General features: G+C 59.7%; 105 protein-coding genes, 1 other RNA gene, 3 pseudogenes and 1 riboswitch (2 of these 110 cut by a window edge). Of the genes and pseudogenes, 60 read left to right on the plus strand and 49 right to left on the minus strand.

The features are described 5' to 3' along the window. The 9 genes from B0D71_RS19370 to B0D71_RS19410 all read right to left on the minus strand — a co-directional run. Positions 1–173, minus strand: partial view of a DUF1365 domain-containing protein gene (locus B0D71_RS19370; protein WP_103396194.1) — the beginning only. It extends 643 nt beyond the left edge of the window; 173 of the gene's 816 nt are visible here — the first part of the coding sequence; it begins with the start codon at positions 171–173; the stop codon falls past the left edge of the window. Beyond that, positions 170–1,417 (minus strand): NAD(P)/FAD-dependent oxidoreductase, encoded by a 1,248-nt coding sequence (locus B0D71_RS19375; RefSeq protein ID WP_103396195.1) that lies wholly within the window; start codon positions 1,415–1,417, stop codon positions 170–172. Before B0D71_RS19375 ends, B0D71_RS19370 begins: the two co-directional genes overlap by 4 nt. Further along, positions 1,414–2,196, minus strand: a complete 783-nt coding sequence (locus B0D71_RS19380) for an SDR family NAD(P)-dependent oxidoreductase (protein ID WP_103396196.1) — start codon at positions 2,194–2,196, stop codon at positions 1,414–1,416. Before B0D71_RS19380 ends, B0D71_RS19375 begins: the two co-directional genes overlap by 4 nt. After that, on the minus strand, positions 2,193–2,615 hold the full coding sequence (locus tag B0D71_RS19385) for a nuclear transport factor 2 family protein (RefSeq protein WP_103396197.1): 423 nt from the start codon (positions 2,613–2,615) through the stop codon (positions 2,193–2,195). Before B0D71_RS19385 ends, B0D71_RS19380 begins: the two co-directional genes overlap by 4 nt. After that, entirely contained in the window at positions 2,608–4,056 is a 1,449-nt protein-coding gene (gene phrB, locus B0D71_RS19390) for a deoxyribodipyrimidine photo-lyase (protein WP_103396394.1), read from the minus strand. Before phrB ends, B0D71_RS19385 begins: the two co-directional genes overlap by 8 nt. Positions 4,057–4,077: 21 nt before the next feature. After that, positions 4,078–5,019 (minus strand): MerR family transcriptional regulator, encoded by a 942-nt coding sequence (locus B0D71_RS19395; protein ID WP_103396198.1) that lies wholly within the window; start codon positions 5,017–5,019, stop codon positions 4,078–4,080. Continuing rightward, on the minus strand, positions 5,019–5,978 hold the full coding sequence (locus tag B0D71_RS19400; protein WP_103396199.1) for a YbgA family protein: 960 nt from the start codon (positions 5,976–5,978) through the stop codon (positions 5,019–5,021). The genes B0D71_RS19395 and B0D71_RS19400 overlap by 1 nt, the downstream gene beginning before the upstream one ends. Before the next feature lie 131 nt (positions 5,979–6,109). Continuing rightward, the gene (locus B0D71_RS19405; RefSeq protein WP_103396200.1) at positions 6,110–6,325 is read right to left on the minus strand and encodes a TIGR02450 family Trp-rich protein; all 216 of its coding nucleotides are present in this window, start codon (positions 6,323–6,325) and stop codon (positions 6,110–6,112) included. Then, the gene (locus B0D71_RS19410; protein WP_103396201.1) at positions 6,322–7,308 is read right to left on the minus strand and encodes an NAD(P)/FAD-dependent oxidoreductase; all 987 of its coding nucleotides are present in this window, start codon (positions 7,306–7,308) and stop codon (positions 6,322–6,324) included. Before B0D71_RS19410 ends, B0D71_RS19405 begins: the two co-directional genes overlap by 4 nt. Positions 7,309–7,505: 197 nt before the next feature. On the opposite strand from B0D71_RS19410, the gene B0D71_RS19415 reads away from it, so the two are divergent. Further along, entirely contained in the window at positions 7,506–8,408 is a 903-nt protein-coding gene (locus B0D71_RS19415; RefSeq protein WP_103396202.1) for a TIGR01777 family oxidoreductase, read from the plus strand. 13 nt (positions 8,409–8,421) lie between these two features. Continuing rightward, positions 8,422–9,447 carry a ferrochelatase gene (hemH, locus tag B0D71_RS19420; RefSeq protein ID WP_103396203.1) on the plus strand — a complete coding sequence of 342 codons (1,026 nt, stop codon included), beginning with the start codon at positions 8,422–8,424 and terminating at the stop codon, positions 9,445–9,447. Positions 9,448–9,526: 79 nt separating this feature from the next. Here the strand turns inward: hemH and B0D71_RS19425 are convergent, their stop codons facing one another. Together B0D71_RS19425 and upp are read right to left on the minus strand one after the other, a co-directional pair. Beyond that, positions 9,527–10,801, minus strand: coding sequence for a uracil-xanthine permease family protein (locus tag B0D71_RS19425; protein ID WP_046041878.1), 1,275 nt, complete (start codon positions 10,799–10,801; stop codon positions 9,527–9,529). Positions 10,802–10,803: 2 nt separating this feature from the next. After that, positions 10,804–11,442, minus strand: coding sequence for a uracil phosphoribosyltransferase (upp, locus tag B0D71_RS19430; protein ID WP_008060213.1), 639 nt, complete (start codon positions 11,440–11,442; stop codon positions 10,804–10,806). A gap of 165 nt (positions 11,443–11,607) precedes the next feature. Here upp and B0D71_RS19435 point away from each other — a divergent pair, with 165 nt between their 5' ends. The 4 genes from B0D71_RS19435 (at position 11,608) to B0D71_RS19455 (ending at position 13,620) form a co-directional block, all read left to right on the plus strand. After that, positions 11,608–12,165 carry a hypoxanthine-guanine phosphoribosyltransferase gene (locus B0D71_RS19435; protein WP_008016649.1) on the plus strand — a complete coding sequence of 186 codons (558 nt, stop codon included), beginning with the start codon at positions 11,608–11,610 and terminating at the stop codon, positions 12,163–12,165. 3 nt (positions 12,166–12,168) lie between these two features. Continuing rightward, complete coding sequence (locus tag B0D71_RS19440; protein WP_103396204.1) at positions 12,169–12,642, plus strand: WbuC family cupin fold metalloprotein; 474 nt, start codon at positions 12,169–12,171, stop codon at positions 12,640–12,642. Positions 12,643–12,783: 141 nt separating this feature from the next. Then, positions 12,784–13,269, plus strand: a complete 486-nt coding sequence (locus B0D71_RS19450) for a hypothetical protein (protein ID WP_103396206.1) — start codon at positions 12,784–12,786, stop codon at positions 13,267–13,269. Positions 13,270–13,332: 63 nt separating this feature from the next. Then, positions 13,333–13,620, plus strand: coding sequence for a PA4642 family protein (locus B0D71_RS19455; RefSeq protein ID WP_103396207.1), 288 nt, complete (start codon positions 13,333–13,335; stop codon positions 13,618–13,620). 163 nt (positions 13,621–13,783) lie between these two features. Here the strand turns inward: B0D71_RS19455 and mqo are convergent, their stop codons facing one another. Then, positions 13,784–15,292 carry a malate dehydrogenase (quinone) gene (mqo, locus tag B0D71_RS19460; protein ID WP_103396208.1) on the minus strand — a complete coding sequence of 503 codons (1,509 nt, stop codon included), beginning with the start codon at positions 15,290–15,292 and terminating at the stop codon, positions 13,784–13,786. A 738-nt stretch (positions 15,293–16,030) separates the two neighbouring features. Continuing rightward, positions 16,031–16,270, minus strand: a complete 240-nt coding sequence (locus B0D71_RS19465; RefSeq protein ID WP_103396209.1) for a hypothetical protein — start codon at positions 16,268–16,270, stop codon at positions 16,031–16,033. Positions 16,271–16,474: 204 nt separating this feature from the next. Here B0D71_RS19465 and B0D71_RS19470 point away from each other — a divergent pair, with 204 nt between their 5' ends. Beyond that, entirely contained in the window at positions 16,475–17,059 is a 585-nt protein-coding gene (locus B0D71_RS19470; RefSeq protein ID WP_007973847.1) for a YajG family lipoprotein, read from the plus strand. A 117-nt stretch (positions 17,060–17,176) separates the two neighbouring features. On the opposite strand, the gene B0D71_RS19475 is transcribed toward B0D71_RS19470, so the two are convergent. Further along, entirely contained in the window at positions 17,177–17,383 is a 207-nt protein-coding gene (locus tag B0D71_RS19475; protein WP_085724026.1) for a hypothetical protein, read from the minus strand. 189 nt (positions 17,384–17,572) lie between these two features. Here B0D71_RS19475 and B0D71_RS19480 point away from each other — a divergent pair, with 189 nt between their 5' ends. Then, entirely contained in the window at positions 17,573–17,851 is a 279-nt protein-coding gene (locus B0D71_RS19480) for a hypothetical protein (RefSeq protein WP_103396210.1), read from the plus strand. Between the two features lie 201 nt (positions 17,852–18,052). Here B0D71_RS19480 and B0D71_RS19485 read toward each other — a convergent pair whose 3' ends face one another. Then, positions 18,053–19,219, minus strand: coding sequence for a 1-acyl-sn-glycerol-3-phosphate acyltransferase (locus B0D71_RS19485; RefSeq protein ID WP_103396211.1), 1,167 nt, complete (start codon positions 19,217–19,219; stop codon positions 18,053–18,055). A gap of 139 nt (positions 19,220–19,358) precedes the next feature. Between B0D71_RS19485 and B0D71_RS19490 the strand changes: the two genes are divergently transcribed. From B0D71_RS19490 to B0D71_RS19500, 3 genes are read left to right on the plus strand one after another with little or no spacing between them, the layout of a single operon-like run. Next, positions 19,359–19,541 carry a CPXCG motif-containing cysteine-rich protein gene (locus B0D71_RS19490; RefSeq protein ID WP_103396212.1) on the plus strand — a complete coding sequence of 61 codons (183 nt, stop codon included), beginning with the start codon at positions 19,359–19,361 and terminating at the stop codon, positions 19,539–19,541. A gap of 9 nt (positions 19,542–19,550) precedes the next feature. Beyond that, on the plus strand, positions 19,551–19,811 hold the full coding sequence (locus tag B0D71_RS19495; protein WP_056726251.1) for a putative signal transducing protein: 261 nt from the start codon (positions 19,551–19,553) through the stop codon (positions 19,809–19,811). 35 nt (positions 19,812–19,846) lie between these two features. Continuing rightward, positions 19,847–20,470, plus strand: a complete 624-nt coding sequence (locus B0D71_RS19500) for an SOS response-associated peptidase (RefSeq protein WP_007981312.1) — start codon at positions 19,847–19,849, stop codon at positions 20,468–20,470. Positions 20,471–20,582: 112 nt separating this feature from the next. On the opposite strand, the gene B0D71_RS32420 is transcribed toward B0D71_RS19500, so the two are convergent. Together B0D71_RS32420 and B0D71_RS32425 are read right to left on the minus strand one after the other, a co-directional pair. Then, positions 20,583–21,425 (minus strand): methyl-accepting chemotaxis protein, encoded by an 843-nt coding sequence (locus B0D71_RS32420; RefSeq protein ID WP_420825143.1) that lies wholly within the window; start codon positions 21,423–21,425, stop codon positions 20,583–20,585. 15 nt (positions 21,426–21,440) lie between these two features. Next, a pseudogene (locus B0D71_RS32425) lies at positions 21,441–22,724 on the minus strand (methyl-accepting chemotaxis protein); the annotation flags it as partial. A gap of 272 nt (positions 22,725–22,996) precedes the next feature. Here B0D71_RS32425 and B0D71_RS19510 point away from each other — a divergent pair. Next, complete coding sequence (locus B0D71_RS19510; protein WP_103396214.1) at positions 22,997–23,815, plus strand: M48 family metallopeptidase; 819 nt, start codon at positions 22,997–22,999, stop codon at positions 23,813–23,815. Positions 23,816–23,882: 67 nt separating this feature from the next. Here the strand turns inward: B0D71_RS19510 and B0D71_RS19515 are convergent, their stop codons facing one another. The 3 genes from B0D71_RS19515 to B0D71_RS19525 form a co-directional block, all read right to left on the minus strand. Next, the gene (locus tag B0D71_RS19515; protein ID WP_008016665.1) at positions 23,883–24,467 is read right to left on the minus strand and encodes a TMEM165/GDT1 family protein; all 585 of its coding nucleotides are present in this window, start codon (positions 24,465–24,467) and stop codon (positions 23,883–23,885) included. An 89-nt stretch (positions 24,468–24,556) separates the two neighbouring features. Continuing rightward, a riboswitch (yybP-ykoY riboswitch) is annotated at positions 24,557–24,681 on the minus strand. A 50-nt stretch (positions 24,682–24,731) separates the two neighbouring features. Next, entirely contained in the window at positions 24,732–25,730 is a 999-nt protein-coding gene (locus tag B0D71_RS19520; RefSeq protein ID WP_103396215.1) for a class I SAM-dependent methyltransferase, read from the minus strand. Between the two features lie 33 nt (positions 25,731–25,763). Further along, positions 25,764–26,729 carry a 2-hydroxyacid dehydrogenase gene (locus B0D71_RS19525; protein WP_103396216.1) on the minus strand — a complete coding sequence of 322 codons (966 nt, stop codon included), beginning with the start codon at positions 26,727–26,729 and terminating at the stop codon, positions 25,764–25,766. Positions 26,730–26,821: 92 nt separating this feature from the next. Between B0D71_RS19525 and B0D71_RS19530 the strand changes: the two genes are divergently transcribed. From B0D71_RS19530 to B0D71_RS19560, 7 genes are all read left to right on the plus strand, one after another. Further along, positions 26,822–27,451, plus strand: a complete 630-nt coding sequence (locus tag B0D71_RS19530) for a LysE family translocator (RefSeq protein ID WP_103396217.1) — start codon at positions 26,822–26,824, stop codon at positions 27,449–27,451. Between the two features lie 160 nt (positions 27,452–27,611). Continuing rightward, positions 27,612–29,294, plus strand: coding sequence for a fatty acid--CoA ligase (locus B0D71_RS19535; RefSeq protein WP_103396218.1), 1,683 nt, complete (start codon positions 27,612–27,614; stop codon positions 29,292–29,294). Between the two features lie 338 nt (positions 29,295–29,632). Beyond that, positions 29,633–31,537 carry a DUF1302 domain-containing protein gene (locus tag B0D71_RS19540; protein ID WP_103396219.1) on the plus strand — a complete coding sequence of 635 codons (1,905 nt, stop codon included), beginning with the start codon at positions 29,633–29,635 and terminating at the stop codon, positions 31,535–31,537. A gap of 28 nt (positions 31,538–31,565) precedes the next feature. Next, a complete protein-coding gene (locus B0D71_RS19545) occupies positions 31,566–32,930 on the plus strand; it encodes a DUF1329 domain-containing protein (RefSeq protein ID WP_103396220.1) in 1,365 nt (454 codons plus the stop codon). A gap of 174 nt (positions 32,931–33,104) precedes the next feature. Beyond that, on the plus strand, positions 33,105–35,843 hold the full coding sequence (locus tag B0D71_RS19550) for a winged helix-turn-helix domain-containing protein (RefSeq protein ID WP_103396221.1): 2,739 nt from the start codon (positions 33,105–33,107) through the stop codon (positions 35,841–35,843). An 87-nt stretch (positions 35,844–35,930) separates the two neighbouring features. Then, positions 35,931–36,572, plus strand: a complete 642-nt coding sequence (locus B0D71_RS19555; protein ID WP_103396222.1) for an MBL fold metallo-hydrolase — start codon at positions 35,931–35,933, stop codon at positions 36,570–36,572. A gap of 103 nt (positions 36,573–36,675) precedes the next feature. Then, positions 36,676–37,416: a YiaD family glycine zipper/OmpA-like lipoprotein gene (locus B0D71_RS19560; RefSeq protein ID WP_103396223.1), complete on the plus strand. Its 741-nt coding sequence runs from the start codon at positions 36,676–36,678 to the stop codon at positions 37,414–37,416. Positions 37,417–37,649: 233 nt separating this feature from the next. Here the strand turns inward: B0D71_RS19560 and B0D71_RS19565 are convergent, their stop codons facing one another. Then, positions 37,650–38,084: a Z-ring associated ZapG family protein gene (locus B0D71_RS19565; protein ID WP_103396224.1), complete on the minus strand. Its 435-nt coding sequence runs from the start codon at positions 38,082–38,084 to the stop codon at positions 37,650–37,652. A 144-nt stretch (positions 38,085–38,228) separates the two neighbouring features. Between B0D71_RS19565 and B0D71_RS19570 the strand changes: the two genes are divergently transcribed. The 3 genes from B0D71_RS19570 (at position 38,229) to zapE (ending at position 41,423) form a co-directional block, all read left to right on the plus strand. Next, positions 38,229–38,858 (plus strand): alpha/beta hydrolase, encoded by a 630-nt coding sequence (locus tag B0D71_RS19570; RefSeq protein WP_103396225.1) that lies wholly within the window; start codon positions 38,229–38,231, stop codon positions 38,856–38,858. Between the two features lie 24 nt (positions 38,859–38,882). After that, a complete protein-coding gene (locus B0D71_RS19575) occupies positions 38,883–40,238 on the plus strand; it encodes a tryptophan--tRNA ligase (RefSeq protein WP_103396226.1) in 1,356 nt (451 codons plus the stop codon). Positions 40,239–40,328: 90 nt separating this feature from the next. Beyond that, positions 40,329–41,423, plus strand: coding sequence for a cell division protein ZapE (zapE, locus tag B0D71_RS19580; protein ID WP_103396227.1), 1,095 nt, complete (start codon positions 40,329–40,331; stop codon positions 41,421–41,423). 90 nt (positions 41,424–41,513) lie between these two features. Here the strand turns inward: zapE and B0D71_RS19585 are convergent, their stop codons facing one another. The 5 genes and pseudogenes from B0D71_RS19585 to B0D71_RS19605 all read right to left on the minus strand — a co-directional run bounded on the left by B0D71_RS19585 (position 41,514) and on the right by B0D71_RS19605 (position 47,815). Further along, complete coding sequence (locus B0D71_RS19585; RefSeq protein WP_103396228.1) at positions 41,514–42,497, minus strand: asparaginase; 984 nt, start codon at positions 42,495–42,497, stop codon at positions 41,514–41,516. Positions 42,498–42,574: 77 nt separating this feature from the next. Further along, positions 42,575–43,768: a hypothetical protein gene (locus B0D71_RS19590; RefSeq protein WP_103396229.1), complete on the minus strand. Its 1,194-nt coding sequence runs from the start codon at positions 43,766–43,768 to the stop codon at positions 42,575–42,577. 16 nt (positions 43,769–43,784) lie between these two features. Continuing rightward, a complete protein-coding gene (locus tag B0D71_RS19595; protein ID WP_103396230.1) occupies positions 43,785–44,672 on the minus strand; it encodes a nitrilase family protein in 888 nt (295 codons plus the stop codon). Between the two features lie 206 nt (positions 44,673–44,878). Next, positions 44,879–46,694: pseudogene (locus tag B0D71_RS19600) on the minus strand (FAD-dependent oxidoreductase). Between the two features lie 200 nt (positions 46,695–46,894). Then, on the minus strand, positions 46,895–47,815 hold the full coding sequence (locus tag B0D71_RS19605; protein WP_181432017.1) for a GlxA family transcriptional regulator: 921 nt from the start codon (positions 47,813–47,815) through the stop codon (positions 46,895–46,897). 221 nt (positions 47,816–48,036) lie between these two features. On the opposite strand from B0D71_RS19605, the gene B0D71_RS19610 reads away from it, so the two are divergent. Further along, positions 48,037–49,173 carry an acyl-CoA dehydrogenase family protein gene (locus B0D71_RS19610; protein ID WP_103396233.1) on the plus strand — a complete coding sequence of 379 codons (1,137 nt, stop codon included), beginning with the start codon at positions 48,037–48,039 and terminating at the stop codon, positions 49,171–49,173. A 103-nt stretch (positions 49,174–49,276) separates the two neighbouring features. Here the strand turns inward: B0D71_RS19610 and B0D71_RS19615 are convergent, their stop codons facing one another. After that, positions 49,277–50,317, minus strand: a complete 1,041-nt coding sequence (locus B0D71_RS19615) for an NADP(H)-dependent aldo-keto reductase (protein ID WP_103396234.1) — start codon at positions 50,315–50,317, stop codon at positions 49,277–49,279. Between the two features lie 245 nt (positions 50,318–50,562). Here B0D71_RS19615 and rplM point away from each other — a divergent pair, with 245 nt between their 5' ends. From rplM to B0D71_RS19650, 7 genes are all read left to right on the plus strand, one after another. Further along, a complete protein-coding gene (rplM, locus tag B0D71_RS19620; RefSeq protein ID WP_007917032.1) occupies positions 50,563–50,991 on the plus strand; it encodes a 50S ribosomal protein L13 in 429 nt (142 codons plus the stop codon). Positions 50,992–51,005: 14 nt separating this feature from the next. Then, the gene (rpsI, locus tag B0D71_RS19625) at positions 51,006–51,398 is read left to right on the plus strand and encodes a 30S ribosomal protein S9 (RefSeq protein ID WP_003228056.1); all 393 of its coding nucleotides are present in this window, start codon (positions 51,006–51,008) and stop codon (positions 51,396–51,398) included. A 268-nt stretch (positions 51,399–51,666) separates the two neighbouring features. Next, a complete protein-coding gene (gene petA, locus B0D71_RS19630; protein ID WP_103396235.1) occupies positions 51,667–52,260 on the plus strand; it encodes a ubiquinol-cytochrome c reductase iron-sulfur subunit in 594 nt (197 codons plus the stop codon). Next, positions 52,260–53,471 (plus strand): cytochrome b, encoded by a 1,212-nt coding sequence (locus B0D71_RS19635; RefSeq protein ID WP_103396236.1) that lies wholly within the window; start codon positions 52,260–52,262, stop codon positions 53,469–53,471. The genes petA and B0D71_RS19635 overlap by 1 nt, the downstream gene beginning before the upstream one ends. Further along, positions 53,471–54,253 (plus strand): cytochrome c1, encoded by a 783-nt coding sequence (locus tag B0D71_RS19640; protein ID WP_103396237.1) that lies wholly within the window; start codon positions 53,471–53,473, stop codon positions 54,251–54,253. The genes B0D71_RS19635 and B0D71_RS19640 overlap by 1 nt, the downstream gene beginning before the upstream one ends. A 150-nt stretch (positions 54,254–54,403) precedes the next feature. Beyond that, on the plus strand, positions 54,404–55,021 hold the full coding sequence (locus B0D71_RS19645) for a glutathione S-transferase N-terminal domain-containing protein (protein WP_007989864.1): 618 nt from the start codon (positions 54,404–54,406) through the stop codon (positions 55,019–55,021). Positions 55,022–55,037: 16 nt separating this feature from the next. After that, entirely contained in the window at positions 55,038–55,451 is a 414-nt protein-coding gene (locus B0D71_RS19650; RefSeq protein ID WP_007972582.1) for a ClpXP protease specificity-enhancing factor, read from the plus strand. Positions 55,452–55,564: 113 nt separating this feature from the next. Here B0D71_RS19650 and B0D71_RS19655 read toward each other — a convergent pair whose 3' ends face one another. The 4 genes from B0D71_RS19655 to B0D71_RS19670 all read right to left on the minus strand — a co-directional run bounded on the left by B0D71_RS19655 (position 55,565) and on the right by B0D71_RS19670 (position 59,011). Next, entirely contained in the window at positions 55,565–56,143 is a 579-nt protein-coding gene (locus B0D71_RS19655) for a BON domain-containing protein (protein WP_103396238.1), read from the minus strand. Next, a complete protein-coding gene (locus B0D71_RS19660) occupies positions 56,140–56,733 on the minus strand; it encodes a phosphoheptose isomerase (RefSeq protein WP_007972584.1) in 594 nt (197 codons plus the stop codon). The genes B0D71_RS19655 and B0D71_RS19660 overlap by 4 nt, the downstream gene beginning before the upstream one ends. A gap of 104 nt (positions 56,734–56,837) precedes the next feature. Further along, positions 56,838–57,200 carry a YraN family protein gene (locus B0D71_RS19665; protein WP_103396239.1) on the minus strand — a complete coding sequence of 121 codons (363 nt, stop codon included), beginning with the start codon at positions 57,198–57,200 and terminating at the stop codon, positions 56,838–56,840. Then, a complete protein-coding gene (locus B0D71_RS19670) occupies positions 57,200–59,011 on the minus strand; it encodes a penicillin-binding protein activator (RefSeq protein WP_103396240.1) in 1,812 nt (603 codons plus the stop codon). Before B0D71_RS19670 ends, B0D71_RS19665 begins: the two co-directional genes overlap by 1 nt. Positions 59,012–59,188: 177 nt before the next feature. Here B0D71_RS19670 and rsmI point away from each other — a divergent pair, with 177 nt between their 5' ends. From rsmI to lpxC, 18 genes are all read left to right on the plus strand, one after another. Beyond that, entirely contained in the window at positions 59,189–60,094 is a 906-nt protein-coding gene (gene rsmI / locus B0D71_RS19675) for a 16S rRNA (cytidine(1402)-2'-O)-methyltransferase (protein ID WP_165798739.1), read from the plus strand. A gap of 75 nt (positions 60,095–60,169) precedes the next feature. Beyond that, positions 60,170–60,523, plus strand: an RNA gene (gene rnpB, locus B0D71_RS19680) — RNase P RNA component class A. A gap of 446 nt (positions 60,524–60,969) precedes the next feature. Further along, the gene (gene mraZ / locus B0D71_RS19685) at positions 60,970–61,425 is read left to right on the plus strand and encodes a division/cell wall cluster transcriptional repressor MraZ (RefSeq protein WP_103396242.1); all 456 of its coding nucleotides are present in this window, start codon (positions 60,970–60,972) and stop codon (positions 61,423–61,425) included. Further along, the gene (rsmH, locus tag B0D71_RS19690) at positions 61,422–62,369 is read left to right on the plus strand and encodes a 16S rRNA (cytosine(1402)-N(4))-methyltransferase RsmH (RefSeq protein WP_103396243.1); all 948 of its coding nucleotides are present in this window, start codon (positions 61,422–61,424) and stop codon (positions 62,367–62,369) included. The genes mraZ and rsmH overlap by 4 nt, the downstream gene beginning before the upstream one ends. After that, positions 62,366–62,659, plus strand: a complete 294-nt coding sequence (ftsL, locus tag B0D71_RS19695) for a cell division protein FtsL (RefSeq protein ID WP_085724063.1) — start codon at positions 62,366–62,368, stop codon at positions 62,657–62,659. Before rsmH ends, ftsL begins: the two co-directional genes overlap by 4 nt. Further along, a complete protein-coding gene (locus tag B0D71_RS19700) occupies positions 62,659–64,398 on the plus strand; it encodes a peptidoglycan D,D-transpeptidase FtsI family protein (RefSeq protein ID WP_205886012.1) in 1,740 nt (579 codons plus the stop codon). The genes ftsL and B0D71_RS19700 overlap by 1 nt, the downstream gene beginning before the upstream one ends. Further along, complete coding sequence (locus B0D71_RS19705) at positions 64,398–65,861, plus strand: UDP-N-acetylmuramoyl-L-alanyl-D-glutamate--2,6-diaminopimelate ligase (RefSeq protein WP_103396245.1); 1,464 nt, start codon at positions 64,398–64,400, stop codon at positions 65,859–65,861. The genes B0D71_RS19700 and B0D71_RS19705 overlap by 1 nt, the downstream gene beginning before the upstream one ends. After that, positions 65,854–67,221: a UDP-N-acetylmuramoyl-tripeptide--D-alanyl-D-alanine ligase gene (locus B0D71_RS19710; protein WP_103396246.1), complete on the plus strand. Its 1,368-nt coding sequence runs from the start codon at positions 65,854–65,856 to the stop codon at positions 67,219–67,221. The genes B0D71_RS19705 and B0D71_RS19710 overlap by 8 nt, the downstream gene beginning before the upstream one ends. After that, the gene (gene mraY / locus B0D71_RS19715) at positions 67,221–68,303 is read left to right on the plus strand and encodes a phospho-N-acetylmuramoyl-pentapeptide-transferase (protein WP_103396247.1); all 1,083 of its coding nucleotides are present in this window, start codon (positions 67,221–67,223) and stop codon (positions 68,301–68,303) included. Before B0D71_RS19710 ends, mraY begins: the two co-directional genes overlap by 1 nt. Before the next feature lie 6 nt (positions 68,304–68,309). Continuing rightward, on the plus strand, positions 68,310–69,656 hold the full coding sequence (gene murD / locus B0D71_RS19720) for a UDP-N-acetylmuramoyl-L-alanine--D-glutamate ligase (RefSeq protein WP_103396248.1): 1,347 nt from the start codon (positions 68,310–68,312) through the stop codon (positions 69,654–69,656). Beyond that, positions 69,653–70,870 carry a putative lipid II flippase FtsW gene (gene ftsW, locus B0D71_RS19725; protein WP_103396249.1) on the plus strand — a complete coding sequence of 406 codons (1,218 nt, stop codon included), beginning with the start codon at positions 69,653–69,655 and terminating at the stop codon, positions 70,868–70,870. Before murD ends, ftsW begins: the two co-directional genes overlap by 4 nt. Next, complete coding sequence (gene murG, locus B0D71_RS19730) at positions 70,860–71,930, plus strand: undecaprenyldiphospho-muramoylpentapeptide beta-N-acetylglucosaminyltransferase (RefSeq protein ID WP_046041926.1); 1,071 nt, start codon at positions 70,860–70,862, stop codon at positions 71,928–71,930. Before ftsW ends, murG begins: the two co-directional genes overlap by 11 nt. Beyond that, the gene (murC, locus tag B0D71_RS19735) at positions 71,923–73,383 is read left to right on the plus strand and encodes a UDP-N-acetylmuramate--L-alanine ligase (RefSeq protein ID WP_007989894.1); all 1,461 of its coding nucleotides are present in this window, start codon (positions 71,923–71,925) and stop codon (positions 73,381–73,383) included. The genes murG and murC overlap by 8 nt, the downstream gene beginning before the upstream one ends. After that, positions 73,380–74,348, plus strand: coding sequence for a D-alanine--D-alanine ligase (locus B0D71_RS19740; RefSeq protein ID WP_103396250.1), 969 nt, complete (start codon positions 73,380–73,382; stop codon positions 74,346–74,348). Before murC ends, B0D71_RS19740 begins: the two co-directional genes overlap by 4 nt. A 4-nt stretch (positions 74,349–74,352) precedes the next feature. Beyond that, positions 74,353–75,222, plus strand: a complete 870-nt coding sequence (locus B0D71_RS19745; RefSeq protein WP_103396251.1) for a cell division protein FtsQ/DivIB — start codon at positions 74,353–74,355, stop codon at positions 75,220–75,222. A 15-nt stretch (positions 75,223–75,237) separates the two neighbouring features. After that, positions 75,238–76,497: a cell division protein FtsA gene (ftsA, locus tag B0D71_RS19750; RefSeq protein ID WP_007972611.1), complete on the plus strand. Its 1,260-nt coding sequence runs from the start codon at positions 75,238–75,240 to the stop codon at positions 76,495–76,497. A 73-nt stretch (positions 76,498–76,570) separates the two neighbouring features. Next, positions 76,571–77,764: a cell division protein FtsZ gene (gene ftsZ, locus B0D71_RS19755; protein WP_103396252.1), complete on the plus strand. Its 1,194-nt coding sequence runs from the start codon at positions 76,571–76,573 to the stop codon at positions 77,762–77,764. A 112-nt stretch (positions 77,765–77,876) separates the two neighbouring features. Beyond that, on the plus strand, positions 77,877–78,788 hold the full coding sequence (gene lpxC / locus B0D71_RS19760) for a UDP-3-O-acyl-N-acetylglucosamine deacetylase (RefSeq protein WP_007916984.1): 912 nt from the start codon (positions 77,877–77,879) through the stop codon (positions 78,786–78,788). Between the two features lie 95 nt (positions 78,789–78,883). Here the strand turns inward: lpxC and B0D71_RS19765 are convergent, their stop codons facing one another. The 7 genes and pseudogenes from B0D71_RS19765 to B0D71_RS19805 all read right to left on the minus strand — a co-directional run. After that, positions 78,884–80,386, minus strand: a complete 1,503-nt coding sequence (locus B0D71_RS19765; RefSeq protein WP_103396253.1) for a sensor domain-containing diguanylate cyclase — start codon at positions 80,384–80,386, stop codon at positions 78,884–78,886. Between the two features lie 394 nt (positions 80,387–80,780). Continuing rightward, a complete protein-coding gene (locus B0D71_RS19770) occupies positions 80,781–81,005 on the minus strand; it encodes a hypothetical protein (protein ID WP_103396254.1) in 225 nt (74 codons plus the stop codon). A 279-nt stretch (positions 81,006–81,284) separates the two neighbouring features. After that, positions 81,285–82,649, minus strand: a complete 1,365-nt coding sequence (locus B0D71_RS19775) for a heavy metal sensor histidine kinase (protein WP_103396255.1) — start codon at positions 82,647–82,649, stop codon at positions 81,285–81,287. After that, positions 82,639–83,316 carry a heavy metal response regulator transcription factor gene (locus B0D71_RS19780; RefSeq protein ID WP_102698516.1) on the minus strand — a complete coding sequence of 226 codons (678 nt, stop codon included), beginning with the start codon at positions 83,314–83,316 and terminating at the stop codon, positions 82,639–82,641. Before B0D71_RS19780 ends, B0D71_RS19775 begins: the two co-directional genes overlap by 11 nt. 9 nt (positions 83,317–83,325) lie before the next feature. Further along, positions 83,326–86,439 (minus strand): multidrug efflux RND transporter permease subunit, encoded by a 3,114-nt coding sequence (locus B0D71_RS19785; RefSeq protein ID WP_103396256.1) that lies wholly within the window; start codon positions 86,437–86,439, stop codon positions 83,326–83,328. Next, a complete protein-coding gene (locus B0D71_RS19790; protein WP_103396257.1) occupies positions 86,436–87,596 on the minus strand; it encodes an efflux RND transporter periplasmic adaptor subunit in 1,161 nt (386 codons plus the stop codon). Before B0D71_RS19790 ends, B0D71_RS19785 begins: the two co-directional genes overlap by 4 nt. An 865-nt stretch (positions 87,597–88,461) precedes the next feature. Continuing rightward, positions 88,462–88,605: pseudogene (locus B0D71_RS19805) on the minus strand (LysR family transcriptional regulator); the annotation flags it as partial. A 396-nt stretch (positions 88,606–89,001) separates the two neighbouring features. Here B0D71_RS19805 and B0D71_RS19810 point away from each other — a divergent pair. The 7 genes from B0D71_RS19810 to B0D71_RS32115 all read left to right on the plus strand — a co-directional run bounded on the left by B0D71_RS19810 (position 89,002) and on the right by B0D71_RS32115 (position 94,037). Continuing rightward, the gene (locus B0D71_RS19810) at positions 89,002–91,044 is read left to right on the plus strand and encodes a lipase family protein (RefSeq protein ID WP_103396259.1); all 2,043 of its coding nucleotides are present in this window, start codon (positions 89,002–89,004) and stop codon (positions 91,042–91,044) included. A gap of 29 nt (positions 91,045–91,073) precedes the next feature. Further along, positions 91,074–91,847: a hypothetical protein gene (locus B0D71_RS19815; protein ID WP_103396395.1), complete on the plus strand. Its 774-nt coding sequence runs from the start codon at positions 91,074–91,076 to the stop codon at positions 91,845–91,847. After that, positions 91,844–92,032: a hypothetical protein gene (locus B0D71_RS19820; RefSeq protein ID WP_103396260.1), complete on the plus strand. Its 189-nt coding sequence runs from the start codon at positions 91,844–91,846 to the stop codon at positions 92,030–92,032. The genes B0D71_RS19815 and B0D71_RS19820 overlap by 4 nt, the downstream gene beginning before the upstream one ends. Before the next feature lie 29 nt (positions 92,033–92,061). Next, positions 92,062–92,838 carry a hypothetical protein gene (locus tag B0D71_RS19825; protein WP_103396396.1) on the plus strand — a complete coding sequence of 259 codons (777 nt, stop codon included), beginning with the start codon at positions 92,062–92,064 and terminating at the stop codon, positions 92,836–92,838. Further along, on the plus strand, positions 92,835–93,023 hold the full coding sequence (locus tag B0D71_RS19830) for a hypothetical protein (protein WP_103396261.1): 189 nt from the start codon (positions 92,835–92,837) through the stop codon (positions 93,021–93,023). The genes B0D71_RS19825 and B0D71_RS19830 overlap by 4 nt, the downstream gene beginning before the upstream one ends. Before the next feature lie 29 nt (positions 93,024–93,052). Continuing rightward, on the plus strand, positions 93,053–93,853 hold the full coding sequence (locus tag B0D71_RS19835) for a hypothetical protein (protein WP_103396262.1): 801 nt from the start codon (positions 93,053–93,055) through the stop codon (positions 93,851–93,853). Between the two features lie 61 nt (positions 93,854–93,914). Continuing rightward, the gene (locus B0D71_RS32115) at positions 93,915–94,037 is read left to right on the plus strand and encodes a hypothetical protein (protein WP_276310359.1); all 123 of its coding nucleotides are present in this window, start codon (positions 93,915–93,917) and stop codon (positions 94,035–94,037) included. A gap of 281 nt (positions 94,038–94,318) precedes the next feature. Here the strand turns inward: B0D71_RS32115 and B0D71_RS19840 are convergent, their stop codons facing one another. Further along, the gene (locus B0D71_RS19840; protein ID WP_007972623.1) at positions 94,319–95,287 is read right to left on the minus strand and encodes a LysR family transcriptional regulator; all 969 of its coding nucleotides are present in this window, start codon (positions 95,285–95,287) and stop codon (positions 94,319–94,321) included. A gap of 274 nt (positions 95,288–95,561) precedes the next feature. On the opposite strand from B0D71_RS19840, the gene B0D71_RS19845 reads away from it, so the two are divergent. The 4 genes from B0D71_RS19845 (at position 95,562) to B0D71_RS19860 (ending at position 100,482) form a co-directional block, all read left to right on the plus strand. Beyond that, positions 95,562–97,061, plus strand: coding sequence for an efflux transporter outer membrane subunit (locus B0D71_RS19845; protein WP_103396263.1), 1,500 nt, complete (start codon positions 95,562–95,564; stop codon positions 97,059–97,061). Between the two features lie 138 nt (positions 97,062–97,199). Beyond that, on the plus strand, positions 97,200–99,404 hold the full coding sequence (locus B0D71_RS19850; protein WP_103396264.1) for an FUSC family protein: 2,205 nt from the start codon (positions 97,200–97,202) through the stop codon (positions 99,402–99,404). Further along, a complete protein-coding gene (locus B0D71_RS19855) occupies positions 99,394–99,594 on the plus strand; it encodes a DUF1656 domain-containing protein (protein WP_007896379.1) in 201 nt (66 codons plus the stop codon). The genes B0D71_RS19850 and B0D71_RS19855 overlap by 11 nt, the downstream gene beginning before the upstream one ends. A gap of 24 nt (positions 99,595–99,618) precedes the next feature. Further along, positions 99,619–100,482: an efflux RND transporter periplasmic adaptor subunit gene (locus B0D71_RS19860; protein WP_103396265.1), complete on the plus strand. Its 864-nt coding sequence runs from the start codon at positions 99,619–99,621 to the stop codon at positions 100,480–100,482. A gap of 148 nt (positions 100,483–100,630) precedes the next feature. Here the strand turns inward: B0D71_RS19860 and B0D71_RS19865 are convergent, their stop codons facing one another. From B0D71_RS19865 to B0D71_RS19875, 3 genes are all read right to left on the minus strand, one after another. Then, entirely contained in the window at positions 100,631–101,029 is a 399-nt protein-coding gene (locus tag B0D71_RS19865) for a DUF4440 domain-containing protein (RefSeq protein WP_103396266.1), read from the minus strand. A gap of 144 nt (positions 101,030–101,173) precedes the next feature. Further along, the gene (locus B0D71_RS19870) at positions 101,174–101,998 is read right to left on the minus strand and encodes an SDR family oxidoreductase (RefSeq protein WP_103396267.1); all 825 of its coding nucleotides are present in this window, start codon (positions 101,996–101,998) and stop codon (positions 101,174–101,176) included. A 34-nt stretch (positions 101,999–102,032) separates the two neighbouring features. Further along, entirely contained in the window at positions 102,033–102,497 is a 465-nt protein-coding gene (locus B0D71_RS19875) for a multidrug transporter (protein ID WP_103396268.1), read from the minus strand. A gap of 173 nt (positions 102,498–102,670) precedes the next feature. Between B0D71_RS19875 and B0D71_RS19880 the strand changes: the two genes are divergently transcribed. After that, the gene (locus B0D71_RS19880) at positions 102,671–105,403 is read left to right on the plus strand and encodes an RHS repeat domain-containing protein (protein WP_240635719.1); all 2,733 of its coding nucleotides are present in this window, start codon (positions 102,671–102,673) and stop codon (positions 105,401–105,403) included. A gap of 89 nt (positions 105,404–105,492) precedes the next feature. Here the strand turns inward: B0D71_RS19880 and B0D71_RS19885 are convergent, their stop codons facing one another. From B0D71_RS19885 to algG, 7 genes are all read right to left on the minus strand, one after another. After that, positions 105,493–106,944 carry a mannose-1-phosphate guanylyltransferase/mannose-6-phosphate isomerase gene (locus tag B0D71_RS19885; protein WP_103396269.1) on the minus strand — a complete coding sequence of 484 codons (1,452 nt, stop codon included), beginning with the start codon at positions 106,942–106,944 and terminating at the stop codon, positions 105,493–105,495. 225 nt (positions 106,945–107,169) lie between these two features. Continuing rightward, a complete protein-coding gene (locus tag B0D71_RS19890; RefSeq protein ID WP_103396270.1) occupies positions 107,170–107,826 on the minus strand; it encodes an alginate O-acetyltransferase AlgF in 657 nt (218 codons plus the stop codon). Positions 107,827–107,841: 15 nt separating this feature from the next. Continuing rightward, on the minus strand, positions 107,842–109,017 hold the full coding sequence (locus B0D71_RS19895) for an alginate O-acetyltransferase (protein ID WP_103396271.1): 1,176 nt from the start codon (positions 109,015–109,017) through the stop codon (positions 107,842–107,844). An 11-nt stretch (positions 109,018–109,028) separates the two neighbouring features. Next, the gene (locus tag B0D71_RS19900; protein ID WP_103396272.1) at positions 109,029–110,594 is read right to left on the minus strand and encodes an MBOAT family O-acyltransferase; all 1,566 of its coding nucleotides are present in this window, start codon (positions 110,592–110,594) and stop codon (positions 109,029–109,031) included. Between the two features lie 215 nt (positions 110,595–110,809). Next, positions 110,810–111,931, minus strand: a complete 1,122-nt coding sequence (locus tag B0D71_RS19905) for a mannuronate-specific alginate lyase (RefSeq protein WP_103396273.1) — start codon at positions 111,929–111,931, stop codon at positions 110,810–110,812. An 8-nt stretch (positions 111,932–111,939) separates the two neighbouring features. Then, positions 111,940–113,388 carry an alginate O-acetyltransferase gene (locus tag B0D71_RS19910; RefSeq protein WP_103396274.1) on the minus strand — a complete coding sequence of 483 codons (1,449 nt, stop codon included), beginning with the start codon at positions 113,386–113,388 and terminating at the stop codon, positions 111,940–111,942. A gap of 10 nt (positions 113,389–113,398) precedes the next feature. After that, positions 113,399–113,945: the 3' end of a mannuronan 5-epimerase AlgG gene (gene algG / locus B0D71_RS19915; protein WP_103396275.1), read on the minus strand. The gene runs 1,028 nt beyond the window's last position; the window shows 547 of its 1,575 coding nt (coding positions 1,029–1,575); its start codon lies off the right edge, out of view; its stop codon occupies positions 113,399–113,401.

Consider the following 113,945-nt stretch of genomic DNA (forward strand, 5'->3'; position numbering starts at 1 on the left):
TCACGAAACGAAAAGGGCGAGAAGCGTTTTCTGCCTGACAAGGGTGACAACGCCAGCACGGCGTCTTGCTCGTCGAGGTCGATGTACAGCAAGCCGATCCGATATCGGAATTCGTGGTTTTTCGGCGAGAACCGTCGATGAGCGATCCAGCCACTGTAAAGGGCGCTGTTCATAACGTTTCACCGAACGAACGGGCGACGCGCAGTGCGCTGACCACGCCATCTTCATGGAATCCGTTTGCCCAGTAGGCGCCGCAATAAAAGGTGTGTTGCGCGCCGTTCAATTCTTCCCAGCGTTCCTGGGCCGCCACGGCGGTCAGGTTGTATTGCGGATGCGCATAGGTGAACCGGCCGAGTACCCGGGATGGCTCGATGGCGGCGCTCTGGTTCAGGCTCACGCAAAAGGTGGTGGCGCTCTCAATGCCTTGCAGGATATTCATGTCATAGGTCACCGCGGCGTGCGTGTGACCGGCGCCGCCGAGGCGATAATTCCAGCTGGCCCAGGCCAGTTTTTTCGAGGGCAGCAGGCGGGTGTCGGTATGCAGTACCACTTCGTTGTCGGCATAAGGCAGGGCGCCGAGAATCGACTGTTCGGCGGCGCTGGGTTTGGCCAGCAAGGTCAGGGCCTGATTGCTGTGGCAGGCGAATACGACCTTGTCGAAGCGTTCGCTGCCCACGGCGCTGTGGATAAGTACGCCGTCTTCATTGCGTTCGACCCGCGTCACGGGGCAGTTGAGTCGGATTTTCTCTTTGAAGCCAGCCGTCAATGGCCCGATATAGGCACTTGATCCGCCCTCGATCACGCACCATTGCGGACGATGATTCACCGACAGCAAACCGTGATTCTTGAAAAACCGGATAAAGCCTCGTAGCGGAAAATTCAGCATGTCGGCCATGGACATCGACCAGATCGCCGCCCCCATGGGCACGATGTAATGCAGGATGAACCGTTCGCCATAACCTCCGGCCTTGAGGTATTGATCCAGCGTGATGTCGTCGCTGATCCGACCTTCGGCCAGGTCAGCCTGAGCTTGTCTATTGAAGCGCAGGATATCGCGCAACATGCCCCAGAACCCCGGCGACAGCAGATTTCGCCGTTGGGCAAAGAGGCTGTTGAGATTGTTGCCGTTGTACTCCAGACCGCTGTCCGGGTCGGTGACCGAGAAGCTCATTTGCGTCGGTTTGAAACCCACGCCAACCTGGTTCAGCAAGCGGATGAAATGGGGGTACGTCCAGTCATTGAAAACGATGAAACCGGTGTCCACGGCATGACGCTGGCCATCGGAGGCCACCTGCACGGTATGGGTATGACCACCGACCCGATCGCCGGCCTCGAACAGGGTGATCTCATGGTTGCGGTTGAGCAGGTAGGCGCTGGTCAGTCCCGAGATACCGCTGCCGATGATGGCGATATTCACGGTGAATCCTTAATGGGCGGATTGCTGCGCACCATTCGCTTGCCGACAGCGAGCTTTACCCGGTTGGGCATTTTCGACAACGGCCACAGGGCCGCCATGAACAGGGCCGGGAAGGCTATCTCCAGCGGACGATGTTGCAGTTTGGCGAAGATATACCGCGCGGCTTTGCCCACCGGCCAACTGAGGGGCATCGGGAAGTCATTTTTCGCGGTCAGCGGTGTGTCGACAAAGCCAGGGCTGACCACGGTCACCTCGATGCCTTCCGGAGCCAGGTCAATGCGCAACGATTCGAACAGGTAGCGCAGCCCGGCTTTCGACGCGCCGTAGGCTTCTGCCCTGGGCAATGGCAGGTAGGTCACCGAACTCGCGACGCCCACCAGATGCGGCGCCAGCCCGACCCTTAACAAGGGCAGGGCCGCTTCGATGCAGTAACTGCTGGCCAGCAGATTGGTGCGTACGACGTGCTCTATGATCGATGAGTCAAACTGCTGGACGTCGACATATTCACAGGTGCCGGCGTTGAGAATCACGGTATCGAGCGAACCCCAGACATCAGCGATGTGCTCACCGATTTCGCGTACGGTCTGGCTGTTGGTCAGGTCGCCGGGGACAATCAGTACTTGCCCGGGATAACGCTGCGACAACACTTTCAGTGGCGCCACCGTACGTGAGCTGACCGCCAGGTGGGCACCGGTCTTCAGTATTTCTTCGGCCAGCCCCGCGCCAATGCCGCTGCTGGCACCGGTCAGCCAATATCGACGCGGAGATGTAAGTCTCATCCCATTCTCCTTTTCAGCCAAGCGATCGCCCTGCCCAATACGGGCAAGTGTTCGTAAAGCAGTGCCCCGGCGTCGAAGTAGTCACGGTGGCGATAAACCTTGTTGCGCCAATGCAGGTGTGAGCAGCCGTCGACCCGTATCAACCGCCCGCCGGCCAGGCGTGGATGTCGGTAGCTCATGACCCAGCGCAGGTAACCTTCGCCTTCAGCCACCTGGTCGTAGCCGTGAAAGGCGAAATGCAGTTCGCTGACGTTGGCGTAGAGCTCGCCGAAGTAACTACGCAAATGCTCGATACCTTGCACGTCATGCAACGGATCAGTGAAACGCACATCCGTGGTGTACAGCTCATCCAGGCGCTGGAGATTGTCTTTGTCCAGGCCGGCGAATTGGTGGGCAAAGCGGCGAAGAAAATCACTCATGGCCACCTCCGGCATCCTGTTGTCGCGATGGCAGGTTTTTGAACGCCGCCAGCGCCCGTGTGCGGGAGGTACTGAGATTGACGATCGGTGACGGGTAATCCGCCACCCCGAACAAGCCGCCCAGGTTCGCCGGGTTGTGCACGTCCTTTTTGTTCAGTCCCACCAATTCCGGCAGCCAGTGCTTGATGAAAATACCGTCGGGATCGAATTTTTCCGACTGGCTCAGCGGGTTGAAAATCCGGAAATACGGCGCCGAGTCAGTGCCCGTGGACGAACTCCACTGCCAGCCGCCGTTGTTCGCGGCCAGGTCGCCATCGATCAGGTGCTGCATGAAAAAGCGTTCGCCTTCGCGCCAGTCGATCAACAGATTCTTGGTCAGGAACATCGCCACGACCATGCGCAGTCGGTTGTGCATCCAGCCGGTTTCCAGCAGTTGGCGCATGGCAGCGTCGATGATGGGCAGCCCCGTGCGCGCTTCTTTCCAGGCCGCCAGTTCTTCGGGGGCATTGCGCCAGGCCAGGGCTTCAGTCTCCGGGCGAAAGGCGCGGTGACGCGAGACGCGCGGATAGCCCACCAGAATGTGTTTGTAGAATTCGCGCCACAGCAACTCGTTGATCCAGGTGACCGCGCCGACCTTGCCACTTTCGAACTCTCCCTGATTGCTTTGCAGGGCCGCATGCAGGCACTGGCGGGGAGAGATGACGCCGGCCGCGAGGTAGGGCGAGAGCTGGCTGGTACCGGGTTTGGCCGGGTAGTCCCGTTCGCTTTTGTAGTAGTCGATCTGGGCGTCGGCAAAGCTGTCGAGGCGATGTCGGGCTTGAGCTTCACCGGCAGGCCAGAGGGCGCGCAGGGCCTCGGTTGGTGTTGTGAAGCCTTTGACGCTGGAGGGGATTTCATCGCTGTCGATGCCCAGCGGCGATTGAACCATGGGCATGTTGACCCGATTCGGCAGTGAGCGGTGCAGGCGCTCGTAACATACCTTGCGGAACTGACTGAAGACCTGAAAGTAGGTGCCGGATTGGGTCAGTATGGTTCCAGGGGCGAACAGCAACTGGTCGAGATAAGCGTGGAATTCCGTGCCGTGGGCCTTCAGGCGTTCGCTGACCGCCGCGTCACGCCGGCTCTCGTGAATGCCATATTCTTCGTTGACGTGCACGGCCTCGATCTTCAGTTTCTGGCAAAGATCGAGCAAGACCTTCGGTGCGTCATCCCAGCGAGGGGCGTGGCGGATCAGCAGCGGAATGTTCAGTTCGCTCAACGCGTGACTCAATAGCATGAGGTTGCGCAGCCAGAAATCCACTTTGCACGGTGCGTCGTCATGCGCCTGCCATTGCTCCGGGCTCAGCAGGTACACCGCCACAACGGGTCCTCTGGCTGCGGCAGCCGAAAGGGCGGTGTTGTCGTTTAGGCGCAAGTCGCTGCGCAGCCAGATCAATTGCATGGGGAGGTCCGCACGATTCATTTAGATAAGTCCGCGTTGAACCAGGCTCTGGTAGGCCGATAACGGGTCCGCGGCCAGGAACAGATCAGCAGTCTCGGAAGTTCTTGCGGACAACTCGGCGTGGTGGATGCACACCGTAGGTCCGACGATCATTTTTGGGCAGCCGACGCCATTTAAAAGTTTCGTCAGCAGGGAGAGGTTCATGGCTTTGCTGGAATACAGCAGTACGCCTCGGGGTTGCAGATGATCGACCGCCAGCGCCAGCTCTCCGGTGGGCAGCGGCCAGTCGAACACTTCCACCGGACAATCGGCGCTGCTGAGCAACCACGCGGTGAGCCATAGGTGAGGTTCCAGTGGCAGGTCGGAATGGTTGATCAACAACAACGGTGAAGTATGTAACTGACGGTTGTTATGGTAGATGCGCGCGCCGAACTTGCTGCGTAACCAGGAATAAAAGAATACGCGCTCCATCTGTGCGCCAAACTGGCCCTGCCAACGTTGTTCCAGCTCCGCCAGCAAAGGCATCAGCAGCTGTTCGCACAAGGTCCGCGGCGGGTACAGCGCCATCATCTGATTAATGGTGTCGTCCAGGCTGCGCTCGGCCAGTGTCGTAACCGCTTGCAGCAATGTCTGACGCAGACGCTGCCAATCGTTTTCGACAGCCTCGTCGCTGGCCTGCGGGGTGTCGAGCAGGTGCTTGACCTGGCTGACGGCGACGCCACGGTTGAGCCAGGTGAGAATTGTCATGATGCGTTGCACATGTTCGGCGGAGAACAACCGGTGCCCCTTGGGCGTGCGCTGCGGCTCGATCAAACCATAACGCCGCTCCCAGGCGCGCAAGGTGATGGCGTTGACACCGGTCTGCCGCGCCACTTCGCGAATCGGCAGCCAGCCCTCGTCGAGGGCTTTCTTGAAGTCCGTGGCAAAGTCTTCGCTGGCACTGCTGTCGAGTTTGGCTTTCATTAAATGGCGTTTCGCAGGCTGAGACTTTCCGGATGCGGCTGCAGGTAAACCTGCTGTGCGATGTAAGGGTCCGGGTGCTGGCGGAGGTGGTGCTTGAGCAGGGTCAGTGGTACCACCAGCGGCACGATGCCGTGACGATACTGGCCAATGACGTGCTGCACTTCCTGCTTGTCATCGGCACTGATCGCCTGTTTGAGATAACCACTGATGTGCTGCAAGACATTGGTATGAGTGCGGCGTGTGGCACATTTTTTCAAAGCCGCCATCAATTCACTGAAATAGCGCAGGCCGAGTTCTTGCGGATCGGTGCGGCCCATATTGCCCAGCAGGTTGCCCAGGGTTTTGTATTGCACCGGGTTGTGGGCCATCAGCAAGTATTTGTAGCGCGCATGAAAATCCGTGAGGCCGCGACGGCTCAGGCCTTCTTGCAGCAGTTGCTGCCAGGCGTGGTAGGCGAATACTCGGGTGAGGAAATTTTCCCGTAGCACCGGGTCGTGGAGTCGGCCATCTTCTTCCACCGGCAAGTTCGGATGCAATTCGCAGAACGCCCGGGCGTAAATGCCCTGGCCACCGCCTTCCTGCGGTGCGCCGTTGGCGTGGTAGACCTTGACCCGCTCCAGTCCACAGGACGGAGATTTCTGCATGAAGATGTAGCCGCAGATATCGCCCAGTTGCGCAGCCATTTGCCGGCCATATTCAGCCAGTGGCTGAGTGACATTGAGCTGGCGATTGATGGTGCCGACCGCTTCGGGCCGATCCGTATCGCCGACCAGCCGGATCGGTTCGCGAGGAATGCCCAGGCCGATGGCGACCTCCGGGCAAACCTGCACGAAATCGAAATAGTCGGTCAGGACGCGGTTGCACAACGGCGATGCTTTATGCCCGCCGTTGAAGCGCACCTCGGCACCCATCAGGCAGGCGCTGATGGCGATTTTCGGTTTGGTGACGGGCAGTGGCATCTGAGCACCTCGGAATCAAAACCTATACAGAAAATAAATTCTGTACAACTTAGGCTCATCATAGATTCAAAGGTGTGCAAGTCAAATTTTTTGTATAAGTTTTTGCGAGGCCGGCTTGTGCAAAAAGAGGTTTACAGCCAGCCCAACCGCCAAGCGCTGCTGTCCTGCAAGGTTTGCCACGCGAAGCGCTCACTGCGTCGGGTCAACACCGCTTGCAACTCGATTTCCCGAACCGTTCCTTCCTCGTCGCGAAACAGTTCGCTCACCAGAAAGTGTTTTTCACGGTTCTGCGGGTGGGCTGCTGTCCATTTCGACAGCAGCAATTTGCTCGGGTTGATGCGGTTCACTGCAGGTGCTCATGCAGGCGGCGGGCTGCTTCCTGGCCGCTGAGCCATGCACCCTCTACACGCCCCGACAGGCACCAGTCGCCACAGGCATACAAGCCCAGGTCGGCATCGGCCAGGGTGCCCCATTCATGGCTGCTGTTGGGACGAGCGTAAAGCCAGCGGTGGGCGAGGCTGAAGGTAGGAGCGGGCATAGCGCTGTTCAGCAGTTCAGCGAACGCACCGTGCAATTGCTCGATCACCGCTTCCTTTGGCAAGTCGATGTGCTGGCGGCTCCACGCGCTGGTGGCGTGCAGCACCCAAGTATCGAGGGTGTTGTCGCGGCCCGGTTTGCTGCGATTGCGTGCGAGCCAGTCCAGTGGGCTGTCTTGTACGAAGCAGCCTTCCATGGGGGTATCCAGCGGGGTTTCGAACGCCAGAGCAACCGCCCAGGTAGGGTCCATTTTCACCCCGGCTGCGGCACCGGCGAGCTTCGGCGCGGAGGCCAGTAACGCGGTTGCCTGAGGCGCCGGAGTAGCGATCACCACATGGCTGAATGGCCCATGGGTAAAGCCTTCGGCGTCTTGCAGGTGCCAGTGTTCTTCACCGCGATAGACCTCGGTGATGCGGCAAGCAAAATGCACTTCCAGATCGCCAAGTAAGGCGCGGGTGATAGCGCTCATACGCGGCGTACCGACCCAACGGGTCTGTTCGTCCGGCGACAGGTTGAGCAGGCCACCATGGAAGGTGTACAGCTGCGGGGTCCATTCGGCGACCCAGCCGTTGGCTTGCCAGCGCTGGACTTCCGTGACGAAGCGGCGATCGCGTGCGGTGAAATATTGCGCACCCATGTCCAGGGCACCCGCATCGCTGCGTTTGCTCGACATGCGTCCGCCACTGCCACGGCTTTTATCGAAAAGTTGAACGACATGCCCTGCATCTGTCAGGGCCTGCGCGGCTGATAACCCGGCAATGCCGGTGCCGATGATTGCAATAGGTACAGTCATAAGGGCCTCGTTTACCTTTCTGTACAGACTACGCCGGGGTTTAAACCTGTACAATATTGTTTTTTGGTATAACTTTTAGCGTTCTCGTTCTGGCAGCTTGGCCTATTGTTAAACACAGAGCCTGCCCGATATCAAAGATCCCTTGCTTATAAAAATAGACTAGTGATCAGGGTAGAACGCCACGCGAGGAAGAAGTCATGCACATATTGCTGACCGGCGGTACTGGTTTGATAGGACGTCAGCTCTGCCGACACTGGTTGAGTCAGGGACATCGCCTGACGGTATGGAGCCGGACACCTGGAAAAGTCGCGAAAGTCTGTGGCGCCCAAGTCCGGGCAATTGCTCGGCTTGAAGACGTGGGGCAAGAGTCGGTAGATGCAATCGTCAACCTTGCCGGTGCGCCGATTGCCGACCGCCCCTGGTCTTCCAAGCGCAAGGCATTGCTGTGGAGCAGCCGGATCACCTTGACCGAAAACCTCCTGGCCTGGCTCGAAAGCCGCGAGCAACGACCTCAGGTGCTGATTTCAGGTTCGGCGGTTGGCTGGTACGGCGACGGTGGCGAACGGGAATTAACGGAGAAATCGCCCCCTGTCATCGATGATTTTGCCAGCCAGTTGTGCATCGCCTGGGAAGAAACCGCGCAGCGTGCCGAGGCCTTGGGTATCCGCGTCATTCTCATCCGCACCGGCTTGGTGTTGTCCGCCGAGGGTGGCTTTTTGTCGCGGTTGTTATTGCCGTTCAAATGGGGGCTGGGCGGGCCGATTGGCAACGGTCGGCAGTGGATGCCGTGGATCCATATCAACGATCAAATCGCCCTGATTGATTTTCTTCTGCATCGCAATGACGCCAGCGGTCCATATAATGCGTGCGCACCGAAGCCGGTACGCAATCTCGAGTTTGCCAAAACCCTGGGCAGCGTGCTGCACCGCCCGGCGTTTATGCCGATGCCTGCCCTGGCCTTGAAAGTGGGGCTGGGTGAGTTGTCACTGTTGTTGCTGGGGGGGCAAAAGGCCGTTCCGGCACGACTGCTGGAAGCGGGATTCACTTTCCAGTTCACTGATTTGCGCGCGGCTCTGGACGAACTGTCCAGCCGCCTCTGAAATAGGACGTTGCATGACCGATCACGCGTTGCTTCTGGTCAACCTGGGCTCACCAGCCTCCACCTCGGTGGCGGATGTACGCAGCTACCTCAATCAGTTTTTGATGGATCCGTATGTGATCGACCTGCCATGGCCGGTTCGGCGCTTGCTGGTGTCGCTGATCCTGATCAAGCGCCCTGAGCAGTCGGCCCATGCCTATGCCTCGATCTGGTGGGAGGAGGGCTCGCCCCTGGTGGTGCTCAGTCGACGCCTGCAACAGGCCATGACTACCCACTGGAAGCATGGGCCTGTGGAGTTGGCGATGCGGTACGGCGAGCCGTCCATTGAAACGTCGCTGCTGCGTCTGGTAGCCGCGGGAAACAAGCGAATCACGTTGGCGCCGCTTTATCCACAGTTTGCCGATAGCACCACCACCACGGTGATCGAAGAAGCGAAGCGGGTGATACGCGACAAAAAACTCGACGTGCAACTGTCGGTGCTCCAACCGTTCTACGATCAGCCGGAATACCTCGATGCCCTGGTGGCCAGCGCCAGGCCTTATCTGCAACAGGATTACGATCACTTGTTGTTGAGCTTTCATGGGTTGCCTGAGCGGCACCTGACCAAACTCGATCCGACCGGCCAGCATTGCTTCAAGAATCAAGATTGCTGCAAGAATGCTTCACCGGCCTCACTGGCGACCTGTTACCGCGCCCAATGCCTGCGTAGCGCGGCTGAATTTGCCAAGCGCATGGGCTTGCCGGATGACAAGTGGTCGGTGTCGTTTCAGTCGCGTCTGGGCCGGGCGAAATGGATCGAACCCTACACCGAGGCGCGCCTCGATGAGTTGGCCAAAAGCGGCGTGAAAAAGATTCTGGTGATGTGCCCGGCGTTCGTTGCCGATTGCATCGAGACCCTGGAAGAGATTGGTGATCGCGGCAAGGAGCAGTTCCGCGAAGCGGGAGGCGAGGAGTTGGTGCTGGTGCCGTGCCTCAACGATGACCCGCATTGGGCGCGGGCGTTGGCGACTTTGTGTGGAAGGGCGCCGTTGGCGCTTTAAAAGCATCGCCGGCAAGCCGGCTCCTACGATTCGATCACATTTGTAGGAGCCGGCTTTAACCGCGATCAACATACGTCAATCAGATCAGCGGCTCATCGGCCTTCTTGTGCTTCCAGCTGTCATTGCCCGGCAGGATCAGGTTCAAGCCAATCGCCACCACCGCGCACAGCGCGATGCCTTTGAGGCCGAAATCGTCCGGCCCAGTGCCGGTGCCGATCAGCACGCCGCCGATCCCGAACACCAGGGTCACCGACACAATCACCAGATTGCGCGCCTCGCCCAGATCGATCTTGTGGCGGATCAGCGTGTTCATCCCCACCGCCGCAATCGAACCGAACAACAGGCACAGAATCCCGCCCATCACCGGCACCGGAATGCTTTGCAGCAGCGCGCCGAACTTGCCGATGAACGCCAGGCTGATGGCGAAGATCGCCGCCCAGGTCATGATTTTCGGGTTGTAGTTCTTGGTCAGCATGACCGCGCCGGTCACTTCGGCGTAGGTGGTGTTGGGCGGGCCGCCGAACAGACCGGCCGCCGTGGTGGCAATGCCGTCGCCGAGCAGGGTGCGGTGCAGGCCAGGCTTCTTCAGGTAATCCCGGCCGGTCACGCTACCCACGGCAATCACGCCGCCAATGTGTTCGATGGCCGGGGCCAGGGCCACCGGAACGATGAACAGAATCGCCTGCCAATTGAATTCCGGCGCAGTGAAGTGCGGGATGGCGAACCATGGTGCTGCCGCAATCTTCGCGGTATCGACCACGCCGAAATAGAACGCCATGCCGAAACCCACCAGCACGCCGGAGATGATCGGCACCAGGCGGAAGATGCCCTTGCCGAAAACCGCGACGATCAGCGTGGTCAGCAGTGCGGGCATCGAGATCATCATCGCCGTCTGGTAATGAATCAGCTCGCTGCCGTCACCGGCTTTGCCCATGGCCATGTTGGCGGCAATCGGCGCCATGGCCAGGCCAATCGAAATGATCACCGGCCCGATCACCACCGGCGGTAGCAGGCGGTCGATGAAACCGGTGCCTTTGATCTTCACCGCGAGGCCGAGGAAGGTGTAGACGAAACCTGCCGCCATCACACCGCCCATGGTCGCGGCCAGGCCGAACTGGCCCTTGGCGAGAATGATCGGGGTGATGAAGGCGAAGCTCGATGCCAGGAACACTGGCACCTGACGCCCGGTGACGATCTGGAACAGGATCGTCCCCAGGCCGGCGGTGAACAGCGCCACGTTCGGGTCGAGGCCAGTGATCAGCGGCATCAACACCAGGGCACCGAAGGCCACGAACAGCATCTGTGCACCCGACAGCACCGTGCGCCAGAGCGGATCGTTGAACTCTTGCTGCATGGTCACGCGTCCTTCTGCTTGGTGCCGAAGATCTTGTCACCGGCATCGCCCAGTCCCGGGATGATGTAGCCGTGTTCGTTGAGTTTTTGATCAATGGACGCGGTGTAGATGATCACGTCCGGGTGAGCTTTCTCGACCACTGCGATGCCTTCTGGCGCGGCGACCAGCACCATGGCGCGGATGTCCTTGCAGCCGGCTTTTTTCAGCAGGTCGATGGTGGCAACCATCGAGCCCCCGGTGGCGAGCATCGGGTCGATGATCATCGCCAGGCGTTCGTCGATCTCCGGCACCAGTTTCTCAAGGTAGGTGTGGGCCTCGAGGGTTTCCTCGTTGCGGGCCACGCCCACGGCGCTGACCTTGGCGCCCGGGATCAGGCTGAGCACGCCTTCGAGCATGCCGATGCCGGCGCGCAGGATCGGCACCACGGTAATCTTCTTGCCGGCGATTTTCTCCACCGACACGGTGCCGCACCAGCCTTCGATATCGTAGGTTTCCAGCGGCAGGTCTTTGGTGGCTTCATAGGTCAGCAGGGCACCGACTTCCTGAGCAAGCTCACGGAAATTCTTCGTGCTGATGTCGGCGCGGCGCATCAGGCCAAGTTTATGACGGATCAGCGGATGGCGGATCTCGAGGATGGGCATGGGAAAGGCTCCGGCGGCGGGCAAAAAAACCGGCCTAGATTAATCTATCCGAGGGTGTTGTCCTATAGACATACAGTACGTTAGTCCACAAACGCTTGATCTGGCCTCGTTGGGTGCGTACCTTTGCCCGCTTTTCCTGAATCCGTCATCCCCTTGGAGAGCGCCATGTCCGCTGATCTCGAGCATATCCGTCAAATCATGCGAGAGGCTGACTGCCTGTACACCGAAGCTGAAGTCGAGGCGGCCATCGCCCGCGTCGGTGCACAAATCAACGAACAAATGGCCGACAGCAACCCGGTGGTGTTCTGCGTGATGAACGGTGGGCTGATTTTCTCCGGCAAGCTGCTGACCTATCTGCAGTTCCCGCTGGAAGCGTCCTACCTGCACGCCACCCGCTATCGCAACGAAACCAGTGGCGGCGACCTGTTCTGGAAAGCCAAGCCGGAAGTGTCTTTCATCGACCGTGATGTGTTGATCATCGACGACATCCTCGACGAAGGCCACACCCTGGGCGCGATCATCGACTTCTGCAAACACGCTGGCGCACGTAAAGTGCACACCGCCGTGCTGATCGACAAAGACCACGACCGCAAGGCCCGTCCGGACCTTAAGGCCGATTTCGTCGGTCTGCCGTGCGTCGACCGCTACATCTTTGGTTACGGCATGGATTACAAAGGCTACTGGCGTAACGCCAACGGGATTTTCGCCGTTAAAGGAATGTAAGAGATGGATACGCCTCGCTTTCTGGATCAGACCTTGTTCGCCGAACTGGCCGGGAAAGCCGCGGCCAATCCTCGTGGGCGCCAGCATCACAACTTCCATCAGATGGAAGACGCCTGCCATCGCATGGCGGTGGGGCTGCAGCCGTCCACGTATATCCCGCCTCACCGGCACCTGGGCGACAACAAGGCCGAAACCCTGTTGGTCCTCAAGGGGCGGCTGGGCGTGTTGATCTTTGATGAGACCGGTACGGTGCTGAGCAAGACCGTGCTTGAGGCTGGCGGCGACTGTGTTGGCGTGGACCTGCCAACCGGTGTGTTCCACGGTTTGGTGGTGCTGGAAGCCGACAGCCTGATGTTCGAATGCAAGGCCGGCCCTTACCGTCCGGTCGGTGAGGGTGAGTTGGCGCATTGGGCGCCGCGCGAAGGCGAGCCCGGTGTTGCGGAGTACCAGGCCTGGATGCACGCGCAGTTCGATTGATTGATTTTGCACCCTGTAGGAGCGAGCAGGCTCGCGATGGACGCAGGAACGCCGCGGGGTATCAGGCTCCCAGCGTTATCGTTGACGTCCATCGCGAGCAGGCTCGCTCCTACAGGGACGCGTTCACCCTTGGAGCCAGCCATGAGTCTTTTGATCCGCAGTTGCGCCGCCCTGTTGCTGACCCTCAGCCTGCCTCTGGCCGCAGCCCCGGCGCCCATGCACAGTCAATTCCTGCCGCCGGACGATCTCACTCTGCGCGATGCCGCTCCCGAACAGCAGCAACTGATGCAGGTCACCGATTATTCGGTGGTGGTCGGCGCTCAGCGCCAATCCAATCAACAGCCGATACCGGTCACTTCGCCTTTGATGATTCGCCTCAAGGGCAAGTCTCTGAACAAGGGCGCTTCCATTACCCAGGTGTTGGTCAACTTCGATGGCGAGAGCAAGAGCCTGAAGAAGCCGGTCTACGACGAGCAGAGCAAGACCCTGACCCTCTATTACCCGCTGGCGCAATACCGGGTAGTGATCGACTTGTTGCGCAACGACACGGTGTATTGCCAGTTCCTCAGCTACGCCAATGGGCATGTCTGGGCTGATCTGCACACCGGTAGCACGCGTGCGCGTTGAGCCTTGAGCCCGCGCGGGGGTAAACTGCCCGCCCCGTGAAATGTCTGCGAGCTGGAGCCGGCAATGCGTAAAGATAAAAAACAAGTGATTGGTGACGAGATCGGCGATGAGCAGATCAAGTTGTTCCTCGATTTCGAACCGGTCGACGCGACGTCTCCGTCTCTGCACAAGCTGGTCAAGGCCTACCGTGGCCTGCGCATCGACGATTTCGAACGTTTCCTGACGTTCTTCGTCGAGGCGGGTTACGACGTGAATGGCAAGGATGAGCATGGCAATGACTTCGTTGCCCTGATCAAGGATCAGCGCAATGCGCCGGATTACATCGAGCTGATCGAAAAAATTCGCGCTTAAGACCTTTCAAGGGTCAAACAAACGCCCCCGAACCGTAGGAGCCGGCTTGCCGGCGATGGCGTCCTCGAAATCATCATCGCCGGCAAGCCGGGCTCCTACAGGACAGGCAAAAAAACGCCCCGTTCTCGAAGAGAGAGCGGGGCGTTTTTTTCATGAGGCCAAATCAAGCGTAGCTTTCGGTCTCGCTGCTGGCTTCAACCAGTTCCAGGGCAACGTTGTTCTGCGTGTTGATCTTGCGATACAGCGCAGCGTCGGTTTCCAGAACCTTTTCCCGGGCCGGGAAGATCTCTGCCAGTTTGGCAGCCCATTCGCCCTTGGCCTTGGTCGGGAAGCATTTTTCGATCAGCTCGAGCATGATCGAAACGGTCACCGAGGCACCTGGCGAAGCGCCGAGCAGTGCCGCCAGGGAACCGTCCTTGGCCGCGACCAATTCGGTACCAAATTGCAGGATGCCGCCTTTTTTCGGGTCTTTCTTGATGATCTGCACCCGTTGGCCGGCCACCTCCAGGCGCCAGTCTTCGGCTTTCGCCTCAGGGTAGAAGCGACGCAGGGACTCCAGGCGCTGCTCCATCGACTGCATCACTTCGCTGACCAGGTATTTGGTCAGGTCCATGTTGTTTTTCGCCACGGCTAGCATCGGGCCGATGTTGCCGGCGCGAACCGACATCGGCAGGTCCATGAAGGAGCCGTGCTTGAGGAACTTGGTGGTGAAACCGGCATAAGGTCCGAACAGCAGGGACTTCTTGCCTTCGACCACACGGGTGTCCAGGTGCGGCACGGACATTGGCGGCGAACCTACGGCCGCTTGGCTGTACACCTTGGCCTGGTGGTGCTTGACCACTTCCGGGTTGTCGCAACGCAGCCACTGGCCGCTGATCGGGAAGCCGCCGAAGCCTTTGCTTTCTTCGATGCCTGAAGCTTGCAGCAACGGCAGTGCCGCGCCGCCAGCGCCGAGGAAGACGAACTTGGCGTCGACTTCACGGGTGTTGCCGCTGTTGACGTCCTTGATGCTGACAGTCCAGCCGCCATTGCTGCGCTTGAGGCCGGTCACGCGCTTGCAGTATTTGACCTGGGCATCGGGTGCGCTGGTCAGGTGCTTGAGCAACTGGTTGGTCAGGGCGCCAAAGTTGACGTCGGTGCCATTGATCACGCGGGTGGCGGCGAGGGTTTCGCCAGCGTCGCGGCCAGGCATCATCAATGGCATCCACTCTGCCATCTTTGCCTTGTCTTCGGTGTATTCCATGTCGTCGAAGGCGTGGTGCTTGCTCAGCACCTTGAAGCGTTCCTTGAGGAAGGACACGCCGCTTTCGCCCTGCACGAAGCTCAGGTGTGGCACCGGGCTGATAAACGATTTGCACGAGCCAAACGTGCCTTTTTTGGTCAGGTACGACCAGAACTGCTTCGACACCTCGAACTGGGTGTTGATGTGCACGGCTTTCTTGATGTCGACGGCGCCATCGGCGGCCTGCGGCGTGTAGTTGAGCTCACACAGCCCGGCGTGACCGGTACCGGCGTTGTTCCACGGGTTGGAACTCTCCGCGGCACCGGAATCCATCAGCTCGACGACTTCCAGCTTGATCGCGGGGTCGAGCTCTTTGAGCAGTACCGCCAGGGTGGCACTCATGATGCCGGCCCCAACCAGTACTACGTCGACTGCTTCGTTATGCGCCATTTAACGCGTCTCCAAAATCTGCAGCACCAAATTGTCGGCATGGCTGCCAGGCGTTCCGGGGCGTGTCAGTGTGGCCCCAGGGTATTCATGGCAGTATCGCCATGTCCGAATCTTCGCAATTTATCGCAACTTCGACGGACGCTACCTGCCGGGCCTATGAGCCATATGAACTCATTTCAGCGCGCGGGAGGCAATTCGACTTATGGTCGATACATCCGTTTGTGCAACCAAATCCGTAGCGGACAGGCTTCAGGCTCCGGTGTTCGAGGAATACTCGGTCCTGTGTCGTTGGGCTGTTGTAGACGCTAATGGTGCATGTTCAGACGCAAAACTATTCATTTGCTCGCCACACTCTTGTGAAGTTGTGAAAACCCGTTTTTTTCACGCTCTTTTGAAGACGTGAACCTCAAAAAGGGCTGTCCCAGCCTGGCACCGTGCCCGAGTGGATTGCCGCCATGGGATGCAGGACGGGCAAAACGGGCAAACAGCTCAGTGACCGAGCGTAATGACAGCTCTGCAGATTCGCGAAAAGTGGAGGTTTTGCTCAACAAAACAGCAAGCGCGCCAGCTTCACTCGATCTGTGTGGGCGGCTCTCTGTGGGCGGTGCGGGGTGTCAATACAAGCGCATTGACGATGCTGCGAGGCCCGATCAGGAGACGTCCTTATAATCGGGGGGAGATTGTATCTAAGAAACGCAGGGAAATGGTCGTGTTTAATGACTTTTATTAGGTGTTTGGTCAGGTTGTCAGCAGTTGCTGTGCACGCGAGCGTGGCTGCTGCTGTTGCGAAACGACGCGGGCGCCGGCCGGCAGCGGCTGGTTCAGCCAGTTCAGGCGGATCTCTTCGACCTCAACCCAGCCCTCGCCCATGGGCTGGAGGCTGCACTGTTTGAAGGCCTGGCAGTGGCCGTTGCGGTCGAGCAGGGCGAAGCAGCGATGCAGTGGGCGTGGCGCGAACAGAGAGATCAGATGGCGCATGGCGAAGTACCGTGTGGGTGACTGCTGAGAAGATTGCCTTCAGGCCGTTACGTGCAAGTGTATGAGTGGTGACATCTGTGTGACAGGAACCGCATTGCCGAGGGGGTGTCAGAGAATTCATCAAACACTGTGAGGTGCTGGTTCCGCGCAGTGGCGCACCGCTATACTGCTGGCCTGTTTGTGCCTGATTCTGGAGAGAAGAGCATGTTGCAACGCCTGTTGTTCGGTTTGATCACTGTGACCAGTTTGACCCTGGTTGGCTGCGCCCACAGCCCGCAACAACTGAGCCCGGAACCCAAGCTGACCGCCCAGTTGGCCCCGGTCGGCCATGGTCAGCCTGTCGTGGTACGTGTAGTGGACGGTCGTCCGTCGCCGACGCTGGGCACCCGTGGTGGCCTGTACCCGGAGACCAGCGCGATTACCGTGCAGGGCGCGCAGATTCTGCCGAAGCTGCAGGCCCAGGCTGAAGCCGCCGTACGTCTGTTGGGCTTTACCCCGACGAACAATGCGATGAATGCACCGCAGCTGACCGTGACCCTGGCAGAGTTGAAGTACCAGTCGCCCAAGGAAGGCATGTACGTGACTGAAGCCACCATCGGCGCGACGTTCCGCTCCGATGTACAGAACGCCAATCGTCGCTATAGCGGTCGTTATGGTTCGTCCCTGGACCAGCGCTTCGGTATGGCGCCGAATCAGGAAACCAACACCAAGCTGGTCAGCGATGTGCTGAGCGACGCGTTGACCCGCCTGTTCAAGGACCCGACCGTGGGTCAGATTCTCGGCGAGTAATGCGAGCCCCTGTAGGAGCGAGCCTGCTCGCGATGGTCGTTAACGATGACGCGGGAAATCTGATTCCCCGCGGCGCCCTCAAGTCCATCGCGAGCAAGCTCGCTCCTACGATCGGTATCAGGCGGCTTGCGAGTAAAAATCCAGCACGCTCACACCGGTCAGCAAATCCGTTTCTGGCAAGTCCGCATGTTGATGCCCACCCAGTGCGCAATACACCAGCCAATGGCGGTCCTGAACGTTGAAGGCGAGGCTGCCGACGAGGGCCTGTTGCTCTTCGCTGGGGGTGATGAGGTAAAGACGATCCTGATTTTCGGCGTGGAGCATGACGTAGTCCGTGTCGGTTTCGAGGCGCGCATGGTCGCCGATTCAGATGACGAAGCCGTGACGCAGGACAGCCATTGCTCAATTGCTTTGTTATTTGTCGGAAACAGAGGGCAGGTGCACAGGCTTTCGGTAGAATCCGCGCCGCGGTCGCCGGTCGGCACCTGCTACCTGTTTTACTTGAGGTTTGTGATGTCGCTGCATTTGATGACGCTGTTTACCGCCCATCCCGCCAAATTGATCAATCTGCTGGCCTTGCTATTTGCCTTCCCGGGCGGCTGGTTGCTGCACGCAACCCGACGTCGTGAAATGCGCGCGATGGCCAGTTTGCAGGCGCAGCGCCAGAGTCGCCCCAATGTAGAGCCCACGCTGGATTGGGCGACCTTGCGCATGAACCGTTTTTTCTACATTTTCGGCTTTGCCTGCATGGGCTTGGCGCTGCTGGTGTCGTGGGTCAGCACGCAAGTCTGAAGTCCTGACGCAGCACCTGTGGCGAGGGAGCTTGCTCCCGCTCGACTGCGCAGCAGTCGTAAGGCCGATAGCCAAGCTGCATCAGGCGTTGGGGCCGCTTCGCAGCCCAGCGGGAGCAAGCTCCCTCGCCACAGGTTATGTGGTGAACAGATACAAAAGCGGCGCCTCTAGGGCGCCGTTTTCACATTTGGCGGAAACCGCTTACAGCGGCAAGCCGGCCTTCACCCGGTACTGATTGCGCACCGGCGTCGCATATTGCAGCACCAGGAATGGACGATGCTCTTCAGGGCAGGCGTCCAGGCGGCGTTGCCATTCTTCCTGGGCCTTGGCCAGTTCCTCGGCCGGGAACACTTGCGCGGCTTTCGGTACCTGCAGTTGCGGATCAGCGTCTTTCCACTGCGCGTAAGCCAGGTAGTGCACCGGAAACAAGCGGTATCCGCTGAGGATCTGCTTGTCCATTTCGATCGCCAATTGCTTGGTGTCTTCGAACAGTTCGGTGATCGGCGCGGCAAAGTTCACATGCACCCGGCCCTTGTAGCCGGTGATGCCCTTGGCGATGCTCACGTCATCCTCGCCTGGCGCCTTGGTGTAGCTGCCGGTAGTGGCGCGGATGTAAAGCTCGCGGGCCTTGGCCTGGTCGCACGGGTCGTACTCGTAGCTGATCGAAACCGGGGTCAGGTTCAGCGACTGAATGACCTCGCCGAACGGCTCGTCCTTGCGGCTCATGTGGAACATCTTGAGGATCGCCGATTCGGTACGGTCGTCACCGTCCTTGGCGCGGCCCTCGGCCTGGGCGATCCAGATCGAGGCGCAATCGTTGCGGATCGAATGGTTGATGTACGCCGACAACAGTTGGTAAGCCGCCATTTTCTCCCGGCGACCGCTGATCGAGCGGTGCACGATGAAGCTCTTGTTCAGGCGCATCAGGTCGCTGACGAAAGGCTTTTGCAGCAAGTTGTCGCCAATGGCGATGCGCGGGGTCGGCAGGCCGGCGTGATACACGGCGTAGTTGACGAAGGCCGGGTCCATCACGATATCGCGGTGGTTGGCGATGAACAGGTAGGCACTGCCGGACTTGAATTGCTCCACCCCGGTATACGTGACGCCGTCGGTGGCGCGCTCAATGGTGTGGTCGACGTAAACCTCGACTTTGTCCTGTAACGTGGCCACGGAAGTAATGCCGGCAAACTCACGGCGCAGCCGATGGGCTATAAGAGGTTTGAGTGCCCAGCCTAAAGCGCCGGCGAAACGCGGGAAGCGGAAGTGGGTGAGGATATCTAGAAACGCCTTGTCGCCGAGCAGTCGTGCCAGCACTGCCGGGACTTCACTGTCGTCGTAAGGTCGGATGGCATCGAATTCGCCCATCATGCTCTCTTGTTAGAAACGGCTAGGGTAAGTAAAGGTTCTGATCGAAAACCGGCGGGGCACGGTCTGAAAAAGTAGCCAGACAAAAATAGCCCTGCAAATAGACCGGCGATTATACGCACAAGTCACCTGGGAGACCGCGATGCTGGAAAACGCGCTGTATGAATGTCCGTATTGTGGTGAGGAAGTCGAGACGATGCTGGATTTGTCCGGTGGCGATCAGACCTATATCGAGGACTGTCAGGTGTGCTGCCGGCCGATAACCTTCGTGTTGCAGGTTCACGAACAGGAATGGCATCTCGAAGTGTTCAGTGAAAACGAATGAGGAGCGTGTATGCAGCGCATCTACGATCCGGAGAACCTGATGGAAGGCGAGTTGCTGCAAGGCATGCTCGCCAGCGAGGGCATTGAGGCGCATCTGATGGGCCGTGATTTGCTCGGCGGTTCCGGGGAGTTGCCGATCTATGGCCTGCTTGGGCTGTCGGTCGAGAACGACCAGGCCGAATACGCCCGTGAGCTGATCACCGCGTACAATGCAGCGCTGCCGCTGTCCGGCGATGAACCGGACAGCTTTCCCGGCACGCTGGTCTGTTAGGCTGGCGTTCGTTTGATCAAGAGTCGTGTTGCCCCATGTGTGGACGTTATGCCCTGTTTCGCTGGAACCCCGCCTTTGCGGCGCTGCCCGGTTTTCCCGCCGATCAGCAGGCGCAGTGGAACATTTCCCCCAACGATTCGGTGTTGATGCTGCGGGCCGGACCTGACGGCCAGCGCACGCTGGCCCGTGCCCGCTGGGGTCTGACGCCGCCCTGGCTGACCGACCTGTCCCGTACTCCGGCCCACGCCCGTGCCGAAACCGTTGCCGAACAACCGATGTTCCGTGAAGCCCTGCGCTTGCGCCGCTGCCTGTTGCCGGCCAATGGTTTCTACGAATGGCGCGGCACGACGCGCAAGCGCCCGTACTGGCTGACACCGGGGGAGGGCTCGTCATTGTTCTTTGCGGCGATCTGGGAAGCGTATCCGGTGCAGGAGCAGGTGTGGCTGAGTACCGCCGTGATTACCCAACCGGCGGCGAGCCAGCGGCGCCCATTGATTCTTGATGAGGCGGGGCAGGCGGCGTGGCTGGATCCCGAGACGCCGTTGCATGCATTACAAGCCTTGCTGGCCAGCGAGCCTGCCGCATTGCGCGAACGGGTGCTGGCCAACATGGTGAATGATCCGAAGCTTAACGGGCCGGAGTGTTTGACGCCGGGTTGAGTTCTTTGGTGGCTGAACCGGCCTCATCGCAGGCAAGCCAGCTCCTGCAAGGGATCTGCGGTGTTCACAAATCCCCTGTAGGCGCTGGCTTGCCTGCGATGAGGTCCTTGAATCAAACCCTGAACTGATTGATCAACCGCCGCTGCTGCTCGGCCAGTTTGGTCAAGTCCGCACTCGCCGCGCTCGACTCATCCGCGCCGCCGGCCACTTCGTTGGCTACCTGCCCGATGTTGATCACGTTGCGGTTGATGTCATCGGCCACCGCACTTTGCTCCTCGGCCGCGCTGGCAATCTGGGTGTTCATGTCGTTGATCACCGACACCGCCTGAGTGATGGTTTCCAGCGCTTCGGCGGCCTTGGACGCGTGCAGTACGCTTTCGTCCGTGCGGTTCTGGCTGTCTTCCATGACTCGCACCACATCCCGGGTGCCCTGCTGCAGTTGCTGGATCATGATCTGGATTTCTTCGGTCGCCTTTTGCGTCTTCTGCGCCAGGTTGCGCACCTCGTCGGCCACTACGGCAAAACCCCGCCCCTGTTCACCGGCGCGGGCAGCTTCGATGGCTGCGTTCAGGGCCAGCAGGTTGGTCTGCTCGGCGATCCCGCGAATGGCGGTGAGGATGGCGTTGATGTTTTCGCTGTCCTTGGCCAGGGTTTGCACCACGCCGACGGCCCGGCCGATCTCCACGGCGAGGGCGCCAATCGAGTTCGAGGTGTCGCGCACGATCTGCATGCCCTGGCTGGCGGCCTGATCGGCATGGCTGGCGGCTTGTGCGGCCTGGGTCGCATTGCGCGCCACGTCCTGGGCGGTGGCGGTCATTTCCTGCACGGCGGTGGCCACCTGATCGATCTCGGCCATCTGCTTGTGCACACCGGTGTTGGTGCGGATGGCGATGTCGGCGGTGTGTTCCGAGGAATCGCTGACGCTCTGCACCGACGTCACCACCTGGGTGATCATCACCTGCAACTTGGCCAGGAAAGTGTTGAAGCCTTTGGCAATTGAACCCAGTTCATCGGCGCGGTCGCTGGTCAGGCGCCGTGTCAGGTCACCTTCGCCCTGGGCGATATCGTCGAGCATGGCGACCATTTGTTTAAGTGGGCGAGCGATGCCGTGACCCACCAGCCAGATCACCAGCAAACCGATACCGGCAATCACGAGGCCGACCATCGCCATGCCGAAGGTGTCGGATTTGCGTTGTGCGTCCAGGTCGGCCTGGAGTTTTTGCAGGTCGGCCATGACCGCGTTCAGCGGCAATTGCAGCATCAGGGTCCAGCGGGCGTCGGTCTGGCCGATGCCGAACGGCAGGTACAGCTCGATCCGGCCCTGGGCCTTGTCGACGGTGTAGGTGACTTCGCCGCGTTTGAGATTGGCCATGTTGGCAATCTGCTTGCTGTCGAGGATGTCGCTGACTTTCTCGCCGAATTTGCTCGGATCCTTGGTGTAGGCAACGATCCGGCCATTGCCGCCGATCAGGGCCATTTCACCGGCACCGCTGTAGAGTTTCTGGTTGGCGCCCAGGAGCATTTCCTGGATGAAGTTCACCGACAGGTCGGCGCCGACGATGCCCTGGAAGGCGCCGTTGAGCATGATCGGCTCAATAAAGGAGGCGAGCATGACGATCTTGTCGCCGACCTTGTAAGGCGCCGGATCGATCACGCAGGATTTCTTGGTTTCTTTCGAGCACAGGTAGTACTCGCTGGCGCGCACGCCAGTGGACAGGGTTTTCTGGTCGTCGACGTCCACCAGTTTGTCCAGGCCCAGGGTGCCGTCATCGTTGCGGAACCACCACGGCAGGAAACGCCCGTTGGCGGCGTCGATGCCGACCACTTGAGTACCGACATAGGCCGCATCGTTGTGATCCAGTGCGCCCTTTTCCCAACCGATGTAGGTGCCGAGGATTTTCGGGTTCTTGACCACGTTTTCCTTGATCAGGCCGATCAGTTGCTCGCGGCTGAGGCTCAGCGCAGGCTGGCCGTCGGCGCCCGGTGTGCCGATCAGGGCGTTGACCCGCACCAGCCCGCCGGCAATCAGCAGCGGTGCTTCGAGTTCACGCTGGATCTGGCTGACCTGGGTTTGCGCCAGGGACGTCAGGCGTTGTTCGATGACTTGCTCGAATTGGGCCTGGGTCCGCTCCTGGACCATGTCTTGCGTCCGGGCGCCGGAAAACAGTGCGTACACCACCAGCGCTGCCACGACACTAAGGACAATGGCGCCGGCAAGGGCCGCCACGGAAAACTGGATCGACTTGAACTTCATGGGGGCTCCGCGCGGGAAAGGACGTTTGCCCAGGTGTATCGGCAGGGGGGCGGGCGGGCATGAGCGCGGGCGGTTGAATTGACCGTTTTTGCATGCCAGATGTCGTAATTGAATCAATGCGCGGCGTGATGGGTTGTGGGTTGTCGTCGTATGTGAATTTTTTTCTACGGCGATGAGAGCTTTGTCCGAATTGCGCGTCTTACGTCCATTGTATCTGGCGTCGATACATTTCCACGCCTAGGATACGCGGCATGTTTTCAGGGAGTTTTTCGATGAACAAGATTTTGGTTGTCAGTGCACTGAGCTCGGCGCTGCTGCTCACCGGTTGCCAGTCGGTCAATACCACCAGTGGCGGTGCCGTAGGCGTTGAGCGCAAGCAGTACATGTTCAGCATGTTGTCCTCGCAAGAGGTCGATCAGATGTACGCCCAGTCCTATCAGAAGACAGTGGGCGAGGCATCCAGCAAAGGCGTGCTGGACAAGACCAGCAATGATGCCAAGCGGGTTCAGGTGATTGCCGACCGGCTGATTGCCCAGGCGCCGAAGTTTCGTCCGGACGCGGCCCAGTGGAAGTGGGAAGTCAACCTGATCAAGAGCGATGAACTCAACGCCAACTGCGGCCCTGGTGGCAAGATCATCTTTTACACCGGGTTGATCGACAAACTGCAACTGACCGACGATGAAGTCGCCGCGATCATGGGGCATGAAATCGCCCATGCCCTGCGCGAGCACGGTCGTGAAGCGATGTCGAAGGCTTATGGCATCGAAATGGCCAAGCAGGGCGCCGGCGCCTTGTTGGGATTGGGGCAGGACAGCCTGGCCCTGGCCGATACCGTGGCCAACTATGGCATGACCTTGCCCAACAGCCGCGCCAATGAAAACGAGGCGGACCTGATTGGCCTGGAGCTGGCCGCCCGCGCCGGTTACAACCCGAATGCCGCGATCACCCTGTGGAACAAGATGAGCAAGGTCTCGGAAGGTGCGCCGCCGGAGTTCATGAGCACTCACCCAGCGTCGTCGAGCCGTATTGCGGCGTTGCAGGCGGCGATTCCGAAGGTCATGCCGCTTTACGAGCAGGCCAAGAAGTCTTGACTGTCAGGCGCTGAAAATGTGGCGAGGGGGCAAGCCCCCTCGCCACAGATTGATTTCAGTACCCGGGTCAAACCCACCCGCTGCTCTGCATCGCCTTGTACACCGCGACAATCGCCAGGATGAAGAACGCCGACGCTGCCAGTCGACGGATCAGGGTCAATGGCAATTTGTCTGCGGCAAAGTTACCGGCCAATACCACGGGCACGTTGGCAATCAGCATGCCGAGGGTGGTGCCGATGATCACCAGCCACAACTCTGGATATTGCGCAGCCAGCATCACGGTCGCGATCTGCGTCTTGTCACCGATTTCCGCCAGGAAGAACGCGATCAGCGTGGTCAGGAACGGCCCGAACTTGCGGGCGGTACTGGCTTCGTCGTCATCCATCTTGTCCGGCACCAGGGTCCACAGGGCGGTCGCGGCGAAGCTCGCGGCGAGTATCCAGTGCAGCATCGTATCCGAGAAGAAACTCCCGACCCAGGCGCCTACCGCACCGGCGGCCGCGTGGTTGGCCAAGGTCGCTGCGACGATACCGGCGATGATCGGCCAGGGCTTGCGGAAGCGGGCAGCAAGAATGAGTGCGAGCAGCTGCGTCTTGTCGCCGATTTCGGCCAAGGCAACGATTGCGGTGGGGACGAGTAGTGAATCCAGCATCAGGGGTTTTCCTAAGGGGCGGGTCGACACGGCTATGACACGTACAGCCTTCCCGCCCCGGGTAAGGTGTTCGTGTCATAGGTCTTGTCAAACCCTGCGATCCATCTGATGTGGATGCTTGGGTCGCATGCGCCATGGTCTTTTGACCAAGTATGTTGACGCATGCCGGACGAGCGTGGCGCTCGTGGGAGACTACTCCCCTAGGACGGAGCGGATTCTGCCTAGGCAAAATTCATTCGGCAAGCCTTCTTTTTCAAAAAAGGTTCAACCGCGTTTGGCCCGGTAGATTCTGAAACCCTGTCCTTCGGCCTTGATCGCACACACGCCAAGATGCTCTTCGATCAGCGGTTGATACTTCAGGAAGCTATTCGCTACCAAGCGAAGTTCACCGCCGTTTTTCAGGTGTTTGGCCGCTTTTCGCAGCAAGTTCTCCGTTGCGAAATAGTCGGTGTGCACGCCGACATGGAACGGCGGATTGCTCAGGATCGCACTCAAGCCCATCGGCGCAGCATCGATTCCGTCACCGGTAATGACCTCGGCTTCCAGACCATTGGCAGCCAGGGTCAGGCGACTACTGGCGGCGGCAAAGGCGTCCACATCCAGCAACGTGACCTGGTTGTGCGGGTAACGACGTTTCACCGCCGCGCCCAGAACTCCGGCGCCGCAACCGAAGTCGAGCAAGTGACCGCCGGGCAGTTTGTCCAGATGCTCCAGCAGCAGCGCGCTGCCGCGATCCAGGCGACCATGGCTGAACACCCCCGGCAGGCTGATGACCTTCAACGGCCCTTCGGCCAATGGCAGTTCGTAGGTCTGCGCCAGGCTTTCCAGCGGTTTGGCTTCAGGCGCGTTGGCCACGGTGACCAGCCAGAGCTGGCAGTGTCGCGCGCTGTCGAGTTTGCGTGGCTTGCCGAACGGGTTGAGTTGTTTGGCGGCACCTTCGATGCCGCTTTTTTTCTCGCCGACCAGGTACAGCTCGCGGCCGGCCAGCCGCGAGGCGAGGGCGTTGAGGATGTAGTCGGTCAGGTCCTTGGCCTTGGGCAGAAACACCACGGCGGCTTCGAAACCACGTTCAGGCGCGTTTACACCAAAATGGCTGCGCCCGGCGAAGCGGGCGTCCAGCGCGGCTTGATCGCCGGCGTGCCAGCTCCAGCCATGAGCTTCGGGCAGGCGGCCCAGCAAGTCGTCGGCGGGCAAACCGGCCAGCAACACTGAACCCTGGAATAACTCGGCCTGACGAAGCAGTACTTCACTGCGCGGATCCATAACTGCTCCCGTGAAAAAAAGTGCCGCAGTTTATCAACTGACGACCCGCAGCGCCTTACCGCTGAAGTACCCCAGTGCGTTTTCGCCCACTTGGCCAACGATTCGCTGGCGCGCTTCGCGGCTGCCCCAGGCGTTGTGCGGGGTGACGATCAGGCGCGGGATGTCGTGGGCCAGTAGCGGATTGCCGTTGACGGGAGGCTCGACGCTCAGCACGTCAGTGGCTGCGCCGCCCAGATGCCCGTTGCGCAAGGCGTCGGCCAAGGCCTGTTCGTCGATCAAGCCACCGCGTGCAGTGTTGACCACGAACGCGCCGGGCTTCATCGCGGCCAGTTCACGGGCGCCGATGAAGTGGCGGGTGTGTTCGTTGAGCGGGCAGTGCAGGGTCAGGGCGTCGATTTGCGGCAGCAGTTCATCCAGTGGCAAGCGATCCGGCCGCGCGGGGCGCCCTGGAATCTGCCCCAGCAGCACGCGCATACCGAAGGCTTCAGCCAGGCGGGCGACTGCGCCACCCAGTTCCCCGTGACCCAGCAGGCCAAGGGTTTTGCCTTCGAGTTCGACAATCGGGTAGTCCAGCAGGCAGAACTGTTTGGCCTGCTGCCATTGGCCTGCGTCGACGGCTTTCTGATAGTCGGCCAGGCGCGTGGCCAGGTTGAGCAGCAGCATGATCGTGTGCTGCGCCACCGACGGTGTGCCGTAGCCTTGGCAGTTGCACACGGTGATCCCGTTGGCGCGGGCAGCGGCGAGGTCGACGTTGTTGGTGCCGGTGGCGGTGATCAGGATCAGCTTGAGCTCAGGGCTGGCAGCCATGGCGGCGGCATCGATCAGGATCTTGTTGCTGATGGCGACGGTGGCGCCCTTGAGGTGTTCGATGACTTGATCGGGCAAGGTCTGGGCGAACAGTTGCAATTCGCTGAAACAGCTGCGCAGCGGGTTGAGGTCAAGGTCGCCGAGGTCCAGGGACGGGTGGTCGAGGAAAACGGCGCGGCGAGTATTCGTCATCAACTGTACCTTTTGTGCATTGAACTGAAGGCGTAATCTGCCGAGCCTACCAGATGAAATAAATAGTTACGCTTGGCCTAAAGGAGCCCCACATGTACTGGACAGAGTTCTTGACCGTTGCCTTGATTCACTTGCTGGCCGTGGCCAGCCCCGGCCCGGACTTTGCCGTGGTGGTGCGTGAAAGTGTTACCCACGGTCGCCGCGCGGGCACCTGGACCGCATTGGGTGTGGGTACGGCGATTTTCCTCCACGTGGGTTATTCGCTGTTGGGTATCGGCCTGATCGTGTCCCAGTCGATCGTTCTGTTCAATGCCTTGAAGTGGGCCGCCGCCGCTTACCTGCTGTACATCGGTTACAAGGCACTGCGCGCGCAACCGGCCAAGCCTGTGGCGGACGATCTGCACAAGGAAGCTGGCGAGCGCACGGCCCGTGGTGCCTTTACTTCGGGTTTCGTCACCAACGGTCTCAACCCGAAAGCCACATTGTTCTTCCTCTCGCTGTTCACCGTGGTGATCAATCCGCACACGCCGCTGGCCGTGCAGGCCGGTTACGGGGTTTACCTGGCAGTCGCAACAGCCGCCTGGTTCTGCCTGGTGGCGATGTTGTTCAGCCAGCAGCGCGTACGCGCCGGTTTCGCGCGCATGGGGCACTGGTTCGACCGGACCATGGGGGCGGTGCTGATTGCGATTGGCGTGAAGCTCGCCTTTACCGAGATGCATTGATTCCGTAGGCGCAACAGACAGCGAGTTTCTGCAAATGCTGGCGCAAAGCCAGTATTTGTGGGGCTCTGCAAATCATTCCTTTGGCTGATTTGGCTGACGATCAAGGGCACTACAGTGCGTACTTTCAGTCACGTCCGTGCAGTCAGAAAAAGGGATTCTTATGTTGCAGACTCGCGTTATCCCCCCGGCCGAAGGCGCTTACCAGTACCCGCTGCTGATCAAGCGGCTGCTGATGTCCGGTGCCCGTTATGAAAAAACCCGCGAGATCATCTACCGCGACAAGTTGCGCTACAGCTACCCGACCCTGATCGAACGGGTGGCCCGTCTGGCCAACGTGCTGACAGCGGCCGGGGTCAAACCCGGGGATGCCGTGGGGGTGATGGACTGGGACAGCCATCGCTACCTGGAATGCATGTTCGCCATCCCGATGATCGGCGCGGTGATCCATACCATCAACGTGCGCCTGTCGCCGGAACAGATCCTCTACACCATGAATCACGCCGAGGACCGCTTTGTGCTGGTCAACAGCGAGTTCGTCGGCCTCTACAAGGCCATCGAGGGGCAACTGACCACGGTCGACAAAACCCTGCTGCTGACTGACCTGCCGGAAAAAACCGCGGACCTGCCGAACCTTGTCGGCGAATACGAACAACTGCTGGCCGCGGCGAGCCCGCAGTACGACTTCCAGGATTTCGACGAAAACTCGGTCGCGACCACGTTCTATACCACCGGCACTACCGGCAATCCCAAGGGCGTGTACTTCACCCATCGGCAGTTGGTGCTGCACACCATGGGCGTGTCGACCATCATGGGCGCGATCGATAGCGTGCGCCTGCTGGGCACCAACGACGTGTACATGCCGATCACCCCGATGTTCCACGTACACGCATGGGGTTTGCCGTATGTGGCGACCATGCTTGGGCTCAAGCAGGTGTACCCCGGCCGCTATGACCCGGAGTACCTGGTGGAGTTGTGGCACAAGGAGAAGGTCACGTTCTCCCATTGCGTGCCGACCATTTTGCAGATGGTCCTCAATGCCAAGGCCGCGCAGAACGTTGACTTCGGCGGCTGGAAAATCGTCATCGGCGGCAGCGCCCTGAACCGTACGTTGTACGAGGCGGCCAAGGCCAAGGGCATCCAGTTGACCGCCGCCTACGGCATGTCGGAAACCGGGCCGCTGGTGTCGTGCGCGCACTTGAACGATGAGTTGATGGCCGGCACCGAAGACGAACGCACCACCTACCGTATCAAGGCCGGCGTGCCTGGGCCTCTGGTGGAGGCGGCGATCGTCGACACCGAGGGCAACTTCCTGCCCGCTGACGGCGAGACTCAGGGTGAGCTGGTACTGCGTGCACCCTGGCTGACCGAAGGATATTTCAACGAACCGCAGAAAGGGGCCGAACTCTGGGCCGGTGGCTGGCTGCACACCGGCGACGTCGCGACCCTGGACAGCATGGGTGTGATCGACATTCGTGACCGCATCAAGGACGTGATCAAGACCGGTGGCGAGTGGGTCTCTTCACTGGACCTGGAAGACCTGATCAGCCGCCATGTGGCGGTACGTGAAGTAGCAGTGGTGGGGATCCCCGATCCGCAGTGGGGCGAGCGGCCGTTTGCCCTGCTGGTAGTTCGTGAAGGTCACGCAATCGGGGCCCGGGAACTCAAGGAACACCTCAAGCCGTTTGTGGAGTTGGGGCACTTGAGCAAGTGGGCGATTCCAAGCCAGATCGCCCTTGTTACTGAAATTCCCAAGACCAGTGTCGGCAAACTCGACAAGAAGCGCATTCGTGTCGACATCAGCGAATGGCAGGCCACCAACAGTACCTTCCTTTCGACGCTTTAAGCGCCTCCCGGCGTGCCCAAAAGGGCACGCCAGCCCCACCAAGCAAGCGCTTGGCTTGTCAAATCGAAATTTTCAGCCATCCTTGCCGTGCCGACGGGCGTCGGACTGGCGAAAGGACTGTTCCAGAGTGGCTGGCAGCTGCAAATCACACTTTAGAGGGATCAAGCGCTACTACCTGCTGGCTATAGTCCGCTCAAGGATTTTTAAGAACGGGGCAACCGCACAAACCGGGGCGATGCAACTTTGGAGTGACTTTGGGATGCCATGGCTCCCGGTTATCCACAGCGTTTTTAGAAGTGCTCATGCCATAAAAATAAAATGCACATGGAGTAGCGTCGATGACATCAGTAAACCAGTTCTGGCGCCGGGCGAAACTGCCCCTGGCTGTCAGTCTTGCCTCTACGCTCGCCGGGCCAGCATTCGGCGTCAGTTTCAACGTCGGTGAAATCGAAGGTCAGTTCGACTCATCCCTGTCGGTTGGTGCCAGTTGGTCTACCGAAAGTGCCAACAAGAACCTCATCGGTGTCAACAACGGCGGCAAGGGCCTGTCCCAGACTTCTGATGACGGTCACCTGAACTTCAAGAGCGGGGAAACCTTCTCGAAGATCTTCAAGGGTATCCATGACCTTGAACTGAAGTACGGCGATACCGGCGTTTTCGTCCGAGGCAAATACTGGTACGACTTTGAACTGAAGGACGAAAGCCGTCCGTTCAAGGACATCAGCGACGAGGGCCGCAAGGAAGGCGCCAAGTCCGCCGGCGGCCAGATCCTCGACGCCTTCGTTTACCACAACTACTCCATTGCCGATCAACCAGGCTCCGTGCGTCTGGGCAAGCAGGTCGTGAGCTGGGGTGAAAGTACCTTCATCGGTGGTGGCATCAACTCGATCAACCCGATCGACGTGTCCGCATTCCGTCGTCCGGGTGCCGAGATCAAGGAAGGCCTGATCCCGGTCAACATGTTCTATGTGTCCCAGAGCTTGACCGAAAACCTCTCGGCCGAAGCGTTCTATCAAATTGAATGGGACCAGACCGTCGTCGATAACTGCGGCACGTTCTTCTCCCAGCCGGACATCGTTGCCGACGGCTGCAACGACAACCTGCGCGTGCTGGCCAAGCGCTCGCAGATTCCGGCCATTGCCTTGGGGCCTTTGGCCGCCAACGGCGTTGACGTCAACAATGAGGGCGTTTTGGTGCGTCGTGGCCCTGATCGCGATGCCCGTGACGGCGGACAGTGGGGCGCGTCCTTCAAGTACATGTTCGATCCGCTGGACACCGAGTTCGGCGCCTACTTCATGAACTACCACAGCCGTGCGCCGATCTTCAGCGCCACCGGCGCGCCGCAGTCGGTCTACAACACTGCAGCATCACTCCAGGGGACCCCGTTTGCCGCGCTGGCGCCATTGCTGGTGGCGGGTAATTCGCAGTACTTCATCGAATACCCGGAAGACATCCGCCTCTACGGTCTGAGCTTCTCCACCACCCTGCCTACCGGTACGGCGTGGAGCGGTGAGATCAGCTACCGGCCGAACGCTCCGGTGCAGCTCAACTCCACCGACATCCTGTTCTCCGGTGTCCGTCCTATAGGCAACAACAACCCGAACAACCCGTTGACCAATGCATCGCTGCTGACCGGCGTGCCGGGTCAAGACCTGCATGGGTATCGTCGCAAGGAAGTCACCCAGTTCCAGACCACCCTGACGCACTTCTTTGACCAGGTCATGGGCGCCAGTCGTCTGACCCTGGTGGGTGAAGTGGGCGTGACCCACGTTGGCGGCCTGGAAAGCACTTCCGACGTTCGTTATGGCCGCGATCCGGTCTACGGCCCGGGTGAGTTGCCAGCCTCTGGCGCGCTCGATACCTGCGTGGCGCTCAACACCAGCACCATCAACGGTGCCGGCCCGGGTACGCCGACCAACAACCGCAGCCGCAACTGCACCGACGAAGGCTTTACCACCGCAACTTCGTGGGGCTACCGCGGTCGCGCCATCTGGGAATACAACGACGTGTTTGCTGGTGTGAACCTCAAGCCGAACGTTGCCTGGTCCCATGACGTGAGCGGTTACTCCCCTGGCCCTGGCGGCAACTTCGAGGAAGGCCGCAAGGCGGTCAGCCTGGGTGTCGATGCCGAGTACCAGAACACCTACACCGCGAGCCTGGCCTACACCAACTTCTTCGACGGCAAGTACACCACTGTGGATGACCGCGACTTCGTTGCGCTCAGCCTCGGCGTGAACTTCTAAGCACAGTATTTTCAGGACGAACACACATATGAAAATAACAAAGAGTCTGTTCCACGCCGGTGTTCTGGGGCTTTCGCTGCTGGCGACCAGCGTCATCGCGGCAGTTCCCCAGGCCGAGGCCGACAAGCTGGGCAAGAGCCTGACCCCGATGGGCGCCGAAATGGCGGGTAACGCCGACGGTTCGATCCCGGCCTGGAAGCCGATGGCGAAGAACGCCGGTACGGTCGACAGCAAAGGTTTCCTGTCCAACCCGTTCGCCAGCGAAAAACCGCTGTTCACCATCACGGCGCAGAACGTCGACCAGTACAAGGACAAGCTCGCCCCGGGCCAGTACGCGATGTTCAAGCGCTACCCGGAAACCTTCAAGATGCCGGTCTATCCGTCCCATCGCGGTGCTACCGTACCGGATGACGTATTCGCCGCCATCAAGCGTAACGCCACCAACACGAACCTGGTGTCCGGCGGCAACGGTCTGGAAAACTTCGAAACCGCCGTGCCGTTTCCGATTCCGAAAAGCGGCGTGGAAGTCATCTGGAACCACATCACCCGCTATCGCGGGGGTAGCGTGACCCGCCTGGTGACCCAGGCCACGCCACAGCCGAACGGCTCGTTCAGCCTGGTGTACTTCCAGGACCAGTTCGTGTTCCGCGACAAGATGAAGGACTACGACCCGAAAAACCCGGGCAACATCCTGTTCTACTTCAAGCAGAAAGTGACCGCTCCGGCTCGTCTGGCCGGTGGTGTACTGCTGGTTCACGAAACCCTCGACCAGGTCAAGGAACCGCGCTCGGCGTGGGTCTACAACGCCGGTCAGCGTCGTGTGCGTCGTGCGCCACAAGTGTCCTATGACGGCCCGGGTACTGCAGCCGACGGCCTGCGTACTTCCGACAACCTGGACATGTTCAACGGTGCGCCGGATCGTTACGACTGGAAGCTGGAAGGCAAGAAAGAGATGTACATCGCCTCCGATGCCTACAAACTCGACGATCCGAAGCTCAAGTACACCGACATCATCAAGGCCGGCCACATCAACCAGGATCTGGCGCGTTACGAGCTGCGCCGGGTGTGGCATGTAGTTGCCACCTTGAAGGAAGGTCAGCGCCACATCTACGCCAAGCGTGACTTCTACATCGACGAAGATACCTGGCAAGCAGCGGTCATCGACCATTACGACGGTCGTGGCCAACTGTGGCGTGTAGGTGAGGCACATGCCGAGAACTACTACGACAAACAAGTACCGTGGTATGCCCTTGAAGCCCTGTACGACCTGCAGTCGGGTCGCTACCTGGCGCTGGGCATGAAAAACGAAGAGAAGTCGGCGTATGACTTCGGCTTCACTGCCACCACCAGCGACTTCACCCCTGCCGCCTTGCGTCAGGATGGTGTTCGCTAAGGTGAGCTGAGTAGAGACTGCACCCTCTGAAAACGCCCCGACTGGTTCGGGGCGTTTTTTTTGCTTGTAGACTTTTTGTAGCCATTTGTAGCAATTACCTTCATTCCCTATCCGTTTACGGCTAGTCTGCGGACATCTGCACGCCGCCACCCGCAATTCAAACAAGAGCCGGCTATGACTGATCTGTCTACACCCTCAGGTTCTGCACACGTTGCTGTCGCGACACTCGACGGGCGCTTCTTCCGCCCGCCGTTGCCCGACGGCCATGTGCTGCGTCCACGTTTGTGCGAGCGCCTGAGTGCCGGGCTCGCAGGCAGGTTATTGCTGGTCAGCGCACCTGCAGGGTTCGGCAAGAGTTCGCTGGCGGTGGAGTTTTGTCAGGGCTTGCCGGCACACTGGCAAAGTCTCTGGCTGGGGTTGAGCCCACGCGACAGTGACCCGGGACGTTTTCTCGAGCGCCTGCTCGAAGGCCTTCAGGATTATTTCCCGCACTTGGGCAGGCAGTCCCTCGGGCTGTTGAAAATGCGCCAGCGCCATCAGCCATTCGCGTTCGAAGAATGGCTGGACGGCCTGCTCGACGAGTTGGCCGTGCACCTGTCCACAGCCGCACCATTGCTGCTGGTGCTGGATGATTACCATTTGGCCCAAGGGCCGGTGTTGGACCGCTGCCTGCAGTTTTTCCTCAATCATCTTCCCGATGGTTTGCTGGTGATGGTCACCAGTCGCCAACGTCCCGACTGGCATCTGGCGCGGTTGCGGCTGTCGCGGCAACTGCTTGAGTTGCATGAACAGGATCTGCGCCTGACCCACGATGAGGCCTTGAGCCTGCTCGACCGGCACAGCAGTTCCTTGCGCGGTGAGGCGCTGGAAAACCTGATCCAGCGCAGCGAAGGTTGGGTCGCGGGGTTACGCTTCTGGCTGCTGGCGGCCTCGGAGGCGGGCACCGATGGCGCGCTGCCGCAATCGTTGCACGGCGGGGAAGGGCTGATCCGCGATTACCTGCTCGAAGAAGTCATCGATTGCCTGCCCGCCGAAGTCCAGTCGTTCCTCTATGACACGGCGCCCCAGGAGCGTTTTTGCAGCGAACTGTGCGATGCCGTTCGCGACGCCCATGACAGCGCAGAGATCTTGCGCTTCCTGCTCGCCCACCAAGTGTTCCTGGTGCCGCTGGACGAACATGGTCACTGGTATCGTTACCACCACCTGTTTTCCGATCTGTTGCGCACGCGTCCGACTTCCCAGTCGATGGTACCGGCCGCGAGCCTGCACCTTCGTGCCTGCCGCTGGTTCAATGCCCAGGGACTGCTCGATGAAGCCGTGGAGCAGGCCCTGCGTGCCGGTCACCTGGACGTCGCGGCAAACCTGGTGCAGAACCTCTCCGAGGAGCAACTGCTGGCCGAGCAGAATGTCGGCATGTTGCTGCGCTGGAAAATGGACTTGCCTGACAGTTTGCTGATCAGTACGCCGCGCTTGATCGTTCTCTATAGCTGGGCACTGGGGATGGCTTGCCAACTGGATGCCGCCGAGGAGCTGGCCAGTCATCTGAGCCGCTTCCTGCCGGCTCCGTCGGCCACCGCGCAGAAGTCCATGCTCGCTCAATGGCTGGCTTTGAGCGGCATCATCGCCCGTGGGCGCGGTAACCGCGAACAGACGCTGCGGTACTGCCGCGAAGCGTTGGAAAGTCTTCCGTCCAAGCGTTACGGCCAGCGCTTGATGTGCCTCTCGACCCTGTCCAACCTGGCTATCGCCGACGGTGATTTGTGGCGGGCTCGGGGGCTGAACCGCGAATCGCTGGAGCTGGCGCAACGGGTCGGCAACCCGTTGTTCGAAGCACTGGCTCATTACGACCGCGCCCGGGTGCTGCAAGCGCGCGGGGAAATCTGTCGGGCGCTGGAGGAGGTCCGTCAGGGCCTGCAACGCCTGCAGAGCCTGTCTGCGCAGCGGCTATATGCAGTTCGCGCCCGGTTAACCTTGTACGAGGGTTTTTTGCTGGCCCTGCGCATGCAACCGCAATTGGCGCGGGTGCGATTGCAGGCCGGGTTGAGCGAGGCGCGCGCCTGTCGTGACATCAGCGTGCTGATCGGCCACTGCGTGATTGCCAGGCTGGAGGGCAGCAGTGGCGAGTTCGCCAAGGCTTTTGCCGAACTGGCCGAAGCCGAACGGCTGATGCACATCTGGGATGTGCCGCCGATCTACTACCTGGCCATGATCACCCTGGTCAAATGTGAGCTCTGGCTGGCCCAAGGGCGCACCGACCTGGCCGAAGCCTGGCTGGCGCGTCTGGGGCAGACCTACAACGGCGAGAACGGGGCGGCACCGCCGGAGTTCCATCCGCAATTGCCGCTGCATATCGAATTGCAACAAGCCTTGCTCGACGTCATCCAGGGCCAACCGATGGTGGCCGAAGGGCGTTTGAATGCGTTGCTTGAGCATGGTCAGCAAAGCGGTCGACAGATGCTCAGTGCCATGGCGTTGACCCAAAAAGTGACGTTGTTGCTGGGCAGTGGGCGGGAACCGGAAGCCCGCAAGGCACTGGCTCAGGCACTGGACGCCGCCAGCGGAGGGGTGCTGCAACCCTTTGAGGGCTTGCTGGCCGAGCACCCAGACTGGCTGCGTGGACAGCTTCAGCTCTATACGCCAACCCCTGTGTCCCTGAGCCTCAGTGAAAAACTGCCGGCATTGGCTGCCCGGCCCGGCCCGGAGTCTTGCGCGGCCGCGGAGCAGCTCAGCGCGCGGGAACTGGCGGTCCTGCGTTTGATCGCGCAAGGCTGCTCGAACCAGGAAATCAGCGAACAGCTGTTTATCTCCCTGCACACAGTCAAGACCCACGCCAGCCATATCAACAGCAAGCTCGGGGTCGAGCGGCGTACGCAGGCGGTGGCGCGGGCCAAGGAGCTGGGGGTCCTGGGTTAAGGAATTTTCACGTTACTTGTCGCGGCCATTGGCTGGATACTCAAGTATGCGAAAATCGCTCGTCCCCGTTTATCGAGCAGGCCCCCAATGTCACAGCAACCCACCCTCATCCGCGAAACCTTCCCCGTCGGTCCTTTGCAGTGCAACTGCACGATCATCGGCGATCCGGTGACGAAAAAGGCCATCGTTGTCGATCCGGGCGGCAATCATGAGCTGATCCTGGCGCGTCTCGATGCCTTGGGGCTGAAAGTGGTCAGCATCATTCACACCCATGCCCACCTCGATCATTTCCTGGCGTCCGGTCAACTCAAGGAGAAAACCGGCGCGACACTGCACCTGCACAAGGAAGACCAGTTTCTGTGGGACAACCTGGAAATGCAGTGCCAGATGTTCGGTGTTCCTTACACCCCGGTGCCGTCCCCGGACCGTTGGCTGGCCGATGATGAAGAACTGGCCTGCGGTTGCGGGGTGGCGCTGCACACGCCAGGTCATACGCCGGGTTCCATGAGCTTCTGGTTTGCCGAGGCCAAGCTACTGATTGCCGGCGACACGCTGTTTCGTCGCGGTGTCGGGCGTACGGATTTGTGGGGGGGCGACCAGGCTACTATCGTGCGTTCGATCAAGCAGCGTTTGTACACCCTCGACGAAGAGGCGACGGTGGTGGCCGGGCATGGTCCGGACACCCGCCTGGGCGATGAAATGCGCGAAAACCCGTTTGTACGGGCATGATTTGTAACGAGCGGAATTTTTATTCCTGGAAGTGATCCAACGCCCGAAAAGGCTAATGCCTTGGTCCGTTGCACCACAGAATGCAAAAAAGTAGGAGCTTTACATGTTCACCACGCGTCGTTTGATTATTCTCGCTACGGCTGTGGCCGTTTTGTCCGGTTGTGCCTCGCCTAACCCTTACGGCGGTCAAGGCCAGGCTCAGGGTCAGGCGGATAGCGGCTCCGAAGGCATGAGCAAGACCGCGAAATACGGTGGCCTCGGCGCTCTGGCCGGTGCGTTGGCCGGTGCTGCCATCAACCACGATAACCGTGGCAAGGGCGCGCTGATCGGTGCTGCGGTGGTCGGTGCTTCCGCCGCCGGTTACGGCTACTACGCCGATCAGCAAGAGAAAAAGCTGCGTGCCAGCATGGCCAACACCGGTGTTGAGGTGCAGCGCCAAGGCGACCAGATCAAGCTGATCATGCCGGGCAACATCACGTTCGCTACCGATTCGGCGAACATTGCCCCAAGTTTCTATCAGCCGCTGAACAACCTGGCTGGCTCGCTCAAAGAGTTCAATCAGAACCAGATCGAGATCGTCGGCTACACCGACAGCACCGGCAGCCGTCAGCACAACATGGACCTGTCCCAGCGTCGCGCCCAGAGCGTGGCAACCTACCTGACCTCGCAAGGTGTCAGCGGTGCCAACCTGAGTGCCCGCGGCGCCGGTCCGGATAGCCCGGTTGCCAGCAACGGCGACGTCAATGGCCGGGCGCAGAACCGCCGCGTAGAGGTCAACCTCAAGGCGATTCCGGGCCAGCAGTATGGTGGTCAGCAACAAGGCACGGTTCAGCAGTACCCTTGATTGTCTGATTGAACCCCAGGCGTAAAAAAACCGCTCGATCCTTATGGGGTCGAGCAGTTTTTTGTGTCGCCTGTTCCGGCGCTTTCGCGAGCAAGCTCGCACACAGTGGGCTGGGTCGCCCACGGATACTGTGGGAGCGCGATGGGGCCAGTACAGGCAAAGAAGAATGCAGAAACAAAAAAGCCCCCGGACAACTAATTGTCCGGGGGCTTTTTGCTATGCGCTAAACCTGATTACTTCTTCAGGCCGTAATGCTCATCGAGCATTCCCGGCGCGTTCGGGGCTTTCGGTGCGTAGTCGCGAGGCGGCTCCTGATCGCGTGGTGGCGTCAGGCGTTCCCTTGGAGCCTGCACCGCGTCGGCGTGCAGGGAGGCCAGCAGGCGTTGGCGAGTCTGCTCGTCCAGGGCCAGACGGTTGGCACCCTCGGCGAGATGGTCCTGCACTTCCTGATAGCTCGCAGTCAGTTTCTTGACCAGTGTCGCAGTGCTGTTGAAGTGGGTCACCACCTCGTTCTGATAACTGTCGAAACGTTCCTGAATATCGTCCAGCTGACGTTGAGTGCTGCTAGGCGCGGCATTCGGCGCAAGGCGAGCGATCAGAAACCCAATGGCGACACCCACAACCAGGGCAAGAGTCGGTAACAACCAAACTAAGAGCGAGTGTTCCACGAGTCCTTCCTCTATAAACGGCTTTGCTTTACGTTAACGGCTCGAACCTGCGCTGTATACCGCGATTCACTCGCAATAGACAGCCACAGACAATTTGCTAGACGAGTCGACCCGATTCGAGGTCACGGAGTTCCTTCCTTGCTTATGCGTGAAACCCCTGTAGTGATTGATGGCCCGGTTGGGCAAATTGAAGCACTGTACCTGGATAATGAGCAGCCTCGCGGGCTGGCGTTGATCTGCCATCCGAACCCGGTGCAGGGCGGCACCATGCTCAACAAAGTGGTTTCGACCCTGCAGCGCACCGCGCGTGATGCCGGTTTGATCACTTTGCGTTTCAACTACCGTGGAGTCGGCGCCAGCGAAGGCACCCACGACATGGGCACCGGTGAAGTCGATGATGCCCAGGCCGTGGCCGAGTGGTTTCGGGCCAAGCATCCAGAATTGCCACTGACGCTGTTCGGTTTCTCTTTTGGCGGTTTTGTTGCGGCAAGTCTTGGCGGACGTCTGGAAGCGCAGGGCGAGCAGCTCAAACACCTGTTCATGGTCGCGCCAGCGGTCATGCGCCTGGGGGATCAGGATCAGTTGCCGCAGCACGGCGAACTGACCCTTATTCAGCCGGAAACCGACGAAGTGATCGATCCACAAGTCGTTTACCAATGGTCCGACAAGCTTGAACGTCCCCATGAGCTGCTGAAAGTGGCAGAATGCGGACACTTTTTTCATGGCAAGCTGACCGATCTCAAGGATCTGATCCTGCCGCGTCTCTCGAATTGATTGCAGTCTGACAAGCGATTACCCATGACGACTCGTACCCGTATCCTCACCGGCATCACCACCACCGGCACGCCGCACCTGGGCAACTACGCCGGCGCCATCCGCCCGGCGATCGTCGCCAGCCGTGACAGCAATGCCGATTCGTTCTACTTCCTGGCCGACTACCACGCCCTGATCAAGTGCGATGACCCGCTGCGCATCCAGCGCTCGCGTCTGGAAATTGCCGCGACCTGGCTGGCCGGTGGCCTGGATGTCGAGCGCGTGACGTTCTACCGCCAGTCCGACATCCCGGAAATCCCTGAGCTGACCTGGCTGCTGACCTGCGTCGCTGCCAAGGGCCTGCTCAATCGCGCCCACGCGTACAAGGCTTCGGTGGACAAGAACGTCGAGACTGGTGAAGACCCGGATGCCGGCATCACCATGGGGCTGTACAGCTACCCGGTGCTGATGGCCGCGGACATCCTGATGTTCAATGCGCACAAGGTGCCGGTCGGTCGCGATCAGATCCAGCACGTGGAAATGGCGCGGGACATCGGCCAGCGCTTCAACCACCTGTTTGGCCAGGGCAAAGAATTCTTCACCATGCCCGAGGCGTTGATCGAAGAGAGCGTCGCCACATTGCCGGGCCTGGATGGCCGCAAGATGTCGAAGAGCTACGACAACACCATTCCGCTGTTCAGCAGCGCCAAAGAAATGAAGGACGCGATTTCGCGGATCGTCACCGATTCCCGCGCGCCGGGCGAAGCCAAGGATCCGGACAATTCACATCTGTTCACTCTGTTCCAGGCCTTCGCGACCCCGGCGCAGGCCGACGAGTTCCGCAGCGAACTGTTGCAGGGCTTGGGTTGGGGCGAGGCGAAGAATCGCTTGTTCCAGCTACTGGACAGCGAGTTGGGTGAGTCGCGCGAGCGTTATAACCAGCTGATCGAGCGCCCGGCGGATCTGGAAGACATCCTGCAACACGGCGCGAAAAAGGCCCGTGCGGTAGCGACACCCTTCCTCAATGAACTGCGTGAAGCTGTGGGCCTACGCTCCTTCGTTGCCCAGACTCAAGTGGCTGCGACCACCAAGAAGAAGGCCGCGAAAGCTGCACGTTTTGTCAGCTTCCGCGAAGACGACGGCAGTTTCCGCTTCCGTCTGCTGGCGGCCGATGGTGAACAACTGCTGCTGTCGCGCAACTTCGCCGATGGCAAGACTGCCGGTCAGGTGACCAAGCAGCTGCAGGCGGGCCAGGATCTGGACGTGCGCAGTGAAGAGATGGGCTTCAGCGTCTGGCTCGAAGGTGAGTGCGTTGCCGACAGCCCGGCCTTCGCCGACAGCCCCGCGCGCGATGCAGCCATCGAAGCTTTACGCATTGCCCTGACGCCGGTTCAGGAATAAACAACGGCCCGGCCCGACAAAGGGCCGATTGCCATTCCTCCGGGCCGTCGCTACAGTGTCGGCCCGTTTTTGTTGCCTTGCTAACGAATTATGACGCCCCTAGAACGATATCAAGCTGATCTGAAACGCCCGGAATTCTTCCATGACGCCGCGCAGGAAACTGCTGTGCGCCATTTGCAGCGCCTGTACGACGATCTGGTCGCGGCCGAGCAAAACAAGCCGGGCCTGCTGGGCAAGTTGTTTGGCAAGAAGGATCAGACCCCGGTCAAGGGCCTGTATTTCTGGGGTGGCGTAGGTCGCGGCAAGACTTACCTGGTGGACACCTTCTTCGAAGCGCTGCCCTTCAAGGAAAAGTCCCGCACTCACTTCCACCGCTTCATGAAGCGCGTGCACGAAGAGATGAAGACCCTGGGTGGCGAAAAAAACCCGCTGACCATCATCGCCAAGCGTTTTGCCACCGAAGCCCGGGTGATCTGCTTCGATGAGTTCTTCGTTTCTGACATCACCGACGCCATGATCCTTGGCACCCTGATGGAAGAACTGTTCAAGAATGGCGTGACCCTGGTCGCGACCTCGAACATCGTACCGGACGGCCTGTACAAGGACGGCCTGCAACGCGCGCGCTTCCTGCCGGCCATTGCGCTGATCAAGCAGAATACCGAGATCGTCAACGTCGACAGCGGCGTCGACTATCGTCTGCGTCACCTCGAACAAGCCGAACTGTTCCACTATCCGCTCGACGAAGCCGCCAACGAAAGCCTGCGCAAGAGCTTCCGTGCGCTGACACCGGAATGCACGGCGGCGGTCGAAAATGACGTACTGATGATCGAAAACCGTGAAATTCGTGCCCTGCGCACCTGCGATGACGTGGCCTGGTTCGACTTCCGCGAACTGTGCGACGGTCCGCGCAGCCAGAACGACTACATCGAATTGGGCAAGATCTTCCACGCCGTGTTGCTCAGCGATGTCGAACAGATGAGCGTCACCACCGACGACATCGCCCGACGCTTCATCAACATGGTCGACGAGTTCTACGACCGTAACGTGAAACTGATCATTTCTGCCGAAGTCGAGCTCAAGGATCTGTACACCGGCGGTCGCTTGAATTTTGAATTCCAGCGTACCCTGAGCCGTTTGCTGGAAATGCAATCCCACGAATTCCTGTCCCGGGCGCATAAGCCGTAGGGAATTTCGGAAAATGAAAGAGGCCTGCAAAAGCAGGCCTTTTTTGTCAGCGCAAATCCTCCGCCCACAGGTTTGTACATTGTTTTGAAGTCAAATGTCTTCGTTGAGATACTGCGCAAGCGCGTGCTGCCGTTGGCAACCAAGCAGCAGCCAAAGCAGAATTCTGGCCTTTCGCGGACATAGAAAGCCCGCCATCGATGCTCCCTTGCGGATCAAATCCATTTCACCACCACCAAAACCGTAAGAGGCACGAGCGGTGGAGCCGGAGCCGGTTCGGGTTGCAATGATCACGGGGATTCGTTTGGCAATATGCTCAATCGTTGTCGCCCAGCGCTGCGAGATGTGGCCGGCGCCGAAACCTCCGATTACCAGCCCGTCGTAATCGAGTGCGAGAATGTTTTCCAGTAGCAGGGTATCGGCCGAAAGTGAGGCCTCAAGCAGCGCAACCTTCTGTGTGGTCTGTTGCGGCAACGGTAACACCGTGCGCTGCCCCGGCGGGCGCAGGTAGCGAACACGATCTTCCAACAGTAGACCTGCGGGCCCCACGACCGGAGAGGAAAACGCCTGCAATGCCAGCGAATCGGTTTTGCGTACGCTGCCCGCTTGATGAATCTGTCCGTTCATTACGACCTGGACACCGCGCTGCTGGCTGTTGTGCGCTAAGGCAACGCGACATGCATCCAGCAGATTGGCCGGTCCATCGGCGCCTGGCTGCGCTGCGGAACGCATGGCACCGGTCAGCACCAAGGGGGTGTCGTAGGGCCACAGGTAATCCAAAAACACCGCGGCTTCTTCGAGGGTGTCGGTGCCCTGGGTAATAACGACCCCAACGGCGCCCTGTTTGACCTGAAACTCAGCCCAGGACAATACGTTCAGCAAAAACTCGAAATCCAGGGACGCACTCGGCAGCAGGCCGAGGGTCTCGACGGTGACTCCGGCCAATGTCGTCAGTTCCGGTATGGAACTCAGCAGGGCTTCGCCGCTGACGCTCGGGATGACGCCTTCACCGGCATTGCTCGCTTGCATGCTTACCGTGCCGCCAAGTGCCGCGATGGACAGTTTGGGCAGGTCCATGGGATACCTCGCTTGTTTGTAATGAAAAGTGGCTGTATCCGCTTTTGAGGCCGCGATACAGCCGAATGGCTTGGGTATTAATCAGCGATCAGAAAACCGATCAGCGGCACGATCAGCAGTGTGCTGATGGCCATCGACAGTACATTGGCGATGTAAGCGTGCATGTCGGACGGTAATTTCCTGGCAATCACACAGGCCAGCGGTGGTGCGAGCAATGCCCCCAGCAGTGCACTTGAGACGATAATCTGCCAGCTGCCGCCATAGGCCAGGATCGCAGCGGGCACCACTGAAACCAGCGGAATGTAAGTGGGATACCAGCCGCGCAAAATCCATTGTTGGCGCCAGATCAGCACGCCGATGGCCGAGGCCAATGCCTGCCCGCCGATGATGTGCAGCAACAGACCCGATCCGTACGCGGGGCTTGAAGGGTTCAAGCTGTACGCCAGCAATGCACCCAGTATCAGGCCTAGGCTGGCCAGCTCATTGCCGAAGAACGGTGCTTCGGAAAAGTCCGCCAGAATCCGGCGCAGGCTCCAGATGACGCCATAGTTGGGCGCCTTGGCGGGGTCGATCGAGGCGGGGGATGTTTCCGATGACCTGGATTTCACCAGGTTCGGCCAATAGCGGCAGAACAGAAACGCCAGGACGCTGGCAACCGCCATGCCCAGCACATTGCCAATCACTGCAGGTAAGGCCAGCGGTTCGCACACGTAGTTGACGATCAGCAGGCACATCGGTGTGACGAGTACGGCACCCATGAGTGCGCCGTTGATCGTGACCCTCCAGCCTCCGCCAAACATCAGCACCATCGCCGCTGGCAGCGAGACGAATGCTACGAATGTGGGTTGCCAGGTTGTGGCTGTCACCGTCCAGCCCCACAGCAGATTGCTCAGTAGCAACCCGAGCAACGAGCTGGTGACCAGCCAGGGCCAAAGTCCGGTTCCATAGGAGATGGCAAACCCTTGCCAGGATTTCCCCGTTCGATTCGCCCAGTAAGCCAGATAAGCGCCCGCTAGCAGGCCGATCGAGGCGAACTCGTGCTTGTAGAAAGCCACCTCGCTGATGTCACCTAACACCCAACGCAACCAGGCAATCGGTTCGGGTAGCAGCGATACCATGTCGCCGTACCCGGGCCAATGCGCTCCCCAGAAAGTTCGGTTGCTGAAAGAGAGCCAGACGATCAGCAGTGTTGCGCCAATCATTAGCAAGGCGACGGCTGTATCAATCGGTGATTTGCGCGATGGGTGGTTTTTGTCAGTTGTAACTTCCATACGATAGGCCTCCTGATCAGCGTGGGAGGCAAGGGTGTTGGGTGTAGCCGAGCATCTGATCGTAGAGATCGGCTCGGCGATCGCGATGCAGATCGTTCAGGTTGTTCCAGATGGGCGCACTGCGGGAGCTGGTCAGGTCAACATCGGCAAACAGGATTTCCTGCCTGTCTGCCGAAGCCACGGCGCCAATCGGCCAGCCGTTGGTTCCGGCAATCAACGAGCAACCCAGGTAACGCGCGCCGCGCTCCTCGCCGATCCGGCTGGCGGCAGCGATAAACACGTTGTTGACGTGAGCGGCGGTCATCGTCAGATATGACGCCATGCACTTACCGGCATCGTCGAACAGCGGCGGCGGTGTCCAGACCCAGTTGTTCAGGCTGCAAATGATGTCTGCGCCTTGCTGGGCGAGGATCCGTGGCACCTCCGGGAACCAGATGTCCCAGCAGATCAACAACCCGATTCGGCCGATCGGTGTGTCGAAAACCGGGAAGCCCAGGTCGCCGGGGGTGAACCAGAGCTTCTCTAGATTCCACAAATGGGCTTTGCGGTACTTTCCGATAAAACCGTCTGGTCCCACCAGAACGCCTGTGTTGAAGAGTCGCATGCCGTCGCGTTCGGCCAGGCCGGCCACGAGGTAAACGTTGTGTTCTCGGGCGAAGTCGATCCAGCGCTGCACGCTTGGCCCGTCGGGAACTGCTTCGGCATGGGCGAAGGCATCCTGCCGATTGCTGAAGAAGTAGCCTGTATTGGAAAGCTCGGGCAGAACGATGAGATTCGCACCGCCTTTTACTGCTTCAAGCGCCAATTCCAGGCTGCGACGCAGATTACCTACACATTTCTCGATGCCGACTTGTGGATCGAATTGCACGACTGCTACACGAACAGGGCTTGTTGGCTCACTCATTCCGTCGTTCCTCTTTTTATTGTTTTTCAAGCTGTTAATTAGCGTGTGTATAAGAGGGGAGTCAGTAATGGGGTGTAAGTCAGCTATTTCCGTTTAGGTCGTAGTCCTTATCCTAAAATGGATCAGAGTGATGTTTGATGGCAGTGTTAACCGGTGCGAGAGGTAGAGCCATGTATTGCGTGCATGGCTCTGGAACAGTGATTTGGTCAGATTTTGAGTTGGTAGTGCGGGTAGTCGCTCAAGGAAAATCCGCCATGGAAGGTCGCGGCGGTTTTATTGCAAATATGAATCACTGCATCGACAGCACCGCGAAAACATGGCTCCGTCCAGCCGGCATCGACGGAAAATGACTCGCCGGATAAATACAGGCCTGATACATGAGCATGGTCCCGGTTGTACTTCATCAGGCTGACAGCATCGTAGTAGGTGCCCGGTCGGTAAAGCTTGGCACAGCCCAGTGCATTTTCATCAGTGATCCAACGCTGAACCACCGCTTGATCAATGCCAATGTAGGGAGAGATTTTTTCGTGGATGTTGGCAGAGTTCATGAGTATGCGATCCAGCTCTTCGGCGCATTTTGATACCAACTCCGTATCGCTGAATGCGGCGAGCTTGGTGGCGTCATCTTCCCAGGTATAACTCAGCAGGATGCAGTCATAGCTGTAGTTGTCGTTGTAGCGGTAGGTATAGACATCGTGGATAAAACTGTCGGTTACGATGGCTTGCGGGATGTTTTTGTTTTTCGAGAGAAATGATTTTTTCAGTGGTGCAAACACTTTGCAGCTAGTTTCCCAGTGTGCGGTTTTGTAGGCGTTAATCGTCTCGAATGGAAGCATCTCCCGAGTGAAATTTTCGAGCTTGATTCGAGTTTCAATCAGCCAGGAGGGTAGTGTCATGATGACCGAGTCAAAGTCATCAAATTGCTCCTGGATTTGCTCGGGTTGACTGTGTTTCCAGTTGTAATAGACGCGTATTTTTTGATTGGTCAGCTTTTCCAGTTTTGTGACGGAAGAGTCGGTGAGAAGTCCATTGCTTCTTTCGAGGCAATGTTCGTAGACGGACTTTCCGGTTTCGTCGGTTTTCACAAACAGCAGGCATTCGTCCAAAGCGGCGAGACCGATGTAGCGGGGCCCGTCGAAACTCAGCCCCATTGAGTCAAAAACGGCTTCGCTATTAAGGTAGGGCGAATCCAGTGGATCGCCGTTGGAGTCCACTCGACCATGTATCAGTTGCAATTGGCTGCTGAAACCGAAAATCGCGGTACGCAGGGGGTAGAGGCAGCAGACGTCGTAAAAAGCTCCCCAGCTACCGTCACCTATACCTATCGCATAAAAAATTGCGGACTCTTGCGCAGACATTCCCATTCCGCCGAAATCCCCGGGTGAGCGGCCATCCCAAGCTTCCAGTGCTGGCATTTTGACCAGATCTCGGAACGAGACACTCTCGTATTTTTCAACGATAGAAGCCCATATGGTTTCCCATTCCTGGCTCCCATAGAACTCGGCAACGTGGCGGGTCATACGATCGGCAAAGGCTTTCCACTTGGAATAAACCTTTTGCAATTCATCGCCGGGAGGTGGTGTGACGCCGTCTTCGTTTTTCCATATCAACATTTGCGGCGCCGATCCGCCGCCCATGCTGCCCTCCCGGAGATAGATACCTGTCGAGTTAACCCATTGGCTACCGGGGTTGGCGAAGTCTGAAAACGCCAATTCAAATTGATTGGCGTAGTAAGCCATCAGCGACCGACCTTCCGTCGGTGGCTCATCGACCCGGTTGAAGAAGGGCATGCGCATGGCGCCCATTTCAAATGGTGTATGGCTTGCTGCCGAGTTTCGGCTACCGGGAACGGTCAGTTGCCCTGGCGATGCCGTTTTCCTGTTCTACCAGTGCACGATAGTCAAAGCACAAATCCGGCGGATTGGGAAAGCGGGCCGCCCATTTGTTTTTAGCCGACCGCTTTGTTCGGGTGGCCTCCTTGGCGATGTGTGAAGGGTAGTTGTAGCTTGATCCGATAGTCATGGTTGATCTTCCCTGATGGTGTTTGCAGGGAGGATGTTGAAATTGTTTAAGGGGCTGCGTCTGTGGGCAGGGTCGGGTTCTCCGGCGCTCTGTATTCTGTTTTTTGCGTAGGAAAAATGCACAGCGAAAGAACTGCGTGGCCGGCGCAAGATTCAATATGGAAGCGAGCAGGCTCGCTCCCAAATTCGGTTGGTGTTCGGCTACGCAGCCTGCTGAAACTGTTGCCGATACTGGTTCGGCGACAATTCTGTGTGCTGGCGGAACAGCCGCGCAAAGAAGCTCGCATCGTCATAACCAACCTCATAGCTGATGGTCTTGATGCTCTTGCGGCTGCCGGACAGCAAGCCCTTGGCGGTTTCGATGCGCAGGCGCTGCAGGTAATGCAGTGGCTTGTCACCGGTGGCGGTCTGGAAGCGGCGCATGAAGTTACGGATGCTCATGCCGTGTTCGCGGGCGACGTCTTCGAAGCGGAACTTGTCGGCGAAGTGTTCTTCGAGCCAGTGCTGGATCTGCAGGATGATCACGTCCTGGTGCAGCTTCTGTCCGCCGAAACCGATGCGCCCCGGCGAGTAGCTGCGCTGTACCTCGTACAGAATGTCCCGTGCTACGGCCTGGGACACATTGGCGCCGCAGAAACGCTCGATCAGGTAGATGTATAGATCGCACGCCGAGGTGGTGCCGCCGGCACAGTACAGGTTGTCGGCGTCGGTCAGGTGCTTGTCCTGATTGAGTTGCACCTGGGGGAAGCGTTCGGCGAAGGCGTTGAAGAAGCGCCAATAGGTGGTCGCTTCCTTGCCATTGAGCAGCCCGGCTTCGGCCAGCCAGAAAACACCGGTGGCCTCGCCGCACAGTACGGCGCCGCGCGCATGTTGCTGGCGCAACCACGGGAGGACTTGCGGGTAACGTTTGCAGAGGCTGTCGAAATCGTCCCAGAACGCGGGAAGAACGATGATGTCGGCGTTTTCCAGTCCGCCATCCACCGGAATCAACACGTCGCTGAAGGTGTTGACCGGTTTGCCATCGGGGCTGACTAGGCGGGTTTCGAACGCCGGTGTCAGGCCCTGGCCCAGCTGTTTGCCGTAGCGCAGGCTAGCGAGGTGGAAGAAATCCTTGGCTTGCATGAGGGTGGAAGCGAAAACCCGGTCGATGGCCAGGATGCTGACGCGCCGCAATGGCGTGGAGGCTTGGTTAGACATAATTCAACTTTATTTTTATAGGGGGAAGTGGTCACCAGACGGCTGGATCGTCTTATTTTTTGTCGGATGTGTCCAGTGTCCTGTATCGGAAGCGAGGCATAGTCTCTGAAGGTCAACTCCTTCTAAAAACAAAGAAAAGGTGCCGCATGATCCCCAGAACCCTGTTCAGTTCCGAGCACGAGCTCTTCCGTGACAGCGTGCGAACGTTCCTGGAAAAAGAGGCGGTGCCGTTCCATGGGCAATGGGAAAAACAAGGCTATATAGACCGCAAACTGTGGAACAAGGCAGGGGAGGCGGGGATGCTTTGCTCGCACTTGCCGGAAGAGTACGGTGGCCTGGGGGCGGACTTTCTCTACAGCGCGGTGGTGATCGAAGAAGTGGGGCGCCTGGGCCTGACCGGCATCGGTTTTTCCCTGCATTCGGACATCGTGGCGCCGTACATCCTGCATTACGGCAGTGAGGCGCTGAAGCACAAGTACCTGCCGAAACTGGTGTCCGGCGAGATGGTTACTGCGATCGCCATGACCGAGCCGGGTGCCGGTTCCGATCTGCAGGGGGTGAAAACCACGGCGATGCTCGATGGCGATGAGTACGTGATCAACGGCTCCAAGACCTTTATCACCAACGGTTACCTGGCCGATCTGGTGATCGTCGTCGCCAAGACCGATCCAAAGGCCGGCGCGAAGGGCACCAGTTTGTTTCTCGTAGAGGCCAATACGCCAGGCTTCGACAAGGGCAGGCGCCTGGAGAAGGTCGGGATGAAAGCCCAGGACACTTCGGAGCTGTTCTTCCAGGATGTGCGGGTGCCCAAGGAAAACCTGCTGGGCCAGGCCGGGATGGGGTTTGCCTACCTGATGCAGGAGTTGCCCCAGGAGCGCCTCACTGTGGCCATTGGTGGGCTGGCGTCAGCCGAAGCGGCGTTGCAATGGACGCTGGACTACACCCGCGAGCGCAAGGCGTTCGGCAAGTCGATCGCGGACTTCCAGAATACCCGGTTCAAATTGGCGGAGATGGCCACAGAAATCCAGATCGGCCGCGTGTTCGTTGACCGCTGCCTGGAACTGCACCTGCAAGGCAAGCTCGACGTGCCGACGGCGGCGATGGCCAAGTACTGGGGCACCGACCTGCAATGCAAGGTGCTTGACGAGTGTGTGCAGTTGCATGGTGGTTACGGGTTCATGTGGGAGTACCCGATTGCCCGGGCATGGGCGGATGCGCGAGTGCAGCGGATTTATGCCGGGACCAACGAGATCATGAAGGAAATCATTGCCAGATCATTGTAGGAGCGAGCTCGCTCGCGATGGTCGTCAACGATAACGTTGAAAACCTGACACCCAGCGGTGTGCTCAGGTTTTTCGCGAGCAAGCTCGCTCCTAAAAGTGGGGGTTACGGCGCCGGGTTCGGGTGATCCTTGTGAATCGCCTCAATCCCTTCCAGTACTTCCTCCGACAGCTTCAAGTCGAAACTGGCGATGTTGCTCTCCAGTTGCTCCACCGTGGTCGCGCCAATGATGTTGCTGGTCACAAACGGCTGCTGCGTCACGAACGCCAGGGCCATTTGTGCCGGGTCCAGACCGTGCTCGCGAGCCAAGGCCACGTACCGGCTGCAGGCAGCTTCCGACTGTGGGTTGAAATAGCGGCTGAAGCGGCTGTAGAGGCTCAGGCGGCCTTTTGGCGGGCGGGCGCCACCTTCGTACTTGCCAGACAGGAAGCCGAACGCCAGCGGCGAATAGGCGAGCAGGCCGCATTGTTCGCGGATGGCGATTTCCGCCAGGCCGACTTCGAAGCTGCGGTTGAGCAGGTTGTACGGGTTCTGTATCGATACGGCGCGCGGCCAGCCTCGGGCTTCGGCCAGGGCCAGGAAACGCATGGTGCCCCACGGCGTCTCGTTGGACAGGCCAATGTGGCGGATCTTGCCGGCCTTGACCTGTTCGTCCAGTGCTTCGAGGGTGTCCTCCAGCGGGGTCAGGTTGGCCTCGATCTTGTGCTTGTAGCCCAGTTGTCCGAAGAAGTTGGTGCTGCGTTCCGGCCAATGCAGCTGGTACAGGTCGATGTAATCGGTCTGCAGACGCTTGAGGCTGGCATCCACGGCTTCGGTGATGTGCTGTCGGTTGTGCCGAAGGTTCTTGTCGCGGATGTAGTCGATGGTGTTGCCGGGACCGGCGATCTTGCTGGCCAGGATCCAGTCGGCGCGGTCGCCGCGGCTCTTGAAGTAGTTGCCGATGTAGCGCTCGGTGGTGGCGTAGGTTTCGGCCTTGGGCGGCACCGGGTACATCTCGGCGGTGTCGATAAAGTTGATCCCGGCACTCTTGGCCCGCTCAATCTGGGCGAAGGCGTCTGCCTCGCTGTTTTGCTCACCCCAGGTCATGGTTCCGAGGCAGATGGCGCTCACGTTCAGATTCGTTCGGCCTAGCTGGCGATAGTCCATCGGGTGCTCCTTGGGCAAAACAATCATAAAAGCAGGTTGAATTATTTTTCGCAATCTGCATAATTGCGCACCTCTTTCTGCAGTGGAAGTGATGCGCCGCCGCCGAAGAATCTTGCCGTTGAACGGACGCGCCGACCCGAGCCCCCGAAAGCGTCTGTATCCGGCTGCCTTTGACTTGTCAAAGTACGCACTATTCAGTAAGATCCGCCGTCTAATTTACAGGGCGGCCCCTGAGGCTATAAAGAATGAAGACTTTTACTGCTAAACCGGAAACAGTAAAGCGCGACTGGTTTGTCGTCGACGCTGCTGGTCAGACCCTGGGTCGTCTGGCCACCGAAATCGCGAGCCGTCTGCGTGGCAAGCACAAGCCTGAGTACACTCCTCACGTTGACACCGGCGACTACATCGTCGTAATCAACGCTGAGCAGATCCGTGTTACCGGTGCTAAAACCACTGACAAAATGTACTACTCCCACTCCGGTTTCCCGGGCGGCATCAAGTCGATCAACTTTGAAAAGCTGATCGCCAAGGCCCCTGAGCGCGTGATCGAGACCGCGGTCAAAGGCATGCTGCCTAAGAACCCGCTGGGTCGCGACATGTACCGTAAGCTGAAAGTCTATGCGGGCGCTGCACACCCACATACTGCTCAGCAGCCCCAAGAACTGAAGTTTTAACGGAATAGTACATTATGTCGGCGACTCAAAATTACGGCACTGGCCGTCGCAAGACCGCAACCGCACGCGTTTTCCTGCGTCCGGGTACTGGTAACATCTCCATCAACAACCGTTCGCTGGATAATTTCTTCGGCCGCGAAACTGCCCGCATGGTAGTTCGTCAGCCGCTGGAATTGACTGAGACTGTCGAGAAGTTCGACATCTACGTCACCGTGATCGGCGGTGGTGTAAGTGGTCAAGCTGGCGCAATCCGCCACGGTATCACCCGCGCTCTGATGGACTACGACGAGACTCTGCGCAGCGCCCTGCGTAAAGCCGGCTTCGTAACCCGCGATGCTCGTGAAGTTGAACGTAAGAAAGTCGGTCTGCGTAAAGCGCGTAAGCGTCCGCAGTACTCGAAGCGTTAATTCGCTTTCACGTTCAAAAAAGAACGCCCAGTTTCCTCGCGGAGCTGGGCGTTTTTTTATGTCTGCGATTTATCAAAGAATTGCGCTGTGACAACTTGCCACATCCGTAGACGCCCTATACTACAAGGCTTGGGGGTGATGGGCTCCGGTAATTACCTTGTCAGAATTGGGGCTTTTCATTACCATTCGGCAAAATTTTTATAAGTACATAGATTTACTTAGTAGATGCCTGATTTAACAGGCCACAAAGCTGATGGGAGAGGACTGAATGAGCAATGACGGCGTGAATACAGGCCGGCGTCGCTTCTTGGTAGCAGCCACATCCGTGGTGGGTGCTGCAGGAGCGGTGGGGGCTGCGGTCCCGTTCGTGGGGTCATGGTTTCCCAGTGCCAAGGCGAAAGCCGCAGGTGCACCGGTGAAAGTGAATGTCAGCAAAGTCGAGCCAGGTCAGCAGATGATTGCTGAGTGGCGGGGCCAGCCGGTGTTCATCGTCCGCCGTACACCGGAAATCCTGGGGAACCTGAAGAAGATCGAGGGCCAGCTCGCTGACCCGACCTCCAAGAGTTCGACACAACCGACTTACGTTGACCCGGAAACCCGTTCGATCAAGCCTGAGGTCCTGCTGCTGATTGGTATCTGCACGCACCTGGGTTGTTCGCCGACCTTCCGTCCTGAAGTGGCGCCTGCGGATCTGGGTAAAGACTGGGTAGGCGGTTATTTCTGCCCTTGCCACGGTTCCCACTACGATCTGGCTGGCCGCGTCTACAAGTCGCAACCTGCGCCTTTGAACCTGCCAGTTCCCCCGCATTCCTATGAGACCGATGAGATCATTATCATTGGCGTCGATACGGAGAAAGCGTGATGAGCAAATTCATGGATTGGGTTGATGCGCGCTTTCCCGCGACCAAGATGTGGGAAGACCATCTCAGCAAGTATTACGCTCCGAAAAACTTCAACTTCTTCTACTTCTTTGGCTCCCTGGCATTGCTCGTTCTGGTCAACCAGATCGTTACCGGTGTCTGGCTGACCATGAGCTACACCCCGTCGGCGGAAGAGGCGTTTGCCTCCGTCGAATACATCATGCGCGACGTCGAGTACGGCTCGATCCTGCGTCTGCTGCACTCCACCGGCGCCTCGGCGTTCTTCATCGTGGTCTATCTGCACATGTTCCGTGGCCTGCTCTACGGTTCGTACCAGAAGCCGCGTGAACTGGTGTGGGTCTTCGGCATGCTGATCTACCTGGCGCTGATGGCCGAAGCCTTCATGGGTTACCTGCTGCCGTGGGGTCAGATGTCCTACTGGGGTGCCCAGGTAATCATCTCGCTGTTCGGTGCGATCCCGGTCATCGGCAACGATCTGACCCAATGGATTCGTGGTGACTACCTGATTTCCGGTATTACCCTGAACCGCTTCTTCGCCTTGCACGTGGTTGCCCTGCCGATCGTTATCCTTGGTCTGGTGGTGCTGCACATCCTGGCGTTGCACGAAGTCGGTTCGAACAACCCGGACGGCGTGGACATCAAGAAGCACAAGGACGAAAACGGCATACCGCTGGACGGCATTGCTTTCCACCCGTACTACACCGTGAAAGATATCGTCGGCGTGGTGGTGTTCCTGTTCATCTTCTGCTCGATCGTGTTCTTCTTCCCGGAAATGGGTGGTTACTTCCTCGAGAAGCCGAACTTTGAAGTGGCGAACGCCTTCAAGACCCCTGAGCACATCGCTCCGGTCTGGTACTTCACCCCGTTCTACGCCATCTTGCGCGCGGTTCCGGACAAGCTCCTTGGTGTAATCGCCATGGGCGCGGCCATTGCTGTTCTGTTCGTCCTGCCATGGCTCGATCGTAGTCCGGTCAAGTCGATGCGCTACAAGGGCTGGCTGAGCAAGATCTGGCTCTGGGTGTTCTGCATCTCGTTCGTGATCCTGGGTGTGTTGGGCGTATTGGCCCCAACCCCTGAGCGTACGTTGCTGTCGCAGGTATGTACCTTCCTGTACTTCGCCTACTTCATTTTGATGCCGTTCTACACCAGGCTCGAGAAGACCAAACCGGTTCCGGAAAGGGTGACTGGCTGATGAAAAAACTATTTGCTGTATTGATGCTTGCTGCGCTGCCAGTGTTCGCTTTCGCAGCTGAACACGGTGGCCCCGAGCTGGAAAAAGTCGATATCGATGTTTCCGATAAAGCAGCGATGCAGGATGGCGCGCGTACGTTCGCCAACTACTGCATGGGTTGCCATAGTGCCAAGTTCCAACGTTATGAGCGTGTTGCCGACGACCTGGGTATTCCCCATGAGTTGATGCTGGAGAAACTGATGTTCACCGGCGCCAAGATCGGCGACCACATGAGCATCGGCATGCAGCCGGCGGACGCCAAGGCCTGGTTTGGTGCGGCGCCGCCTGACCTGACCCTGGTTGCCCGTGTTCGCGGTACTGACTGGCTCTACGGTTACCTGAAGTCGTTCTACGAAGATCCTTCGCGCCCATGGGGTGTGAACAACAAGGTCTTCCCGAACGTGGGTATGCCTAACGTCCTGGCTGGCCTGCAAGGTCGTCAGGTGGTGGGTTGCAAGCAGGTACAGATCGTCGAAGACGGCAAGAAGCAATTTGATCCGTTGACCGGTACGCCTTTGACTCATGAAGCGTGCGATCAGCTGACCATTGTCCCGAAAAGCGGTGCACTGACCGAAGAGCAGTTCGATGAGAAGGTCAAGAATCTGGTAACCTTCCTGGCTTACTCGGCTAACCCGGTTAAGCTGCAACATCAGCGCATCGGTACGTACGTATTGTTGTACCTGGCGTTCTTCTTCGTATTTGCTTACCTGCTTAAGCGCGAATACTGGAAAGACGTGCACTGATAAAGCTTCAAGCTATTGCTGTTAATCGCGCGCGCCCAAGGGCGCCTCTGAAGATGTAGCGAAACTGGTTATCCAGTCGCTGCGGGAGGCGCCCTCTGGGCGCGCTCGTTTTTGAGCTTTCGATAATTTCTACAAGCGAGGAGGATCGCCATGGGCGTGACCAATCGGTTGGCCTGTTACTCCGACCCCGCCGACCACTATTCCCACCGAGTGCGCATCGTACTGGCAGAGAAGGGTGTCAGCGCCGAGATCATTTACGTGGAAGCTGGACGCCAGCCACCTAAACTGATTGAGGTGAACCCTTACGGCAGCTTGCCCACCCTGGTCGATCGCGACCTGGCGTTGTGGGAGTCGACTGTGGTGATGGAATATCTGGATGAGCGTTACCCGCACCCGCCGCTACTGCCGGTTTATCCCGTGGCGCGTGCCAACAGTCGCCTGCTGATGCACCGCATTCAGCGAGACTGGTGTGGTCTGGTGGATCTGATTCTGGATTCTCGGACCAAGGAGGCGGCCCGTGCCGTGGCTCGCAAAGAGTTGCGCGAAAGCTTGACGGGTGTGTCGCCGCTGTTTGCCGACAAGCCGTTTTTCCTCAGTGAGGAACAAAGTCTGGTGGACTGCTGCCTATTGCCAATACTGTGGCGATTGCCGATTCTGGGTATAGAACTGCCGCGGCCGGCCAAGCCGCTGCTTGATTATATGGAGCGCCAGTTTGCGCGTGAGGCTTTCCAGGCGAGTCTGTCTGGTGTCGAACGCGACATGCGCTAAGGCTTAAGGAGCCGCTATGAACTCCAGTCGACCTTATCTGGTCCGCGCGCTCTATGAGTGGATTGTGGACAACGATTGCACCCCTCACATGCTGGTCAATTCCGAGTATCCGTCGGTGCAGGTGCCTCAGGGGTTTGCCAGTGACGGACAGATCGTCCTGAACGTATCGCCACAAGCCGTGCGTCACTTGCACATGGATAACGAGGCGGTCAGTTTCGAAGGGCGTTTTGGTGGCGTACCGCACACCTTGTATGTGCCTATCGCATCGATCCTGGGTATCTACGCCCGGGAGAATGGCCAGGGCATGGTGTTCGATCTGGAATCGCCAATGGGCGAGGACGATGATATCGAACCGGATGACGATCTCCCGCCACCGGACAGCGAGCCGCCGCGTCCTAGCGGTCGGCCGAGTTTGAAAGTGGTGAAATAAAAAAAGGCGATCCGTAAGGATCGCCTTTTTTATTACTGTAGGAGCCGGCAAGCCGGCTCCTACGGGGCGGGGTGGTCCCAGAGGTACCATCGCCATCAGCGCACGGAAGAGCGTCAGTCGATGTACTCGAACAGTTTCACAATCTTCTGTACGCCGGAAACGCCTTGCACCAGGTTGGTCGCCTGCGCAGCTTCCTGTTTGGTCAGCAGGCCCAGCATGTAGACAATGCCGTTTTCAGTGACGATCTTGATGCGTGAACCAGGGATGTTTGCGTCAGCGAGCATCTGGGTCTTGATCTTGGTGGTCAGCCAGGTGTCGTTCTGGCGTGCCAGCAGCGAGGAGGGTGGCAGGATTTGCAGTTCGTTGTGCACCTGCTTCACGCGCTGGACAGCGGCGGCGGCCTGTTCGGCCTTGGCCTTGAGGTCTGCGCGTGGCGTTTGCCCGGCGAGCAGCACGACACCGTTGAAGCTGGTGACGACGATGTGCGAGTCCTTGTCCAGGGCCGGGTCGGCCTTGGCCACGTTCACGCCAACCTTGGTATCGATTAGAGAGTCGTCGATCTTGCTGCCCAGTGTGCGAGTACCGCGGTCATCTTCAATCGGTGCCTCGCGGCTGGCAGTTACCACCGAGGTGCAGCCGCTGATGCCGAGGCACAGGGTCAAGGCCAGTAGGCCAAGGCGATTAGGGGTCATTCTTCACTCCCGAACAATTGGCTGTCGATCAAGTCGCAAAGGCAATGGATCGCCAGCAGGTGGACTTCTTGAATACGAGCGGTGACGTTGGCCGGTACGCGAATCTCAACGTCCTCGGGCAAAAGCAGCGACGCCATGCCGCCACCGTCACGTCCCGTCAATGCTACGACAATCATTTCGCGATCATGTGCGGCCTGGATCGCTTGAATTATGTTGGCCGAGTTGCCGCTAGTGGAGATAGCCAGCAACACGTCGCCCGGTTGGCCGAGTGCACGGATCTGTTTGGAGAAGATTTCGTTGTAGCTGTAGTCGTTGGCGATCGAGGTGATCGTCGAACTGTCGGTCGTCAGCGCGATGGCCGGCAGGCTCGGGCGCTCGCGCTCAAAGCGGTTGAGCAGTTCGGACGAGAAGTGCTGGGCGTCGCCGGCAGAGCCGCCGTTGCCACAGGAAAGCATTTTGCCTTCGTTGAGCAGGGCGTTGACCATGACCTGGCTGGCTTGCTCGATGTGCGGTGCAAGTACTTCCATCGCCTGTTGCTTGGTGTCGATACTGGCCTGAAAAAGCTGGCGAATTCGCGATTGCATGTCCATCTGTGTGACCTTAAGTAGCGCGGCTGTTCGGCACGTGAATGTGCAGCCCGCAAAGCAAAGAGCAAAAGTGTTGGGTGATAGTGTCCGGTTCGCAATGCCGGCGATCAGCCGTCGAAGGCATTCTGTAGCCAGTTCAACTGATCGAGATTGCTGTCGATGGCAATCACGTCGAAGCGGCAAGGGGAATTGGCCCAGTGCGACTCGCACTGAAGAAAATATTGCGCGGCGAAAATCAGTTTTTGCCGTTTGCGCTCATCGATGCTATCGAGCGCGCCACCCCATTGAGTGTTTTTTCTGTAGCGGACTTCAACGAATACTACTGTATCGCCATCTAGCATGACCAGATCAAGCTCACCGCGTTTACACAACCAGTTCTGCGCCAGCAGGCGCAGACCCTGTTGTTGAAGATGCTCGAGCGCATGGCGCTCGGCATCCTTGCCGCTTTGCTGGCGTGACCTGTCAGGCATCAGCGAGCGGTGTCCGGCAGGCGTTGAACCTGGCCATTGATGAACTGGGCCCATGGCAACTGACGCACGACCCGCTGGCTTTGAGTCATGCCAAGGCTGCCCGATTCACCGTCGATGCGGCTGTCCGGCAGGGACTTGAGTTGACCCAGGCGTGGCGCCAGACGATAGGCATCCACGCCCATGGCATACAGGCGCCCCAGGCTGCCGGCGGCTTGTGGCCACTGGGCGGTGACCTGGCGGCGCAGAGGGTCGTTGGTGTCCAGCAACCATGGCGTTTCGCAGAAGCGAATGCCGTTCATGTCGTTGTATTGGTTGACGTCACCGCTGGCGCTGAACACGTGGGAGGTGGCGTAGACCGGCACATCGCCCGCGTACTGGAAGTTCAGGGTTGGTTTGATCTGTTGGGCCTGTTGCGGCGTTGCGGCAAGGAAGATGAATTCGATGTCCTGGCGGCGCGACGGCTGGGCGGCTACTTGTGAGCCAACAGTGCTTTGCAGGCTCTTGGCGCGACCTTCGCTCTGACGCAGCTGGAACATGTCGGCAATCTGCTGGGCCAACTGGACCGGTTGATCAACGCGCTCGGTGGCAACGATAGTGCCGCCATTGGCTTGCCAGTCCTGGCTGAATGCCCTGAGCACGCGGTCGCCCCATTCGCCTTTCGGCACCATGATGGCAGCGCGATGCAGGCCGTCGGCGCGAGCGCGGCGCGACACTTCGCGGGCTTCGTCTTCAGCGGCCAAACCGAACTGGAACAGCTGCGCAGGGCCTTGATCGCCCTCGCTGTAATTCAGTGCCAAGGTGGTGATTGGCAATTGCGGGCGAGTGCTCAGCTGTTTGACCAACGGCTTCTCCAGAGGGCCGACGACCAGTTGCACGCCATCGGCCTGGGCCTTGCGGTAGAACTCGTCCATGGAGGTCAGGCGCGAGCTGTCATAGAACTCGATGGCGGGTGGTTTCTGCCCGGCCTGTTGTGCCTGGTAGTGGGCGGCCATGAAACCGTCGCGCAGCGCTTTGCCGACCGAGGCCAGTTGGCCGTCCTGAGGTAGCAGCAGGGCGATTTTGCTCAGGGGTTGGCTGGCCAGCTCCTTGAGTTGGGTCAGCGATTGCGGCAACTGAATGGCTGCTGGATGTTTCGGATTCTGCGCGCGCCAGTTGTCGATGGCGGCCTGTTGCTGCTCCAGGGTGCCGGCGGATTTCACCGCCAGTGCCAGGGCCATCCAGCCACCGAGATCGTCGGTGCTGTTCGGCTGCAACTGCTCGGTCGGCAGCGAAGCGATCAGGGCCCAGATGGCTTCGTGGTTTTTGCTCGCGGCTTCACCTTTGAGCATCGGGGCGATGAAAATGCGCTCGCGAGCGGCGGCCAGGGTCTGGCCATCGGCTTCAAGGGCACGGGCGTGAACAGTGCCGGTACGAACCTGTTGTTCGACGGGCAGCTCGCTCAAGCGTTGCATGCTCGGATGGCTCAAAGCGGTCAGCGCAGCCTTGGGCTGGTTGCGGGTCATGGCCAGTTCAGCCGCCAGCGTGTTGGCGAAAACCTGTTGGCCCGGCTTGAGCTGTTCGACAGGCACCTGTTGCAGGATTTGCGCGGACTGACCGGCATTGCCCTGGTGATAGGCCAGGTCGGCAGCGCTCAAGCGCAGCAGCGCGGCATCTTCCGGTGATTTGCTTTGGGCAGCCTTCTCAAGCAATTGCTCGATACTGGCGTCCGGTGTCCGTGGAAGTTCGCCAAGGCTGGAGGAGGGCGAGCTGGCGCAAGCCGCCAGCAAGGCAGCGAGGCAGAGGGCAGATAACAGCCGCAGGCAAGCGATCATGTAAGCGTTCCTGATACTCGATCAAATTAGCGTGGAATTGTACCCAAGCACTGGCCGGGGCGCGATGTTAGTGGCGTGAATCGATCAATTTAGCTGGTGTAAATATTGCGCCAGCGCACAAACGCTCGCCGATGACAGGTTTGCTTGCGCGTATCGTGAGCCTCGCTACGCGTTACAATGGCGACTTTTATCGATCATGAGGTGTGCGCTTTGACTGCTCCAGGTGCTTTGAATTCCGCTGCTGGCTCGCTTTATGTGGTGGCGACGCCCATCGGCAACCTGGATGACATCAGTGCACGGGCGCTGAAGATTCTGCGTGAAGTGGCCTTGATCGCCGCGGAGGACACCCGCCATTCCCAGCGCTTGATGCAGCACTTCGGCATTTCGACGCCATTGGCGGCCTGTCATGAGCACAACGAGCGGGATGAAGGTAGTCGCTTTATCACGCGTCTGCTTGCCGGTGACAACGTGGCGTTGATCTCCGATGCCGGGACGCCGCTGATTTCCGATCCGGGTTATCACCTGGTGCGCCAGGCTCGGGCGGCGGGCATCAACGTGGTGCCGGTTCCGGGTGCCTGCGCATTGATTGCGGCTTTGTCGGCGGCGGGGCTGCCTTCTGATCGTTTCATTTTCGAAGGCTTTCTGCCGGCCAAGGCTGTGGGGCGGCGAGCGCGTCTCGAGCAGGTAAAGGAAGAGTCTCGTACATTGATCTTCTATGAGGCTCCGCATCGCATCCTTGAGTGCCTGCAGGACATGGAGCTGGTGTTCGGCCCCGAGCGCCCGGCGCTGCTTGCCCGTGAGCTGACCAAAACGTTTGAAACCCTCAAGGGATTGCCGCTGGCAGAGCTTCGCGAGTTTGTCGAGTCGGACAGCAATCAGCAACGCGGCGAGTGTGTGGTGCTGGTGGCAGGCTGGTCTGCCCCCGAGGAGGAGGGCGCCGTCAGCAGCGAGGCGATGCGCATCCTCAACCTGCTGCTCGAAGAAATGCCGCTCAAACGTGCGGCGGCTTTGGCGGCGCAAATTACCGGCGAACGAAAGAATGTGCTGTACCAGATCGCGCTGGATAAACAGAAGAGTGAGTAAAACCCGACGCGCAGGCGTGCTCAAAGGCGCTTAGCGCTTGTTCTTCGGGCGCTCTGCCGGTAACCTTCGCGGCGGAGAGTCGATCGGACAGTCGCTGCCCTCTATGAAAATTAGGGGGGGGAGGAAAGTCCGGGCTCCATAGGGCGAAGTGCCAGGTAATGCCTGGGAGGCGTGAGCCTACGGAAAGTGCCACAGAAAATAACCGCCTAAGCGCTTCGGCGCCGGTAAGGGTGAAAAGGTGCGGTAAGAGCGCACCGCACGTCTGGCAACAGTTCGTGGCTAGGTAAACCCCACTTGGAGCAAGACCAAATAGGGTTCCAAGGCGTGGCCCGCGCTGGGACCGGGTAGGTTGCTAAAGATGTCCAGTGATGGCCATCGTAGACGAATGACTGTTCAAGACAGAACCCGGCTTACAGATCGACTCTCCACCTTTTTTCTTCTCTGCTTAAATTATTGAGCAGGGTGTTGTAGATAGCTGTTTCCCTCCTTGCTCACTCGTCAGGAGAAGCAGTTTTGTGATATCAATTGGCCTGTACTTGGGGCGGTTGCAGCAACTCCACGCAGTAGCAATTTCCCTCCTTGCACAATCGTCCGCAGAACCACTTTTGTAATACCAAAAAAATCTTACTCTTAATAAATTACTTTAACTTCCGAACGCAGCCTCCTGTGCTGATTCAAGTTATGGGGCAGTTTCATCTGCCGGATTCTCGTTACCCCTCCGTTAATGCTCCTAAATCTCAGTTCTGTAAGGGTTTTCCTTTAATGCGCGCCTTGACGGTGTGGTGGGCGCATTCCTATAGTGTGCGCAAGTGGCGGAAAGTGGCATGAAGTGGGTTTTTTGAACTCAAAACGCTAGAATTTGGAGAAACGCTGACGTGTTTCGCGGAGCCAACGCTATCAGTCTCGATGCAAAGGGCCGTCTCGCCATGCCGAGCCGGTACCGTGACGAGCTCGATTCGCGCAGTTCCGGTCAATTGATCGTGACAATTGATGCCGTTGATCCTTGTTTGTGTGTGTACCCCCTCGATGAGTGGGAAATTATTGAAACCAAACTGCGCGCACTGCCTTCGCTTCGCGAAGAGAACCGCCGCCTGCAACGTTTACTGATTGGTAATGCCGTCGACCTCGAGCTCGATGGCAGTGGTCGTTTTCTGGTTCCGCCGCGTCTTCGCGAATATGCCAAGTTGGATAAGCGCGCGATGTTGGTAGGCCAACTGAACAAGTTCCAATTGTGGGACGAGGATGCCTGGAACGCGGTTTCTGCCGCTGACCTGGCTGCTATTCAACAACCGGGCGCGATGCCTGAAGAACTGCGTGATTTGATCCTGTGACTATTGATAGCGGCTTTAACCACATCACCGTACTGCTTGACGAAGCCGTCGAGGCTCTCGCCGTACGTCCTGATGGCTGTTATCTGGACGGCACGTTCGGGCGCGGTGGACACAGCCGGTTGATCCTCAGCCAGCTCGGCCCCGATGGTCGGTTGCTCGGATTCGACAAGGATCCACAAGCGATTGCCACCGGGCAGACGCTAGCGGCCGAAGACGGCCGCTTTGTCGTTGTGCAGCGCAGCTTTGCCGAGCTCGGTGCCGAAGTGGCCGAGCGCGGCATGAACGGCAAGGTCAGCGGTGTGTTGCTCGACCTGGGCGTGTCTTCGCCGCAGCTCGACGACCCTGAGCGCGGTTTCAGTTTCCTCAACGACGGTCCGCTGGACATGCGCATGGATCCGTCCCGTGGCATCAGCGCTGCTGAGTTCGTCAACACCGCGCCTGTGGAAGAAATCGCCCGAGTGTTCAAGGAATACGGCGAAGAGCGTTTCTCCGGTCGCATGGCTCGCGCCGTGGTCGAGCGTCGCGACGTCAAGCCATTCGAGCGCACCGGTGACCTGGCGGAAGTCCTGAAAGTCGCCAACCCAGCGTGGGAAAAGGGCAAGAACCCGGCAACCCGTGCATTCCAGGGCTTGCGTATTCACGTCAACAACGAACTGGGTGATCTGGAAACCGGCCTCGAAGCCGCGCTGGATTGCCTGGAAGTGGGCGGTCGCCTGGTGGTGATCAGCTTCCATTCGCTGGAAGATCGCATCGTCAAGCTGTTCATGCGCAAGCTGGTGAAAGGCGAAGCCGACAACCTGCCGCGCAACCTGCCGGTTCGGCACGTCGCCTTCGAACCGAAAATCAAAGTCCATGGCAAAGCGCAGACGGCCTCCGACGCCGAACTCAAAGCCAACCCACGTTCCCGTAGTGCTGTCATGCGTGTGGCGGAGAAGCTGCGGTGAGCAGGCTTTTCGCCAAGCCATTGCCCGGCGGAAGCTTCTTCATGCTGCTGCTCTTTGTTGGCGTGCTCGTGTCGGCCATTGGCGTGTCTTATAGCGCCCACTGGAATCGCCAGTTGCTGAACACGCTGTACAACGAATTGAGCGTGCGCGACAAGGCGCAAGCGGAGTGGGGCCGGTTGATTCTGGAGCAAAGCACCTGGACCGCCCACAGCCGTATCGAAGTGCTGGCCACCGAACAGCTGAAAATGCACATCCCTGGTGCCGCTGACGTGAAGATGGTGGCGCCATGATGAAACTCGAAGGCGCACTCTTCCCTTGGCGGTTCCGCGTGGTGCTGGGTTTGCTTGGCGTCATGGTGGCCGCGATCTGCTGGCGCATCATCGACCTGCAAGTGGTCGACCGTGACTTCCTGAAAGGTCAGGGCGATGCGCGCAGCGTTCGACATATTCCGATTCCGGCGCACCGTGGTCTGATCACCGACCGTAACGGCGAGCCTTTGGCCGTCAGTACCCCGGTGACCACGCTGTGGGCCAACGCCAAGGAAATGCAGCTGGAAAAAGACAAGTGGCCGGCACTGGCCGCCGCCTTGGGGCAAGACCCAAAAGCCCTGACCGAGCGTCTTGAAGCACAGGCCAACAAAGAGTTCATTTACCTGGTGCGCGGGCTGACGCCTGAGCAGGGGCAAGCGGTGCTCGACCTGAAGGTCCCGGGGGTCTACGGCATTGAAGAGTTCCGGCGCTTTTATCCTGCCGGTGAAGTCACCGCCCATATGGTCGGATTTACCGACATCGACGATCACGGTCGTGAAGGCGTCGAACTGGCTTACGACGAATGGCTGGCCGGGGTCCCTGGCAAGCGTCAGGTGATCAAGGACCGGCGCGGCCGGCTGATCAAGGATGTCCAGGTCACCAAAAACGCCAAGGCCGGCAAGCCCTTGGCGTTGTCCATTGACCTGCGCCTGCAATACCTGGCCAACCGCGAGTTGCGCAACGCGATCATCGAGAACGGCGCCAAGGCCGGCAGCCTGGTGATCATGGACGTGAAGACCGGCGAGATTCTCGCGATGGTCAACCAGCCGACCTACAACCCGAACAACCGTCGCAACTTGCAACCGGCGATGATGCGTAACCGCGCGATGATCGACGTGTTCGAACCGGGTTCGACCATGAAAGCGATCTCGATGAGCGCCGCCATTGAAACCGGCCGCTGGAAGCCGAGCGACACCGTCGAGGTGTACCCGGGCTCCTTGCAGATTGGCAAATACACCATCAAGGACGTATCGAAGACCGAAGGCCCGGTGCTCGACCTGACCGGCATCCTGATCAACTCCAGTAACGTCGGCATGAGCAAGGTCGCGTTCGATATCGGCGGCGAAACCATTTTCCGTCTGGCGCAGAAGGTCGGCCTCGGCCAGGACACCGGCCTGGGCTTCCCGGGCGAGCGCGTCGGCAACCTGCCGAACTACCGCGAATGGCGCAAGGCGGAAACCGCCACGCTGTCCTACGGCTACGGTATCTCCGTGACTGCGATCCAGTTGGTCCACGCCTTCTCGGCCCTGGCCAACAACGGTCGCCTCGCGCCGCTGACCCTGATCAAGACCGATAAGCCACCGCAAACCACCCAGGTGTTGCCGGAGACGGTCGCAAAAACCATGCAAGGCATGCTGCAACAAGTGATCGAGGCCCCGCGCGGTGTATTCCGTGCGCAGGTGCCGGCGTATCACGTGGGCGGCAAGTCGGGTACTGCGCGTAAAACCTCGGTTGGCACCAAGGGTTATGCCGAGAACTCCTACCGTTCGCTGTTCGCCGGCTTCGGCCCGATGAGCGATCCGCGTTACGCCATCGTGGTGGTAATCGACGAGCCGACCAAGGCCGGTTACTTCGGTGGCCTGGTTTCCGCGCCGGTGTTCAGCCGCGTGATGTCGGGCACCCTGCGCCTGATGAACATTACGCCGGACAACCTGCCACCTACTCAACAAGCGAACGCAACACCGGTCGTTCCGCTGAAAGCCAATGGAGGGCGCGGCTGATGTCTCTGAGCCTGAACAAGATTTTCCCTCACGCCGGCCACGATCTGCTGATTCGCGAGCTCGCCCTGGACAGCCGCAATGTACGCGCGGGTGATCTGTTCCTCGCCGTGCCGGGCGGGAAGTTCGATGGCCGTGCGCACATTGCCGACGCCTTGCAGCGCGGTGCTGCTGCGGTGGCCTATGAAGTCGAAGGCGCTACGGTCCTGCCGATTACTGAAGTGCCGCTGATTCCGGTCAAGGGGCTGGCAGCCCAATTGTCGGACATCGCCGGGCGTTTTTATGGCGAGCCGAGCCATCACCTGAACCTGGTGGGCGTGACCGGCACCAACGGCAAGACCAGCGTGACCCAATTGGTCGCCCAGGCACTGGACCTGCTCGGCCAGCACTGCGGCCTGGTCGGTACGCTCGGTTCCGGTTTCTACGGCGCGCTGGAAAGCGGCCTGCACACCACGCCGAACCCGATTGCCGTGCAAGCGACCCTGGCAGACCTGAAAAAGGCCGGGGCCAAAGCCGTGGCGATGGAAGTGTCTTCCCATGGTCTGGACCAGGGCCGTGTGACGGCGTTGGCCTTCGATGTGGCGGTGATGACCAACCTGTCCCGCGATCACCTGGATTACCACGGCACCATGCAGGCTTACGGCGAAGCCAAGGCCAGACTGTTCGCCTGGAATGATCTGAAATGCCGCGTGGTCAACCTCGACGACGAGTTTGGTCGGCAACTGGCCGCCGACAAGCGCGAGTCGCGGCTGATTACCTATAGCCTGGAAGACTCGGGCGCCTACCTGTATTGCCGCCAGGCGCAATTCGACGACGAAGGCGTGCGCGCCACGCTGGTCACGCCACAGGGCGAGCACCACTTGCGCAGCACCTTGCTCGGTCGCTTCAACCTGAGCAATGTCCTGGCGGCGATCGGCGCATTGCTCGGTCTGGATTATGCGCTGGACGAAATCCTCAAGGTGCTGCCGAAGCTCGAAGGCCCGGCCGGACGCATGCAGCGTCTGGGCGGTGGCTCGCAGCCGCTGGTGGTGGTCGATTACGCCCACACCCCGGATGCCCTGGAAAAAGTACTGCAGGCCCTGCGTCCACACGCCAAGGGTCGGTTGCTGTGCCTGTTTGGCTGTGGCGGTGACCGCGATCGCGGCAAGCGTCCGTTGATGGCCGAAGTGGTCGAGCGCCTGGCCGATGGAGTGCTGGTGACCGATGACAACCCGCGCACGGAAGATCCATCGGTGATTTTCGATGACATCCGCGCCGGTTTTACGGCTGTGGATAAAGTGGAGTTCGTTGCCGGTCGTGGTCAGGCGATTGCCCGGTTGATCGCCAGTGCCTCGGTGGATGACGTTATTGTCCTGGCCGGTAAAGGTCACGAGGACTATCAGGAAATCAACGGCGAACGTCATGCCTTTTCCGATCTGGTCGAGGCCGATCATGCCTTGACCGCGTGGGAGGTGGCTCATGCTTAAAGCCTTGAAACTGAGCGAATTGACCGGCGCGTTGAATGCTCGCCTGGTGTCCGTCGATGCCAGTTTCGACGGCGTCAGCATCGACAGTCGTGCGATCAAGCCAGGGCAGTTGTTTATTGCTCTGACCGGGCCGCGCTTCGATGGTCATGACTATCTGAATGACGTGGCCGCCAAAGGCGCCGTCGCGGCGCTGGTCGAGCGTGAAGTCGCCGACAGCACGCTGCCGCAGCTGCTGGTCAAGGACGCCCGCCAGGCATTAGGGCAGTTGGGCGCGCTGAACCGTGCCGCGTTTACCCAGCCCGTTGCTGCCGTGACCGGTTCGAGCGGCAAAACCACAGTCAAGGAAATGCTTGCGAGCATCCTGCGCACGCGCGGTACGGTGTTGGCGACCCGTGGCAATCTGAACAATGACCTCGGCGTACCGCTGACCTTGCTCGAACTGGCGCCGGAACACACCGCGGCAGTGATTGAACTGGGTGCCTCGCGCCTGGGTGAAATTGCCTACACCGTTGGCATGACCAAGCCGCACGTGGCCATTCTCAACAATGCCGGGACCGCCCACGTCGGCGAGTTCGGTGGGCCGGAAAAAATCGTCGAAGCCAAAGGCGAGATCATTGAAGGGCTGGATGCCGATGGCGTCGCCGTTCTCAATCTCGACGACAAGGCGTTCGCTATCTGGAAAGCGCGCGCCGGTGATCGCAAAGTGCTGACGTTTGCGTTGAGCAACACCAGCGCTGATTTCTATGCCAATGACCTGGCCACCGATGCCCGCGGCTGCCCGGCGTTCAACCTGCACAGCCCTGAAGGTGCGGAGCGCGTTCAACTGAATTTGCTCGGTACCCACAACGTCGCCAATGCCATGGCCGCTGCCGCTGCCGCCCATGCCCTGGGTGTGTCGCTGTTCGGTATCGCTACCGGCCTTGGCGCGGTGCAACCGGTCAAGGGTCGCACTGTCGCGCAACTGGCCAGCAACGGCATGCGCGTGATCGATGACACTTACAACGCCAACCCCACCTCCATGTGCGCTGCCGTTGATATACTGGCCGGCTTTTCCGGTCGCACCGTCCTGGTGCTCGGGGATATCGGCGAGTTGGGCGAATGGGCGGAGCAGGGGCACCGCGACGTGGGCGAGTACGCCCGTGGCAAGGTTTCTGCGCTGTACGCCGTGGGGCCAATGATGGCTCACGCCGTGAATGCATTCGGTCCACAGGCTTTTCACTTCAGCACGCAGGCTGAACTGATCAAGGCCCTGGGCGCTGAGCAAGACACAAACACCACCATTTTGATCAAAGGGTCGCGCAGCGCTGCGATGGAAAACGTCGTCGCCGCTTTGTGCGGGTCCAGTCTGGAGAAACATTAATGCTGCTGCTGCTAGCGGAGTATCTGCAACAGTTCTACAAAGGCTTCGCGGTCTTCCAGTACCTGACCCTGCGCGGGATTCTCGGTGTACTGACCGCGCTGGTCCTGTCGCTGTGCTATGGCCCCTGGATGATCCGCACTTTGCAGAAGCGTCAGATCGGTCAATCCGTTCGAAACGACGGTCCGCAGTCGCACCTGTCCAAGTCGGGCACACCGACCATGGGCGGCGCGCTGATCCTGTCGTCCATCGGTGTCAGCACCCTGCTTTGGGCTGACCTGACCAACCGTTACGTCTGGGTCGTCCTGCTGGTGACCCTGTTGTTCGGCGCTATCGGCTGGGTCGACGACTACCGCAAGGTCATCGAGAAGAACTCCCGCGGCCTGCCAAGCCGCTGGAAATATTTCTGGCAGTCGGTATTCGGCCTGGGCGCGGCGATCTTCCTGTACATGACTGCCACCACTCCGGTGGAAACCACGCTGATCCTGCCGATGCTCAAGGACTACAGTATTCCATTGGGTGCCGGCTTCATTGTCCTGACCTATTTCGTGATTGTCGGTTCGAGCAACGCGGTCAACCTGACCGACGGCCTCGACGGCCTGGCGATCATGCCGACGGTGATGGTGGGCGGCGGCCTGGGCATTTTCTGCTACCTGTCGGGTAACGTGAAATTCGCCGAATACCTGCTGATTCCTTATGTACCGGGCGCGGGCGAGTTGATCGTGTTCTGTGGCGCGTTGATCGGCGCAGGCCTGGGCTTCCTCTGGTTCAACACTTATCCGGCACAAGTCTTCATGGGTGACGTCGGTGCACTGGCGCTGGGCGCGGCCCTGGGCACTATCGCAGTGATCGTCCGTCAGGAAATCGTCCTGTTCATCATGGGCGGCGTGTTCGTGATGGAAACCCTGTCAGTGGTCATTCAGGTTGCCTCCTTTAAGCTGACCGGTCGCCGCGTGTTCCGCATGGCACCGATTCACCACCACTTTGAACTCAAGGGCTGGCCCGAGCCGCGCGTGATCGTCCGTTTCTGGATCATCACCGTGATTCTCGTGCTGGTCGGCCTTGCCACCCTGAAGCTGAGGTAGAAACACGTGTCTCTGATCGCTTCTGACCACTTCCGCATCGTTGTCGGCCTCGGCAAGAGCGGCATGTCCCTGGTTCGCTTCCTGGCGATCCGGGGCGTGGCGTTTGCGGTGGCCGATACGCGGGAAAATCCACCGGAACTGGCCACGCTCAAGCGTGACTATCCGCACGTGGAAGTGCGTTGTGGCGAACTGGACGTCGAGTTCCTGTGCCGTGCCGACGAGCTCTACGTGAGCCCGGGCTTGGCGCTGGCGACCCCGGCCCTGCAGGCCGCCGCCGCCCGTGGCGTGAAATTGTCCGGTGACATCGAGCTGTTCGCGCGTAACGCGAAGGCGCCGATCGTGGCCATCAGCGGCTCCAACGCGAAAAGCACCGTCACCACGCTGGTCGGCGAAATGGCGGCTGCGGCTGGCAAGCGAGTTGCCGTCGGCGGCAACCTCGGCACCCCGGCGCTGGACCTGCTCAGCGACGACATCGAGTTGTACGTGATGGAGCTGTCGAGTTTCCAGCTGGAAACCACCGACCAACTCAATGCCGAAGTGGCGACCGTGCTCAACGTCAGCGAAGACCACATGGACCGTTACAGCGGTTTGCCGGCCTATCACCTGGCCAAGCACCGGATCTTCCGTGGCGCCAGGCAGTTCGTGGTCAATCGCCAGGACGCCCTGAGCCGTCCGTTGATGGGCGAAGGGCAGCCATGCTGGACTTTCGGCCTGAGCAAACCCGATTTCAAAGCTTTCGGCATCCGCGAAGAAGACGGCGAGAAATACCTGGCCTTCGAATTCCAGAACTTGATGCCGGTGCGCGACCTGAAGATTCGCGGCGCCCACAACCAGTCCAACGCCCTGGCGGCCCTGGCCCTGGGCCATGCGGTCGGCCTGCCGTTCGATGCGATGCTCTGGAGCCTGCGCACCTTTGCCGGTCTCGAGCACCGCTGCCAATGGGTCCGCGACCTCGATGGCGTGGGCTACTACAACGACTCCAAAGCAACCAACGTTGGTGCCGCACTGGCGGCCATCGAAGGCCTGGGCGCGGACATCGATGGCAAGGTCGTGCTGATCGCCGGTGGCGACGGCAAGGGTGCCGAGTTCAAGGACCTGCGCGATCCGGTGGCGGCCAACTGCCGTGCCGTGATCCTGATGGGCCGCGACTCCGACAAGATCGGCGAAGCCATCGGCGACGCGGTGCCGCTGATCCGCGTCGGTTCCCTGATCGAAGCCGTTGAGCAATGCCGCGCTGCCGCCCAGCCGGGCGACGTAGTGCTGCTGTCGCCGGCCTGCGCCAGTTTCGACATGTTCAAGAACTACGAAGACCGTGGTCACCAGTTCGTCCAAGCTGTGGAGGATCTGGCATGAGCCTGAAAGGCATCATCAAGCCGTACCCATCGCCGATTATTACCGGACGCGGAATAGACCTCGATTTCCCGATGCTCGCCGGTTGCCTGACGCTGCTCGGCCTGGGGCTGATCATGATTGCCTCGGCATCGACCGAAGTGGCGGCCGTGCAGTCGGGCAGCGCCCTGTATTACATGATTCGCCACCTTATTTACGTGGTGTTGGGCCTGGGTGCCTGCATCGTCACCATGATGATCCCGATTGCCACCTGGCAACGCTTGGGCTGGCTGATGCTGCTGGGTGCGTTCGGCTTGCTGGTGATGGTGATCATTCCGGGAATCGGCCGTGAGGTTAACGGTTCGATGCGCTGGATCGGCTTCAGCTTCTTCAACGTTCAGCCTTCCGAGATCGCCAAGGTGTTCGTGGTGATCTACCTCGCCGGTTATCTGGTGCGCCGCCAGAAAGAAGTGCGGGAAAGCTGGATGGGCTTCTTCAAGCCGTTCATCGTGCTGCTGCCGATGGCGGGCCTGCTGCTGATGGAGCCGGACTTCGGTGCCACCGTCGTGATGATGGGCGCTGCGGCAGCGATGCTGTTTCTTGGCGGCGTGGGGCTGTTCCGTTTTTCCCTGATGGTGGTGCTGGCTGTCGGCGCGGTGGTGCTGTTGATTCAAATGCAGCCGTATCGAATGGCGCGTCTGACCAACTTCGCTGACCCGTGGGCTGACCAGTTCGGTGCCGGCTATCAGTTGTCCCAGGCGTTGATCGCCTTCGGTCGCGGCGAATGGCTGGGTGTCGGCCTGGGCAACAGCGTGCAGAAACAGTTCTACCTGCCGGAAGCCCACACCGACTTCGTGTTTTCGGTCCTGGCCGAAGAACTGGGTGCGGTAGGGTCCTTGTGCACCGTGGCACTGTTCGTCTTCGTGTGTATTCGTGGCATGTACATCGGTTTGTGGGCCGAGAAGGCCAAGCAGTTCTTTGCTGCTTATGTCGCCTACGGTTTGTCCTTCCTGTGGATTGGTCAATTCCTGATCAACATCGGTGTGAACGTCGGACTGCTTCCGACCAAGGGCCTGACCTTGCCGTTCCTTAGCTACGGCGGCAGTTCGTTGGTGATTTGCTGTGCCTGTCTCGGCTTGTTGCTGCGCATCGAGTGGGAAAGTCGAACCCACTTGGGCAGTGAGGAGATGGAGTTCCATGAGAGCGACTTCGCCGAGGAGCCGAACCATGGGCGCTAACGTCATGATCATGGCTGGCGGCACCGGTGGCCACGTGTTCCCGGCGCTGGCCTGTGCCCGCGAATTCCAGGCGCGTGGCTATACCGTGCACTGGCTCGGCACTCCGCGTGGCATCGAGAACGATCTGGTGCCGGCGGCCGGTATCGAGTTGCATCGGATCAACGCCAGCGGTCTGCGCGGCAAGGGCAAATTGTCCCTGCTCAAGGCACCGTTCATGTTGTTCAAGTCGGTCTGGCAGGCACGGGCGATCATTCGCCGTCTGCAACCGGTCTGTGTCGTAGGCTTTGGTGGCTTTGTGACCGGCCCCGGTGGCGTCGCGGCCAAACTGGCCGGTGTGCCGGTGATCGTTCACGAACAGAACGCCGTGGCCGGTACCGCCAATCGGTTGCTGGTGCCGTTGGCCGCCCGAGTCTGTGAAGCGTTCCCCGACACCTTTACCCTGTCGGACAGCCGCCGGACCACTGGTAATCCGGTGCGCACCGAGCTGTTCCTCGAGACATCGCGACCTGCCCTGGCCGGTCGCAAGGCGCGTTTGCTGATCCTGGGCGGAAGCCTGGGCGCAGAACCGTTGAACAAGTTGCTGCCTGAAGCCCTGTCGCAAGTCGCTGCCGATTTGCGTCCGGAAGTGTTCCACCAGGCCGGCAAAAACCACGATGAAGTGACTGCAGAGCGTTATCGCGCGGCTGGCGTCGAGGCGCAGGTGCAGCCCTTTATCAAAGACATGGCCCAAGCCTACAGCTGGGCCGACCTGGTGGTGTGTCGCGCAGGCGCGCTGACCATCAGTGAACTGGCCGCCGCCGGTCTGCCCTCGATGCTGGTGCCTTTGCCTCACGCCATCGACGATCACCAGACCCGCAACGCCGAATATTTGGCCCGTGAAGGCGCAGCCTTCCTGATGCCGCAAAGAACGACTGGCGCGGCGGATCTTGCCGCTCGCCTGACAGAGGTCCTGATGCAACCACAACGACTCAACGAAATGGCTACCGCGGCACGCCGCCTGGCCAAACCCGATGCCACCCGTAACGTTGTCGATAGCTGCCTGGAGGTGGCCCATGGTTGAGAGTCAGAAAGCCATGCCGCAGCCGGAAATGCGTCGTATCCGTCGCATCCACTTCGTCGGTATCGGCGGTGTGGGCATGTGTGGGATTGCCGAGGTATTGCTGAACCTGGGTTATGCCGTTTCCGGTTCCGACCTGAAGGCTTCGCCGGTGACCGAGCGCCTGGAGTCCTTCGGGGCGCAGATCTTCATCGGCCACCGCGCCGAGAACGCCGCTGCCGCCGACGTGCTGGTGGTGTCGAGTGCCGTGAACACGTCCAACCCGGAAGTCGCTACCGCGCTGGAACGCCGTATTCCGGTGGTGCCGCGTGCAGAGATGCTGGCTGAGCTGATGCGTTATCGCCACGGTATCGCCGTTGCCGGTACCCACGGCAAAACCACGACCACCAGCCTGATCGCTTCCGTGTTCGCCGCTGGTGGCCTGGACCCGACATTCGTGATCGGTGGACGCCTGAATGCCGCGGGCACCAATGCCCAGCTCGGCACCAGCCGTTACCTGATCGCCGAGGCCGACGAAAGCGACGCCAGCTTCCTGCACTTGCAGCCGTTGGTGGCCGTGGTTACCAACATCGACGCCGATCACATGGCGACCTACGACGGTGACTTCAACAAACTGAAGAAAACCTTCGTTGAATTCCTGCACAACCTGCCGTTCTACGGTCTGGCGGTGGTGTGCCTGGACGACCCGGTGGTGCGTGAAATCCTCCCGCAGGTCAAACGTCCGACCGTTACCTACGGTTTCGGCGAAGACTGCGACGTGCGCGCCATCAACGTGCGCCAGCAAGGCATGCAGACCTTCTTCACCGTGCTGCGCCCTGACCGCGAGCCGCTGGATGTTTCGGTCAACATGCCGGGCAACCACAACGTATTGAACGCACTGGCGACCATTTGCATCGCCACCGACGAGGGCGTCAGCGATGAAGCCATCGTTCAGGGCCTGTCCGGGTTCCAGGGTGTCGGCCGACGCTTCCAGGTCTACGGCGAACTGCCGGTGGATGGCGGCAACGTAATGCTGGTCGATGACTACGGTCACCACCCGACGGAAGTCGCGGCTGTGATCAAGGCTGTACGCGGTGGCTGGCCGGAGCGCCGCCTGGTGATGGTCTACCAGCCGCACCGTTACAGCCGCACCCGTGACCTGTACGACGACTTCGTCAATGTACTGGCCGACGCCAACGTACTGCTGCTGATGGAAGTCTACCCGGCCGGCGAGGAGCCAATCCCGGGCGCCGACAGCCGCAAGCTGTGCAACAGCATTCGTCAGCGTGGCCAGCTCGACCCTATCTACATCGAGCGTGGTGTCGACCTCGCGCCAGTGGTCAAGCCGCTGCTGCGCGCTGGGGACATCCTGCTGTGTCAGGGCGCCGGTGATATCGGCGGTCTCGCACCAAAACTGTTGAAAAGCGAGTTGTTCGCCGGTGCCGTTGCCGCGCCGGAGAAGGGGAAGTTGAAATGACTGCTACCTACGCCAACCTGGTCTCCACGATCGCGCCGAAAGACTTCGGCCGCGTTGCCGTGCTGTTCGGCGGCAAGAGTGCCGAGCGCGAGGTCTCCCTGAAGTCGGGCAACGCTGTTCTCGACGCACTGCAAAGCGCCGGTGTAGACGCCTTTGGCCTCGACGTGGGCGACGACCTGCTGCAGCGCCTGCTTAACGAAAAGATCGACCGTGCCTTCATCATCCTCCACGGTCGTGGCGGTGAAGACGGCAGCATGCAGGGCCTGCTCGAATGCCTGGGCATTCCGTACACCGGCAGCGGCATCCTGGCGTCGGCCCTGGCCATGGACAAACTGCGCACCAAGCAGGTCTGGCACAGCCTGGGCATTCCGACGCCACGTCACGCGGTACTCGGCAGCGAGGCCGATTGTATTTCGGCGGCGACGGAACTGGGCTTCCCTTTGATCGTCAAACCGGCCCATGAAGGTTCAAGTATCGGGATGGCCAAAGTGAGTTCCGCGTCTGAATTGATCGACGCATGGAAAGCGGCCAGTACCTACGATTCGCAAGTGTTGGTCGAGCAATGGATTCACGGTCCGGAGTTCACCATCGCCACCCTGCGTGACCAGGTGTTGCCACCGATTGCCCTGGGCACGACGCACAGCTTCTACGACTACGACGCCAAGTACATCGCCAACGATACCCAGTACCGCATTCCGTGCGGGCTGGACAGCGCCAAGGAACAGGAACTCATGGACCTCACGGCGAAAGCCTGTGAGGCGCTGGGGATCGCCGGTTGGGGCAGGGCAGACGTGATGCAGGACGCCGAAGGGCAGTTCTGGTTCCTGGAAGTCAACACCGCACCGGGCATGACCGATCACAGCCTGGTGCCGATGGCGGCCCGTGCCGCCGGTCTGGATTTCCAGCAACTGGTCCTGGCCATTCTGGCCGAGAGCGTTGCCGGCAATAAAGAACCAAGAGGTTAAGAGCATGCAAGGCGCACAGCTGAGACATCAGCCCCCCGCATCGCCCGGCCGCAAGCCGGTGCCGCGGGGTGCCAGCCGAATGGTGGCCAAAGAGCCGATGTCCGCGCGCCTGCCGAAAGCCAACTTCGGTTTTCTCAAAGCGTTGTTCTGGCCGGTGCTGCTGGTGGCCTTGGGGTTCGGTACTTACGAAGGCGCGACACGCTTGTTGCCGTATGCCGACCGGCCGATCACCAAGATCAACGTGCAGGGCGACTTGAGTTACATCAGCCAGCAAGCGGTGCAGCAGCGGATCGCCCCATACGTGGCGTCGAGCTTCTTCACCATTGACCTGGCGAGCATGCGCACCGAGCTGGAACAGATGCCATGGATTGCCCACGCCGAAGTGCGCAGGGTATGGCCGGATCAAGTGGTGATCCGTCTGGAAGAACAACTGCCGGTGGCCCGTTGGGGCGACGAATCGCTGTTGAACAACCAGGGCCAGGCCTTTACCCCGCGCGAGTTGGCGAATTACGAACATTTGCCTCAACTGTTCGGCCCGCAGCGGGCCCAGCAGCAGGTGATGCAGCAGTACCAGGTGTTGAGTCAGATGCTCCGGCCTCTGGGCTTCTCGATTGCACGCCTGGAGTTGCGTGAACGTGGCAGCTGGTTCCTGACCACCGGCCCCGGCAGTGCCGGCCCGGGAATCGAACTGTTGCTCGGTCGCGGCAACCTGGTGGAAAAGATGCGCCGCTTCATTGCCATCTATGACAAGACGCTCAAAGAACAGATTACGAACATTGCGCGCATCGATCTGCGCTACGCCAACGGCCTCGCTGTTGGCTGGCGGGAACCTGTAGCGCCCACGGCAGCCCAACCCGCTGTCGCGAAGAATTAAGAAGAGGCAGGACCCATGGCAAACGTGCAAAGCGGCAAAATGATCGTCGGTCTCGATATCGGCACCTCCAAGGTGGTGGCGCTGGTAGGCGAGGTCGCGGACGACGGCACGCTGGAAATCGTCGGGATCGGCACCCATCCGTCCCGTGGCCTGAAGAAAGGCGTGGTGGTGAACATCGAGTCCACCGTGCAATCGATCCAGCGCGCCATCGAAGAAGCGCAGCTGATGGCTGGTTGCCGCATTCACTCGGCGTTCGTCGGCGTGGCCGGCAATCACATCCGCAGCCTGAACTCCCACGGCATCGTGGCGATTCGTGATCGCGAAGTCAGCTCGGCGGACCTTGAGCGTGTGCTCGACGCCGCCCAGGCCGTGGCGATCCCGGCTGACCAGCGCGTGCTGCACACCCTGCCGCAGGATTACGTAATCGATAACCAGGAAGGCGTCCGCGAGCCGCTGGGCATGTCCGGCGTGCGTCTGGAAGCCAAGGTCCACGTGGTTACCTGCGCCGTCAACGCCGCACAGAACATTGAAAAATGCGTGCGTCGCTGCGGTCTGGAAATCGACGACATCATTCTCGAGCAACTGGCATCTGCCTACTCGGTGCTGACCGACGACGAGAAAGAGCTGGGCGTGTGCCTGGTGGACATCGGTGGTGGTACCACCGACATCGCGATCTTCACCGAAGGCGCGATCCGTCATACCGCCGTGATCCCGATTGCCGGTGATCAGGTGACCAACGACATCGCCATGGCGTTGCGCACCCCGACCCAGTACGCCGAAGAAATCAAGATTCGCTACGCCTGCGCCCTGGCCAAACTGGCCGGTGCCGGTGAAACCATCAAGGTGCCAAGCGTCGGCGACCGTCCGCCGCGCGAACTGTCCCGCCAGGCCCTGGCCGAAGTGGTCGAGCCGCGCTACGACGAACTGTTCACGCTGATCCAGGCCGAACTGCGCCGCAGCGGCTACGAAGACCTGATCCCGGCCGGCATCGTGCTGACCGGCGGTACCGCGAAGATGGAAGGCGCCACTGAACTGGCCGAGGAAATCTTTCACATGCCGGTGCGCCTGGGTGTGCCTCACGGCGTGAAAGGTCTGGATGACGTCGTGCGCAACCCGATCTATTCCACCGGCGTCGGCCTGTTGATGTACGGCCTGCAGAAGCAGTCCGACGGCATCTCGTTCTCGGGCATCGGCAGCCGCGACAGCTACAGCAACGAAGAGCCACAGGCTCCGCTGCTGGACCGCCTGAAGAAGTGGGTCCAGGGCAATTTCTGAAGATTTACCGAAACACCGTTTTACCGAAGCACGCAGTAGGCGAAAAAACTAGAGAATGTAAAGGAGAGGGAAAATGTTCGAACTCGTAGACAACATCCCCGCAAGCCCGGTAATCAAAGTTATCGGTGTCGGCGGTGGCGGCGGCAACGCTGTCAACCACATGGTCAAGAGCAACATTGAAGGCGTCGAGTTCATCTGCGCCAACACTGATGCCCAGGCCCTGAAGAGCATCGGCGCGCGCACCATCCTGCAACTGGGCACCGGCGTGACCAAGGGCCTGGGCGCTGGCGCCAACCCTGAAGTAGGTCGTCAGGCCGCTCTGGAAGACCGTGAGCGCATTGCCGAAGTCCTGCAGGGCACCAACATGGTGTTCATCACCACTGGCATGGGCGGCGGTACCGGTACCGGTGCTGCGCCGATCATTGCCGAAGTGGCCAAGGAAATGGGGATCCTCACCGTTGCGGTGGTGACTCGTCCGTTCCCGTTCGAAGGCCGCAAGCGCATGCAGATCGCTGACGAAGGCATCCGTCTACTGTCTGAAAGCGTCGACTCGTTGATCACCATTCCCAACGAGAAGCTGCTGACCATCCTCGGTAAAGACGCAAGCCTGCTGTCGGCTTTCGCCAAGGCTGACGATGTACTGGCCGGAGCCGTTCGCGGTATCTCCGACATCATCAAGCGTCCGGGCATGATCAACGTCGACTTCGCCGACGTGCGTACCGTAATGAGCGAAATGGGCATGGCGATGATGGGCACTGGCTGCGCCAGCGGTCCGAACCGTGCACGCGAGGCCACCGAAGCGGCCATTCGCAACCCGCTGCTCGAAGACGTGAACCTGCAAGGCGCCCGCGGCATTCTGGTGAACATCACCGCAGGTCCCGACCTGTCCCTGGGTGAATACTCCGACGTGGGTAGCATCATCGAGGCGTTCGCTTCCGAGCACGCGATGGTCAAGGTCGGTACCGTTATCGATCCGGACATGCGCGACGAACTGCACGTGACTGTCGTTGCCACAGGTCTTGGCGCTAAAATCGAGAAGCCTGTGAAGGTCATCGACAACACCGTCCACACCTCGATGGCTGCACAGCCACAACAACAGACCCCTGTTCGTCAGGAAGCTCCAGCGGTTAACTACCGTGACCTGGACCGTCCGACCGTCATGCGCAACCAGGCCCAGGCCGGTGCTGCGACTGCCGCGAAGATGAATCCGCAAGATGACCTGGACTACCTGGACATCCCGGCTTTCCTGCGTCGTCAGGCCGATTGATGGAATGTATCAGGGCTATGAAGGTGATTGGTGTTCAGCAAAGGCTCGGTCTGCTATCATCGCCAGCCTTTGTTGATACCAGTTCGCAATTTGCGCTGAAGCGGCCCAAGCCATGATTAAACAACGCACACTGAAAAATATTATCCGTGCCACAGGTGTAGGCCTGCACTCCGGGGAGAAGGTCTACCTGACCCTCAAGCCTGCGCCTGTCGACACTGGCATTGTGTTTTGTCGCGCTGACCTCGACCCTGTGGTGCAGATTCCTGCCCGCGCGGAAAACGTCGGTGAAACCACTATGTCGACCACGCTGATCAATGGCGACGTCAAAGTGGACACGGTAGAGCACTTGCTCTCGGCCATGGCTGGCCTGGGCATCGATAACGCCTACGTCGAGCTCTCCGCGTCCGAAGTCCCAATCATGGATGGTAGCGCTGGACCTTTCGTATTCCTGATCCAATCGGCTGGCCTGGAAGAACAGGACGCCGCCAAGAAGTTCATCCGCATCCTGCGTGAAGTGACAGTGGAAGATGGCGACAAGCGCGCTACTTTCGTCCCTTTCGAGGGGTTCAAGGTGAGCTTCGAGATCGATTTCGATCACCCGGTTTTCCGTGACCGCACCCAAAGTGCAAGCGTGGATTTTTCCAGCACTTCGTTCGTAAAAGAAGTCAGCCGCGCCCGTACCTTTGGTTTCATGAGTGACATCGAGTACCTGCGCAAGCACAACCTCGCACTCGGCGGCAGTGTTGAAAACGCTATTGTGGTCGACGCCGATGGCGTACTGAACGAAGACGGCCTTCGTTATGAAGACGAATTCGTGAAGCACAAGATTCTCGATGCAATTGGTGACCTCTACCTGCTGGGCAATAGCCTGATTGGTGAGTTCAAGGGCTTCAAGTCCGGCCACGCACTGAACAACCAGCTGCTGCGCAAGTTGATTGAGCAGACAGATGCCTGGGAAGTTGTGACGTTCGAAGACGCCAGCACTGCACCGATCTCTTACATGCGCCCGGTTGCGGCCGTGTAAGCAAAAAACCTCTCTAGTTTTTAAAGGCTGCCTTCGGGTGGCCTTTTTTTATGTTTCGAATTTTGTGTTACCTGACTGGCCTCTTCGTCGGAATTTCAACTGGCACAAACAACCCGATTACGCCCCCCGTCCTTGGCCTGATACAGCGCCTTGTCCGCACTGAACAGCAGTTGTTCCAGGTTGATATCACTGGAAGCCGTCCAGGTGGCAATACCGATACTCACGCTCATCGGCGGCTCACCGGCATCCACCAGTGGCAGTTTTTGTACACCCTCGCGGATTTTCTCGGCGATCTGCTTCGCGCCTTCACTGTCAGTTTCGGCGAGGACTACCGAAAACTCCTCGCCACCATAGCGAGCCACCAGGTCTGTGGTGCGATGGACATTGGTGTTGATGACCTCGGCCAATGCCCGTAACGCTTCGTCGCCAGCCTGATGCCCGTGCCGATCATTGAAGGCCTTGAAGTGATCGGCGTCGATCATCAGCAACGACAACGGCTTGCCGCTGCGCTGCGCACGAAACCATTCATGGCGAAGGGCCTGATCAAGGGATCGACGGTTGGCCACGCCGGTCAAGGCATCAGTGGCTGCCAGTTGCGCCAATTCCTGCTCGGCATATTGGCGCAGGCGCAGCTCTCGGCAGAGCAGCCAGGTCAACCACAACAAACCGATGCACAAAACCCCGGTAGCACCGCTGATCACATAGGCCGTGCGGTTCCAGGTGGCGAACACCTCTTCAATCGAAAGGGCCACGATGACGGTCAGGGGCAGATTGCCGACCCGGGTAAAGGTGTACAGGCGCCGTTGATGGTCGACACTCGACACGCTTTCGAAGGTGCCGCTGCGCTCTTGCAGCATGCGAATGACGTTGGGCCGGTTGGAGAAGCTTTTGCCGATGGAGTTTTCTTCCCTGTGCGGTTTCTGCGCCAGGAGAACCCCGTCATCGTTGATGATAGCCAGCGTACTGCCGGTGCCGATGTCGAGGCTGTTGAACAGCTGATCGAAGTAGCTCATGCGCATCGAGGCGACTGCAACTCCCAGAAACTCACCCGTGGGCGAGGAAATGCGCCGGCTGAAACTGACGCGCCATTCGTCGCTGTCATCGCAGTCGCACCGCGGCTTGAACGGTCGGCTGATAAACATACCGGCGTCACGATTGAAGGCGTGGGCCAGGAAATAATCGCGGTCAGCAAAGTTGCCCGGTTTTGGTTCGATCAACGAGGAATCGGCCAGCACGTCGCCGTGCTTGTCCAGCAGCAGAATGTCACCCTTGTATCGCGCGGTGGTGGAGCGGTCGAACAGCACCAGATGACGGATCTGCGGCGAAACCTGTTTCAGGTCGTCCCGTTGGGCGGCGGCAATCAGGCCCTGCAAGGTCATATCGTAGAGTTCGACCGTACGCAGGACATCGGCATCGATCAGTTGCGCAATGGTGGTCGCGCTGCGTGTAGCGGTCTGCTGGGCGTTGGCGTGTTCGCGGATCAGCAGGAAAGTGACGATGCACAGGATCGAGATGACAGTCAGGGTGCTGCCGAAGATCACCATGATCTCGGGTCGCCCGGGCGGGCCTTGAAAATGTGCGGTGCGGCTTGGGGTCATAGGGCTGACGTCTGCTAAAGGGACGTTGTAAGCGTAGTTGCATAAACGTAGCAGCCGAGTGAATCGTTCCTGTTGTTAGAACGATTGATCAACGGCGGGGGAGGTGGTGTCTTTCGTTGCGAAAACTGCAATGAAAGTTGGGTCGCCACCATTATTTTCAGCATGGACATGGTCCCTGTAGGAGCTGGCCAGCGATGGTCGTTAACGATAACGCGAATGAACTGGATAAACGCGGCGCACTTGAGTCCATCGCTGGCAAGCCGGCCCCTACAGTTTCCCGGGATTGCGTGAAGAACTATAAAAAAAGCCGCTGACAGCAGCGGCTTTGACGACAACTTTTCAAAGGGAAGAGCCGATGAGAAGTGTCGATGGAAACAGGGGGGACAGGTGCGGATCAGCTGTCTTTCTCGGCTCCCGAGCGGGCCTGAGTGCTGGATGCTTGCGGGGCCTGGGCGTCTTGCGCAGCCTTGGCCGTCATCTCGACCTGATGCTCTTCGAACGCTACAGCGCGTGCGGTGTTATGCGCGACGAATGTCTGCGATTCTTCCGCCATCGCCAACGGCGACAGGAACAAAGAGGACAAAACGAAAGCGCTGGCAATACCCATACTGTTGGACATCTTTTAAACCTTCTTGCTTGGCAAGTGCTGTTTGGTGCGGGCAAAGATAAGGATATGAGGCGAGGGGAAAAAGAGCGGATTCATGAAAGGACTGTTGCGGTTACGGCAATAGTTGTGATGCCAGGCGCTTTTCTGTGGCGAGGGGGCTTGTCCCCGTCGGGCTGCGCAGCAGCCCCAAAACCTGCGACCGCGATTTACCTGATACACCTTGCATATCTGATTGACGACGGCTTCGCCGCCGAACGGGGGCAAGCCCCCTCGCCGCAAGGGATTGGGGAATCAGAGAGGGAGGTGTATGCCGAAGGTATTCATCCCATGGTCACTGCGCACAAACACATCCCCACCATGCATCAACGCAATAGCCTTGACGATGGCCAGCCCAAGGCCATGGTTGTGGCCGCTGTTGCTGCGCGATGCATCGACCCGGTAGAAACGCTCGAACAGCCGTGGCAGGTGTTCGCGGGCAATCGGTGAGCCGGGGTTGGCGACGCCGATGCTGACTTGATGCTCAGCGGCCTCAATGTGCACTTCAATCACCTGCCCGGGTGCGGTGTGCTGTACCGCGTTGTTCAGCAGATTGATCAATGCCCGACGCAGATGGGCGATCTCGATACGCACCTGCGCATCACCACTGACCTCAACCTGGACCTGGGCGTCTTCGAGAATGAAATCCAGATATTCCAAGGTCGTGGCCACCTCATCGGCCAGCGAGGTTGAGGTGAGCTTGGTCGCCTTGCTGCCCTGATCGGCGCTGGCGAGAAAAAGCATGTCGTTGATGATCGAGCGCAGTCGCTCCAGCTCTTCAAGGTTCGATTGCAACACTTCAAAGTAATGTTCGGCGGAGCGTCCACGGGTCAGTGCGACCTGGGTCTGGCCGATCAGGTTGGTCAGTGGCGAACGCAGTTCGTGGGCGACGTCGGCATTGAACGATTCAAGGCGTGAGTAGGCTTGCTCAACCCGTTCCAGGGTTGAGTTGAACGAGCTGACGAATTGATCGAGTTCCGGCGGCAACGGTGACAATCGCAAGCGTCCTGAGCGCAACGGCGGGGCCAGGCGCTGGGCTTCCTGGGACAATTTGATCAGCGGCTTGAGGCCGATCCGCGCCACCCAGTAACCCAGTGCCGAGGCCAGCAATACGCCGACGATCGCCAGGCTGATCAGAGCGATAAGCAGTTGATGCTGGGTATGGAAAAACGTCTCGGTATCGATGGCGATCATGAAGCGCAGGGGCGGGCGCTGGTCCTTGGCCGGGAACTCGCTGACCAGCACTTTCAGCGGATACGGGTGATCCGGCAGATGCATGTCGCGCGTGCCCAGCGGTCCTTGGGCAAAGGCGCGGATCTGTGGGGTCAGGTTGCCGTATTCGTAGTGCGGATTGCCGCTGATGATCCAGAAACTGATGCGCTTGTCTTCCTCGCTCAGCAGGTTGAGCTTGTTGTTGATCTTCACCCAATGCTCGGGCGTGCCGTAACGGCCGACCGTGGATTCGAGCACGCTGTAGCGTGCATCGAGCTCGGCTTCGGGCAGCAGGCCCAGGCCCTTGTCGACCTGTTGGTACAACGCCCAGCCGATCAGCAGAAAGACTAAAAGCGCCACCAGCGTGAACATCCCGCTCAGGCGCAGGGCGATCGAGTTACTGGACACCACGGCTCTCCAGCACATAACCCATGCCACGGATGGTGTGCAGCAATTTCTCTTCGAACGGCCCGTCGAGCTTGGCCCGCAGGCGTTTGATCGCGACTTCGACGACGTTGGCGTCGCTGTCGAAATTGATGTCCCAGACCATCTCGGCAATGGCGGTTTTCGAGAGGATTTCACCCTGGCGCCGGGCCAGCACACTGAGCAACGAGAACTCCTTGGCGGTCAGGTCCAGCCGTGCGCCACCTCGGGTCGCCTTGCGGCTGATCAAATCTATCCACAGGTCGGCGATGCTCACTTGCACCGGTTCATGACCGCCGCTGCGCCGGGTCAGTGCTTGCAGGCGCGCCACCAGTTCAAGGAAGGAAAACGGCTTGCCCAGGTAATCATCGGCGCCGTCACGCAGGCCCCTGATGCGATCTTCCACACGTTCGCGGGCGGTGAGCATGATCACCGGGGTTTGCTTGCGCGCACGCAGGGCGCGCAACACGCCGAAGCCGTCGAGGCCCGGCAACATCACGTCGAGGACGATCACCGCGTAGTCGCTCTCCAGCGCCAGGTGCAGGCCTTCGACCCCATCCCGCGCCAGGTCCACGGTGTAACCCTGTTCCGTCAGACCGCGGTGCAGATAATCCGCGGTTTTTTCCTCGTCTTCGATAATCAGGACGCGCATGACCCCGCCTCAGTCTGTGGTCGCCAGCGCCGGTACGGGCGAAGGTGCTGGTGAGAGAGTGTGCCTATGAAATAACCGCTCCAGCCACAAGTATATGACCGGCGTGGTGAACAGCGTCAGCGCCTGGCTCACCAGCAAACCGCCAACCACCGCGATCCCCAGGGGTTGGCGCAACTCGGCGCCGGTGCCGTAGCCGAGCATCAGAGGCAGTGCGCCTAGCAGGGCGGCGAGGGTGGTCATGATGATCGGCCGGAACCGCGTGATACAGGCCTTGAAGATCGCTTCTTCAGGTGACAGCCCGCCATTGCGCTGCGCTTCGAGGGCGAAGTCGATCATCAGGATGCCGTTTTTCTTGACGATACCGATCAACAGCACCAGGCCGATCAAGGCCATGATCGAAAAGTCCTGGCCGCAGATCCACAGCATGATCACCGCGCCGAGGCCCGCCGAAGGCAAGGTCGAAATGATCGTCAGCGGGTGCACGAAGCTCTCGTAGAGCACGCCGAGAATGATGTACACCGCCACCAGCGCCGCCAGGATCAGCCACGGCTGGCTGGCCAGCGAACTCTGGAACGCCTGGGCCGCGCCCTGGAAATTACCGCTGATAGCGGCCGGCATGCCGATGTCGGCCTTGGCCTGGTTGAGCATGATCACCGCATCGCCCAACGCCACGCCGGGGGCCAAGTTGAACGACAGGTTGGCGGCGGGGAACATGCCGTCGTGGGCGATGGACAGCGGGCCGATGGTCGGTGCATCGAACCTGGCCAGGGCCGACAACGGCACCATTTCCCCGCTCAGGGGCGAGCGCAGGTAGAAATAGTTGAGGCTTTCGGCCTTGCCCCGCTGCTTGGTGTCCAACTCCAGGATCACGTTGTACTGGTTGATCTGGGTCTGGAACTCGTTGATCTGGCGCTGGCCGAAAGCATCGTACAGGGCTTCATCGACGTCGCTGGCGGTCAGGCCGAAACGGGCTGCGGCGCTGCGGTCGATGCTGATGTGGGTAATGCTGCCGCCCAGTTGCAGGTCATTGGAGATGTCGCGGAAGGCCGGGTTGGCGCGCAGTTTTTCCGTCAAGCGCTGGGTCCAGGTGCTGAGGGTCGCGCCGTCATTGCTCTTGAGGACATATTGATACTGCGCACGACTCGGGCCGGAGCTGAGGTTGATGTCTTGCCCGGCGCGCAGGTACAGGACGATGCCCGGCACTTTCATCAATTGCGGGCGAATCCGGTCGATGAACTGGCTGGCGGAGACGTCGCGGTCGCCGCGCTTTTTCAGGGTGATCCAGAACCGACCGTTGGCGATGGTCTGGTTGCTGCCTGAGACGCCAACGGAATGTGAAAACGTTTCGACAGCGGGATCGGCAGCGACGATTTCGGCCATCGCCAGGTGTTTTTTCACCATGTCGCCATAGGAAATATCGGCAGCAGCTTCGGTGGTGCCGAGGACGAAACCGGTGTCCTGTATCGGGAAGAACCCCTTGGGAATGAAGATGTAACCGGCGACGGCCAGACCCAGGGATAACGCGAACACACCGATCATCGTTTTCTGGTGGGCGAGGGCGCGGCGCAGGCCTTTTTCGTACCACGCCAACAGGCGTTCACCGAAGCCCGGTTTGTCGTGGGCGTGATGCACCGGCGCGCGCATGAACAGCGCCGCCAGCGTTGGCGCCAAGGTCAGGGACACCACCACCGAAATCATGATGGTCGAGGTAGCGGTCAGGGCGAACTCCTTGAACAACCGCCCGACCACGCCCCCCATGAACAGCAGCGGAATGAACGCTGCTACCAGCGAGAAACTGATCGACACCACGGTGAAACCGATTTCGCCGGCGCCTTTGATCGCGGCCTCGCGCATGCCGTCACCGGCCTCCAGATGGCGGTGAATGTTCTCCACCACCACGATCGCATCGTCGACCACAAACCCCACGGCCACCACGATCGCCACCAGCGTCAGATTGTTCAGGCTGAAACCCATCACATACATCAGGGCAAAACTGGCGATCAGTGACACACCGAGTACCGCGGACACGATCAGCGTGGCCGACAGCTGGCGCAGGAACAACGCCATCACCGCCACCACCAGCATGATGGCGATCAGCAAGGTGATTTCCACTTCATGCAGCGAAGCGCGGATGGTCTGGGTGCGGTCGATCAGCACCTTGACTTGTACCGAGGCGGGCAACATCGCTTCCAGCGCCGGTAACGCCGCCTGAATGCGGTCGACGGTCTCGACGATATTCGCCCCCGGCTGGCGGAAGATCACCAGGTTGACCCCCGGTTGCGAGCCAGCCCAGGCCTGGACGTAGGCATCTTCCGAACCGTTGACGACTTTGGCTACATCCTTGAGGTGAACCGGTGCGCCATCCTTGTAGGAAACGATCAACTGGCTGTATTCGTCGGGATGGAACAACTGGTCATTGGTGGACAGGGTCGAGATGCTCGACTCGCCGTACAGCGCACCTTTGGCCAGGTTGAGGCTGGTCTGCTGGATGGCCAGGCGGATGTCGGCCAGGGTCAGGCCGATCGCCGCGAGTTTATCGGCAGACACCTGCACGCGAATCGCCGGGCGCTGCTGACCGGTGATGGAGACCTGGCCTACACCGTCGACCTGACTGAGCTGACGGGACAACAGGGTTTCCGTCAAATCGCTGAGCTCCGGGCCGGGCATCAGCGAAGAGTTGACGCTGAGGATCAGCACCGGGCTGTCGGCCGGGTTGACCTTGCGCCAGGTCGGCAGGTTCGGCATGTCCTTGGGCAGCTTGCCGGCGGCGGTGTTGATCGCTGCCTGGACTTCCTGGGCGGCGGTGTCGATGCTCTTGTCGAGGGTGAATTGCAGGGTCAGGTTGGTCGAGCCGAGCGCGCTGCTCGAGGTCATCTGGGTCACGCCGGGGATGGCGCTGAATTGCACTTCAAGAGGCGTGGCTACCGACGACGCCATGGTTTCCGGGCTGGCCCCCGGCAGTTGCGCGGCGACCTGGATGGTCGGGAATTCCGCTTCCGGCAGCGGCGCGATGGGCAGACGCGGAAACGCAATCGCACCCAGCAGCACCAGAGCAAAGGTCAGCAGAATGGTTGCCACCGGGTGATCGATGCACCAGGCTGAAACCGAACCATGGCCCTTCATGGTGTCGACTCCGATTGCACCACCTGTGGTGGATCGGTCAGCACCTGTACCACCGAACCGGGCTTGAGGCGCGATTGGCCATCGCTGACCAGTTGATCGCCAGCCTGCACGCCTTTGATGATGTTCAAGCCGCTGTCCTGATAGACCATCTGCACGGGCACGGTTTCGACTTTGTCGCCCTTGAGCCGGTAGACGTAATGTTGATCGAGGCCGCGCTGTACGACACTGGGCGGTACGACCAGAGCATCTTTATCCAGGGCTGTCTGAATCTTTACCGTCACCAGCAGGCCCGGCCAGAGCTTTTGCCCCGGATTGTCGAATTCAGCCTTGGCGCGGATGGTGCCGGTGTTGGCGTTGATCTGGTTGTCGATCAGGGTCAAGTGGCCTTCGCCGAGCAGGTTGCCGGTTTCGCCGTCGGTGTCGGCTCCGATGTAGGCTTTGACCTGGGCGTGCTGCGGGTCGTTGATCAGGCCCTGCAAGGTTGGCAGCATTTGCTGTGGCAAGGAAAATTCCACGGCGATCGGATCGATCTGGGTCACGGTAAACAGACCCTGGGTGTCGGTCATGCGCAGGAAGTTGCCTTCGTCGACTGTGCGTATACCGACTCGACCACTGACCGGTGAGCGAATTTGTGTGTAGGAAAGCTGTACCTCGGCGGAGTCAATCGACGCCTGGTTGCCTTGGGCGGTGGCTTTGAGCTGGTTGACCAGCGCCTGTTGCTGATCGTAGGTCTGCTTGGATACGCCATCGTCGACGCTGAGCAATTTGTAGCGCTTGAGATTGACCAGCGCCACTTGCAGTTGTGCCTGGCTTTCGCCCAGTTGTGCCCGGGCCTGGTCGAGACTCGCGCGGATCGAGCGGTCGTCGATGGTGGCCAGCAGGTCACCTTTTTTCACCAGTTGGCCTTCCTTGACCATGATTTTGGTGAGGATGCCGTCGATTTGTGGGCGGACCACGACGCTGTGCAGGGACAGGACCGAGCCGATGCCGCTGACGAAGCGGGGGACGTCTTTTTCGGCGACGCTGACCACGCGTACGGGGATGGCGGTGGGGGCGGCGAGTTTTGCCTTGGCGGGTTTGGTCGCGTACCACAGGCCCAGCGCTGCCAGGGCGATCAGAAGGGCGACGAGCAGGACGGATTTTTTCTGGATTCGCATGCGAGTGGGGCGCCGGGGCTGGTTTTTTGGTCGAAGGGTAGTTTCCTTTATAAACCTGTTTGTTGGTCAGGAGGGTGACGGCTAACTGACGGCTCTGTCAGTTTGGGGGACTTGGCGGCCTCTGGGCCGACCATGTTGTGGGGGGATCGTGTGCATATCCGTTTCTTCGGTAACGGTCACTTATGGTTTCGCGCCCCTTGCGTCCGGCCCCTCGCTAAGGCTCGGCGTTCCTTCGCTCCGGTATCCATCCGGGGATACTGCCCTCCGGTCGGCTTCGCTTCGACCTACATGCAGCGTGTTCGACTGCGTCGAACGGCGCTGTGCGCCAGTCCCCGGATGAACACCTCCACTCAGCCTGCCGGTGAAGAGCGTGGATGCGCGCCGATCTGCTGTTGCTCCTCTGTAGGAGCGAGCCTGCTCGCGATGGACGACAACGATAACGCGGGAAGCCTGATTCACCTCGGCGCCCTCAGGTTTTTCGCGAGCAGGCTCGCTCCTACAGGTATGCACGCCAGTCCCCGTCAGCCTGCCGGTGAAGAGCGTGGATGCGCGCCGATCTGCTGCTGCCCCTCTGTAGGAGCGAGCCTGCTCGCGATGGACGACAACGATAATGCGGGAAGCCTGATTTACCTCGGCGCTCTCAGGTTTTTCGCGAGCAGGCTCGCTCCCACAGGTATGTGCGCCAGTCCCCGGATGAACACCTCCACTCAGCCTGCGGGTGAAGAGCGTGGATTGCGCGCCGATCTGCTGTTGCTCCTCTGTAGGAGCGAGCCTGCTCGCGATGGACGTCAACGATAACGCGGGAAACCTGATTTACCTCGGCGCCCTCAGGTTTTTCGCGTGCAGGCTCCTACAGGTATGCGCGTCAATTCGCCACCCGAACCCCACCCAAACTCCCGCTCAGTTCATACGCCGCCAATTCCACCTGATGCGCCGCCAGCAATTCCGGCAACGATCCACGCAAATACTCGACCCAGGTCTTGATCTTCGCATCCAGGTACTGGCGCGACGCCATCGCTGGCAAGCCAGCTCCCACAGTTTGAACGGCATGGGCACTATTAGCGCGCTAAATGGCGACTTGCCCAGCCGACCTGATCTCAAGCGCATACGTGCTCCGGCAGGAGCTGGCTTACCAGCGAAGGCATCCATGCACTCGCAATAAACTCATGCCGAACACTGCATGCTTCGCCCCGCATGAGACATTTCTAATCCGGGTCAAATAGTCCCATTCCGGACGATTCCTACGCCCCCCTCAGAAGCTTCCTATTTCTAAGTCAGTCAGCTTCTTGAAAGCTCTCCTGCGCTTGAGCACGAGCCCAATCCGGGCTTCGTCGAGGTACCGATCTGGCATGGCGACAACCGCCAGGGCCAACCGGTCGATCAACACTCACGTAAAGGGACTGACATGAACGATAGGCTGCACCGTACGGACACACTGGGCTCCTGCAAGACAGTGATTTGCGGCAAACAGAAAATGCACTGGATCGAGTTCCAGTTGCTCGATGAAGGGGGCGAGCCCCTGGCGAACTTGCCTTATCGCGCGCTGAACGAGGCGACCCGTGTCGACTTCATTCCGCAGTACACGGGTCGTAGCGATGCCGAGGGGGTGATCCGTCTTGACGGCCTGCATCCGCTGGCCATCACCCTGTTGATAGACGCCGAGTCCTTGGCCGAGCAACTGCAAACCCGTCGCCTGCGTGCCGAGCGAGCCGAACCCGCGCGCCCCGGTTTCGCTGATCGCACGCCGCTGTATGGTCCGCAGCGTTCGGGCTTCTCGCCCATCGAACAGCAGGCGGTCGCAGCCGGTCATGGCTATCACTACCTGCGCATCGGCCAGTTGTGCGATCGACTGCCGACCTTCGATCCACCGTTGGCCGATCCGAGGCAGCCGCCGGCCTACCATTTTCCAGACCCGAAGTTTGGCGGCTTTACCATCGGCGACGATCATCTCGATCGCCGGCATGTGCTGGAAGTCTGTCCCCTGCGCGCCTGGTCGCTGACCTTGCATCACCAGGCGGAATACAGCCTGGTCAATGCTTACAACCTGGCGCTGATGAGTATTTTGGCGTACAGCACGCGGCCCGAGAATGCCTTGGGTTCCGTTAAGGAGTTCTTCGAGCGGCAATGTTTGGACTTATCGCGTACCCCCATAATTCTGGACAGCGGTCAGAAATTGCCGTGCGTGGTCACCGATGTTCCCTTTAGCGATCGCTACACCATCGCTGAACCGTTGGACACCACACAGGCTCAACCACCAGAAGGCGACACCCAACTGTTTTATGCCATCAATGCCAGCCAGGTACTGGTGGCCTGGCGGGGCACGGAAATGAGCGGGCTCGCAGATCCGGTTACCGATGCGACTTTCCGTCCGGTGAAGCCGGAAGTGCAGGCCTTGTGCGAGCCCAAGGTGCCCTGTGCTGATCTGACGCCGGAGGGCAGCGTGCATCTGGGCTTTCGCGATGCGTTCGATTTGGCCTGTAGGATTTATACTGAGGAGCTTGGCAAGAAAATTCCTGAAAAAGCTCGAGATAGGAATCTGTTCATCTGCGGCCACAGCCTAGGCGGTGCCCTCGGTCTGGTCCATGCCGCCTCGCTGAAAGAGAGAAATCCACTGCTGTACACCTACGGCATGCCACGCACCTTTACCCTCAAGGCGGTACAGGGTCTCAACGAGGTCGTGCATTTCCGTCACGTCAACGACATCGACCCGATCCCCAGCGTGCCGCCCGAAGCGGAGCTGGACAATCATCTATATAAACTCTACGGCCCCCTCGGCACAACCCTCGGGTTTGGCTGGTCGATGCTGCAGTTGACCGCCAGCCAGTTGTTCCGCCATGGAGACCCCTTCTGTCACCATGGCGAAATCGCCATGTTTTTCAAGGCCGAACAGCACACTCGTCGGCGAGGCTCGCCGTACCCCGCCTACCGCAACAAGGACGGGCTCGGCGCGCCTTACCACACCACCATCGCCTATCGCCTGTCGGAAAAGGTCAAGTTTTACCTGGTTCCGAGCCTGAGCCCCGACGACGACCAGCAGGCCGAGCAGGCGCAGCAGCGCCTCACCACCTCGTTGACCGCCGAAAGCCGGGCGAGGTTTTTCCCGCCCTTCAGCAACCCCAAGGCCGGCCGGTTCGTGGGCATTGGCAATCACTTCATGAGCAATTATCAGCCGTACATCTACGGCCAGTTGCTGGAGTCAATCAACCCGGAGCGCTCGCCGTTGTTGAAGCGGCAACTGGATCGACAGAAATTCGAACAGCAGACCCGGGACAACTACGCAAGCCTTGTCGAAGACGAACTGGCACGCAACCGGGTGTTCCTCGACTTGCAGAGTCGTCTCGGCGAGTCCTTGCGGGTGACACAACAGGCCGATGGTGGCGCCGAAGCGTTGCAACGCTTCGACGCCGTGGCCGACCCGAGCGCCTGCTACGAAAGAACCCACTGTTGAACCCGTCCAGCGCCGTCAAGGATCCGACCATGATCAAGAAAATGCCTATTGCGATACTCACCCTGTGCGTCAGCCTCAGCAGTTGCGCCAAGGATCAGAGCCTGGCGCCGCCACCGGATAGCGAGTCGATCACCGTGACGGTGAAAGTGCCGAAGGAACTGGTAGCGAGGCCGATGCAGGTGATGTATCGCTCGACCCTGTGCACCTTTACCGACCACTCGGCTTTCGGCGAGGCCTATCAACGCGATGGCTATCAACGTACCGATATACAGCCTGTGCGTGAGGGGCAAAGCGACCTCTATGTAGCCAAGCTACCGATCGATGGTGGCGGTGTCTGTCAATGGCGATTGAGCAACGTGACTTTTGGTGTGACCTATGACGATCCGGCTCGCTTCGGCGAGAACGTTACCTATGGTGCGGGGGGCGGGGTGGTGGTGATCTTCGATCACAACAACTCGCCACGCGGTGGCGCGGACATCACGGTCGAAGGGGATTTGACGATCAAGATGGACTATTACCCTTGGGTCGATGAGGAGTTTTTAGGTCCGTATAAAAAAACGGTTAACTTAACTAGTGAAGGTCATATTTATCTTAAGTATCAGGCCCTGCATGCCCGGCAGGTGTATTTCGAGCCCGTCTTGCATCCTGACTTTGTAGTTTATTCGGCCGGGCCAAAGATAAAGAAAGAAGGCAACCACACGGTCATCACTTATCCCGATGGCAGTGTCGAACCGGATGGCCGCTGGGGACCGAATTTCCGCAAATTGCAAGCGATTCGCCTGGCAGCGGAGAGCAAACAGTGAGTTTCATTTTTCCTGCCCTGCACACCCCCTTCGAACTGGCACGCAACCGGGTGTTTCCCGACTTGCAAAGTCGTCTCGGCGACACCTTGCGGGTGACGCAACAGGCCGATGGCGGTGCCGAAGCGTTGCAACGTTTCGACGCCGTGGCCGACCCGAGCGCCTGCTACGAAAGAACCCACTGTTGAGCCCGGCCCGCGCCGCCAAGGATCCGACCATGATCAAGAAAATGCCCATCGCGATACTCACTCTGTGCGTCAGCCTTAGCGGTTGCGCCAAGGATCGAAGCTTGGCGCCACCAGCGGATAGCGAACAGATGACCATCACGGTGAAAGTACCCCATGAACTCGAAACGGAAACCCTGGAGGTGATGTATCGCTCGGCAGTGTGCAAAAACATCACCCATGGGGCGAGCGGCGAGCGCATCGAGTTGGAGGGTTATCACGGCATTGACGTGCAATTGCAACGTCTGGGGGCAAGTGATCTCTACCAGGCAAAGCTGCCGATCGATGGCGGCGGCGCGTGTCAGTGGCATCTGAGCAATGTGATGTTTGGTGTCGTCTATGGCAATCCCACCCGCTTTGGCGAGAACGTGACTTACGGCGCAGGCGGGGGAGTGGTGGTGATGTTTGACCGCAATCGACCCTCCAGAAGTTCCGGGTTACCTATCAAAGTAGATGGCGATTTGACGATCAAGAAGGACTATTACCTTTGGGTTGATGAGGAGTTTTTAGGTCCCTATAAAAAAACTGTCAACTTAACAAGTGATGGCGATATTTACTTGATGTATCAGGCCCTGCAAGCCCGGCAGGTGTATTTCGAACCCATCTTGCACCCTGACTTTGTAGTTTATTCGGCCGGGCCAAAGATAAAAAAAGAAGGTAACCACACTGTCATCACTTATCCCGATGGCAGTGTCGAACCGGATGGTCGCTGGGGACCGAATTTCCGCAAATTACAAGCGATTCGCCAGGCAGCGGAGAGCAAACAGTGAACCTCGTTTTTCCTGCCCTGCGCACCCCCTTCGAACTGGCACGCAACCGGGTGTTTCCCGACTTGCAAAGTCGTCTCGGCGACACCTTGCGGGTGACGCAACAGGCCGATGGCGGCGCCGAAGCGTTGCAACGCTTCGACGCCGTGGCCGACCCGGAAGCCTGCTACGAAAGAGTCCACTGTTGAGCCCGGCCCGCGCCGCCAAGGATCCGACCATGATCAAGAAAATGCCCATCGCGATACTCACTCTGTGCGTCAGCCTTAGCGGTTGCGCCAAGGATCGAAGCTTGGCGCCACCAGCGGATAGCGAACAGATGACCATCACGGTGAAAGTACCCCAGGAACTCGAAACGGAAACCCTGGAAGTGATGTACCGCTCGGCGGTGTGCAAGCACATCACCCATGGGGCAAGCGGCGAGCGCATCGAGTTGGAGGGTTATCACGGTATTGACGTGCAATTGCAACGTCTGGGGGCGAGTGATCTTTACCAGGCCAGGCTGCCGATCGATAGTGGCGGTGCGTGTCAGTGGCATCTGAGCAATGTGATGTTTGGTGTCGCGTATGGCAATCCCGCCCGCTTTGGCGAGAACGTGACTTACGGCGCGGGCGGGGGAGTGGTGGTGATGTTTGACCACAACCGGCCCTCCAGAAGTTCTGGACTACCTATCAAAGTGGATGGCGATTTGACGATCAGGAAGGACTATTACCTGTGGTTGAGTGAAGCCTTTCTTGGAGGCTACAGAAAACAGATCAGCTTGGAGGGTGAGGGTGAGGGTGAGGGTGAGGGTGAGGGTGATATTTATGTGATGTATCAGGCCTTGCAAGCCCGGCAGGTGTATTTCGAGCCCGTCCTGCATTCCGGCTTCCTGGTCACCTCTGTGCAGCCAAAGGTGAAGAAGAAAGGCAATCACACCAGCTTCACCTATCCCGATGGCAGCGTCGTAACGGATGGCCGCTCAAGGCCAGATTTCCGAAAGTTACAAGCGATCCGTCAGGCAGCGGAGAGCAAACAGTGAGCTTCATTTTTCCTGCCCTGCACACCCCTTCGAACTGGCACGTAATCGGGTGTTCCTCGGCTTGCAAAGTCGTCTAGGCGAAACCCTGCGGGTGGCGCAACAGGCCAATGGCGGTACCGAGGCGTTGCAACGCTTCGACGCCGTGGCCGACCCGAGCGCCTGCTACGAAAGAACCCACTGTTGAGCCCGGCCCGCGCCGACGGAAGCTTGCACCTGACCATCTACCCCACCGACATGGCCGACCGTGCTGCGGTAGCGTGGCGTCCCTGGTGGTGGAAGGCATGCGTGTGGAAGTGACTGCGATGGCGGCCAAGGTCTAAGTCTCCTGGAACACACACACACAACTCTGTGGGAGCGGGCTTGCCCGCGAAGGCGGCTTACCCGCTTACATAGATGTTGGATGTGCTGACGCCATCGCGAGCAAGCTCGCTCCCACAAAGAATCCATCCATAAGCCCAGAGATCATCAATTCGCCACCCGAACCCCACCCAGACTCCCACTCAATTCATATGCCGCCAATTCCGCCTGATGCGCCGCCAGCAATTCAGGCAACGACCCGCGCAGGTATTCCACCCACGTCTTGATCTTCGCATCCAGGTACTGGCGCGAAGGGTAGATCGCATACAGGTTCAGCTCCTGCGAGCGGTACTTGGGCATGACGCGCACCAGCGTGCCATTACGCAGGCCCTCTATCGCGGCGTACAGCGGCAGCACGCCAACGCCCATGCCGCTGATGATCGCGGATTTCATCGCGTCGGCGGAGTTCACCAGGAACGGTGAGCTGTTGATGGTGACCATTTCCTGGCCGTCAGGACCGTCGAAGGCCCATTTTTCCAGGGGGATCACCGGGCTGACCAGGCGCAGGCAGGCGTGGTTGAGCAGGTCGCTGGGTTTTTGTGCGCAGCCGTTGGCTTTGACGTAGGCCGGCGAGGCGCAAACGATGCTGTAGGTGATGCCCAGGCGCTGGGAGACGAAGCCCGAGTCCGGCAGTTCGCGGGCCAGGACGATGGACACGTCGTAGCCTTCGTCGAGCAGGTCCGGCACGCGGTTGGCCATGGTCAGGTCGAAGGTCACGTCCGGGTGGGTCTTGCGGTAGCGGGCGATGGCGTCGATCACGAAGTGCTGGCCGATGCCGGTCATGGTGTGCACTTTCAGTTGTCCGGCCGGGCGCGCGTGGGCGTCGCTGGCCTCGGCTTCGGCTTCTTCGACGTAGGCCAGGATCTGTTCGCAGCGCAACAGATAGCGCTTGCCGGCTTCGGTCAGGGCGATGCGGCGGGTCGTTCGGTTGAGCAGGCGGGTTTGCAGGTGGGCTTCCAGGTTGGAGACCGCGCGCGAGACGTTGGCCGTGGTGGTGTCCAGTTGCACGGCAGCGGCGGTGAAGCTGCCAGCCTCGGCCACGTAACTGAAGGCGCGCATGTTTTGCAAAGTGTCCATGGGGTGCTCTCGGGTGCGATGGCAAATTGTGACACGAAGTTTCAGGGACTGAGACCCCCGACTTACGGATTATCTCGTTAACGGTAACAAAGATTCACAAGAATCCCAGCTTATCGCCATCAAAGCCCACCCATAGAATTGCATGGACAGTAGGAGCCGGCTTGCTGGCGATGGCATCGCTGCGCTCACCCAGACGCACCGAGGTGTCGGTATCGCCAGCAAGCTGGCTCCTACAAGATCTCCTTGTTTCCCCCTATTTCAGGAAATCGCAGCAGTGCCGCGTCGCATCAGCAGAGCGCTTCAGCCGCTCAGTGTTTTGGCTTTAACCCTGGCAATCAGCGGCTGCATCGGAACCGGAGGTATTGCCCCACAGGGCAAGGCGCTGGAGGCCAATTCATTGGCCACCGACGAAGCGATCCAGAGCGCCTCGCAAGATGCGAACTGGCCCATCGCGCAATGGTGGCAAGCCTATGGCGACCCGCAACTGAATCGCTGGATCGACCTCGCCCTGCAAGGCAGCCCGAGCCTGGCCATGGCCGCCGCCCGGGTACGTCAGGCCAGGTCCATGGCCGGTGTCGCCGAAGCGGCCGAGTCGCTGCAGATCAATGGGGATACGACCCTCAAGCGCCACAACTGGCCGACCGACCAGTTCTACGGCCCCGGCGAGCTGGCCAATAGCACCACTTGGGACAACAACGCGGCGCTGGGTTTCAGTTATGCCCTGGACCTCTGGGGGCGCGAAAGCAATGCCACCGAACGCGCCGTGGACATGGCGCACATGACCGTCGCCGAAGCGCGTCAGGCCCAGCTCGAATTGCAGGACAACATCGTACGGGTCTACATCGAGCTGTCGTTGCAGTACGCCCAGCGGGACATCGTTAAAGCGACCTTGAAGCAGCAACAGCAGATTCTCGAGCTGGCGCAAAAACGCCTGAGCGGGGGCATCGGCACCCATTTCGAAGTCAGCCAGGCCGAGACGCCGCTGCCGGAAACCCATCGCCAGATCGACGCCCTCGACGAAGAAATCGCCTTGAGCCGGAATCAACTCGTAGCCCTCGCCGGCAAGGGCCCGGGGGAGGGCGCGCAGTTGCAGCGGCCAACCCTGTCGCTGGGTGCGCCGCTGAAACTGCCGTCCTCGTTGCCAGCGCAATTGCTCGGCCAACGCCCGGACGTGGTTGCCAGCCGCTGGCAAGTGGCGGCGCAGGCGCGGGGCATTGATGTTGCCCATGCCGGTTTCTATCCGAACGTCGATCTGGTCGGCAGCCTCGGCTACATGGCGACCGGCGGTGGGGCTCTGGAGTTCCTGACTGGCAAGAAACTCAACTACAGCGTGGGGCCGGCGATTTCGTTGCCAATCTTCGATGGTGGACGTTTGCGTGGGGAGTTGGGCGAAGCCTCGGCCGGGTATGACATCGCCGTGGCCAAGTACAACCAGACGCTGGTCAATGCCCTGAAAAATATCTCCGACCAGTTGATCCGCCGCGAGTCCATGGACAAGCAGCAGGCTTTCGCCGCCGAGTCGGTGGCTACTGCACAGAAGACCTACGACATCGCGATGATCGCCTACCAGCGCGGGCTGACCGACTACCTCAATGTGCTCAACGCGCAGACTCTGTTGTTCAAGCAGCAGCAAGTGCAGCAGCAGGTTCAGGCGGCGCGCTTGAGCGCCCATGCCGAACTGGTCACGGCGCTCGGCGGTGGCCTCGGGGCCGGTAATGACGTGCCGAAGGACAGCCAGACCCAGGCGCCGAAAACCCCGAGCCTTTTGCGTTGAACACAAAACCTGTGGGAGCGAGCCTGCTCGCGAAGGCGATGTTTCAGACGACATTTATGCTGCCTGACACTCCCTCTTCGCGAGCAGGCTCGCTCCCACAGGTTGCGGTTTTCACTGGAAATTATTGAGCAGGAATAGATGACTCTCTTGCCCGCCCCTTTGCGATGGCTTTACTCCCTGGAATGGCGCCGGGGTTTCTTCGACTGGGCACGCAGCGACGGCGTGACCTGGGTCTATATCTTCAAGGTGCTGTTCGCCGCGTTCCTGACGCTATGGCTGGCCATGCGCCTGGAGCTGCCGCAACCGCGCACGGCGATGATCACCGTGTTCATCGTCATGCAGCCGCAGAGCGGCCAGGTGTTCGCCAAGAGTTTCTATCGATTTCTCGGCACCCTGGCCGGGTCGGCGGTGATGGTCGCGCTGATCGCCCTGTTTGCGCAGAACACTGAACTGTTCCTCGGTTCGCTGGCGATATGGGTCGGTATCTGCACCGCCGGTGCCGCCCGCTGCCGCAACTTCCGCGCCTACGGTTTCGTACTCGCCGGCTACACCGCCGCGATGGTCGGCTTGCCCGCGCTGGCCCATCCGGATGGCGCCTTCATGGCGGCGGTCTGGCGGGTGCTGGAAATCTCCTTGGGCATTCTCTGTTCGACCGTGGTCAGCGTCGCCATCCTGCCGCAATCGGCGAGTGCGGCGATGCGCAATGCCTTGTATCAGCGCTTCGGCGTGTTCGCCCTGTTCGTCACCGACGGCCTGCGCGGTCGCAGTCAGCGCGAGGCGTTCGAGGCTGGCAACGTGCGTTTCATCGCCGAAGCCGTGGGCCTGGAAGGCTTGCGCAGCGTTACTGTTTTTGAAGACCCGCACATGCGCCGGCGCAATGGCCGGCTCAGTCGCCTGAACAGCGAGTTCATGGGCATCACCACGCGTTTCAATGCCTTGCATCAGCTGCTTGAACGCCTGCGCAGCAGCGCGGCGGACCAGGTTGTAGCCGCGATCAAACCGGGACTGCAGGACCTCGCCGAGTTGCTCGACGGCTTCAGCGGTCGCGCCCTGACCAGCGCCGATGCGGCGCGCCTGGTCGCGGTGCTGAGCGCCTACAAGGAAGGCTTGCCGGCGCGGGTACGCAGCCTGCGGGCGACGTTCCAGCAGAGCAATCCGAGCGATGCCGAACAACTGGATTTCCACACGGCCTACGAGCTGCTTTATCGCTTCGTCGACGACCTGCACGGTTATGCGCAGACCCATGCGTCCCTGGCCGATCACAGTCACGAGCGGGAGCGCTGGGATGAGCCGTTCACCCCGCAAACCAACTGGATGGCCGCGGCGGCGTCGGGCATTCGCGCGTCGTTCATCCTGGTGGTGTTGGGCAGCTACTGGGTGGCAACCGCCTGGCCGAGCGGTGCCACCATGACCCTGATTGCCGCCGCGACCGTGGGCCTGTCCGCCGCCACCCCGAACCCGAAACGCATGGCCTTTCAGATGGCGTGCGGGACGCTGCTCGGGGCGCTGATCGGCTTCGTCGAGATGTTTTTCATTTTTCCGTGGATCGACGGATTCCCGTTGCTGTGCGTGATGCTTGCACCGGTGATCGTGCTGGGTTCGTTCCTGACATCGCGGCCGCAATACGTCGGCGTCGGCCTGGGTTTGCTGATCTTCTTCAGCACCGGTTCAGTGCCGGACAACCTCACGGTCTACAACCCCTACACCTTCATCAACGACTACATCGCCATGGTGATGGGCATGCTGGTGTGTGCAGCGGCCGGTGCGATCATTCTGCCGCCCAACAGCCGATGGCTGTGGCGCCGACTGGAGCAGGACTTGCGTGGTCAGGTGGTGTACGCCATCAGCGGCAAGCTCAAGGGCCTGGCCTCGAGTTTCGAAAGCCGTACCCGCGATCTGGTGCATCAGGCTTATGGCTTCGCGGCAGGCCAACCGCAGGTGCAGCGGGACTTGCTGCGCTGGATGTTCGTGGTGCTGGAAGTCGGCCACGCGATCATCGAATTGCGCAAGGAGCAGGCGATTTTGCCGGTGCATCCGGCCTATGCCGAATCCCAGCCATGGCGCCAGGCGATCCGGGTGATGGGGCGTGCGCTGGTGCGGCTGTTCCTGCAACCGAACAGCAGCAATCTCGAACGCGCGCTGGTCGCCGTCGATCACGCGATCAGCCGTGTGCAGTCCACCGACGAACCCTTCGCCCCGCACTTCGACACCTCGGCATTGCGTCGGGTGAAGAGCTACCTGCACTTCATCCGCACCTCTCTGCTCGATCCGCAATCACCGCTCGCCGGCTACATCAATGCGAGTGCCAGCGCCAAGCCACAAGGACTTGAACATGCCTCGTGAAATCGCCTTCCACGGCGTGTACATGCCGACCATGACCCTGATGTTTTTCATCGCGGCAGCGCTTGCCTGGGCACTGGACCGGTTCCTGTCCGGGTTCGACCTGTACCGTTTTTTCTGGCACCCGGCGTTGTTGCGCCTGAGCCTGTTTACCTGTCTGTTCGGCGCGTTGGCGCTGACTGTCTACCGTTGACTCTCAATCACTGAGAATGCCCCGATGAAAAAGTTTTTCAGTCTGCTCGCGACCTTGCTGGTGCTGGCCCTCGCGCTGTGGATCGGCCGCTCCTTGTGGGAGCACTACATGAACACGCCATGGACCCGCGACGGCCGCGTGCGCGCCGACATCATCAACGTCGCCGCCGACGTCACCGGCGAAGTGGTGGACGTGCCGGTGCGTGATAACCAACTGGTGAAGAAGGGTGATTTGCTGATGCAGATCGACCCCGAGCACTACCGTCTCGCGGTGAAGCAGGCACAAAGCCTGGTGGCCTCGCGCAAGGCGACCTGGGAGATGCGCAAGGTCAACGCCCATCGTCGCGCGGACATGGACAACCTGGTGATCTCCCGGGAAAACCGCGACGACGCCAGCAACCTCGCTGACTCGGCCCTGGCCGACTACCAGCAGGCCCAGGCACAACTGGAAGCCGCCGAGCTCAATCTGAAACGCACGCAAGTGCGCGCGGCGGTGGACGGCTACGTGACCAACCTCAACGTGCATCGCGGCGACTACGCGCGCATCGGCGAGGCGAAAATGGCCGTGGTCGACATGAACTCGTTCTGGGTCTACGGCTTCTTCGAAGAAACCAAGCTGCCCCATGTGCGCGTCGGTGATAAGGCCGACATGCAACTGATGAGCGGCGAAGTGCTCAAGGGCCATGTGGAAAGTATCTCGCGCGGTATTTACGATCGTGACAACCCTGAGAGCCGCGAATTGATCGCCGATGTAAACCCGACCTTTAACTGGGTGCGCCTGGCGCAGCGGGTGCCGGTGCGCATTCACATCGATGAAGTGCCGGAGGGGGTGGTGTTGGCGGCGGGGATTACTTGTACGGTGGTGGTGAAGTCAGCGACGGGTGAGTAACCCTGTGGCGAGGGGGCTTGCCCCCGTTGGGTCGCGAAGCGGCCCCAAAACCTGCCATCAGGTCATTTCAGGCACACCACACTCATCGGTTTAACGACTGCTGCGCAGCCGAACGGGAGCAAGCTCCCTCGCCACAAAAGCGCATGCGTCAGCCCTTGCAAAACGTCTCATGCAAATGCCGCCAGATCACCCGCCCATCTGCTTGCTTTTCGAACACCACGGTCGAGCGGCGGTCCGAGTGCAGCCCGGTCGCATCGGTCTGTTGCTCGCGGTAACTCACGGTGGCGCCACCATCGTACAGCGCAATGCCACGCAACTCGCTGAGCTCGATGCGGAACCCGAGCTTCTTGCCGCCCGCCAGCGTGAACAGTTCGCTCAATGCGTCAAAATCCAGCACTCGACCCAGGGGCGAGACCATGGAGAACTGTGGCGAAAAACGGGTCAGCAGTTTTTCGAGTTCACACGCATCGCGTTCCTCGGCCAGCCATTGTTCGATGGCCACGTGGGCCTGGATCACTTCGTCGAAGTATTCGGTGTAGTCGGTCATATTGTTTCCTGAAATTCTGTGGTGTCTGTTCAGACGCCTTCGCGAGCAGGCTCGCTCCCACAAGGGATTGGAGTTGTCCACACAGTCAGCGGTTAACACGGAACCTGTGGGAGCGAGCTTGCTCGCGATGGAGTCGACTCGTTCTCATAGCTGCCCACGCAACCCGAAACGCTTCATCAACCCGGCTTCCAATAAGCTTTTCGGTAGCAACCCGGCCAACAGCGGCAACGCGCGACTGCCATTGCCCAGACGTATCAGTCGCGGTGGCTTGTCCTGCTGCACAGCCTTGAGCAACCCGGCGGCAAACTCACTGGCCGGGGTCGGTTTGTCCTGGGATGCCCTGGCCCGTGCGCGTATGCCTTCGCGCAGCGGGAACCAGGGCGATTGCTCACTGATCAGTTGCTCGGCTTCGTGGCCGGCATTCTTGGCAAAGCTGGAAGCGATGGCCCCCGGCTGTACTTCCATGACCCGCACACCGAACGGCGCCAGTTCCATGCGCAAGGCATCGCTCAAGGCATGCACGGCGGCTTTCGAGGCGCAGTAAGCACCGGCGAATGGCGTGACCAGAACACCGGACACACTACCGATATTCACCACCAGCCCCTTGGCCCGGCGCAGTACCGGGAACAGGGCGCGGGTGACGCCGACGATGGCGAACACATTGGTTTCGAACTGGCGCTGCATGGCCGGTACGCCGCCGTCGAGCAACGGCCCCATGGCGCCATAACCCGCGTTGTTGATCAGCACGTCGAGGCCGCCAGTCTGCTGGTTGATTCGCTCGCCCAAGGATTCCAGCGCGGCGGCATCGTTGACATCCAGTTGTACGGCAGTGAAGCCCGCGTCGGTGAGTGCCGCGACATCTTCGGCCTTGCGGGCACTGGCCCAGACTTCATAACCGGCGACCTTGAACGCATCGGCAAGGGCGCGGCCGATGCCGCTGGAACAACCGGTAATCAACGCAACGGGCATGGCGCATTCCTTGTGCAAACAATGGGGGGAGGGATCAGTCGGAAAAACTACCCTGCAATCGCTCGGCGCGAAACTCCAGGGTTTCCGGACGGTAGCCGGGGCGCAATGGCGGCAGCGGCAAACAGTCTTCCCAGTTGCCACCGGCCTGCAATTCGCCGGGGCCACGATAACGCGGGGCGGTGTATTGATTGTCGGCCAGGTTCACCGTGTCGCCCGGTGCATACGCCGCGACCCGCCAGCGCAGTTCCGTCAGCGGCACGTCATTGCCGTTGTTCATCGTCAGTTTCAACGGACGGTCGGCTGGGCAGTGTTGCGGCGCATAGCTGATGCGTAATTCCAGGCGTTGCAGCTGCTTGAGTTCGCGGTGGTCCATCCAGATGACCCAAGTGGCGACCAGGCCCAGCCCCACGGCGGCGGCCATGGAAACGGGCAAGGCCTTGGCCGGATAGCGCAGCAACAGTATCAGCCAAGTGATGACCAGCAGGACGCCGATGAACATGACGTAAATCTCGGGAGTAGAGAGGCTCATCCTACCTAAGCGCAGGTAGGGTTGGCGATGGGCGGGGTGTGGTCATGACGTCAAAGGCCGTCTGTCTGATCTGTAAGTTCTGACAGTAGCCGGGCATTTGCTAGACAGGCTTAGATGAGGGGAGTGATTCCGGAGCGGCTACAGTGCAAGCAACCCTTTCAATTCACCGCCATACCCCCAGCCTGACGGCAAGTGACCCTCGTGGGTTACCCGTACGCGCCGTGGGTTACTGGCGTGACATTAACGGCGTGCCCCCTCAGGCACGGGTCAACCGCACGGCCCATGATTGGGCGGGGCGCGCGATTGCGCAGTGGGATCCACGGCTGTTTCTGGACGCGTCGGCACCGGCCAGTTTGCAAACGGTTTATGCCCTGTCTGGCGCGGTGTTGAGTACGGATAGCGTCGATGCCGGGTGGCGTGTTGTGTTGTTGGGTGAGGCGGGGCAATCGGTTCATGCCTGGGATGGCCGAGGCTCTCAGCGCTGGATGCAATACGACGCTCAGTTGCGCCCGGTGTCGGTGTTCGAGCAGGCAGGGGACGGCGACGCGGTGTGCGCGGAGCGCTTGGGCTATGGCCTGAGCGATCAGGCACATGCGGAGCACAACCAATGCGGCCAATTGATTCGCCACGATGATTCGGCGGGCACGCAGCGGTTTACCGACTTCGGCCTGCACGGCGCGGTGCTGGAGCAGACGCGGCATTTTTTGATCGACCTGACGCTGCCGGACTGGCCCGAATCGATAGCAGATCGCGATCAGATGCTGGAGCCGGGCGAGGGCGCCACGACTCGTTCACTGGTCAACGCGGCGGGTGACGTCGTCAAGCAAACCGATGCCAAAGGTCACTGCCAGTTCTTCCATCAAACCCTCGATGGCCAGTTACGCGAGGTTGGCCTGCAACTCAACGGCGAAACAACAGCGAAAACACTGCTCAGCGCCATCGTCTACAACGCCCATGGCCAGACCGAACGGGAAGTGGCCGGCAATGGAGTGACCACCACGCTGGAGTACGACGCGCAGAACGGGCGCCTGACCCGCCTCCAGGCCCAGCGCGGCAACGCAGCGCTACAAGACCTGCGCTATGAATACGATCCGGTGGGCAATGTGCTGAGTATCGAAGATGCCGCGCAGCCGATTCGCTACTTTGGCAACCAGCGTATCGAACCGGTCAGTCGCTATTGCTACGACAGCCTTTCGCAACTGATCGAAGCCACCGGTTGGGAAGCGGGTGGCGCCAATAAAGGCCCACAGTTTTCGAGTTTCGACGACCCCGCGCCACGCGCCAATTTCCGCCAGACCTATCGCTACGATGCGGGTGGCAATCTGCTGGAGTTGACCCACGAAGGTCCGCAAAGCCATGGTCATCGACTGATTGCAGCGGCACACAGCAACCGTTGCCTGTCGGTGCTGGAAGGGATGGAACCGGATGAGGACGACTTGCGCCGAGGCTTCGACAGAAACGGCAACCTGCTGAACCTGCAACGGGGGCAGGTCTTGGCCTGGGACCTGCGCAACCAGCTACGCGAAGTGCGGCCGGTGGAGCGTGATTCGGGGCTCAATGATCGTGAAAGCTACGTCTACGGTGCCGACGGAATGCGCCTACGAAAAATTCGTGAGACCCGCACCAATGCCCGGACGCTGATCGCTGAAACCCGTTATCTGCCGAACCTGGAGCTGCGCCACCACAGCGGCACTGGCGAAGTGTTGCAAGTGATCAGCGTCCGCGCCGGGCGCAGCAGTGTGCGGGTATTGCACTGGGAGTCCGAGCCGCCAAACGGCATGAGCAATGATCAATTGCGCTACCACCTGAATGATCATCTGGACTCCTGCACCCTGGAGCTTGATAAGGACGGCGAAGTGATCAGCCAGGAGCGTTATCACCCGTTCGGCACCACCGCGTGGTTCGCCGGATGCGGGGAGGTGGAGGCGAGTTACCGAACAGTGCGTTATTCGGGGAAAGAGCGGGATGCGACGGGGCTGTATTACTACGGGTTCAGGTATTACGTGGCGGGGTGGCAGCGCTGGTTGAACCCGGATCCAGCAGGAATTGTTGTTGATTCTAATTTATACCGAATGCTAAGAAATTCGCCATTAAAGGATGTCGACATTCTGGGACTGGCTCCATCCGGTTTTTTTGAGCGGTTGAGAAAGTCATATCGTCGATTAAAGGAAATGGTTACACCATCTGAAGGCGCAACTGGTCCAGGGTCGAAAAAGTCGAATGCTCCTGGGGAAAGTGCTCCTGTGTTCGAACGTGCAATATTTGCTCTTGCTCAAAGAGAGGGGCAAGTCTCAACTTTCGAAAAATTCAATAGTTTCAAAGATTCCGTTAATAAAAATATCGCGAGTCAAAATGTGGAGGTGGGCGGGTACCTCTATCGCAGTCATCACCATACTGCAATCAGTGCGACTGGTTTGATAAGGGCAAGTGGCGCTGTGGACGCTGGTGGAGATGAGTTTCTGGTTCAGCTTATTCAGCACAGTGGAATGCAGGCTGGGCTTTCAGGGAAGGTGTTGTCTTTCACTCCCCACCTGAATGTGGCCAAACGTTTTTCGACGCGAGAAGGGAGTGTGTTGGTCAGGGTTGATACTGGAAAAAGTTCGGTATCAGCAGGCTTTAAAACTATGGCGGGAATTGTTTCTGAGGAGTCAGAGCGGTTGGTGCGTGATAAAAAAATTAGGGTTCCGAGTTTAATTAATGTTTTGGGTTATTTGGGGCAGGGAGAGTATGAAACATTTTATATGGGCGGTGATGTGCCGCATGACGCGGTAGAGATCCGCCATAAAGGGGCGTGGATCCCTCTCAAAGATTATGTAAACGCGAGCAAGGCAAGGTCTTCGGCAGCGTCTAGTAACCTGTCACTGAACATGATCTGAAATATGGATGAATTTGGTGGATGAAAACCATCCAGTCCACTGCGAATAGGGACGCAGTGGACTGAATGGGGGCTGTTTTTACCCATCGCTTACTGCGCGATAGTCTTCACCGAAACCCCACGCTCAACCGGCGTCGACCGCCCATAGATATCCTCAAACCGCTCGATATCGTCCTCACCCAGGTAACTCCCCGACTGCACCTCGATGATTTCCAGCGGAATCTTCCCCGGGTTGCGCAGGCGATGCACCGAAGCGATCGGAATGTAGGTCGACTGGTTCTCGGTCAGCAGGAACACGTTTTCATCACAGGTCACTTCGGCGGTGCCGCTGACCACGATCCAGTGTTCGGCGCGGTGGTGGTGCATCTGCAGCGAAAGGCACGCGCCCGGCTTGACCGAGATGTGCTTGACCTGGAAACGGCCGCCCATGTCCACCGAATCGTAGGAGCCCCACGGACGGTAGACCTCGCAGTGGTTCTGGGTTTCAGTGCGGCCCTGTTCGTTGAGGGTGTTGACCATCTGCTTCACGCCTTGGACCTTGTCCTTGTGGGCGATCATCATGGCGTCCTTGGTTTCGACTACGACGATGTTTTCCAGGCCGATCACCGACACCAGTTTGCCGTTGCCGTGGATCATGCAGTTTTTGCTGTCCTGGATCACCACGTCGCCTTTGGTGACGTTGCCGTTGGCGTCTTTTGCATTGACTTCCCACAGCGACGACCAGCAGCCGACATCGCTCCAGCCAGCCGTCAGCGGGACGACGCAGGCGCGTTGGGTTTTTTCCATCACCGAGTAGTCGATGGAGTTGTCCGGGCAGCAGGCGAAGGTGGCTTCGTCGAAGCTGATGGTGTCGGCATCCTGATGGCTGCGTTCCAGGGTCAGCATGCAGGTGTCGTAGATGTCCGGATCGTGTTTTTTCAGCTCTTCCAAGAAGCGGCTGGCGCGGAACAGGAACATGCCGCTGTTCCAGAAGTAACCGCCGGACTGGACGAACTCGGTGGCGCGCTTCACGTCGGGCTTTTCCACGAAGTGCGAGACGCGGCTGACGCCTTCCGGCAGCAGTGAGTCGTTGGTCGACTTGATGTAGCCATAACCGGTTTCCGGCTTGGTAGCCGGCACGCCGAACAGCACCATTTCACCGTTCTCGGCAGCGACTGTGGCCAGGGCCAGGGCGCGTTGCAGGGCCTTCTGGTCCTCCAGCACGTGGTCGGCCGGCAGCACCAGCATCAGCTCGTCGCGACCTTCATTGACCAGCATCATCGCGGTCAGGGCCACGGCCGGCGCGGTGTTGCGACCGAACGGCTCCATCAGGATGCGCTGGGTTTCCAGTTTGCGTGCACTCAACTGCTCGTTGACGATAAAGCGATGGTCCTTGTTGCAGACCACGATTGGCGTGTCCATGCCTTCGAACACCAAGCGTTCCAGGGTTTGCTGGAACAGGGTGTGTTCGCCGGTCAGGGCCAGGAACTGCTTGGGGAATTGTTTGCGGGAAAGCGGCCAAAGACGTGAGCCACTACCACCTGACAAGATCACCGGAATCATGTTGTTACTCCTTGAAAATCGATTGGTTAGAGCCACGAACGTTCTGTCGTTTCACTCTTGTTTTTGTTCCGTGTCCGAACTGACTACTCGATCCCTTGTAGGAGCGAGCTTGCTCGCGATGTACGTCAACGAAAACGCGCGCTGTCTGGGTAAACGCGTTGCCCTTGCGTTTTTCGCGAGCAAGCTCGCTCCTACAGGGGGACATGGGGCAGTCCGGAAAATTTGTTAGCGCGTCGACACGGGGCGTTTCACCCAGACCGGCGACAGGCTGCTGCCGTTGCCGGTGACGTACAGCACCGCGGCTTCACCGCGTTCCAGGGCGACCGGTTTCACGTCGCCGACTTTGGTGGTGCCGTCATAGAGCGCCAGGCTGACCTTCACCGGGTTGATTTCACGCTCGCCACGACCCTTGGGCGCAACGTTCGGCACCACGTCGGTCTTACCATCGGCGGTCTTCAGGGTCAGCGCCTTGTCGCTCAGGTTCTGCACGCGTACCAGGGACTTCTGCTTGTTCTTGAACGGTGGCTCTTCGATCAGTTGCGGTGCGCCGCTGGCGTTGTTGACCAGGGTGTAATAGTGATCGCCGGCCAGTTTCACCGGCAGGCTCTGGCTACCCACCTTGGCGCTGTAGTCGCCGCCCGGCATGAAGCTGAAGTCACTGCTCGACAGTGGCGCGACATCGCTCAGGTTGGTGCTGCCAACGGTGGCGCTGACTTCGGCGTTGCTGGCGTTGTAGATGCGCACGAAGGTCGAGCCTTTCGGTGCGGTCGGGCCGTACAGGGCGGCGTCGCCGGCGGCGAAGGCCTGTACCGACAGCACGCTCATGCCCGCAACGAGGGCAAAGGTCTTGGCGAGACTTTGATACGTAGTAGTGAAAGTCATGGAAGTACCTCTCTTTCAGTTTTGCGCCCGGTCGGGCGTCTCGGATTTGTTGTTGATGGCTACGTTTTGTTGGCGGGCGCCGGCTTGTTTAAGCTCTGCGACCCACTGCGGGTCGGCGTCACCGATTTCGTTGTTCACAGGCAGATATCGTTCAGGGAACTCCCAGATCAGCACCTGTGGCGGGCTGTTCTTGAAGGCATCGCTTTTCAGGTAACTGAGCATCGGCAGAATCGGGCCGTGGCCGTCTTCGGCGTAATTGACCACGTCGCTGTGCAGCGCCTGCTTGAGCGCGCCCACAAAATTCCAGCTGGGGTTGGCGCTGTAGCTTGTGCCGATCAGGGCCACTGGCACTTCGGTGTTGGCGAACAGGGCGTCGCCGCCGGCGGGCTGATCTTCAGCCGCGACCGTATTGCGCTTCTGCAAGGGTTCTGCCTTGGGCATCAGGTTTTCGAACAACGGGTCCAGTGGCAGGAACAGACGCAGGTCGCCCTTGTGCGTGACGGTTTCCGCAGGTTCAGTGACGAAGCGCTGCGGCTCGCCGCTCAGCGGGTACTTGTCGGCAATGGTTTTGGCCAGACGGTTGGCGGCGATCTCGGCGCCTTCCGGGGTCCAGTGGGTATCGGTGCGCAGGAACACTTGCTGGCCATTCTGCTTGGCCAGTTGCAGTGGGCCGAGCAGGTCAGGGGCCGGAATCCGGTCAGCGGCCAGGCGCTGGTGGAAGTCCTTGTAGAGGTTGGCGTGGATGCTCGCCGGCTTCACCTCACCGAGGTGTTCCGGGTACAGGCGCACCTTGGCCGGCACCACCGCCATTACCAGTTGCACACCTTTCTCTTTCAGGGTCTGGCGCACGCCTTCGACCAGCGCGTAGTTGCCTTGCAGGTTCAGCTCTTCGTTGACCACCGGGTGGAATTCTTCATCGCTGTACAACCACTGGTCGCGACCGAGCACCACGCCCGGGCGACCTTCGTTGAACAGTTTGAAATCCAGCGCGGCCCAGAGGTTGGTGCCCAGGCGCTTGATCGGGAACTCGTCGTCGTAGTGGGTTTCCACGGCCTTGGTCCAGCGACCGTTGAGCACCGTCGCATCGGCGTTGGTGCTGAAGCCGAAGAAGCTGCGCACCGACCACAGACCGAGCACCAGCAGGGTCACCAGGAACAGCGCGATGTAGAAGATACGTAATGAGCGGGTCATGGTCAGATCCCTCAGAACTGGAAGTAAAGGAACGGCGAGAAGCTTTGCGCCGAAAGTTTGAGAATCGAGGCGATGAACAGCAGCAGTACCAGCGCACGCATCACGTAACGCGACCAGCTGGCAGTCCAGTAGGCCGGTTGCACCTGGGCTTCGACGCCGACGGTGTAGCCAGGCTGATGGATGCTCACCGGGTTATCCCCAGGCACGGCCTTGATCGTTCCCGAGGTCGCAGCGGCCGGGCCGTCGGCGTCGACGTTCACAGCAGGCTTGGTCTTGACCGGTGGCTGATTGCTGTAGAAATCGCGCAGACCGAAGAACGCCAGGGTCACGTAGGCCACGATCAGCGTTGCCACTTGCAGGCCGGTGAGGCTGGCCTGGTTGAGTTCCGACAGCGACCAGTCGCTGAAGCTGAACATCGCGCCGTACATGCGACCGGCGACGTGCAGGTTTTCCGCGCGGAAGATCACCCAGCCCATCACCACCAGCAGGAACGTCATCGCCCAGCGGATCGGGTTGAAACTGCGTGGCGAGGTGTTCAGGCCGATGGCTTTTTCAATCGCCAGCCACATGCCGTGCCAGGCGCCCCAGACGATGTAAGTGATGTTCGCGCCGTGCCACAGACCACCGAGCAGCATGGTCAGGAACAGGTTGCGATAGGTCGTCAGCGTGCCTTTGCGGTTACCGCCCAGCGTGATGTACAGATAGTCGCGCAACCAGGTCGACAGGCTGATGTGCCAGCGACGCCAGAACTCGGTGATCGACTGGCTGATGTACGGCTGCTTGAAGTTTTCCATGAAGCGGAAACCCATCATCAGGCCCAGGCCGATGGCCATGTCGCTGTAACCGGAGAAGTCGAAATACAGCTGCGCGGTGTAGGCCAGCGCGCCGAGCCAGGCATCGCCCGTGGTCGGGTTTTGCAGGGCGAAGCAATGGTCGGCCACCACCGCCAGGGTGTCGGCGATGAAGACTTTCTTGATGAAACCCTGCATGAACCGCGTGCAGCCCTCGGAGAATTTGTCGAGGGTGTGGGTGCGGTTGTTGAACTGGTCGGCCAGGTCGCGGAAACGCAACACGGGGCCGGCGATCAGGTGCGGGAAGATCGCCACGAACGCCGCGAAGTCGATCAGGTTGCGGGTCGCCGGGGTGTCACCACGGTAGACGTCGATGATGTAGCTGATGGACTCGAAGATGTAGAACGAGATCCCGATCGGCAGCAGCACGTGGGTCAGGATGAACGGCGAAAGACCCACCGACGTCATCATCGCGTTGATGCTGTCGACGCCGAAGTTGGCGTACTTGAAGTAGCCGAGGATGCACAGGTCGACGGCCACGCCGAGCAGCAGCCAGCGCTGTGCCGGTTTGGTCCTGACCCCGGCGGCACCGACTTTCAGGCCGATCCAGTAGTTCCACAGCGTGACTGCCGCGAACAGTGCGAGGAAGTCCACACGCCACCAGGCGTAGAACACGTAGCTGGCGATCAGCAGCAGCAAATTGCGATAGCGTTGCCCGCTCAGGTAGTACAAGCCGAGAAAGATCGGCAAGAACAAAAACAGGAATACGTTGGACGAAAAAACCATCCCGATCTCTCCTTGTTTGAACCAACAGTCAAGGGCCAACGGCCCCCCCAAACCCCCCACAGAAATCCGGGGGGCAACTCATAAAACTCACTTTCGACACCGCCCCTGTAGGAGCTGGCTTGCCAGCGATGGCGGTGTATCAGGTACAGCGCGTCGTACCATTCGCCAGCAAGCCGGCTCCTACAGGGTTGCGGTGACAAGTACACAGCGTTACGTCAGGAACCCTTGCCTTTTTCATTGGCCGGGTCGTAGACCTTGGTCAGGTCACCGCCGAGGCGGAAGGTCTTGAACGGCTGCATCTGGTGTTTCTTCGCCAGCACCTCGGGCGAGCAGGTGTAGAGCGAGCAGAACGGTTCGAGCCAGGCGAATTTCATGTCCTCCTTCAGGTCGGTCATGTCCTGTTCCTTGCCGTTCTTTTTCTCGAACTCATCCGGGTCTTTCACCCCCGACAGCACCCGGTCACCGAGGCGTTTGAGTGCACCATTGTTTTCCTGGCGCAGATCCACACCGTTGACCTGAGCGAAACTGGCGATCATCGCCAGCGGCGGCAGGGCGTAGTTGTGGTAGGCCAGCGCCCGTTGCTGACGCTTGAGTTCGTTGGGCAGGTAGCCGTCGGCGTCGATCTGGTTGGCGCCGACCTTGTATTCCTTCACCGCCCAGTCGAACAGGTCGCGGCGGTTGGTGGCGACGGAAGTGGCCATCACCGACCACGCAGCCCAGTACGAGTGGTTGTTGGTCTGGTCGAGCGGCAGGTTGTCCCAGTCGCTGACCACCTGGTCGGCCATCTTGCTGAACCAGGCTTCGATCAACTGCGCTTGCTGTTGATGGGTGGCCAGCGGGTGGGAGTCGGAAAACTTCAGGTGGATGTACGCCGAAGCCATGCTGCCCAGCGCCCATTTGCGCATCGACTTGCCGGTGTGGTTGAAGTCCTTGGACATCAGCGCGTCGGCCTGGGCCCAAGCGGTCAACCAATTCAACGTGCATTCCAGTTGTTCCGGACGACCGTCACGCATGAACTGCATCACGCGCTTGCTGGTGCCGCGCTCGATCTTGGTGATGTCCGCGGTGCTGTCGCGGAAGGCTTTTTCCGACTGCACGTTCAGGGTCGCGCGGGCCTTGTCCGAACCTTCGTACTTGCTGCGAAATTGCAACGAGCCGGTGTACGGCGTCGGCATCGCATCGCAGCCTTCGCTCTTGTCGCCCGTCTTGAATTTATCCACAGGCGCAAAATAGCCCTGGGGTGGACGCAGTGGCGCCGCCGCTTGCGTGGCCCCGGCGAACATCGCCAGGCTCAGGAGCGTGGGTGCCAACAGCGTTGAAAATTTCGGATAGCGCATAGCAGACCTCATTGCCCGACCGAAGCAGTACGCTGCTCGGCGCCCGGGAATACGTTGCGTTTGCAAATTTTCGCTTCGACTTTCTGAGGCGCGGCACCGGCTTCGGGGCCCTGGACTTCGACGGCCAGCAGGTTCTGCGAGGCCCAGTCTTCATCCGTGCGCAATTCGAAAGCGAAACGCCCGTCAGTCTCGGAGGTTTCCGGTTTGTCGATCTTGATGTCCTCGTGGCGACCGTTCATGTACCAGAGGGTGGCTTGCAGGGTTTTCACCGAGGTGTCGGCGAAGCGGATGTCGACCTGGTGGCTGCTGTTGCGCAGGTCCATGTTTTTGCTGTTGACCATCAACTCGTTTTTGCCCGGCTTGAGCGTGGTGCTGCCGGACATCTGCGCATCCTTGCCTTCGCAACCGTTGTCCAGCAGCGCCATCATCTGGCGGTAGATGGTTTCCTGGTCGAGGCGGTACAGCGGTGAGAATTCCCAGATGAGAATCTTCGGCGGGTTCTTCTGGAACTCGTCGCTGCCCAGGTACTGCAGCATCGAACCTTCCAGGCCGCCGCCGGGGAATGCCACGTTGAGGATGTCGGCGCCGATGGCCTCTTCGAGGAAACCGGCGAAGTTGTAGTTCTTGCCGCTGTGGGAGGTGCCGACGAGGGTGATTTGCGGATTGCCGGAATCACCGAACAGATCGCCATCACCTGCTTCGCCCTTCGGCTCGGTGGTGAACTGATCCATGTACTGGATTGCGTAGCTGGTGCCACAGAGTTGACCGGCCATGTTGTGCAAGGTTCCGGTCTTGCCCATGCGCCCCGATTTTTTAGTCTCGAATTCGCGCTTGGGAATGTCGGCGAATTCAGGCAACTGCTTGACCTTCTCGGCGACGATTTTCGCCGTGCGCTGGGCACCGTACGGGGTCCAGTGCTGGTCGCCACGGAAGTAGAAATCGTGGGCGGGCAGGGTGTCGGGCAACGACTCGTTGGTCAGCGGCGACAGGTCCGGGACGACATAGCCCATCTGTGCGAAACGACCGAGCATGGTCTTGTAGTTTCTCAGTGCCTTGTCGAAATCGAAGCTGGCTTTCTCCGCCGGATTGAGCTTGTTGCGGTTCACCAGGCCACGGGTTGGTTGGTACACGACAACCAGTTCCACGCCTTTGCTCTTGAACGCATCGTGCAGTTGCTTCATGCGTTTGTAGCCGGCGGGCGTGGTGTCGAATTCGGTGCGCAAGTCTTCTTGCGTACGGAACAGCCAGTCACCCTGGGCCTGCACCAGCGTGGTGAAGTTCTGCTGATAGCGGGTGGTGTAGTTCTTCGCATCGTGGGCAGCCGGGCACAGGCTGCAGCACGGTTCGGCAGAGAACTTTGGTGCCTGGATTTCATCCGCACGCGCGCCACCGCTGGCCGCGAGAATACCGGCGGTCAGGGCCGACAGGCTGAGTAATTTGATCAAGTGTGGGTGCATAAAATTATCCTCAGTCCCGCATTTCGGTCTGGCGTTCGACAGGGTCGATCAGCACGGCTTTCTGCTGGCGCACCAGCAGGTCGAGAATTTCATCCTGACGTTCGCCAAGGATGCCGGTGAAGCTGATGCCGCTGGATTTGGTCGGCGCGAGCATCGACACGCGATACAGCTCCACACTCAGCGGCGAGTCGATGGACAGCGGTCCGCTGCCGTTGGCCGCCAGCTCACCACCCACCACGATCAGCGACACCTGGGCGTCGAATGGGTCGAGCTTGATGTCGCGGTCGGTGTTGCTCAGGTCCTTGATGTGGCCGTAGACGCCGGTGAGGCCGTTGGCCATGGCGACGTTTTCGTACAGGCGAATGTTCACGCTGTTACGAATGCGGATGCCGTGGCGGCGGTTGCTGACGACTTTGTTGCCCCACAGCAGGTTGTCGGCACTCTCGTAGAGGGTGATGCCGTCCGTGTGGTTCTGGTAGATCTCGTTGTGAGCGATCAGGTTGTTGACGCTGTTCCGGTCGATCACCAGGCCCGACAACTTGTTGTCGTAGCTGCGG

Source organism: Pseudomonas laurylsulfativorans, from assembly GCF_002906155.1.
In the GTDB taxonomy this organism is placed as follows: Bacteria; Pseudomonadota; Gammaproteobacteria; order Pseudomonadales; family Pseudomonadaceae; genus Aquipseudomonas; species Aquipseudomonas laurylsulfativorans.

Coding starts and splice junctions, on each gene's coding strand:
- B0D71_RS19615 (WP_103396234.1), bottom strand. CDS start 50,317: ATGGACTATCGCCAGCTAGGCCGAACGAATCTGAACGTGAGCGCCATC.
- ftsA (WP_007972611.1), top strand. CDS start 75,238: ATGGCAAACGTGCAAAGCGGCAAAATGATCGTCGGTCTCGATATCGGC.
- B0D71_RS19870 (WP_103396267.1), bottom strand. CDS start 101,998: ATGCCCGTTGCGTTGATTACCGGTTGTTCCAGCGGCATCGGCCGCGCC.
- B0D71_RS19640 (WP_103396237.1), top strand. CDS start 53,471: ATGAAAAAACTATTTGCTGTATTGATGCTTGCTGCGCTGCCAGTGTTC.
- B0D71_RS19510 (WP_103396214.1), top strand. CDS start 22,997: ATGAACAAGATTTTGGTTGTCAGTGCACTGAGCTCGGCGCTGCTGCTC.
- murC (WP_007989894.1), top strand. CDS start 71,923: ATGGTTGAGAGTCAGAAAGCCATGCCGCAGCCGGAAATGCGTCGTATC.
- hemH (WP_103396203.1), top strand. CDS start 8,422: ATGACCGATCACGCGTTGCTTCTGGTCAACCTGGGCTCACCAGCCTCC.
- B0D71_RS19515 (WP_008016665.1), bottom strand. CDS start 24,467: ATGCTGGATTCACTACTCGTCCCCACCGCAATCGTTGCCTTGGCCGAA.
- B0D71_RS19545 (WP_103396220.1), top strand. CDS start 31,566: ATGAAAATAACAAAGAGTCTGTTCCACGCCGGTGTTCTGGGGCTTTCG.
- B0D71_RS19575 (WP_103396226.1), top strand. CDS start 38,883: ATGACGACTCGTACCCGTATCCTCACCGGCATCACCACCACCGGCACG.
- B0D71_RS19740 (WP_103396250.1), top strand. CDS start 73,380: ATGACTGCTACCTACGCCAACCTGGTCTCCACGATCGCGCCGAAAGAC.
- B0D71_RS19385 (WP_103396197.1), bottom strand. CDS start 2,615: ATGAGTGATTTTCTTCGCCGCTTTGCCCACCAATTCGCCGGCCTGGAC.
- B0D71_RS19815 (WP_103396395.1), top strand. CDS start 91,074: ATGATCAAGAAAATGCCTATTGCGATACTCACCCTGTGCGTCAGCCTC.
- B0D71_RS19470 (WP_007973847.1), top strand. CDS start 16,475: ATGTTGCAACGCCTGTTGTTCGGTTTGATCACTGTGACCAGTTTGACC.
- B0D71_RS19415 (WP_103396202.1), top strand. CDS start 7,506: ATGCACATATTGCTGACCGGCGGTACTGGTTTGATAGGACGTCAGCTC.
- B0D71_RS19465 (WP_103396209.1), bottom strand. CDS start 16,270: ATGCGCCATCTGATCTCTCTGTTCGCGCCACGCCCACTGCATCGCTGC.
- B0D71_RS19455 (WP_103396207.1), top strand. CDS start 13,333: ATGCGTAAAGATAAAAAACAAGTGATTGGTGACGAGATCGGCGATGAG.
- B0D71_RS19440 (WP_103396204.1), top strand. CDS start 12,169: ATGGATACGCCTCGCTTTCTGGATCAGACCTTGTTCGCCGAACTGGCC.
- upp (WP_008060213.1), bottom strand. CDS start 11,442: ATGCCCATCCTCGAGATCCGCCATCCGCTGATCCGTCATAAACTTGGC.
- B0D71_RS19635 (WP_103396236.1), top strand. CDS start 52,260: ATGAGCAAATTCATGGATTGGGTTGATGCGCGCTTTCCCGCGACCAAG.
- B0D71_RS19875 (WP_103396268.1), bottom strand. CDS start 102,497: ATGTTCATCGGCGTCCTGCTGGTCATCACTTGGCTGATACTGTTGCTG.
- B0D71_RS19555 (WP_103396222.1), top strand. CDS start 35,931: ATGTCACAGCAACCCACCCTCATCCGCGAAACCTTCCCCGTCGGTCCT.
- B0D71_RS19570 (WP_103396225.1), top strand. CDS start 38,229: ATGCGTGAAACCCCTGTAGTGATTGATGGCCCGGTTGGGCAAATTGAA.
- B0D71_RS19905 (WP_103396273.1), bottom strand. CDS start 111,931: ATGCGCTATCCGAAATTTTCAACGCTGTTGGCACCCACGCTCCTGAGC.
- B0D71_RS19790 (WP_103396257.1), bottom strand. CDS start 87,596: ATGCGAATCCAGAAAAAATCCGTCCTGCTCGTCGCCCTTCTGATCGCC.
- B0D71_RS19900 (WP_103396272.1), bottom strand. CDS start 110,594: ATGGTTTTTTCGTCCAACGTATTCCTGTTTTTGTTCTTGCCGATCTTT.
- B0D71_RS19855 (WP_007896379.1), top strand. CDS start 99,394: ATGCCTCGTGAAATCGCCTTCCACGGCGTGTACATGCCGACCATGACC.
- B0D71_RS19530 (WP_103396217.1), top strand. CDS start 26,822: ATGTACTGGACAGAGTTCTTGACCGTTGCCTTGATTCACTTGCTGGCC.
- B0D71_RS19395 (WP_103396198.1), bottom strand. CDS start 5,019: ATGAAAGCCAAACTCGACAGCAGTGCCAGCGAAGACTTTGCCACGGAC.
- B0D71_RS19495 (WP_056726251.1), top strand. CDS start 19,551: ATGCAGCGCATCTACGATCCGGAGAACCTGATGGAAGGCGAGTTGCTG.
- B0D71_RS19770 (WP_103396254.1), bottom strand. CDS start 81,005: ATGTCCAACAGTATGGGTATTGCCAGCGCTTTCGTTTTGTCCTCTTTG.
- ftsZ (WP_103396252.1), top strand. CDS start 76,571: ATGTTCGAACTCGTAGACAACATCCCCGCAAGCCCGGTAATCAAAGTT.
- B0D71_RS19485 (WP_103396211.1), bottom strand. CDS start 19,219: ATGATGGGCGAATTCGATGCCATCCGACCTTACGACGACAGTGAAGTC.
- B0D71_RS19525 (WP_103396216.1), bottom strand. CDS start 26,729: ATGACGAATACTCGCCGCGCCGTTTTCCTCGACCACCCGTCCCTGGAC.
- B0D71_RS32420 (WP_420825143.1), bottom strand. CDS start 21,425: ATGATCACCCAGGTGGTGACGTCGGTGCAGAGCGTCAGCGATTCCTCG.
- zapE (WP_103396227.1), top strand. CDS start 40,329: ATGACGCCCCTAGAACGATATCAAGCTGATCTGAAACGCCCGGAATTC.
- B0D71_RS19410 (WP_103396201.1), bottom strand. CDS start 7,308: ATGACTGTACCTATTGCAATCATCGGCACCGGCATTGCCGGGTTATCA.
- B0D71_RS19700 (WP_205886012.1), top strand. CDS start 62,659: ATGAAACTCGAAGGCGCACTCTTCCCTTGGCGGTTCCGCGTGGTGCTG.
- B0D71_RS19380 (WP_103396196.1), bottom strand. CDS start 2,196: ATGAGACTTACATCTCCGCGTCGATATTGGCTGACCGGTGCCAGCAGC.
- B0D71_RS19520 (WP_103396215.1), bottom strand. CDS start 25,730: ATGGATCCGCGCAGTGAAGTACTGCTTCGTCAGGCCGAGTTATTCCAG.
- B0D71_RS19895 (WP_103396271.1), bottom strand. CDS start 109,017: ATGACCCGCTCATTACGTATCTTCTACATCGCGCTGTTCCTGGTGACC.
- B0D71_RS19400 (WP_103396199.1), bottom strand. CDS start 5,978: ATGCCACTGCCCGTCACCAAACCGAAAATCGCCATCAGCGCCTGCCTG.
- B0D71_RS19500 (WP_007981312.1), top strand. CDS start 19,847: ATGTGTGGACGTTATGCCCTGTTTCGCTGGAACCCCGCCTTTGCGGCG.
- B0D71_RS19550 (WP_103396221.1), top strand. CDS start 33,105: ATGACTGATCTGTCTACACCCTCAGGTTCTGCACACGTTGCTGTCGCG.
- B0D71_RS19425 (WP_046041878.1), bottom strand. CDS start 10,801: ATGCAGCAAGAGTTCAACGATCCGCTCTGGCGCACGGTGCTGTCGGGT.
- B0D71_RS19595 (WP_103396230.1), bottom strand. CDS start 44,672: ATGAGTGAGCCAACAAGCCCTGTTCGTGTAGCAGTCGTGCAATTCGAT.
- B0D71_RS19785 (WP_103396256.1), bottom strand. CDS start 86,439: ATGAAGGGCCATGGTTCGGTTTCAGCCTGGTGCATCGATCACCCGGTG.
- B0D71_RS19765 (WP_103396253.1), bottom strand. CDS start 80,386: ATGACCCCAAGCCGCACCGCACATTTTCAAGGCCCGCCCGGGCGACCC.
- mqo (WP_103396208.1), bottom strand. CDS start 15,292: ATGGCGCATAACGAAGCAGTCGACGTAGTACTGGTTGGGGCCGGCATC.
- B0D71_RS19490 (WP_103396212.1), top strand. CDS start 19,359: ATGCTGGAAAACGCGCTGTATGAATGTCCGTATTGTGGTGAGGAAGTC.
- B0D71_RS19890 (WP_103396270.1), bottom strand. CDS start 107,826: ATGACTTTCACTACTACGTATCAAAGTCTCGCCAAGACCTTTGCCCTC.
- B0D71_RS19645 (WP_007989864.1), top strand. CDS start 54,404: ATGGGCGTGACCAATCGGTTGGCCTGTTACTCCGACCCCGCCGACCAC.
- B0D71_RS19590 (WP_103396229.1), bottom strand. CDS start 43,768: ATGGAAGTTACAACTGACAAAAACCACCCATCGCGCAAATCACCGATT.
- B0D71_RS19540 (WP_103396219.1), top strand. CDS start 29,633: ATGACATCAGTAAACCAGTTCTGGCGCCGGGCGAAACTGCCCCTGGCT.
- B0D71_RS19910 (WP_103396274.1), bottom strand. CDS start 113,388: ATGCACCCACACTTGATCAAATTACTCAGCCTGTCGGCCCTGACCGCC.
- B0D71_RS19660 (WP_007972584.1), bottom strand. CDS start 56,733: ATGGACATGCAATCGCGAATTCGCCAGCTTTTTCAGGCCAGTATCGAC.
- B0D71_RS19605 (WP_181432017.1), bottom strand. CDS start 47,815: ATGCAAGCCAAGGATTTCTTCCACCTCGCTAGCCTGCGCTACGGCAAA.
- B0D71_RS19825 (WP_103396396.1), top strand. CDS start 92,062: ATGATCAAGAAAATGCCCATCGCGATACTCACTCTGTGCGTCAGCCTT.
- B0D71_RS19475 (WP_085724026.1), bottom strand. CDS start 17,383: ATGCTCCACGCCGAAAATCAGGATCGTCTTTACCTCATCACCCCCAGC.
- B0D71_RS19560 (WP_103396223.1), top strand. CDS start 36,676: ATGTTCACCACGCGTCGTTTGATTATTCTCGCTACGGCTGTGGCCGTT.
- B0D71_RS19535 (WP_103396218.1), top strand. CDS start 27,612: ATGTTGCAGACTCGCGTTATCCCCCCGGCCGAAGGCGCTTACCAGTAC.
- B0D71_RS19850 (WP_103396264.1), top strand. CDS start 97,200: ATGACTCTCTTGCCCGCCCCTTTGCGATGGCTTTACTCCCTGGAATGG.
- B0D71_RS19585 (WP_103396228.1), bottom strand. CDS start 42,497: ATGGACCTGCCCAAACTGTCCATCGCGGCACTTGGCGGCACGGTAAGC.
- B0D71_RS19435 (WP_008016649.1), top strand. CDS start 11,608: ATGTCCGCTGATCTCGAGCATATCCGTCAAATCATGCGAGAGGCTGAC.
- B0D71_RS19810 (WP_103396259.1), top strand. CDS start 89,002: ATGAACGATAGGCTGCACCGTACGGACACACTGGGCTCCTGCAAGACA.
- B0D71_RS19665 (WP_103396239.1), bottom strand. CDS start 57,200: ATGCCTGACAGGTCACGCCAGCAAAGCGGCAAGGATGCCGAGCGCCAT.
- B0D71_RS19885 (WP_103396269.1), bottom strand. CDS start 106,944: ATGATTCCGGTGATCTTGTCAGGTGGTAGTGGCTCACGTCTTTGGCCG.
- lpxC (WP_007916984.1), top strand. CDS start 77,877: ATGATTAAACAACGCACACTGAAAAATATTATCCGTGCCACAGGTGTA.
- petA (WP_103396235.1), top strand. CDS start 51,667: ATGAGCAATGACGGCGTGAATACAGGCCGGCGTCGCTTCTTGGTAGCA.
- B0D71_RS19780 (WP_102698516.1), bottom strand. CDS start 83,316: ATGCGCGTCCTGATTATCGAAGACGAGGAAAAAACCGCGGATTATCTG.
- B0D71_RS19860 (WP_103396265.1), top strand. CDS start 99,619: ATGAAAAAGTTTTTCAGTCTGCTCGCGACCTTGCTGGTGCTGGCCCTC.
- rpsI (WP_003228056.1), top strand. CDS start 51,006: ATGTCGGCGACTCAAAATTACGGCACTGGCCGTCGCAAGACCGCAACC.
- B0D71_RS19840 (WP_007972623.1), bottom strand. CDS start 95,287: ATGGACACTTTGCAAAACATGCGCGCCTTCAGTTACGTGGCCGAGGCT.
- phrB (WP_103396394.1), bottom strand. CDS start 4,056: ATGCAATTGATCTGGCTGCGCAGCGACTTGCGCCTAAACGACAACACC.
- B0D71_RS19655 (WP_103396238.1), bottom strand. CDS start 56,143: ATGACCCCTAATCGCCTTGGCCTACTGGCCTTGACCCTGTGCCTCGGC.
- murG (WP_046041926.1), top strand. CDS start 70,860: ATGGGCGCTAACGTCATGATCATGGCTGGCGGCACCGGTGGCCACGTG.
- B0D71_RS19670 (WP_103396240.1), bottom strand. CDS start 59,011: ATGATCGCTTGCCTGCGGCTGTTATCTGCCCTCTGCCTCGCTGCCTTG.
- mraY (WP_103396247.1), top strand. CDS start 67,221: ATGCTGCTGCTGCTAGCGGAGTATCTGCAACAGTTCTACAAAGGCTTC.
- B0D71_RS19865 (WP_103396266.1), bottom strand. CDS start 101,029: ATGACCGACTACACCGAATACTTCGACGAAGTGATCCAGGCCCACGTG.
- rplM (WP_007917032.1), top strand. CDS start 50,563: ATGAAGACTTTTACTGCTAAACCGGAAACAGTAAAGCGCGACTGGTTT.
- B0D71_RS19480 (WP_103396210.1), top strand. CDS start 17,573: ATGTCGCTGCATTTGATGACGCTGTTTACCGCCCATCCCGCCAAATTG.
- B0D71_RS19705 (WP_103396245.1), top strand. CDS start 64,398: ATGTCTCTGAGCCTGAACAAGATTTTCCCTCACGCCGGCCACGATCTG.
- B0D71_RS19450 (WP_103396206.1), top strand. CDS start 12,784: ATGAGTCTTTTGATCCGCAGTTGCGCCGCCCTGTTGCTGACCCTCAGC.
- B0D71_RS19745 (WP_103396251.1), top strand. CDS start 74,353: ATGCAAGGCGCACAGCTGAGACATCAGCCCCCCGCATCGCCCGGCCGC.
- B0D71_RS19710 (WP_103396246.1), top strand. CDS start 65,854: ATGCTTAAAGCCTTGAAACTGAGCGAATTGACCGGCGCGTTGAATGCT.
- B0D71_RS19650 (WP_007972582.1), top strand. CDS start 55,038: ATGAACTCCAGTCGACCTTATCTGGTCCGCGCGCTCTATGAGTGGATT.
- B0D71_RS19610 (WP_103396233.1), top strand. CDS start 48,037: ATGATCCCCAGAACCCTGTTCAGTTCCGAGCACGAGCTCTTCCGTGAC.
- rsmI (WP_165798739.1), top strand. CDS start 59,189: ATGGCGACTTTTATCGATCATGAGGTGTGCGCTTTGACTGCTCCAGGT.
- ftsW (WP_103396249.1), top strand. CDS start 69,653: ATGAGCCTGAAAGGCATCATCAAGCCGTACCCATCGCCGATTATTACC.
- B0D71_RS19835 (WP_103396262.1), top strand. CDS start 93,053: ATGATCAAGAAAATGCCCATCGCGATACTCACTCTGTGCGTCAGCCTT.